Below are 115,343 nucleotides of genomic sequence, written 5' to 3'. Positions count from 1 at the left end.
TGACTGGACGCGGCGGTTGGCCGATGAGTGTGTTTTTGAACCACGACAAGCAACCGTTCTATGCGGGAACGTATTGGCCGGCGGCGGCGAAGTTTGGCATGCCTGGATTTCCGCAAGTGCTCGATGCGTTGTCCCACGCCTGGAAAAACCGCCGCAGCGAGGTCGAGGGACACGCCACCCAAGTCACTTCGTCGCTGGGCCAATTAGCGATCGGCGTGGACGCGCCCGCCTCGACGCTACCTGCGGAATCGGTGATTGTCGATGCGACCGCGCATTTGTTAGAGGTGCTTGATCCGACCGATGGTGGTTTTGGGGGCGCCCCTAAGTTTCCACACGCGACCGACCTCGATCTGTTGTTGCGTCGCGGTTTGACGACGGGGAACGCCAAGTTGATCGCGGCGGCGGAGTTGACACTCGATGCAATGGCGCGAGGCGGTATTCGAGATCATATCGGTGGTGGTTTTGCACGTTACAGCGTGGATGGGAAGTGGTTGGTTCCACACTTCGAAAAAATGCTGTACGACAACGCGCTGCTCGCGGAGATTTACGTGCGCGCGTTTCAGGTCACGGGGCACGATCGACATGCACTCGTCGCCAAAGAAATTTTAGATTACTTGGAACGCGAAATGATCGATCCGTCGGGCGGTTTTCATTGCAGCGAGGATGCGGATAGCGAAGGAGTCGAAGGCAAGTACTACGTTTGGACGCCCCAGGAAGTCATCGAGGTTCTCGGCCACGAACGTGGCGAACGCTTTTGCCGCGTTTATGACATCTGCGAAACGGGGAACTTCGAAGGGGCCAACATTCCCAACTTGCCAAAATCGATTGCCGCTTGGGCCGAAGCGTGGTCGGAGCCCGATTTGGCATCCGATTTGGCGCTCGATTGCCAGCGTCTGCGCGATGCACGACTCGGTCGGGTGCGACCGGGACGCGACGATAAAATCGTGGCGGCCTGGAACGCATTGGCGATACGCGCGTTCGCGGTTGCCGGAGCGGTGTTGAATTGTCCTCGTTACATTGAGGTTGCCGAAACGTCCGCAACATTCATGTTCGATCATATGATGTCGGAAGACGGACGGCTCTATCATGCGTTTCGCCAAGGGCAATCCCATCTGGATGCGTACGTTGACGACTATGCGTATACGATCGACGCGTTGCTGGCGCTGTTCGAAGCTAGCGGTCGCGCCCGCTGGGTCGGCCGGGCAACCCAGTTGGCGGATGACATGATTGCCCACTTCGAAGACTCCGACGCGGGTGGCTTTTTCTATACCGCCGATGATGCCGAGAAGTTGATTGCACGAACCAAAGATTGGCACGATGGTAGTTTGGTCAGCGGAAATGCGGCGGCGACAATGGCTCTGTTAAAACTCTCTCGTTTGATCGGTTCGGATGCCTATCGCGAGGCGGCCCAGCGGACGTTGAAGTTGGCCGATTCGATCTTGAAAACGCAAGCGGCCGCTTGCGGAGCGTTGCTCTCGGCGCTGGATCGTTGTTTGCACGATGAGGAGCAGTGGGTGTTAGCGGTCCCTGATCTTGAGACGATGCATGAGTGGCGAGTGCGATTTGTCGGTCGTTTTCGGCCGCACGTCACCTTGTCGTGGGTGATCGGGCAAGCCCCTGAATCCGGCCCCGTGGCATCTCTGAATCGGAAGCGATCGGTCATGGATGGGGAACCGACGCTTTATCGATGCCGAAACTTTACTTGCGATCGACCGGTGATCGGTGCCGAGGCGGCGGAGTTGCTCGGGCAAGCCTAAAATTCAGACGCGTCGAATCACGAGTGCGAATCACGAGTACGAATCACGAGTGCGAATCACGAGTACGAATCACGAGTGCGAATCACGAGTGCGAATCGACCGACGCTTGCCGATGCACACGAGCGTGGCGCCGACGACCGGAGTGCCCCCACGGGGTTGAACGGGTTCGCAGGCGGATGACGCGAAAGCGGTTTTCTCGTTTGATGGTCTTCTACAAGGACGCGGCCGTTTCGTCGCGGAGCTGCTTCACACAATCGCACCATTGCTTCGCGAGGGTCTCGATATGGTCGATTTGTGCGGTGGTAATGGTGTCGCAATGATCGGCATTCTTTTCGACCTCAGAGGCTGCCGCAATGTCTTCGTCAGAGGCGACGTAGCGAAAGCAAGACTTTAGCGTGTGAGCCGACGTGCGTAGGGTACGCGTATCCTGGGCCATGAACGCCGCTTTGATTCGGCTCATCAACATCGGCACTTCGTCGAGAAACGCGTCGCTGATCGCGACCAAGGTTTCCTTGTTGTGTCCGGCGTAACCGCTGAGCTGGGTTCGCCAATCATGAGACGGTGGTGGTGAGTCGTGCATCGCAAGAGCCTGGTGGATAAAAGAACGCTGTTTTGATGGCGAATCCGCAATCAAGGCACAGGGAGGAAACCTTGATTGTCGGTCGGTGGAGCCGTGTTGGCTAGACGGTTGACTACGTGCGAACGTGAAGAGTGAAACAAGCGTGAAGAGTGAAACAAGCGTGAAGAGTGAAACAAGCGTTAAGAGTGAAACAAGCCAGAGGAGCGAGACGCGGGGGGAGGCTCGTCGTTGCCTAGGGGAGCGGTGGGGGCGGCGGGGCCGAGCAATCCGTTTTGAGTAGGGGAATGGAAAGGTCGAGTTAGCGTGGCGTCGAGTTATCGCGGCGTCGAGTTAGCGCGGCGTTTTGAGTGACAAATTGATGGCGCGCGGTGCAGTCAAAGTGAGGCTAATCCGAGCATCTTGCCACGAAAATCGAGCAACGGTCGGCATAATCGTTACGACAGGTACTAAATGGCATTTTTATGCAATCGTTAGGGTTTTGGTGATCGCCGTTTTTTGACTGACGCGAAACGTGTCGTAGTTTCTTAGTGTAAGAGTGAGCGAATCAAACTTTGATTCGCTGCCAGGACGACGGCTTGCATGTGTGTGCAAGTCATCCGAACTGGTCGGCCTTGCTCCGTGATAAAGGCAAACCTCCTGAGAAGGCGGGGCGCAAAACCACGGGTCCGTGAGTGACATTGAAGATCGGTTGCCGATCGAAGTGTTGCTTCAGGATAGCCAAGTTGCCACGGAAAATTGATGTCCCGAGCTTGTCTCTTGGCATCAATGCACCAAGGCGCGTCAGACGAAAGTCGGAGACGAGGCTGCCCTTTTCTTTGGACGTCATTCACGTCGAATGCGTTCGTATTTTAGGCATCGTCGTGAGTCACCCTTTCGTGGTGGTTCACATCTCACTCGCGAGGAGAGAGACATGAAGAATTTCGCTACCAGTATCGTAAACTTCCTGAAAGAAGAAGATGGACCAACCGCAGTTGAATACGCTGTAATGTTGGCTTTGATCATCGTCGTTTGCTTGGTTTCGGTTGGTTCGATCGGAACCGCTGCGAACACCAAGTTCGACGCGGTCGGCAAGGCCATCTCCGGTGGCGGTGGATCCTAGTCATCCGCATCCGACGTCGTTCGGATGAATATAAAATTCGTCGCAGGCTCCGACACAGATCGCATCAAACGGTCTGTGTCGGCTGCGCGAATTTTTGCGTGTTGAAATGCATCCCGTTGCGAATCGAATTCGTAACGACTTCCAGGGCCATGCCTCTTCTCAGTCTACGCCCACACCCTTTTTTCGTTCGCTACCCGACGTACTCGGGAGGCACCATCACCTATGAATTACCCACTGATTCCCGCTGATGCGGCTGCGTACGCATGGCAGCTTTCCTGCTGTCTCGTCACGCTTCTGTTCGCGATGTTTAGCTGGTTGATTGGCCCTCGCTAACGAAACAATGGCTTCGCCGCCAAGGGCTGCTAGCGGGCGACCCGCACTCACTGCTCTCGATCAGGCGAACGACAAACGCTCACTTACAAAATCAATCTCGGGGATAGACACATGGATACATTGTTTCACTCGGTCGTCGACCACTGGATCGTCTGGTTCGTCACGATTGTGCTTATTGTTGCGGCGGTCATCGACGGTGCCATCTTGAAGGTGCCAAACTGGTTGACCTTTCCCTTTATCCTCTGCGGTTGGGGCTATTGGGCGATCTCCGATGGCTTCGCTGGATTGAGCTTTAGCTTGCTGGGAACGTTCGTCGGCATGATGCTGCTACTCGTACTCCGCAACGTCGGCGGCATGGGAGCCGGTGACGTCAAACTGCTCGCGGGTGTCGGAGCTTGGCTGGGGACCGTCATCACATTGTGGGCCTTTGCCTATACCGCAATCGTCGGAGGCGTCATGGCCGCGATCATGATTGTGGCAAGCGGTAATTGGTTCAAGCACTACGCGATGGCACGTCAAATTCTCGAAGAATGGAAGACCGTGCGGCAACCCTCCAAGTTGGCCGCGATCGCTCGGGAGCGAAAACCGACGATGAAACTGTTGCCTTACGGCATCCCCATGGCCATTGGCTCGATCGCTTACTTTGCGATCGCCGGATTGTTGGTCTAAGCAAATTGATCACCAAAGGAAGGGAGTGCCACTCGCACTCCCTTCCTTTGCGTTTTTAATCGATCAGAAGGCGGAGATTGTAGCTTTGGCAATCTGCGTTGACTTTAGCGGTTGCGGCAGTCGTAGTAGCCTTATGGTATGGGTTGCAGCGATCGCACTTGCCGAACCGAAAAACCATGTGAGTCGGAACATACGGGCTAAGCCGGATTCGACATTCTACAAGCGTTCTGACAAACGACTGCTCCTATTCAGGCACGTCTGATTAGCCATGCGAAACAAATCATTAATTCTGCTATTAGCTTGCGTTTGCGGAACCATTGCAGCCGTTGGTATTAGCCAATGGATGCAGGCTCGCGGAACGACGGGCGAAGCGGCCCCCAAGTTTGATATCTTTGTGGCAGCGAAAGCGATTGACATCGGTGAGCAAGTGACCGCCGAGATGATTCGGCTTGAGCCTTGGCCCGCCGATCGCATTCCGGAGGGGGCAGTCGGAGACCTTGCCTTACTTGACGGCAAGTACGCCAGGCAGAAGTTCTATGCTGGCGAACCGGTGATGCCAGTCAAGTTGATGGACACGAACACGGCGACCGCACCCAAAGGGTACAGCGTTGTCGCCATGCGAGCGGACGCCGAAAACAGCATTTCCAACCTGGTTCAACCGGGCGACCGTGTCAACGTGATGGCATTTTTCACGAAGAGCGAATTGATTCCACGCACGATGACCAAAACGGTTCTAAGTGGGGTGCGAATCTTTGCGATTGATGGAAACACCGATCGTCAGGAAGACGATGCCAAGCCAACGACCGCACGGACGATCCAATTGGCGATCCGCAGTGAAGACGTGGATGCATGGACCTACGCCAACGAGCTGGGGAAAATTCGTCTCAGCCTAGGGAATCCTGGTGACTACGAGGAACCTTCGTCCGAGGGTGGCCCCAGCAAAGCGGGTAAGGACTTTTTGAAGTGGCTGGCGGATCACCAAGCGGCCCAGGATCGACGCCGCGAGGAAAAAGTGGAACCGGTCGTCCCCACATCGACTCCTGTCGCGGTGGCGGCCCCCAAGAAACCCAAAGAGGGATTCAAGATGCTCAAGATGGTCGAAGGACGCATGATTGAGTACTGGATCGCTCCCAATTCCGTTCCCGTGGTCATGAGTGACTCGGGGGCAACTGGAGGCGTCGCGGGTGAATCCACGGACGCCGAATCGACGAGCTCAGCGACTGCGACTCAGAGCGATGAAGGTGCTGCTGGGAAGCGATCGACCGTCTCACCTGGAGACTACAGTCACTTGAACGGAGCGGACAGTCCATTCTTCGAACCTAACGAAGAGCGTACGACGCCGTCCTCCGGATACTAAAACTATGATTGAGGGAAATGGTGCGGACAGAGTGCGAGTGCACCCTTAAAGTAACATTGACTTTTGCGTTTGCTAGAAAACTTCTTTACTCAAGAAATTGTTACTCAATACTGCCTGGCTTGATTGCCCAAAGCACGGACGCTTGCCACAAATCATAGTGGGCTTCGCCAATCACCAGGCCTTCGCAAGGATGCTTTCGCGATGAAAATGAACTGCCGGACAACCAAGTCCACTGCATCTCTGATGCTGCTAATCGGTCTTGTGTTTACTGCTCCCATGACTGCGGCCAAGGCAGAAAGTCCGGTGCGGTTGACGTCGAATCAATCGACGGCGAGTCATAGTGTTTCTCAAACTGTCGAACGGTTCGAGATGCTGGTCAAAAGCAGTCGCATTTTGACCTTGGAAGATCGCATCCCCAAGTTCCAAGTGCACAATGAGGAAGTCATTGGGGCGACACCGGTTTCGCAAAATCAAATTCAAATTTTTGCGAAGATTCCCGGCTCGACCCAGCTTAATCTGTGGGATACCAATGACAAACTCTACACCGTCGACGTGACCGTGATCGCGGATGCACGCGAAGTCGAAGGGATTTTGAGTTCGCAGTTACCGTTCGCGTCGCTCAAAGTGATCCCGATCAACGAGAACGCGATCATTTCGGGAACGGTCACCAGCGTGGATGATGTGGATCGCGCCGTCGCGATTGTCGAACAATTCTATTCGACGGTCGTGAACAACATCAAAGTGGTCGGCGTGCAACAAGTGCTGTTGCATACCAAGATCATGGAGATTTCGCGTACCAAGTTCCGTGATCTGGGCATTGATTTGGCGTTGCTCAATTCAGGCAACTTATTCATCAATGCTCCGGGCGGGTTGCTCAATGCATCGACGAGCACCGTGTCAGGAGTCCAGCAGGTCTCTGGGCAAGCCAACGCAAGTGTGTTGACGGGGGATTTCAGTGCCTTAGTCAAAGCGCTTCGCCAGGACGATTTGGTCAAATTGCTGGCCGAACCGACCGTGGTGGCAACCCATGGACGACCGGCTCGTTTCATCGTCGGCGGCAAGGTGCCTTACATTGTCCCCTCGGGCAACGGTGCCGTGTCGGTGCAATATGAAGAGTACGGAACCTCCGTCGACTTCTTACCCTTCGTCGTCGGCCCCGGTCGCATTCGATTGGAAGTCCGCCCCGAAGTGAGTGAAGTGGATCCGGCGCGTTCGATCATCAACGAATCGACTCGCGTGTTCGCGTTCACCCATCGTTACGTGGAAACTGCGGTCGAGCTCCAAGCCGGACAAACGTTTGCGTTGGCGGGCTTGTTGCAGACACGTACCGAATCGACCCGCCGTGCAACTCCCTTCTTCGGTGAGCTGCCTTACATCGGCACGTTCTTTCGTCGCGTCGAAGAACGCCGAAACGATATTGAATTGTTGGTGACGGTGACGCCTGAAGTTGTCGCAGCGGTCGATCCTCACGAAGCTCCCCGCGGTGGACCAGGTTTGAATTCCGATTCGCCTAATGATTGTGAACTGTACTTCAAAGGCTTCCTCGAAGTTCCCAATTTGAAGGGGGACCATTGTGAGCCGGGAGCGGAGGGCTTTATCGATGGTCGAGGTTTCGGGGGCAACGCTGCGTTCGGCCCCACATACCACGGGGGAAACGGGAACCGGTTTGATCAAGAGATTTTGCGGGGGCCCGCGTTGCCCGAAGGTTCGGTTGTTCCCGGGGACTACCCAACGGTGATCGGGGATGGTGTGACGGTGGTTGCGCCTCAAAACTAGTTCGCAGCCGAGGCGACGGTCACTGTCGGCCGGCGCTCAAGTGGAGTGGGTGACCCTTCGGTTGCCCCAAGAAAAATTCGTTCTGAATGAATGTCAGTGGATAGATCGTTATGAGTAATGTTCTAAGGATTGCCCTCGTTGACCCCAATGACACCTCGCGAGATGTGCTCAAAGGGATGTTGGTGGGGATGGACACGGTCTGGTTGGAAGCCGATTGCTCACGCTATGAGTTCTTTCCCGATGTCGTGGAGCAGACCATTCCAGACGTTGGCGTCATTGCGCTGGATAGCAATCCAGACAAAGCGATCGAGCTGATCCAGCGTCTGGCGGTTTCGGCGCCCGAGACGATGATGTTAGCCGTGAGCGAAGATACCAATGGGCACGTCATCTTGCGCACGATTCGCGCGGGAGCCAAAGAGTTTTTGACGCTGCCGTTGACCAAAGAAGAACTCACCAGCACGTTGGATCGCGTCAGTCAACTGAAGTTCGGCAGCAACGAAGGGGGCAGTCGTCCGTGTGAGGTCTTCGCTGTGGCAGGGGCGACCGGAGGTGTGGGGACGACAAGCACCGCAGTCAACCTAGGATGCGTTTTGGCGGCCGAACCTCAGAACAGCGTCGCGCTGGTCGACCTTGACTTGGCGCTCGGCGATGCGGATGTGTTTTTGGATTCAATCCCCGACTACACGCTCGCGGACGTGGTCCAGAATATTGCTCGCTTGGACATTCAATTGCTCAAGCGCTCGTTGACTAAACATACCAGCGGATTGTACTTGTTGCCGCGTCCGGTCGAACTTCATGACACCGAATCGATCAACGGCGAGAGTATCCGCAAGGTGATCGGTTTGCTGAAAGCGTCGTTTACGCATCTGGTTCTCGATCTATCAAAAACGTACAGCCAAGTGGATTTGGCCGCGATGCAGTGTGCCTCACGCATCGTCCTCGTCACCCAGCTTGATTTGCCATGTCTACGAAACGTGGTCCGCTTGATGATGAGTTTCGAAGAGATGGATAATTTGCAGGACAAGGTTGAGATTGTGGTCAATCGCGCCGGATTAGACTCCGGGCAAATCAGTTTGAAGAAGGCCAAGGAGACTCTCGGCCGAGATATCTTTGCGTTGCTTCCGAATGATTATCGCACGATGGTCGAAGTTCGTAACAACGGCGTGCCCTTGATCACCCAAGCTCCGAAGGCGGCCATCACCGAGTCGATTCGTGAGCTTGCAGCAAAACTCGTTGACAAGACTCCCGCCGTATCGGAGGAAAAAAAATCCTCTGAGAAGCCAGCGACCAATAAATGGAAGAAGTTCTGGCCCGGCACCGCGAAATCGTAACGCCCGATTCGTTTGGATACGAATCGGGGCCGGCGGAGCTGCCGCACAGAGTGTTAGCCCGTGTGCGGTTTCAGTTAGCCCGTGTGCGGTTCCGCTCGTGTGTGCCGTAGCCGGATCAAGAGTGCGGCGACTCGATCCAATTCAGCAGCGTGCGCACCATGACCCCAGAGGCACCGGCGTCGCGATGAGGTTTGGGAGCATCCCCAAACGCAGGGCCGGCGATGTCAATGTGCAACCAAGGAGTCTCGCCTACAAAATTCTCAAGGAATTTCGCTGCGGTAATCGCGCCTCCCCAACGGCCTTCGCCGACATTCTTGATATCGGCGACTTTGCTTTTGACCTTGTCGTTGTAAAGTTCAAACATGGGCAATTGCCAAACTGGTTCGCCTTCGGTTTGTGCCGATTTTGTGACGGCATCGCAAAGCGGTTGGTTGTTGGTCATGAACCCGGCAACCTCGTTGCCCAGGGCGACCATGCAGGCGCCGGTTAAGGTCGCCAAGTCCACGATGTGAGAGGGTTGGTGTTGGACCGCAACATCCAAGCTATCCGCTAACACCACGCGGCCTTCGGCATCGGTGTTAAGAATCTCAACCGTTTTTCCGTTGCGAGTTTTGATCACATCGCCAAGTTTGTAGCTGGTGCCGCTAATCATATTTTCGGCTAGCCCGCAAATGCCGATGACGTTGCGTTTGAGTCCGAGGCGTGCGATTGCCTGCATCACGCCTAGCACGGTTGCCGCACCCGCCATGTCGCATTTCATGTCGACCATGCCGTCACTCGGCTTGATCGATAAACCGCCACTGTCAAACGTCACTCCTTTGCCCACCAACGCAATTGGGGCTTCATCACCGCCCCCTTGATGACGAAGTATCACAAGTCGAGGGGGGCGAGCCGATCCCGCGCCCACGGCTAAAATGGCGCGGCAGCCTTCCGATGCGAGCTTTTGCTCATCCCAGACTTCGATGCTCAGCCCTGTCTCGCTTGCAATTTCGCTCGCTTGCTCGGCAAACGATTCGGGATACATCACGCCGGCCGGTTCGTTAACGAGCCGTCGGGTTTGCATCATCGCTTGACCTAGAATCTGGCCGCGATCGATCGCGTCTTGCCCGATCCCGGAAAAATACAGCGACTCGGGAACGTGCACACTTGGGGCGGAATGGTAAATCGCCAAATTTTCACACGCGTTGAGTGCACCGGCCACCATCGCATCATGTGTCGCAGGATCAAAACTTTCTCCGAGCGCAATGTCGACACGGGCATGTGCCCGATTGTTGATGGCACGCATTGCAATCGCAGCAATCTCAAAGGCGTCGACACGATTAGCGTGAGCGTCGTCTCCGAGTCCGATCAATAGCACGATGGGGGGAGCATCGGGCGTTGCGGGGACCAGTTTATTGACCTTGCCACGCTTGCACGAAATCGCACCCCGTTGCACCAAGCGGTCGATCCAGCCGCCTCCCATTTCATTAAGCCGAGCCAGTGAAGGCGATTGAGCTTGCTTTGCGGAGATGCCAACGATCAAAATGTCCGTTGACGCATCGGATGCGTCTTGCTGTAGGTTGACTTGAGGGGACGGAAAAGGAAGACTCTCGAGCATCGAATTTCTGGGGTTTTGAAGGCAAGTGGAGGTCGACACCCTCCGAGTGTCGACAGCGTTGATCGTCACCGTGGGGAGGCGACCCAGCGGGGTTAGTCTAAAGCTATCTCGCCGGTTATCCTAGCTGGGCGTTTTGCCTGCACTTTGTTTGCCACCGCATCTTCAGCCCCCCTCTTGTTCCCTCTGAAAGCTGATAGTGAAACATCGTAGTACGAAAGACGTTGTGGAGGATTTGCGCCGCGATGGGCGATTGATTGAGGTCACCGATCCAGTCGATCCCCATCTGGAGATGGCCGAAATTCAACGGCGTGTGTACGCGCGTGGAGGCCCCGGGATTCTGTTTTCCAACGTCGTGGGTTCGCGTTTCCCGATGGCATCCAACTTGTTTGGCTCGATTGAACAAGCCCGCTTTCTGTTTCGCGACACCCTCGAAGCGGTCCGCCGCTTGATTGAACTCAAACTGGATCCGGGGGCGTTCCCTCGCCGACCGTTTCGTTACGCCGGGGTGCCTTGGACCGCGCTGCATGCGTTGCCACGCTCGGTTTCTAAAGGCCCGGTAATGAAGAATCGCTGCGGCGTGTCGGATTTGCCGCAATTGAAAAGCTGGCCCGATGATGGCGGAGCCTTTGTGACGTTGCCGCAAGTGTTGAGTGCGGATCCCAACGCCCCGAACCAATTGATGCGGGCCAATTTGGGGATGTATCGGATTCAATTGTCCGGAAACGATTACGACACCGATCGTGAAGTCGGTTTGCATTACCAGATTCATCGCGGCATTGGCGTTCATCATCGCGCCGCACTCGATTGTGGTGAACCGTTGCGTGTCGCGATCACGATCGGAGGGGCTCCCGCGATGACGTTGGCGGCCGTGATGCCGCTGCCCGAAGGTTTGACCGAGTTGACCTTCGCCGGCGCGCTTGCCGGGCGTCGCATTCCAATGATTCGGGGTGATCATGCACCGCTTTATGCCGATGCCGACTTTGCCATCGTCGGCACCATCGATCCCTCCCAAAACAAAACGGAAGGACCCTTTGGGGACCATCTCGGGTACTATAGCTTGAAACATCCGTTTCCGCTGATGAAGGTCGAACATGTTTGGCATCGCGATGGAGCGATCATGCCGTTTACGGTCGTGGGCCGGCCGCCGCAAGAAGACACCACGTTCGGTCAATTGATTCATGAGTTGACCGACCCGGTAATCCCTACGGTGATTCCCGGAGTCAATGCAGTGCATGCCGCCGATGCCGCCGGAGTGCATCCTTTGCTGCTTGCGATCGGAAGCGAACGCTACATGCCGTTCCTGGAACGCCAAGAGCCTCAGGAATTGTTGACGCAAGCCAATGCGATTTTGGGCAATGGTCAACTTTCCCTCGCCAAATATTTATGGATCACCGACGATCCCACGAATTCGCTTGATATTCACGACATCGAAGCCTTTTTTCAACACATGCTCCAACGGGTTGATTGGCGGCGTGATTTGCACTTCCAGACACGGACCACCATTGACACGCTTGACTACACCGGGCACGGGCTGAACCGCGGATCCAAGGTCGTGATTGCAGCAACGGGCGAACCCCAGCGAGAGCTAGCGACCGAGTTGCCCGCTGATTTCTCGTTGCCCGCCGGTTACTCACAACCGCGTGTGGTGATGCCCGGGGTGCTTGCCATCCAATCGCCACCCTATCGCAGTGAAGCGAGTCGTGATGACGCGAGTGAACTTAGCCAATGCTTGCACGACAGCGATTCGCTACGCGGAGTGATGATCATCACGATGGTCGACGACAGCCCTTTTGCCTCGGCGTCGCTCCGCAATTGGCTATGGACAACGTTCACACGTAGCAATCCCGCGCTCGATGTTTCGGGCGTCGCAGCTTCGACGCTCGACAAGCACTGGGGATGCGAGGGGCCGCTGATTATCGATGCCAGGGTTAAACCGTGGCACGCTCCTGCGTTGATCGAGGATCCCCAGGTCACCGCCAAAGTAGACGCCCGCGCTGCGCGAGGTGGTCCGTTGGCTCCGTTCCTGTAAACGCCGGGCTGCGATCTCATGTGGGTAGGGCCCCGTGTCGCTAGGCCCCGTGTCGCTAGGCCCCGTGTGGGTAGACGCGTCATCCAGCCCAATTCTTAGACGGGACGGAGCGCTAGCCCGGTTCGCAAGCCAAGCTAGCGAGCTTGGCCGCGCCGCTTGTGATTCCGCACTGAGATATCCCAGGCGGGCGACCCCTGCTCAAAAATGTCACTCTCGTGCGTTCGTATTGTCATGCTATCGCTAGCCTCGTAGGATTGGACCACGCGGGTGGTTTGCGCTCGCACTTTGATCCACCGCAATGGCTTCCTGGAATTTAACACCCCCCGCAGCGAGATGGCAGCGACATGGAAGTGACCACGGCTCGATGGATCCAGCAGCAAACCAAGCGATTGGACGCTCAGCCGATCGTGGGGTACGTTCGTGGTGATCAGCCGTCTGCGGAATCGGTCGCTTTTGCGGCGTATGCGGCGTGTGCCTATGATCGGGCGGATGCGGCGGCGGTCGCTTGTCGGCGACTGCTCGACGCCCAGCTTGAAGATGGCTCGGTGGCGGTGTGGCTCGACGAAAAGGGCCCGTTTTGGCCTACCTCGTTGGCCTGTATCGCGTGGCGTCTCTTTGAAAAGCAATGGCCCGAAGTCGCAAAGGGTTGGTGTCAGGATGCCTACCAACGAGGGCTGGCGTTTTTACTCCGTTGCGGCGGCGAGAAAATCGCCAGAAATGAAATCATTGGCCATGACAGCGAGTTGGTGGGGTGGCCTTGGGTGCTAGGGACGCACTCGTGGCTCGAACCGACGGCGATGGCACTCTTGGCGATGCGGCATTGCGGATACGTGGATCATCCTCGCGTCCAGGAGGCGACTGCGTTGCTGCTGGATCGCCAATTGCCCGATGGCGGCGCAAATTACGGGAACACCTTTATCCTGGGGCAAACCCTTCGCCCGCATGTGTTGCCCAGCGCGATGTGCGTGGTGGCCCTGCATCGAATCAAGCCATCACCGCAGCGTCTTAGCAACACCGTTGGTTATCTGCAAACGGAATTGAACCGTCCGATGGCATCGACCTCGTTGGCATGGACCATTCACGCCCTAGTTTCATCGGGTTGGGATAGCCCGAGCGGGTTTGAGTTGGAGTTTGATTGGCCATTGCGATCGGCCATCAAGCGTTTGCAAACCACGGACGAGAATCCTCATCGCCAAAATCAATTGATGTTGGCGGCGCGGTTTCGTGAGTCGCCGTTGCTTGACTTGCCTCCCTTTGATTACGTCCAAACCAAGGATGGAGAGAACGAATGAGCCAAGCCAATGACCCCACAGAGCCGTCGTCCAAGCCGGATCGTCGTGGCTTTCTCGTTTCGGGAGCTGTCGCGACCGCCGGAGTCGCGGGGGCGGCATATTGGAAACGCTCCTCGCGATTGCGTGACTCCGTATTTATCGCACGCAATCAAAAGTACGATGGTGAACTTGTCCGCACCATTCATGATGGCTTGATCGCGTGTGAATTTGATCCGCAATCGGTGGCGGGAAAACGAGTGTTGCTTAAGCCCAATTTGGTGGAGCCTTCGCGGCTCGCCCCTCACATGACCACCCACCCCGCGATGATCCAAGCGGCTGCGGAAGTCTTTCGTCGCTGGAATGCGGAGGTCACGGTCGGGGAAGGCCCGGGGCACGTTCGCGATACTGAGCAAGCGTTGCTTGACTCAGGCGTGATGGACGCACTTGCCGATGCCAAGCTCTCGTTTGCGGATCTCAATTACCAAGAGATTCGGGCGGTTGAAAATACCGGACGTGCCAGTAAGTTGAAACAATTCTACTTTCCCCGCGCTGTCATCGAAGCCGACTTGGTCGTGAGTATGCCCAAGATGAAAACACATCATTGGATGGGGATGACCGGCGCGATGAAGAATCTGTATGGCGTGATTCCCGGTTGCAAGTATGGTTGGCCAAAGAACGTGTTGCACTTCAACGGTATTCCGCAAACCGTTTTTGACATCAACTCGTCGGTCGGCCGCACGATTACGATTGTCGATGGAATTGATTGCATGGAAGGGGACGGCCCGATCTTGGGCACCCGAAAACCGATGGGCTTGATCTTGCTCGGAACCAACCTTGCCGCCGTCGACGCGACGATGGCTCGGATCATGGATATCTTGCCCGAACGCATCCCCTACCTCGCCCTCGCCGCGGATAAGCTTGGCCCGATTGATGAGCCCCAGATCACTCAACGCGGTGAATCATGGCGTCCTTTAGTGGATCCGTTTTTACTATTGGACCGAGATCATTTGAGGAGCTTGCGGGCCGCGAAAACCCACTTTGTCACTTAATTACAGCATGACTCAATCTCATCATTCCCCTTCCTTGAAACAAACGTTCGACTGCGAGCATCCCGTCGCCCTGATCACAGGCAGCGGTTCGCCTCGCGTCGGACGCACCATCGCTATCTGGTTGGCCGAACGCGGTTACCGAATCGCACTGCACGCCAATACGAGCACCGAGCAAGCGTCGAGTGTCGCCGAGGAAATCGAGCGGAAATTCGGGCGTGAGGCCATTGTGACCTGCGGCGCACTCGAACAAGACGAGGTTGCCCAACGCATTGTCGACGAGACCCTCGTTCGATTCGGGCGACTCGATGTGTTGGTGAATTCGGCGGCGATTTGGCAGCCTGCGCCGCTCGAAGAAATTACGCCCGACGAGGTGCGGCGGTATTTCGAAATCAACGCGCTCGGTTCATTCTTGTGCGCACGTGCGGCGGGCCTAAAAATGGTGGCGCAGCCCACCGGCGGTTCGATCGTCAATATCGGCGATTGGGCCACCGTGCGACCGTATCTCGATCACGCAGCCTACTTTCCGAGTAAAGGATCCATCGAGGTTATGACACGCTCGTTGGCGGTCGAACTCGGGCACCGCAATCCCCGCGTCCGCGTGAACTGCATCCAACCAGGCCCCGTTTTGCTCGCCCGTGATGTTAGCGACGCCGTGCGGGACAAAATCGCGCGCAGCACGTTGGTAGGGAAGGTCGGAGCACCGGAAAACATTGCTCACGCCGTCGAGTTCTTATGCGAAAACGACTTTATCACGGGTGTCTGCTTGCCAGTGGACGGAGGTCGCAGCATTTTTGCGCCCGATGGTTTGCAGATCGGCATGAATACAGGTTAGCTTTTCATCTGCAGCGCTCGGGTTGCATCGCACAGTACGACGCTCGTGGCTTCCTGTTGTCGCTGTACTCGATCGGTTGCAGTCAAGCGAACCGCTCTGACCGCGGCATCGGCTACTTGTTGGCCACGCCATAGCACTCCGATGTAAACGGTGCCATCGAGTTCGGCAGGCGCGTCAGGACCCAGGTGACCCGTCACGGCAACCGCCAAGTTGGCTTCCGATGTTTGCGCTAGAACTCGTTTGGCAAGCTCCATCGTCACGACCGCACTGACCGCGGAATGTTTGGCGATCATACTCGCTGCGACGCTTAACCATTGCGTTTTGGTTTCTTCGCGATAGACGACGGCGGATCCGCACAACCAATTTGAGATCCCTGGCACCGAGGCAAGTGTCGCGGAGACGAGTCCCGCAGTACAGCTTTCCGCAAACACGATCCGCGTTTGCGTTTGGGACAGTTCGTCAGCTAGGTTTTGTGCATCAATCCGAAGATTCATTGATCCATTTCAGTAGAGGCGGTTTGCGGCGAAGATGATGGGGCATCTTCGCCGCACGTTCGCAAATCGAGTTCGCAAGGCATGTTAGCCGAGTGACCAGCCGGCTCGAGGTTCGCGGCGTAGAAACGGAGCGGCCTCGGGGCAACCGACGCATTCCATTGCTTTGGCGTCCCAGGTGATCTTTTTGCCCACGCGATAGGCGACATTGCCGAGGTGGTTCGCTTCGGTTAGGGGGCCAGCGTAAGTATCAAACGGGCTGCCAGTGGTACCTTCCCCGCGACACGCGCGTATCCACTCTTCGTGATGTCCGGGCGAATCGGCAATGAAGGGTTCGGGGCGTTTGAAGTCGGCAAAATCGGACTCTGGTAACAGGACATGTTTTCCGTAATCTGACAGCAGCATGCCTTTGCTGCCGACAAACAAAACGGCGCTGCCCCATTGAGGGATTCCTTTTTGTTTCCAGATCTCGGGTTTGTGGGTGCCTTGGTACCAGGTCAACGTCACCGGTGGCAGTTCGCCGCGAGCGCCGTACTCGTAAACCGATGTCATCGATGCTGGAGCAATTTCCGGATGTGGTGGAAGACCTGACGACTCGACGGTCTTGGGGGCGTCGAGTTTTAACGCCCAGAACGGAAGGTCGTTCCAGTGTGAGCCCAGGTCGGACATCGTTCCGTTGCCAAAATCCCACCATCGATACCAGTTGGGGCCGGGGAAATAGACATCGTGAAACGGTCGCTCCGGGGCGGGGCCAAGCCACAGATCCCAGTCGAGGTGAGCCGGCGGTGTCATCGATTCCTTGGGGCGTTTGTCGACGAACAAGCGATCGCCGTGCTTGGTTGCCTCGGCTTCGGATTGGTGTCCCCACGCGCGAGAAACCCAGACGTGGGCTTCGCTGACATCGCCGATCGCTCCGCTTTGAATCAATTCGACCACTCGTCGGTAATTGCTCGTCGCGTGAATTTGGGTTCCCATCTGGGTGACGACGCCCGCTTTGCCAGCGGCTTCGGCGATCCGGCGGGTTTCGTAAACATTGTAAGCGAGTGGCTTTTCGCAATAGACATGTTTGCCCAGTTGCAGCGCCGGCATCGTCGCATAAGCATGCGTGTGCTCGGTCGTGCTGACGACGACGGCATCGATGTCGTTGCCAACGGCGTCGTACATCTTACGAAAATCGGAAAACTTTCTTGCGCCGGAGTGCGTCGTCGCTGCATGATCGACGAATCGTGAATCGACATCACAGACCGCCACGACATCCACGGCGCCACTCTTCCCGATCGCCCCGAGGTTCGACCCTCCGCGACCACCGACGCCAACAAACGCGACCTTCATGCGGTCATTGGGCGAAGCGGCAAACAACGATCGGGGAGCAGCTAGGACGGCAGTGCCAGCCGCGGTAGCGGCGAGCAGTCGCCGACGAGAAAAACGCGAGGGGGTGTTCATGAAGACTCTTTCAATGTGGGGAAGAAAGGGGCAATGTGGGAAGAAGCGGGTGTTTTGGCGGGGGGCGAAGCAGGTGGCGTCTGGTCTGGAGCAAGCTCACAAGGTCCAGGAGATCGCAAGCGAATTCTCGCAATCTTGCCCGGGGGGCCGCTCCGACTCGGACGCAGTGGTCACCCAGGGGTATCCGCATTATAGCTGCGGGCGTGACGGCCGTGTGGCGATCCGACGATCGAACGCCAGCCGCTATTTCTAGAGATGATTTGTTGCCTGGGAAGACTTCGGCAACGAGAGAAATGCCGCGTTTGTTCGCCGCAGCGGCTCGCCGAGCGATCAACTGGCTTGGCGAGCGATCAAGGTTCAGCGCCCGTCAGACTGATCTCGCTACCACTCCATCACGTAGGCGAAGACGAGGGGGGCGACGATGCTGGCATCGCTTTGCACCATGAACTTCGGTGCCTCGGGCTCGAGTTTCCACCAGGTGATTTTTTCATTGGGGACCGCGCCGCTGTAGCCGCCATAGCTGGTGACGGCGTCGCTGATTTGGCAGAAGTAGGCCCACAGGGGAACGTCAAGCTGAAGGTCTTGGATCATCGTAGGAACCACACAAATCGGGAAGTCACCCGAGATACCCCCTCCGATTTGAAAGAATCCAATCGGGCTGTGCTCGGAGGTTGCTTTGTACCAGCGAATCAGTTTCTCCATCTGCATCGTGCCCGACGCAATCGCTTGGTGGTTGGCGACTTTGCCTTCGAACACGCGAGCGGCGAAGATATTCCCGAGCGTCGAGTCTTCAAACCCAGGCACGATGACGGGAATGCCGGCGTCTTTGGCGGCGGCGAGCCAGCTGTTTTCGCGTGGGATTTGGTAGTGCTGGACCAGTTCTTCGTCGTCGAGCAGGTCAAACATGAACTGGGCTGGCATCTTCATTTTTTTCTTGTTCGCAGCATCTTGCCAAAGCACCAGCAATTTGCGCTCGATATGCCGCATCACGGTCTCGGGGATGCACGTATCGGTGACCCGGTTGAAACCTTCGTCGCGAAGACGAACCTCGTCTTCGACCGACAGCGCCCGCCAATCTTCGACGATTCGGTATTCGTCGTGAGCGACGAGGTTGAAGATGTCCTCTTCGAGATTCGCCGCCGTGCAAGTGATCGCGTGGACCTTGTCCTGGCGAATCATCTCGGCCAGCGAAACTCCCAACTCGCCGGTGCTCATCGCGCCCGCAAGCGTCACCATCATTTTCCCACCGTTTTCAGCGGCGACGAATTTGCGATAGCTTTTCGCTGCGCTCAAGGTTTCGCGAGCATTGAAATGAAGGAAATTCTTTTCGAGAAACTCAGATACGTTCACGGTTTGGATTCTTGTTTTGCGTCACGGAAACGAAAAAGGGTTTGAGCCTAACGCGAAAGAGTCTAGCGAGAAAAGAACGGGGGCCTAGTCGCAGTCACGCCACTTTCGGTGATCGAATAAAAAACCCAAAGAAAATCCTGTCCTGGCCGCCGCTCGGTTGGTCGCGGCTTGCTCGGTCACCGCTTCATCGGACGACGTTGTTCCTCGGGCAGCGATTGGGGGCAGCGTTTGGGGCACCGCTTGGTGAGATTCGCGTTGTTGAGTTTCACGCCGGGGCCTCGTTTTGTCTCTGCGGAGGAGTGCCTGAAGAGTGGTGGACGGGCGTATCTCTTTGGTTCGTTTCTTGACCGCTTTCCTTCACATGAAGCGGGAGGGGCGTAGCCCCGCGAGCAAGGGGGCGGGCCGTGGTGTCGCATCGCAGCAGATTGATCGAACCTCAGTCCAGTAAACGGTTTAGGCGCATCGTGCGGGTTGATCGATCGACGCTCTAGCGTGCGTAGCATTATTCGGGCCAAAAAGATCGACTTCCCCTTTTCGGGATTTGAGCAATCTGTTAGGGTTTGAGGGTGATCATAGGTGTAATCGTTGCGTTTCGCGTCCAAATCCGTCTGTCTGACCGCTTTTCTGGGAATGTTGGCCCACGAAAACGGCGAATTCTCTTCGTCCATCCTCGGTATTTTCTCGGGCTGATGGTTTGCGCTAAGCGTACTGATTCACACCAGCGAATCGCTTTTTGTAACTGTTCCAGTAGTCGTAAATCCGGCATTCGCTCTTGAAGCGATCGCTAGCGCAGTGCAACCGAACCGTTTGATTTGATTGTAAAGCGCCTCTGCTACCTCACTCGCGCCCGCCAAATATTGGCCTCCTAAGGAGCTTTCACCGAAGATGGCAACTACGACCATGCGTCGCCTCGAACCTACTAGCGTTCGACACTTTGGAACCGGACTTTCCACTTTTGAACTGCCTGACCTAACCGCCCTGCAGACCGTGTCTTACGCGGCTTTTCTGCAAGAGGACCGTGAGCCTCTGAATCGAGAAGATGATGGGTTGGAAGGCGTGTTGCGTGAGATCTTTCCAATCTCCAGTTATGACGGCAACATCACGCTCGATTATCTGTACTACGAACTCGGTAAGCCACGCTATACCAGTCAGGAATGTCGCCAATTGCGTCTGACCTACGGTCGGCCGTTGCGTATTTGGTTGCGTTTGAATCGTGAGGAACCTGTCGAGGAAGAGGTTTATCTCGGCGATTTGCCAATCATGATGGGCGGTGGTGAGTTCATCATTAACGGTGCCGAGCGTGTGGTCGTTAGCCAATTGCATCGTAGTCCCGGGGTGGATTTCGTGCTTGAGCAGGACACGACCACGGATCGGAAGTTGCCGAGTTGTCGCGTGATTCCCGAGCGAGGTTCGTGGATCGAAGTCAACGTGACGAAGAAGGACGCGTTGACAGTACGGATTGACCAGAGTGGTAAGTTTGCTGCGACGACGTTGCTTCGCGCCATGGATCCTCGTTTTTCCACCGATGCGGATCTGTTGGCGGCGTTCTACGAAACAACCGAGTACAAGATCAGTGGCGGCAAGAGTGCTGCGAAAATCGAAGGCAAAATTGCCGTCGACGATGTGATCTATCCAAGCGACTCGGATCGTGCCGGTGAGATCATCGTCGAGGCCGGTCACAAGATCACGAAGGAAGTGGCCGAGATCATCTGTACTGCGGGCGTTAAGAGTGTTGATTGCATGGAATCGCCCAAGATTCCGTTGATCTTCAATACCTTGATGGAGGACAATACCGCGAGTCATGAAGAGGCGCTGCTGCGTATCTATCAACGCCTTCGTCCCGGTAACCCGCCGCAGTTGGAAAAGGCTCGCACCTTGTTCCAAGAGAAGTTCTTTGACGAAAACCGTTACCGCTTGGGTAAAGTGGGGCGTTTTCGCTTGAATCGCAAGCTTCAATTGGGCGTCGATGAAGACATCATGACGCTGCGTCCGGACGACATGATCTCGGCGGTCAAGTACTTGATCAACTTGTTTGATCCCGATAGTGGTGCGGAGATTGACGATATTGACCACCTCGGCAATCGTCGTTTGCGAACCATTGATGAGTTGGCTTGTGAGGAACTTCGTAAGGGTTTCTTGAAGCTACGCCGAACGGTCCAAGAACGGATGAGCATCAAGGATGCTCAGGACATGTCGCCGCGTTCGTTGATCAATCCTAAGAGTGTGTCCGCGGCGATCGATTACTTCTTCGGTCGTGGTGAGCTTTCGCAGGTGGTCGACCAGACGAACCCGCTAAGTCAATTGGCGCACGAGCGTCGGTTGTCGGCATTGGGCCCCGGTGGTTTGAACCGCAAACGTGCGGGCTTTGAGGTTCGTGACGTTCATATTTCCCACTATGGTCGTATTTGCCCGATTGAAACTCCTGAAGGTACGAACATTGGTCTGATTAGCTCGCTTGCGATTTACGCGGGCGTGGACAGCTATGGCTTTTTGGTCACGCCTTATCGGTTGATCAAAGAGGGTAAGGTGATCGATCAAGTCGTGTGGTTGCGAGCGGACGAAGAAAGCGAATCTTACGTCGCTCCGGCGGATACCGAGGTCGTCGATGGCGCGCTCGTTTCGGGGCCGAACATGATCGCTCGTTTCCGTAGTGACTTTGAGATCGTTCAGCCTGAGCAAGTCGATTACATGGACGTTGCACCGAGCCAGATGGTGGGTGTTTCGGCCGGTTTGATTCCGTTCCTCGAGCACGATGATGCGAACCGTGCGTTGATGGGGTCGAACATGCAGCGGCAAGCGGTTCCGTTGTTGGTTGCCGAGCCACCAATCGTCGGCACCGGTGTCGAACGCGAAGTCGCACGCAACAGTGCGATGGTCGTGCGAGCACGTCGTGCGGGTAAGGTCACCTATGCCGATTCGACGCGAATCGAAATTGGCAGCGATCACTACGACCTAAAGAAATACCAGGGTCTAAACGAACGTACCTGTTTGAATCAAAAGCCGATTGTCAGTATTGGCGACAAGGTCGAGCAAAATCAAATCATTGCTGACGGTGCTGCGACGCGTAACGGCGAATTGGCACTGGGGCGTAACGTCTTGGTCGGCTTTATGTCGTTCGACGGGTTCAACTACGAAGACGCGATCATCATTAGCGAAGAGTTGGTTCGCAATGACACCTACACCTCGATTCACATCGAAGATTTCGATGTGGAAATTCGCGAAACCAAGCTTGGTCGCGAAGAGTTCACTCGCGATATTCCCAACGTCTCCGAAAAGGCGCTTCGCAATCTCGATGACTCGGGAATTGTCAACGTTGGTACTTACGTCAAACCAGGCGATATCTTGGTTGGCAAGGTGAGTCCGAAGAGCAAGACCGAGTTGACGCCTGAAGAAAAACTGTTGCACGCGATCTTTGGACGTGCGGGCGAAGACGTGAAAAACGATTCGCTCGAAGTGCCGTCGGGGATTGAAGGGATCGTAATTGATACCCAGAAATTCTCGCGCCGTATGAGTTTGTCCGAAGACGAGCGTAAGGTCTTCGAGGCCGAATTGAAGATGGTCGAGAGTGAAGGCAATGCCGAAGTCGCGAGCACCTTCGAAGCGCTTGTTCGTGAGATGGAAGAAGCGGCTGGCGTGAAGCTGAAGGATGCGACCGGAACTCCTTTGGCCGATGGTCAAGATCCCAAGTTTGTTGCCGAGCGAGCGACTTCGTTCCGCTTGGATCACATTTTGGATCAGGTCAAGAACGACGCCAAAAAGAAGGAAGTCGAAGCGGTTCACGCTCAACAGTGGGGCAACGTCGAGGAAGCAATCGACGTTCGCGATCGCAAGTTGAACAGCATGAAGCGTGGTGACGAACTTCGCAGCGGCGTGTTGCAGATGGTCAAGATCTACATTGCGACCAAGCGAGTGATCAGCGTCGGTGACAAGATGGCCGGACGTCACGGTAACAAAGGGGTGATCGCCAAGATTTTGCCGATCGAGGATATGCCGTTCTTGCCGGACGGAACTCCGATTCAAATCATGTTGAATCCTCTGGGCGTTCCAAGTCGTATGAACGTGGGTCAAATTCTCGAAACTCACCTCGGATGGGCCGGAGCCAAGCTAGGGTTCCAATCCTTGACGCCTGTGTTCGACGGTGCCAGCGAAGAAGACATTAACAAGTGTCTTGCCGAAGCGGGGCTTCCTGCTCACGGCAAGGTTCGTTTGACCGATGGACGCACCGGCGTGCCGATGGAGCAAGAGACAACGGTCGGTTACATCTACATGCTGAAGTTGCATCACCTTGTCGACGACAAGGTTCACGCTCGAAGCACTGGCCCGTACTCGTTGATCACCCAGCAACCTCTTGGTGGTAAAGCTCGCTTCGGTGGACAACGTTTCGGAGAAATGGAAGTTTGGGCACTGGAAGCTTACGGTGCCGCCTACATTTTGCAGGAGTTGTTGACCGTCAAGAGCGACGACGTCGAAGGGCGTACCAAGATTTACGAGTCGATGGTCAAGGGCGAAAACACGTTGGAAGCGGGCACGCCAGCAAGCTTCGACGTGTTAACCAACGAGATCCGCGGCTTGGCACTCAACATGCAGCTTGAGAAGCGACCGATTTAAGAGAGGTCTTAGGGAATGGGATTTAGCGGCGGGGCGCTTTTGCAGTGCCCCGCTCTGAAACCTTGTCCTCTCTCGTTTTGAAACCGTAGCCCCGCGCTACGGTCATCACTCTGCGACCTTCGGTTTGATTGTCGCTCCCCCACCCTGACACCTGAAAACCTGCTTTCTAAGGCCTGTGATTTATGTCGATTAGCGAAACTAGCAATTACGATCGCATCAACGACTACGCTTCGGTACGCATCTCGCTCGCGCGCCCCCAAGACATCAAAAGTTGGTCCTTCGGCGAAGTGAAGAAGCCCGAAACGATTAACTACCGTACCTATCGCCCTGAGAAAGACGGGCTTTTCTGCGAACGCATTTTCGGGCCTGAGAAGGACTGGGAATGTGCCTGCGGTAAGTACCGTGGAATGAAGTACAAAGGCATGATTTGTGACCGTTGTGGTGTCAAGGTGACCCACAGCCGTGTCCGTCGCAAGCGCATGGGGCACATCGAATTGGCGGCTCCGGTCGTTCATATTTGGTTCTTCAAAGCGATGCCTTCGCGGTTGGGCAACTTGTTGGACATGAAGACCAGTTCGTTGGAAAAGGTCATCTATTTCCAAGATTACGTCGTCATCGATCCAGGCCAAACCGAGCTCGAAGATCGACAACTGTTGACCGAAGAAGAGTACCGTGCCGCGCGAGCTCAGTGGGGCAACGATGCCTTTGACGCCGACATGGGAGCCGAGGCGGTTCGCAAATTGTTGAACAAGCTCGACTTGGTCACATTGTCCGAGAAGCTGCGTGTTGATCTGGCTGAGACCGGCTCGAAGCAGAAAAAGAAAGATCTGATCAATCGTCTGAAGATCGTTGAGTCGATCCGCGATAGCGATAACCGTCCCGAGTGGATGGTGTTGGACGTGGTTCCAGTGATCCCGCCCGATTTGCGTCCGTTGGTGTTGCTCGATAGCGGCAACTTCGCGACGAGCGATTTGAATGACCTCTATCGACGTATCATTAACCGTAACAATCGTTTGCGTAAGCTTGTCGATTTGAACGCACCGGAAGTGATCATTCGCAACGAAAAGCGAATGCTGCAACAATCGGTCGATGCGTTGTTTGACAATAACCGTTGTAAGCGACCTGTGCTCGGTTCGTCCAACCGACCGCTGAAGTCGTTGACGGACATGATCAAGGGCAAGCAGGGTCGTTTCCGCGAAAACTTGCTTGGCAAGCGAGTCGATTACTCGGCACGTAGCGTGATCGTGGTCGGCCCACGTTTGAAATTGCATCAATGTGGTTTGCCCAAGAAGATTGCACTCGAACTCTACCAACCGTTCATTATTCGTCGCTTGAAAGAGCTCGGTCACGCCGACACGATCAAGTCCGCCAAGAAGATGCTTGAGCGTAAGGACGAAGAGGTTTGGGATATCCTCGAGCAAGTGATTCGCAATCACCCCGTGCTGCTAAACCGAGCTCCAACGCTTCACCGTATGGGGATCCAAGCATTCGAGCCTACCTTGGTCGAAGGTAACGCGATCCACCTGCACCCGCTCGTTTGTAAAGGCTTCAACGCTGACTTCGATGGTGACCAGATGGCGGTTCACTTGCCGCTTTCGATCGAGGCACAAGTCGAAGCTCATACGTTGATGATGAGTACCAACAACGTCTTTGCACCGTCCAACGGTAAACCGATCATGAGTCCGTCGCAGGACATCGTGATGGGTTGTTACTACATGACGATGGAGCAACCCGATCGTAAGGGCGAAGGCATGGTGTTCTCCGGTTACGACGAAGTCGATTTGGCGACAGCGCAAGGGATCATCAATGTCCACGCCAAGATCAAGCTGCGTTTGCCGAAGTTCCAGAAACTGAAAACGAAAGACGAATCGGGCAAGTACGGTGCGATCATCGACACCACTCCGGGGCGTGTGCGTTTCAACGAAATGCTTCCTGACGGGATGGACTACTACAACTTCCCAATGCGAAGTGGTGACTTGGCGAAGGTCATTTCGGACTGCTATCAACGTCTTGGTCGTAAAGCAACGATTCACTTGCTCGACGATATGATGCAGATGGGCTTCCGCGAGTCGACGCGAAGTGGTCTGTCGTTCGCGACCGATGACTTGGTGACTCCGGATACCAAGCTCAGCTTCATCAAGGACGCTGAGAAAGAGGTCATGAAGCACAAGAAGGCTTACGACCGCGGGTTGATGACCGGTAAAGAGCGTTACAACCAGGTTCTTGATGAATGGACCAAGGCTCGCGAGTCGATCACGACCGACATGATGAAGGCGATGGAGAACGACGTTCGCGAAGGCGGATGGTATGTGAACCCCGTATTCTTGATGTCGCATTCGGGTGCTCGTGGTGGTATCGAACAAATTCGACAACTCGCGGGGATGCGTGGTTTGATGGCCAAGCCGACCGGCGAGATCATCGAAACTCCGATTAAGGCGAACTTCCGCGAAGGCTTGTCGGTACTCGAATACTTCAGTTCGACGCACGGTGCTCGTAAGGGCTTGGCCGATACGGCACTGAAGACGGCCGACAGTGGTTACTTGACTCGTAAGCTCGCCGACGTTGCCCAAAACGTGGTCATCACGATGGACAACTGTGGTACGACCCAAGGGATCACCAAGGGAGTTGTTTACCGTGGTGAGAAGGTCGAAGTCAGCTTGGTCGACTCGATCAACGGACGGATTAGCCGTCAATCGATCGTGAACCCCGTTACCGATGAAGTGATCGTTGCTGAAAACCAGATGATCACGCCTGAGATCGCACGTCGCATCGAAGCGATGGGGCTCGAGAAGATTCAAGTGCGTACACCGATGACGTGTGACGCGCCTTTGGGTGTCTGTCGTCGTTGCTACGGGATGGACATGTCGACCGGTGCCATGGTCGAAGAAGGCATGGCGGTCGGAATCATCGCGGCACAAAGTATCGGTGAACCCGGTACTCAGTTGACCATGCGTACGTTCCACATCGGTGGTAGCGTGAGCAAGCAGATGGAAGAATCGGACATCAAGAGCAAGAAGTCGGGTATCGTTCGTCTGACTCGGATGCGTGCGGTTCGAAACACCGAAGGTCGCAACATCGTACTGACGCGAAACGGCGAAATCTCGCTGGTCGACGATCGTGGTCGCGAAATCGAATCGTACCCCGTTCCAACTGGTGCGACGTTGATGGTTGAAGAAAACGACAGCGTCACCGAAGGTCAAATTCTTTGCGAATGGAACCCGTACTCGATTCCGATTTTGTCGGAAGTCGAAGGTAAGGTTCGCTTCGAAGACGTCGTCGAAGGCGAAACGATGCGTCAAGAACGCGAAGCAAGCGGTAACATCCGGATGATGATTGTCGACCACAAGGGTGACTTGCACCCGCAGATTGTGATCGAAGACACCGAAGGAAAAGCACTCGACGTTCAGTACTTGCCAGAACGAGCGATGATCATGGCGAAAGAAGGCGCCGCGATTACGCCGGGTATGGTGTTGGCGGAAATGCCGCGTGAAACCGGCGGGGTTTCGGACATCACCGGCGGTCTGCCTCGTGTTACCGAGATTTTCGAAGCTCGTAAGCCGAAGGATCCTGCGGTAATCGCAGAAATCGATGGCGAAGTCGAAATTCTGGCCGAGAAGAAGCGTGGCAAGCGAACCATCGTTGTGCGAAGTGAATCAGGTATCGAACGTGAGCACTTGGTGCCTCACGGTAAGCACTTCCAAGTTCACAGCGGTGACATCGTTCGTGCAGGTCAAGCGTTGGTCGATGGCCCCTTGGTGCCTCACGACATCTTGCGTGTCTCGGGTGAAGAAGCGGTTCAGCAGTACTTGCTGCACGAAATTCAACAGGTTTATCAATCCCAACGTGTGGAAATCAACGATAAGCACTGTGAAATCATCATCGCCCGTATGCTCCGCAAGGTGAAGATCGAGAACCCAGGCGACACCAACTTGTTGCCAGGTTTGGTGATGGACCGCTTCCAGTTCCGCAAAGCGAACCAGGAGCTTTCCAAGTGCATCAAGATCGCGAATCCAGGCGATAGTGATTACAGCGAAGGCACGATCATTCCTAAGGACACTTTCGAACAGTCCAATGCCGAGATCGAAGCGTTGGGCGGAACTCCAGCCAAGGGCAAGCGGCCTAAGTCGGCGACCGCGAGTACTCAGTTGCTCGGGATCACCAAGGCAGCCGTCCAGTCGAACAGTTTCATCAGTGCGGCGTCCTTCCAAGAAACCACCAAGGTATTGACCGAAGCGGCATTGGCCGGCAAGGTCGACAAGTTGGTCGGATTGAAGGAAAATGTGATCCTGGGGCACTTGATCCCAGCCGGTACCGGTTTCCGCATCTTCCAGGACGGCGAAGTGAATTATCGTCGCGAAGCATTGGAAGAGTTGGCTGCCGCACCGGTTCAGTCGCTCGAGGAAAGCTTCCCACTGCTCAACGCAGGGGACGATGTTGCTGCGGCACCGACAGCTCCGGCCATTTCACCACTGGATATTTCGCCCGTCGACGCACCTGCCCGGGATGCAGCGGACAGCGAAAGCCCAGCGGCACCTGCCAGCAACGAAGCGTTGGACAACATGTTCGGCGGCGGCAACAGCGGCGAGCAGCAAGGTTCGTAAGCCGCCTGGGCGCCCCCGGGTGAGAACATCACTTGGGTGAACGCCACGGGAGTGGTTACGATTAATTAAAACGAAAAACGAGGCAGTGATCATTGATCACTGCCTCGTTTCGTTTTGATAGGCGGTGGAATTTCTCGTCGCTGTCAATGACGGATTGTTCCCACCGTTGTTTCGAGCCATGTGCCAAATGACGTGGGGGCTAGCTCTGGCTGCGTTCGCCAAAACGTGGCCCCCCGTCGGGCGACGGTAGCTACCTCAAAATGAAAATGCCCTAAGCGAGGATCTCTTTAACGACTTTGCCGTGGACGTCGGTGAGCCGGAAGTTGCGACCGGCGTGCTCGAATGTCAATTGCTTGTGATCCAAACCAAGTTGATGCAATAGCGTGGCGTGCAAATCGTGCATATGAACGCGACCGGAAATACTGCTGAAACCAAATTCATCGGTTTCACCGTGTGCATGTCCGGGGCGGATACCGCCGCCCGCTAGCCAGACCGTAAAGCCGCGGGGGTTGTGGTCGCGGCCGGTGCCATTGCCTTGCGCATACGGAGTGCGGCCAAATTCGCTGCCCCACCAAACCAGGGTGTCCTCCAGTAAACCGCGTTGTTTCAGGTCGGTTAGTAATGCCGCGATCGGTTTGTCGACCGCACGAGCGTGCGATTCGTGTTTGGGCAGATTGGAATGTTGGTCAAAGGCAGGATTTGCCGTATTGTCTCCGTAGTTGACTTGAATGAATCGCACTCCCGATTCGCACAACCGCCGAGCCAATAAGCAACGTTTGCCGTAACGCTCGGTCTTCGGGTCGTTGATCCCGTACATGTTGATCGTGTCGGCCGACTCGTCGGAGAGGTCGAGCGTATCGGGGCCGGCCTGCTGCATTCGCCAAGCAAGTTGGTGAGACTGGAGTGCGGCATTGAGTTCTGCATCGCCGAATTGGCGATGGGAGAGTTGTTGCTGGTTCAACTTGGTTAGCAAGTTAAATTGTTCGAGTTGCAGATCGCTGGGGATATCTTTCCGGATAAGACTGTCGATGGTCAGATTGCTGCTGCTTGCGCCGCCGACTCGGGTGCCTTGAAACTCGGGAGGCAGAAACGCACTGCCGTAATTGCGTGGTCCCCCGTTTCCGATTGAAGGTGCGATGGAAATGAAGCCTGGCAAGTTTTGGTTTTCGGTGCCCAAGCCATACAGCAGCCATGATCCCAGCGAGGGACGGATAAAATTGGTGCTGCCACAATGCAGGAACAGGGTTGCGGGACCATGGGTGATGCCCTCGGTGTGCATGCCGTGCAGAAAGCACATGTCGTCAACATGGCGTGCGGTTTCAGGAAACAGATCCGAAACCCAGCGACCGGATTGGCCGTATTGATTGAAAGCCCAGGGTGATTGCATCACGCGATACTCCCGTCCCTTTCCCGTTGCAACGAGGGATCGGGCATCATCGAACACAAACGATTCGCCATTGTGTTTAGCCAGGATCGGTTTGTGGTCGAATGAATCCACCTGGCTTACGCCGCCTTGCATGAACAAGAAAATGATCCGTTTTGCCTTTGCAGCAGCAGGCAATGCGGCGGCAGCGGAGAGCGCTGGATTTGTGTTGGCGAGCGACTGGGGGGCCATCAGTGCGGAGGCGGCAAGCGATCCGAAACCGCATGCCGCGTGCTGTAGCACTTGTCGACGATTGGGTGGGAATGACATCATGACGTTTCACCTCAGGGTAGGTAGCGGAAGTCGATGGACGCGAATAACGAGTGAATCAGCATGGCAAGCCGGTCGGGATCGTCCGGTGACGAGGACGATTCCAGGAATGCCACACTGGTTGCCAGCTCCGCGGCCGTGGGAGAGCGATAAAAGCAATGGTGGTACAACGCGTCCACCAACTCGCTTGTCGGCTTGGTCCGTGAGTTCGTGGTGGAGTGCGATTCACGGAAACGCTTCGCAGCCGCCTCGGCGCGGTCGATCACCCAGGGGTGATTCATCAGCACCAAGGCTTGCGTCGCCACGGTGCTGCGTGAGCGTTTGCCCACCGAGACACTGGAGTCCGCAAAGTCGAAGGCTTCAAATAATTCTGGTAGCGAATTGCGAAACACGGGCTGATACAAACTGCGGCGTTTGGACTTGCTTTGGTAGTCATAGTCGCTCTTGGTGCCGCCGCGGATCGACGAGCCTTTTGGGGTGAGGTCCAATTCACCACTGATTTGCAACATCGCATCGCGCAGGGCTTCGACGCTGACGCGTCGCGAATGGCCTCTCCAATAGGTTTCATTCTTGGGGTCGATCTTGCGTTGGGCTTGATCATGATCGAGATCCTGCAACGCGACTCGTCGGCGATAGGCGTCGGACATCACGATGGTGCGAACGAGATGTTTGGTGGACCAATTGTTTTGGATCAATTCATTGGCGAGCCAATCCAACAGTTCGGGATGGGTTGGTGATTGGCCTGTGGTGCCAAAGTTATTCAGCGACGCGACAAGGCCTTGCCCCATCAACCAACTCCAAACACGATTGGCGTAAACGCGTGCGGTCAGCGGGTTTTCCGCCGAGGCTAACCAGTGAGCCAGTTCGAGTCGCCCGCTCGCATTCTCGTCGATCGTAAAGGATTGCGAATGCGGCAGCGCGGTCAGGAATCCGCGTGGAACGGGCTCACCCAAGTTATGCCAATCCCCGCGAATATGGATGGCGAGGTTGGTCGGCGTCTCATTTTCAACCAGGGTCAAATAGCGAGGGCGGGCTCTGATTTCTAAGGTGATTGATTTTTGCTCAGCTTCGAGTGCTTTGATGAGCTGGGCAGTCTTGACCTCTTCGAGTTTTTTCTTTTGAGCCTCGGTGGCGGCCGCCGTCTGCAGTTCGGTTTGCGTTTCCGGCGTGGATTCGATTGTATCACGAGGCAGGAATTGGACCGCATCGATGATCACGAAGCCGTTGGAACCTTCGTTGGAGACAAGCACAAAGGCTTGTCCGTCTTTTTCAAATTGATACTCGCCGAGTGAAACCCACAATCCGTCTTCCGGCGGCACTTGGCGTTGATTGATGCGAGTCACCGTCTCTTCGTTTGCACTGAAGACGCGAACGACCACGTTGGAGGCTCGATTGGTGTCGGCGGAGTACGCGAAGCGGACTTCATATTTACCCGCAGGCAATTGCGGTGGTTCGAAGGTGGCGGTCTTGGTTCCTTTGGCTTCGTTGTTGTCATGGAGATAGCCCTCTCCGATGTAAGGGCCGACATGGGAGGATTGCGCCCACGTTCCCACCAACTTCGCCGCCTTGCTGTCGACGACAACGCCCTCGAGATCCGCAACGGGAATGATCAGATCTTTGGACAACAACTTTTTGCTCACCGATTTTTTCAGCGCGGCGATCTGTGTCGTCAATTCGTCTGACCTCTGAGCCAGGGCTTGGTAATGGCGTTCGGCTTCTTCTTCCACGGGCAGAGGTTCCTCAATCCAGCGAGAAAGGCCGGGGTGACGCAAGCCAGTCGTCGAGCGGAAAATGCCGGCCAACGCGTAATAGTCACGCGTCGGAATGGGGTCAAACTTGTGATCGTGACAACGTGCGCATCCGATGGTTTGACCTAGAAAGGCCTGGCCAAGGACGTCGAGTTGCTCGTCGATAAAATCCATCTCGAGTTGGGTTTTGTCTGCGCGCTCGAGATTCGTATTTCCCATCACTAAAAATGCGGTGGCGATCCGTTGCAATTGACGTTGGTGCAGATCGTCCGACTCAAGTAGATCGCCAGCGATTTGTTCGCGGATCATCTGATCGAAAGGACGGTCTTCGTTGAACGCTTCGACAAGGTAGTCGCGATAACGCCAAGCCTCAGGCAGCACGAAGCCACGCAGCGTGATCGATTCCGCATAGCGAGCGACATCCATCCAATGTCGGGCAAATTTTTCGCCAAAGTGGGGTGACGCCAGCAGTGCTTCGACGGTTTGCTCGTACGCTTGGGCATCGTATGTGTCCGCGTTTTCATTGGCTGACCGATCGCTTTGCTCGCCCGCTGCGATCGAGGGCGGCACCGGCGGCAGTCCCGTCAAATCAAAGTGGATCCGCCGCATCAGCGTGGAATGCTCGGCCACCGTCGTGGTCGTTAACCCCGATGCACGCAGTGGTTCTTCGAGGAAGCGGTCGATCGGTGAGTCGGTGGTGCGTGCGGACGAAGCGGGAGGTTGCGGATTGCCAAGCGGACGGTACGACCAATGTTGTTGTGCTTCTTCGGCTAGCAGTCCCGTCGCGGGTTTCGGTCGCGGAGCATTCGCGAGATCGGATTCGCGAGGATCATGGGCGCCCGCGGCGATCCATTTTTCAAAGGCGGCGATGACGTCGTCAGCCAACTTGCCTTCGGGAGGCATTTGTAAATTGGGATCGTCATAGCGGAGTGCCACCATCAGACTGCTGGCATCGGGATCTCCGGGATGAATTGCAGCGCCGGAGTCTCCGCCCTTTTTCCAACCCGGCTTGGAGTCCAACAGCAAACCACCGCTGGCCTCCGTTTCAACGGAGTGACACTCCACGCAGTGCTCCAGTAACGCCGGACGAATCGCCGTTTCAAAAAACGCGTTATGCTCGGGGGTTGCTGGGTCTTGGCCTGCCAGTGGGTGATTGGCCGCAACCATTCCTAGAACCATGGGGGCGAGGACGATCCACAAACGGGTTCGTGAAATAGGAAGACGTTGGTACATCGATATTTCGGCGAAACAGGGGGATAGGGTGGGGGGGGAGGTTCCCATCGTAGCCGAAACCAAAGCGTGGAGTGGCGATTGCTGAAGACTTTCGAGGCCGCAGACCAAATTTCTTCTCTTGACCCCAGCGGCGCTGACTGATTATTTCATCTCTAGGAAATCAGTCCCTGACTTGGCCTTAGCCTCCGAATATTCGTCGCCGCTTTTTCCAAGCCTCCCTTTTAATTCACCTGTTCAACCATGGAAGGTTGCTCCTATGGCCGATGCTGCTCAAGGCGTCCCCTTGCTGGACGTCAATCGTGATAACCGCCCTCACCGCGAAGAATTTCTCGAAGCGCTCACCGAAGTGCTCGATAGCGGGCGGTTCCTGTTTGGTCCCGATGTTACCGCACTTGAGAACGAAGTCGCTGCGTATAGCCAATCCGAAAACGCAATCGGTTGTGCCTCGGGAAGCGATGCCTTGCTGCTGGCTTTGATGGCATTGGAGGTCGGTCCGGGTGACGAAGTGATCGTTCCCAGCTTTACCTTCTTTGCTTCGGTTAGCTGCATTACTCGGCTCGGTGCGACGCCGGTGTTTGTCGACATTTGTCCCGATACGTTCAATGTGGATCCCGAGGCAATCCGAGAAGCGATCACCGATCGAACACGTGCGATCATTCCAGTCCATCTCTTTGGCCAGTGTGCTCAAATTGACCGCATCTGTCAGATTGCAGGGGATCGCGATATTCCCGTGATTGAAGATGCCGCCCAAGCGATCGGGGCTGCCTATCATTCACGTCCCGCAGGAAGTTGGGGAGCCATCGGGTGCTTCAGTTTCTACCCCACCAAGAACCTCGGTGGCATGGGCGACGGTGGGATGGTTACCACGGGTGACGCCGGAACCGCCGATCGCGTGCGTTTGTTTGCCAGCCACGGGATGCGTCCTCGCTACTATCACCAAGTCGTCGGCATCAACAGCCGGTTGGATACATTCCAAGCAGCCGTGCTCCGCGTGAAGTTGCGGCACTTGGACAAAGCCGTCCAATCGCGTCGAGTCAACGCGGATCGCTACACCCGTTTGTTGAATGAGTCACAGCTTGTTGCCGCGGACCAAATCGTTTTGCCAGCGACCGATCCCAATGCGTTTCACGTTTGGAATCAGTATGCATTGCGCGTCGGCGAAGGTCGTCGCGACGCACTGCGTGCGTACCTGTCCGAGCGTGGCATCGGATCCGAGGTGTACTATCCGGTCCCGATGCACGAGCAGCAGTGCTTCACCCAGCTCAAATTTGACCGCGACGCGTTGGTCGAAACCGAACGGGCGAGCAAGGAAGTCTTGAATCTGCCGATCTTCCCAACGCTGACCGAAGCGGAGCAACATCGAGTGGTCGAGTGCATTGCCGGTTTCTATGCCTCCGGAGCGCGATCGGCTGCTGCGTAGTTACGGATGACCGAAACGTTACGGATGACCGAAACGCACTGACAAAATTAGTCCCAGGGACGCGGTAAAGCCGCGTCCCTTCTTTTTTTATTGCAGACGCAGCCCCTCTACCCCATTTGGGCTGCATTTGGCCCCTTCGGTTGGTCTCGGTCATTTCGTGGCCGGGCCGGGCCGGGCCGGGTTGAGCAAGCAAGCGAAGCGGTGGTTCTCGAACCGTCGCTTAGCGGCCGTCTGATGGAAGCGGTGGCCCCCCTGGGCGTCTAACGCTCTTATATTTAAGCGTTGTCAAATGCAAGCTTAGAGGGGGAATCTGAGTCGCATCAGGGCACATCGCGTTCAGCGATTGGGGCGAGGGAGGAGGTCATGGCAAGCCAGAATGCCCGTCGAACAGCGAGTCAGGCACTGATTTGTCTGCCAATTCTGATCACATGCATCTTGTCGGATCCAGGGCATTGCGAATACCATAAGGGTGACGGGTTTCTGGGCGGCTTCGGCATTCCCATAGTAGACCTGAGAAGTTTACATTTCGAAACTCACCAGTCCGAAAGGACGTCCGAAGGAGTTTGACCAACGATGGCAGTAAAATTAACCGAACGAGCCGCTGAAGAAGTAAAGCGGTTTCGCCAAGAGAATAACTTTGATGAAGCGACTTCGTTGCGAATTGGCGTGGCGGGCGGCGGTTGCAGCGGGTTCAACTACACGCTTGGATTCGACGATAAGTACGATGAAAAAGCGGACAGCAAGTACGACTGCCACGGCGTCGAAGTGATTGTCGACAAGAAAAGTGCGTTGTACCTCGATGGAACGACCGTCGATTGGTATTCCAGTCTTGAAAAGCAAGGTTTCACCTTCGAGAACCCCAATGCGGTTAAGAGCTGCGGTTGCGGTAGCTCGTTCCAGGCTTGATTGGCGAGTTCGCCCCATTTTTTGATCCACAAAACGCCCTGTTGCCTGGCAACAAGGCGTTTTCTTTTTGATCAACAGGCCGGAACTGCGTGAATCACTGGGCGAAACCAAGGTTAGCGGCCTGGAAATCCAAATAAATGAGGTTGATCGCCCTCGGCGGTGCCGAATGCATCAACACTCTCTGTTCATTCGCCAGCACGTATGTTTAAATCCGGCACTGATTCGAAATCGGCGCGGGCTTCGTTTGATCCTGGCACGATTGTTGAACGACACCTCGATAGGTATCTGGCTGAATGAGCATGGCAGCATCCAAAAAATGGTCCGGAGTTGACTCAGCATCGCTGTACGAAGTTGACCGTTGGGGTGACGGGTATTTCCACGTCACAAAGGACAGTCGATTGATGGTTTCGCCAAGCCGAGACCCTGAGCAAGCGATCGACATGAAAAATCTTGTGGATGGTTTGACGCAGCGTGGACTCGATCTGCCGATCCTGATTCGCTTCAACGGCATTTTGCGAGACCGGTTGAAGCGGCTCAGCGAAAGTTTCGCCGATGCAATCGCGGAGCATGAGTATAACAACACGTATCGTTGTGTGTTTCCGGTCAAAGTGAACCAACAACGCGATGTCGTTGAACAATTTGCCAAACATGGCCGCGAGTTCGGCTTTGGAATCGAAGCGGGCAGCAAGCCTGAGATGTTGGCGGTCGTGGCGATGACTGATTCCGATACGCCAATCATTTGCAATGGTTTTAAGGATGATGATTTCATTCATCTAGCGATGCGGGCTCAGCAGATCGGTCGCACGGTGATTCCCGTGGTCGAGAAGGTCAGCGAGCTCGACCTGATCCTCAAGCACTCCGAGGCGCTCGGCGTACGGCCGACGATCGGAATGCGAGTCAAACTTGCCACCCGAGGTTCGGGGCGTTGGCAAGCCAGCGGTGGCTACCGCTCGAAGTTTGGTTTGACGGTCGCGGAGATGCTTCGCCAGCTTCAAAAGCTCGAAGATCGCGGCATGGCCGATTGTTTCAAGCTGCTGCATTTTCACGTTGGTAGCCAAATCACCCACATCCGGCAATTGAAGGCGGCGATTCTCGAAGCCGCGCGGATTTATGTTGACTTGCATCGCCGCGGTGCGGGCTTAGAAATGTTGGATGTCGGTGGCGGGTTGGGCGTCGATTATGACGGATCCAATAGCGATAACGAATCGAGTATGAACTACTCGATGCAAGAGTATGCAAAGGATGTGGTCTACTTGGTGCAGACGGTTTGCAACGAAGCCGAAGTGCCGCATCCTGAATTGATTAGTGAAAGTGGCCGGGCCGTCGCAGCGCATCACAGTGTTTTGGTGGTCAATACCCTTGGCGTCACCCAGCAGGGGAGCGTTCAAGATTTGCCCACGGACATTCCCGATGATTTTGAGCAACCCGTTCAAGATTTGTGGATGACGTACAACGCATTGACTTCGGTAAACATGCTTGAGTCATTTCATGATGCTCAAACCTCACTCGACTTGGCGATGAATTTGTTCAGCGGAGGCTATCTGCCTCTTGAGCAGCGGGTCGTTGCCGAGAATCTATACTTTGCGATTTGTCATCGGGTGCGTGAATTCGCGAGCGAGATGGATCATGTGCCGGACGATGTGAAGCACTTGAATCGATTGTTGTCCGATATCTATTTCGCCAACTTTTCGTTGTTTCAATCGGTTCCGGATTCTTGGGCGATTGATCAATTGTTTCCCGTGATGCCCATTCACCGCTTAGATGAACAACCCACTCGCCACTCGGTGATCGGGGACATCACCTGTGATAGCGACGGGAAAATCGACAAGTTTGTCAGTAGCGATGGTCCGCAGCGGACGATCTTGTTACACGAGTTAGAAAAGAACCAACCGTATCAAATCGGGATTTTTATGGTCGGGGCGTACCAAGAGATTCTTGGTGACCTGCACAATTTGTTTGGGGATACGCATGCCGTGCACGTCGATTTGAACGGAGATTCCGTGAAGATCGAGTCGGTTGTCAAAGGCGATACCGTCAGCGAGGTGCTTGGTTATGTGCAATACGACGACAAGGAATTGATTCGTCGTTTGTTGGACAGTATCGAGGCGTCGGTCAGCAGCGGTAAAATCGACAATGGGCAAGCGGGCGAGATGATCCGGTTCTACGAACGAGCGTTAGCGAGCTACACCTACCTTTCCGAGAATGGCCATTCCTTGGACCATCTCAAATCATCGACGGGCGCGACTCCTAGTTAACGGAGCTCGACCATCTTTACTCCGTCGCGATCGGCGGTTTACGCTTCAATCTCCTCTTTTTAAGAAACACTTGCATGATTACCTATCCCGAAGATGCGGATGGTGCGGTCCTCGCAAATCTTCAATCGCTTGGTGTCGACATGTCGGCCCCCTTGTTGATCGAATTTGCGGTCGACGCGCCCGATGAAGCGACCGCTCACGCCATTGAGAAGGTGTTGGTCGCGCAAAAGTATGACACCGAGGTGTACTATGATTCGGGCGAGCCAGACGACGATGATGACGAACTCGAAGATGGCGATGAGGAATTCGGTCCATCGTGGACGGTTTATGCCAACGTGACCATGGTTCCTCTCTATGACGAAATCATCCGTATTCAAGCAGAGCTTGATCAGCTCGCTAAGCCGCACGGGGGACGCGGCGACGGTTGGGGCGTGATGATGGACGACGACTCAGACGACTCGCTACCCGACGAAATGTAGTCTGGTTCGCAATCGACGTCGGCCTTGGAATCAAGGTCGACGGATGTCTCCGACGTCTGTGTTTGCAGACGTGTTTCACAATGCAGGGTCAGGCTTCCAGCGTGTCGAGGATGCTGATGACAGCTCGGAAGCCCACCCGACTTCGTTTGCCGACGTCGAGCGGCGCTTGTCTTGTCTTAAAAGCCACCCGGGCTACTGAACTCGGCGTAGTCGTCGAATTCACTGTGGCGGTCAGGGGCTCGGTCGCTAAATCGCGTGAAGTCACCTTCCCACGTGAGCGGCACGTTACCAATCGGCCCATTACGCTGTTTCGCCATGATGATTTCAGCTTGGCCAGCAAATTGAGCCTTGTCCTCGCCACGATGGTAGTACTCTTCGCGGTGCACAAACATGACAACGTCGGCATCCTGCTCGATTGCACCAGACTCTCGCAGGTGGCTAAGTTTGGGTTGGTGATCCTTGCTGTCTTCGGCTTGCCGGTTGAGCTGCGACAAGCAGAGCAGCGGGGTGCTCAATTCACGAGCCATGCCCTTCAACCGTCGCGCGATCTTAGAGACCTGTTCTTGCCGCGGGTCACGCGAGTTATCGGGTTCAATCAGCTGCAAGTAATCGATCACAATCAAGCCCAGTGACTCTTCACGTCGCTTGATGCGCCGCGCCGCCGCCGCGATTTCACTGACCGTTCGACTGGGGGAATCGTCCACGTAGAGTGGGGCTTCGCTGATCTCGTTGGCTTTGCGGATCAGCCGTTCTCGGTCGTCCGATGAAATGGTGCCATTGCGAAGGCGATGGCCATTGACGCGCGCGAGTGAGCACAGCATCCGGTCGGCAAGCTCGATCCCGGACATTTCCAAGGAGACGAAGAGCACAGGCAAGCGTTGATTGATGGCGACGAATTCACCAATATTCATGGCCAGTGCCGTTTTGCCCATGGAGGGGCGTGCCGCGAGGATGATCAGTTCGCCGTTGTGCAGGCCGCCGGTCATGCTGTCGAACTCGGTGAATCCCGTTTCACAGCCTCCATCGGTATGTTCGCCACTCATCCGCGCTTCCATGCGGTCCATCGCGGCGTGCAACACGTCGCTGATACTGTGGACCGAGTTTCCGGAGCGGCCGTCCATGATTGCGAAGATCTTTTGCTCTGCCTGAGCGCACATTTCGCGTGCTTCGCTCGTCTGTTCATACGAGTCGCGCAGGATTTCGGTGCTCGCTTCGATCAGCCGTCGGTAGACTGCTTTTTCCGAAACGATGCCAGCGTAATAGACCGCGTGAGCGGCATTGGGAACCGCGCCGGAAAGTTGGGCAAGGTAGCCTGCCCCGCCCACCTTTTCGTAGTCGTTGGCGGTACGCAATCGCGATACCAGTAGCGTGATGTCGATCTTTTGGCCTTGATCGTGCATGTCGCGAAGATGCTCGTAGATCTTGCGGTTCGCGTCATCGAAGAAGTCTTCGGCGCGCAGCGAGGCAATGTCGTCACAAACAATCGGGAGTAGCAAAATACTTCCGATGACGCCCATTTCCGCTTCGAGATCAAAGGGCGGTTGTCGCTGTAGGATCTCGCTAGCGCTCGCTTCTTTTTTCTTTTTGCGGCCTTTGAATTCGTAGTCGTCTGCGGTCAAGGATCCAGTCCGTGGCGTTCAGGAAATGATGGATGTTTGGCTGCGAATTGGATCCAAGCGGTCCAGGAAGGTGCAGCCTGAGGCAAATACGCGTCATCCCCTAGAGTACACGACTCTTGCGGTTTGCGACTATGCCGTTCTCAATTGGTTTTCGATGCGGTCAACCGCTTCGCGAGCGGAGACCGAGGTGGGACCGCGGCCGATCGCTTTTCCGCTTTCCAGCCACTTTTTGACGTTCTTTTCCGCAGCGATCGCCGTGCTGTGTGAACGGCCGCCGAAATGGTGGGCAATTTCAGCGTACGCCGACGACGTCAATTGACGTGACAAGTACATCGCCAGCATACGTGGTTCGCAAACCGCTCGAGCTTGAGACGAACCGCGAAGGTCTTCGATCGGCAATTGGAATGCCTGGCAAACCGTTCGCTCGATCGTGCTGAGCGTCACCGAAGCCTGGCCGACCCGGAGCAAGTCGCCACCGAATTGACGAATTTCGTCCATCGTGGCCATGCGGCCGAACATCTTCTGCAGCGTTGCGACCAAGTTAACGATCCCGCTGAGCACGCGTCCGTCACCGGCAAGGTGAGCATTGACTTCCGCGATCATCTCTTCGGGCCAAGGGATCGAACATCGCTGTTCTACCAATCGGCGAAGCACGGTTCCGCGGGTGGTGGCGTCGAGCGAATGCATTGGACAGACCAGACCGCTAGCCATTCGTCCGGACAACTCTCGCGACAATCCTTCGATCTCCGACGGTGCCTGGTTGGCGGTGAAGATGATCGGACGCCCCGCTTCGATCAAGGCCTCGACGGTGTATAGCATTTCACGAAGGGTCGCACTTTTCGCACTCAGGAATTGCACCCCATCGATCAGCAAGGCGTCGACTTCGCGATATCGTTTGCGAAATGCAGGGAGACCGGTGGTACCCACCGATTTGCAGAAATCGTTGGTGAATTTTTCACCCGACAATTGCACGACGCTTCGCATGCGATGTCGGCGACGGAATTGTTCGGCGATCGCATTGATCAAGTGAGTCTTGCCGATTCCCGAAGGACCGTACAGGAACAATGGTGTCGCGCTACCAGGGCTCTGGCACGCCATCATCACGGCGGTATGCGCGAGCTGGTTTGACGATCCTGCGACGAAGCTGCTGAGCGTCATCGAATCGCGAGGCAACGCTGGCTTGCCGCTTGGGGTCGAGGCCGGTTTACCCGCCTCGGAGGTGGCAATTGCGGGGCTGTCCGCGGTTTCGAAGTTGGGCAGCGCGGGTTGCAAGCCATTGTCGATAGGGCGTGATTTCTTAGGCTTCGGTGACCGCGCCGATCCATTGGCGAGCAGCGAAGAAAGGGATTGCGCGGGGCCTCGTTTACGCGAGGACTTGGCGTGTGCTTTCGGAACCCGTGAGGGGCGAGTCGTCTTGCTCGCGACCGCTGCGGATTTCGCCTGAGCTGCCAAGGTGTGTTCGCGGGCTGGCTGCGGGAGGACTTCGTCGGCGTCATCCGAATCAAGGGGTAATTCCACCTGAGTCGGCTCGGGACGACCGAGTTCAACGGCAACGGCCAACGTCGAACCACACGCCTGAGCGGCCGCAGCACGAATCTGTTGAAGAAAGTTTTGACGCAAACGATCGAGCGCGAATTGGCCACTGACCAAAACCACCAAACGCATGCCCGAGTCGAGCAGCGAACTGGGGTAGGTCAGCTCACCGGGCACGCCCTCGACTTCGCCGCTGGCTTCGTCATCGTCCGTCTTGGCGATGGGCGAAGGCTGGACCGCGAAGGCGACTCCGTGGGTGAACCACATCCGGAACCGATCTGCACCGATGCGCTCTTTCAAAGCTTCCTTGAATGTTTCGACAACAACCTTGTCGTCGATGCAGCCGTGCGGTGCAGACATACGGGTAGCGCAATCCTCCTTCATGGATATTTCGCGGTGCAGCTAACTCGCCTTCACAAAGGGGATCCACCTCAAGCGGATCGGCCATGCGAGGACGTGTAAATAGAATGTCGTTGAGGTCGAGTTGAGATTACAGCCTAAGCGTCGGCGATCTGAAATCGTGCCAACCTAGCTCCGCCGGGCGGCAACATTGCCATCCCAAACTCGAACGTTCACTAATTGCTTCTCGCGACCAACAAGACTCTATCGTAGAGCTCGCTTGGCACCTTTTGGGGACGCCCTGTTTCGATCGCGTGAGGCCAGATTCTATGGTTGCTAGCAACGAAGTCAAATGCCTCTGCCGGTTGTCGAAAAATAAATCTTTAGCGCACTGCCTTCTGGCCCTCACAATCCAAAAAAGACCACGATACGGCACCTCGATTTCACCGTCCCTGGGACCGACCTGAACGGTCATTCGACTCGGCACGTTTGTGGAAAATATGTCGGTAACAAAATCGCAACACGATCTTCATTTTTGTCGTGCTGTCGTAACTGTAGTTACGCCAATGGCTTAGAAGTCACGTTTGCCCGAGGTTGGCATTTTGAGGAGGGTGTTCCCTTGTTGGAACGATTTTGAAAAACATTTACAGCGACTTCACCCAGACCGATTCTTCGAGCATCGCTCGCAGCCCAAATTGCTCGTAGAGTTCGCTTGCGAAATAGTTCTGTTGGTCGACCGCCAAAATCAAGCGGTTGGCGTGAAGTCCCTCTGCAATCTTTGTCACCGCAGACATCAGATCTTGCCCCAGGTGCTCGCCACGCGCTGACGGCACTAAACCCATGTAGACGAGTTCCACGACCTCATGCGACTCAGCGGGGGCCGGTGGTGCTCCGCTAGCGGTGGGGGGACGGTGTCTCCCCAAAATTACCACTCCGATCCCCTCGTCGGCAGCTGTTGCCGTCGCGGCGGTCTCGGTTGTTCCCGCGATGTTCTTTTGTGGGGCGGTGGCAGGCAGATTCGGTAGCGGGGTTCGGGAAACCGTAAACCAGCACTCTGGAGCGAAGGAGGCGGTCGTTTGGTAACCCGCAATCGTTTGCTCCGTCGAGCGGTAGTTCAGCAATACGGGGCAATCGAGCGTTTCTGCATAGGTTTGCTCGACCAAATCCGAAAACGCCCGCAGCGACGTTTCACTGTGCCAATCGATTGGCGTTAGCGTTAATCGCTGTTCAGCAGTCACGGGGGGGGCTTCCGCGAGCGATTGAGTCATGTACTGCAGGTCTGCGACCCAGTCGAAGCCCAGGCCTTCAAACCAAGCTTCCCCAATCTCCGATAGGCTGCTCTGATCACTCGACCACTGTACAAAATGAACACCCCGTTTGGAAAGTGTCTCGTCGAGTTGCTTTTTTATTGCGCTGATTATCAGCGGTCGGCTGGCTTCCGAAACGTCGGTGACCCAGCCCGCGTGAAGCAGGGTCGCTGAGTCATGAGAAGACGCCGTGGAGGTCTGTTTTCCTGTGCCAGAAATGGCACCCTTTTTCGCCGGCGGATGCGTTGCAACCGCCGCAGCGAGCGGTTTTTCCGTTGCGTTTTGAGCGTCATAAGCGGCCACAACGAGCACACAGTCTTGGTTACCGTCATCGAGCAGGCCTCGGATTTGGTCAACGACGATCTGAGCACGCCCGATCGACAAATCCTTCAGTAGGTCGGGCAATATGGCGGGCAGATCTTGGAGCTCAGCGAGTTGGCAACGAATGGATTTCACTTTGGGTCTCTTTTTTGCAACGGTTCGGCTTTAGCGTCAGCACATCGTAGCGAAAGAGCGCAGACCCTATGAGTTTAAGCCTTCCCTACGTATGATGCTGGGTCGACTAACTCGTTTTGTGGAACAGCCACCAGAGGGGATCCATGGAGTTCAATCATCAACCCAAACCGCTTTTATTTATTGCGTTGGTGGTGGGGTTATCGACGTTGGGGACGAGTCACTCGGCGGATGCGCAGTTGTTTCCGCGTCTTCGCGCCCGCTTGAATGAACCTCTGTTCAGGCCGCCACCGAGCAATGTCCCGCAACCGCGGGTGCGTCCATCCCAGCAAGCTCAACCGCGAGCATCGTTGCCGTTGCGACCCATTCAGCCCGTTTCTCGAGGTGGGGCGTCTCCCCCTGGCACGGCTGATTCCTCCAGAGGCGATTCTGCGACCGCCGCTGGAAGCGGTTCGCTTGGCGTCGATGTCGAGCCCTACCGAAGTCCTGCGCAGCAGGGCGCTGTCCAGGGATTGATTGTCACTCGTATTTCCGCTTCTTCGTTGGCCGAGGAGGCGGGGCTACGCCCGGGGGACCTTATTGTTGCGATTAACGGCCAAAGTACGCCGACCATCGAATCGGTCATCGCGGTACTCCGTGACCGAAATGCGGGCGAAAGGGTCGTTGCGCGTGTCGTTCGAGGGCGCCGAATAGGCGATCTTACGATTCCATTGATTGCTAAACAGGTGGTTGCGGCCAAGCCAACGTCCCCATCCGCGTTGGCTCAGGCAGGGGTGGCTCAGGCAGCGGCGAGCGGCGAACCGGGGGGCTCCTTCGTCAAGCCGACTTTGCCCCCCGGCAATACGCTTCCAGCCCCTCCTGATGCGTCTGGAGCGTCGATCTCGCCTGAATCCATCCAGGCTCGCTTGGGGATACGCGTTGAGGACGCAAAAGTCGTTCGTGGCGCAGTCGTTACGGAAATTGAACCCGACTCAAGTGGCGCGAGATTGGGGGTTCAGGTTGCGGACCGAATCGTCTCGGTCGACGGCCAGTTCGTGTTTACGGCAGATGCGTTTGCCGAGCGTTTACAACAGTGGAGTGGTGAGCGACCGCTCAAGCTGCAACTCATTCGTGACGAGAGATTGTTGACCCTCTCGTTGGATTCGTTCGCATCAACGGCAAACGAGCCGGTTGCGAAATCAGGCGTCGATGAGGGGAAAGCAGCTCCCCATGGTGAAAAAGAGGCCTCGCTGCTTGAGGGCATGGGGGCCGTGCTGGGAGGCGTCTTTGCGGGCAAAGGTACCTCAGCCCAAGATGAATTGGGGGCCCGCCTCCCGCAGCGGCCGAGTGTCCCGTCGCTGCCGAGGGAGTTGCCCCCAGCGATGCCGGCTCCCGATGCCAAGGGGGGCACCGCAGCGGCGATCGATCCGTTGGCATTCGGCGATGACGGCTCGATCGAGCGAGCGAAGTTTGAAGACGAGGTGTTGCCAATGCGGATTACACCGACCGAACGCTCGTTGGAGGCGACCCCGGCGGCTCGTCACTTGAATGAGTCGAAAGGCCCGAGTCATTCAACAGGCCCGAGCGAGTCGAAAGGCCCGAGCGAGTCGATCAAGGAAGTGGATCCGCCTTCCATTGAGGCATTGGAATTGCCTGGCGCGGAGGACCAGGAGGGGAGTTCGCCCACCGCGGCGACAAAAACCAAGCGGGTGAAGGATCTAGAAGCCGAAATCGAGCGATTGGAGAGCGAGCTAAAAGCAATGAAAACCAAGCAAGAAAAGAAAAAGTAGCGGTTTATTGCCATCGCTAGTAAAGATGTAGCGGTTGTTTGGTCGATATCGGTTGTGACGAGACTTTATGCAAGTTGATTTGCAAGGTCGATTCGTCGCCAAATGCACCTGACACATCGCCGGAAATCACGAAGGCACATCAATGAGCCGCACGTCGAAGCAACAACGCCTGACTCGTTTGGCTGTAGCCACCGTTTTATCGGGGGCCTGTGTCATCTCGGCTACGGGATGCCAAGTCGCCTTGAACGGGCAAACGCTGCCAAGTCCTTATTACTTGCAGGACGACGTCCAATACTTCCCTGCTGGGCCTGAGTTCAAGCTGCCTCGCGAAGCAGCGGCATTAAAGGCCGCTCGCGCCGAAGAGAAGCTCAATCGGCGATAATTGCTGAATTGGCAGCGAAAATGAAACCCGCGGTCGTTCGAGCTCTGTTTGAAGCTCGTGTTTAACGTGCCCCGATTTTGGGGTGGACCGCGCCGTTCAAAGGCAAGCGACATTGGCTGCCTTTGAATCGGTTTGTTCATTTCGTGAGGCTGCGGTTTCTTACTCGTCCGCAGCTCATACTCGACTGCCGTTCTTACTCGTCTGCAGCGCGCATGAACGACATCATGACCGAGTCGAAGTCGCAAAGCTCTTCATCACGGAAGTACAGTTTCAGCTCGCGCTGGGCCGCTTCCTCCGAATCGCTGGCGTGAACGAGGTTCATTTGACGGCTGCTGCTGAGGTCTCCGCGAATGGTTCCCGCAGCCGCTTTCAATCCGTTTGTGGCACCGAGCATGTCGCGGACCACGCGAATCACGTCGAGTCCGTCGATGGCAAGTGCCACAACGGGAGCCGAGGTGATGAATTCTTCAAGTCCACCGTAAAACGGTTTTTCGACATGTTCAGCGTAGTGTTCTCGTGACAATTCAGGAGTCACGCGAAGCATTTTAATGCCCACAACGTCGAGCCCCTTGGCTTCGAATCGAGCGATCACTTCGCCCATCAAACGTCGTTGAACACAATCAGGTTTTAAGAGTACCAATGTACGTTGCATCGAGCAGCAGACTCCGCGCCGGCCAGGTTTGCGCGCCGGCAAAATCGAGGAACAAAATAGAATTTCTCGAATTATCGACGCCATCCTCCAGGGCGCGAAGCGGGGGCGGCCCCGGATTGTCTCGCCGTCGCATCCCGATCACCCAATCACGCCCACTCCGTGTGGCGGGGTTTACGATTAATTTCGCCGCGGACGCCTTGCGAGGTCGCTTTCCAAAACCCTCAAAAACGCACGCCCACGCTCTATTCCGCGGCGATTCGCAACAGGGTGATGCGTTTCTCGCTCGCATCGATTTCGAATTTGAAACGCCCCAGGAAACTCAGTCCCAACAGCGGTTGAGCGTCGCTGGCGACTGAATCGAGCACCGCGGCCTCGACGTTCTCTGCTTCGAACTCGCCAATCCGAACGCGTGGTAGCACCACCGCGCGGGCAGAAATGGTGCGGCCGTCGGCCAGCACCAACGTGAGTTGGCGTGCGTCCAGCGGAACGTCCACGCCAAGTTCGATCGCCGTTTTTGCCGGCAACGTGACAAGCGTTGCACCGCTGTCGACGATCATCGTGGTCGGTTTGCTCCCGACCACGACGGTGATGCCAAGCGAACCGCCGGCGCTCGCTTGGAGCGAAATGGTTTCGCGAAAAATTTGCTGCTCAATCCGTTCGAGCCGCTTGTCGAGCGGTTTCAGGATTGCCGCAGCCGATAACCCTAGGGGCGTTTCGAAGTTGGTGGCCATCACACGCAGGGCAATTTGCGTTTCTTTTTTCTGCAACGATTTGGAGAGCGTTTCCTCCAGGATTTCGTAGTCGGCTCGAATCGCCAGTACGGTTTCGGCGTAATCGGTTTCCGCGGCGGTCAATTTGGTTCGTTCGGCCGACAATTGTTCCTTCAGCGTTTCACGGTTCGCCATCGACGAGCGAATTTGGGCGCGCGTCGCTTCGATCAGCCCCACCAAACGATTGTTGGCTTGCACGCTCACTCCCGCGACGCGTGCTAATTGAAGGTTCAACTCGCCGGCCTGGGTATGGAGGGCTTGTAATTGGGCACGATTGGCATCGACCTGTGCTGCGACCGCTTTCCAGGATTGTTGGATCAGTTTCAGTTCACGCTGTTGGCGAGCCAGACTCGTTAACGCTCGGGAAATCTCGCTCGTATGGGTGGATTGGATCGACTTTGCGCTCAGACGAAGCCCTTCGTTTTCCAAGATTTTCTCGGCCTTTTCGACCACATCGGGGCTGAATTTTGCGTTGTTTGAGTCTTCTGCAAACAGCAAACTTGGTACAACGAGTGAGACCAGAAAGGCGGTGACGGTCGATCTCAGCGACCCGTGTCGACTCAAATGAGGCCGTAAAACGAGCTCTACGTAACAAGGGACTGCCATGGGAATCCTGTTTAGGTTCTGCGATATTGGCTGGGGGGGCCGGCAACCAAAGCCCATTGTAGTCGCCACACCTCCTTGGCGAGACCGCCGCAGAGTGATGACGCTTTTCTTTCAGGGCTTGGCCGCGCTCAGCCTGTTTCTGCCGAGTGTGGGATGGTGTGAAACGCCATCGCTCACGTCGCTCAGCCGCCGGGCAACGGAACTACTGACAGCTCACGCGACGGCGAGGGAACCCGAGGCGAGCGAGTCGGCGTTAACGGCGCTGTGCGACTTCTATGTGTTGATGCACCGCGACCCTCGCTATGCCACGAGTGGAATGCTGCGTGGGGATGCCGCCAAGGTTCGTCACCGATTGATCAAAACGGCCCATCGGCTCAAACATCGCTTGCTTCGGGCTGACGTGCCGCGGCCAGACTCTTTGTCGTCCAAGGTCGACGACATGCTGCAAAGTACCGCTCGCGACTTTGAAACCGGAACACTCAAGCGACTAAGCGATCTGGATCGCTTGCATACCGATACTGCAACCGAAGGCGGCAGTCTCCCGAGCGACACGATACAGGGGGGCGAAGGGGGCGGCGCGGCGATCGATAACGGATGGCAATTGGTCGAATTGATCGAACGAATTGTCTCACCCGATTTTTGGGATAGCCGCGGCGGGGTCGGCACGATTCAATATTACGCCATGCGGCGTGTCTTGGTGGTGCGAGCGACATCCGATGTTCACGAACAAATTCGCGACCTACTGATCTCGCTGGGGTGGTAACCTCCGTCGGTCGTGGCGTGTGGAAAAATAAGTGTCGGAGGTTTAAGTTAGCCAAGGTGACGGCGGACTGCGCTGCGGTGCCCGAACGGAAGTCGCCAATCCCGACGAATTCTCAATGCAAAAATGATGAATAAAAAATCGAATCCCATCGACCATCCCGTCAAGAAAATGACTTGTCCGACCTGCAGTCGGCGGTTCCTGATTGACGAAACTCCCACGCCACCCTTTTGTTGCAAACGATGTCAAATGATCGATTTGGGACGGTGGCTCGATGAAGACATTGGTCTTCCTTTTGAAGGAAAGCCGGAAGAGACGCCGGTTGAGTTTCGCGACCATCCGCAGTGATTGTCGCGGTGACCGCCGCCTGGGTTTTGGACGCTAGCAGCGTCCCCCTGCGGTGAATGAACCCGACACGCTCTTCCACCGCCCCGTTTGCCGTCACCCGCACGGTTGTCGCAGGAATCGTTGTCTCCGGTGTCGTCATCTCCGGAATCGTTGTCTCCGGAATCGTTGTCTCCGGTGTCGTTGTCTCCGGTGTCGTTGTCTCCGGTGTCGTCATCTCCGGAATCATCGTCTCCGGTGTCGCCACCTGCGCATCCGCTTCGGTCGAGGGTGCGAGGCTTGTTTTACTGGCTCCCGTGTTTTGCCCTGCTTCCGCTGTACCCAAACACATTCCCGCCCCTGCTGGGGTCCCGAGAGTAGCGAGTTTTAGCAGGTCCCTTGGACTCGGGAGTCAATTTTTGATTCGGGATGAATTTCTCATCCCCGCCCCTCGCATCGTCACTTGCATCTTTACAAGAACAGCAACAGAGGCGAAACTGTTGTATTGCTAACGACTCGAACCTTTCCCTGCCGGTGCGGCTTGGGGAAGGTTTTATTTTGGCTGTTGTGGATTCGATCGGTTGATAGCGTTTCGCTCACTTCGAATCCTTCCAATCTGTTTTTGAATTTAATCCTTCAAACCCATCTCACAAGGAATTCCCACCATGCATGACACAGTGCCGATGACACGGGAGGGATACAACAAGATCAAAGCGGAAATCCATCGACTCGAGTACGTCGAGATGCCCTTGATCACGGAAAAGATCGCCGAGGCGCGCGAAGAAGGTGACTTGAAAGAGAACGCCGAGTATCACGCCCAACGTGAAAATCAAGGGATGGTGATGGCGAAGGTCAACGAGTTGAAAGACAAAATTGCGCGTGCTTCGATCGTGGATGTCTCCCAGCTTCCTAAAGACGAAGTTGTGTTCGGTTGCACCGTTACGGTGGAAGATTTGGCCTATGGTGACGAAGAGCAATTCACCCTCGTCGGAGCTGGAGACGAAGACTACGACAAGGGGAAGATTCTTGTCACTAGCCCCTTTGGGCAGGGCTTGATTGGTAAAAAGGTTGGGGAGACTGCGGAGATCGAAGCGCCCGCTGGAAAGCTAAAGTTCAAGATCCTAAAGATCGAACTGGATCTTTAATTCACGATTCGCTGCTCGTTTCGGCGAGAGCACACCTCTAGGCAAAGCCCTCATGCCCGATTCCGATCCGTCCGAACCAAATCCAGCAGCCCCTGAGCTCACCGCTTCCCAACCGGCGGATGCTCAGGGCCCCGGTTGGATGCCGGCAATTTTGGCGGCAACGTTGCTGATGGGCATGGCGGGCTTCATCTTCTGTGGCGTCTCGACGTGGTTCTTGTTTCAAAAGCGAGGCGAATTGGCGGTGCGTACGATCCGGGGCAGCTATATTCCCGCGATCGAACAGAGTCGACTTTCACCGACAGAAAAAAAATTGTTGGTGAAGCAACTTGAGTCGTTTTCAGTGGGCGTTGAACGTGGCGATTACGAGAATTGGCAGGCCTCCGGTGTAATGCAACGTTTACAGCGTTTGCCTGTTCTGCAGTGGGGCGAATTGGCCGCGGTCGAATCCTTTCTAGAGCAGCATGGCGGTGAATCAAAAGAGGAGTCGTTGAAGCAGCTCTCGCGTCTCCGCCGCGCCGCAGAATTGGACAAGGCAACCTCGTTCGACTTCGAGGATGTGCTAAGCCCCGTACACGAATCAGCGGATAATTCTCAGGGACGGCAACTGGTCCAACCATTAACCGAAGCGGCGGTCCAAGCCGTCGCCGATCGGGCCAAATTGGTTGCCGATCGCAGCGAAGTTCCCGATCAAGTGTTCACCGATATCCCGCTTGACGCCATCGTCAAGCATCAGATCGAAGCCGGGGTCGCCGAAGGCGGCTTCTGAGAAACGGTGCGGAAATGACCTCCCTCACTTGCCCTCACTTGCTTGCTCGCCCTGTTACGAAATGAGCGGCGACTTCGAGGGGGGGGAACGGTAACATCGTTTGCTTCTTTGGCGTTCCGCCCGGGGGCTGTGAGGCATTCAATGCGTGCGATGACACGTATCGGCACCGCCATTTCGTAATGCGAGCCTAGCGTCTGCGTTGCCCGAGCGTAGCGATTCGGAGGCATCACGCGGATCCGACGACAATGGCCCGAAGGTAGTTCGTTGATATTCCGGCCACATGACAAAACGCCGGTCGATGGGGGACGTAGCGAACGAGCGTGGCCTCTCATCGAAGTACTGCATCTGCACTTTGCGGTCGGGGGGACACGCATATATCGTGGATGTTGGTGACGCAGATTTGTCGTGCAGTCCAAGGTTTTCGCATTCCGCGTTTGCCGGCACGAGTCAAGCAACGCTTTCGATTAGCTCTGGTTGACGGCTCCGGTGCTCTGTTGTGTTCCGGGGGGGTGGGGGGTGGTGTCAATGAGAGGGTTGGAATCTCCAGGGTTAAAGCTAGAGTAAGATCCAAAGTCGACCTGCGGCTAGAATTTGACGCCTGCAACGGTCGGAGTAACACCATCGTGAATGGCTGGTTGCCGGATCGTTAATCGTTGCCGATTCGCCGATAAACGATAGCTCCCACGCTACGCTCCGTTGTCTGGGGGCGTCCCTTTGGGGGTTACGTTCAACTTCAATCGAACCACTAGTCGTTGTCGATTATTCGCGAATCAATGGTTCGCTAACTGAAATACTGCCGGAGGCACTTTGGAGCTTCCGTTTTTCTTTTTTACTTTCAAGTTTCACGAGTATTCAATGGCTCTTGTAAAAGACTGGTCATCTTCCACGAAGTTGATCGGGGGACACCTCTATACTGCTGTGGCCGTTTTGCTGCTTGGATCCATTAGCGGTTGCACTCCTGATACGGGGGGGCGAGTTCACCTTGCTGGAACTGTGACCTTGGGCGGGACAATGCTCGATCAAGGGACGATTGAGTTTCATCCGCTTTCGGAAGGCTCGATTACCGGTGGAGCGATTCGTGACGGCCGTTTTGAGATACCGGCCGCGACCGGAGCCTTGCCTGGGAAATACGAAGTCCGAATTTACTCAACGGCGGTTGATGAAAACGTCGACGCTAATGTCCTGGCGCCCCCTGGCGAGGAATCCGAGTTGCCACCTCCGTCGGAGCGGATCAACAAGCGTTACAACGTCGAATCCGAGCTGACCGCGGACGTTCCTGAAGGGGGCGCGAGCGATCTTTCCTTTGAATTGGATGCCTAGCTTCAGGCCGCGTCGCGAGCGGGGGAAACCCCGCGGCTAAGTCGCAGCTAGTTTTTTAATGGGACTTCTGCACTTTTTGCTGTGCGGCTTTTTCGATGTTACGACGCTTTTAGTCCAGCGTTCACGTTACTCAACAAACGACTTTCAATGTGCAGGTCATTTGGAGTACCCGTTCCCCTCGAACGCCATCGCTTGTCGATGGTTGGATCTCCTGGGGCTTCCTTTCGTTTTATTCTTTGGAGTATTAGCAATTAACATGAATCGTAGACAAGGTTTTACACTGGTTGAACTACTGGTGGTCATCGCAATTATTGGAGTTCTGGTTGGCTTGTTATTGCCGGCGGTCCAAGCGGCACGCGAAGCCGCGCGGCGAATGTCGTGCAGTAACAATCTAAAGCAGGTTGGACTGGCAATGCATAACTACCATGACTCATTGGGTAGTTTTCCTTCCGGGGCGTACCCATCCTGCTGTTACGGTACATGGCTTCCGCTCATCCTGCCTTACATGGAACAAGGAAACCTCGCGGATTTGTACGTCGACTGGGGCAACACCAGCGGAGCTCGCTATAGCCACGATCCCAACTTGGCCAATGTGACTAGCAAACGCATTCCGGCATTTTCTTGTCCGAGCGACTTGGATAGCACACCTACCGGTGGCATGACCAGCCATAGCTATGCGGTAAACTACGGCAACACCGGGTTCCTTCAGCAATCAACGCTTAATGGTGTCACGTTTCGCGGTGCTCCGTTCGCACCGAATATCGATAAAAAACTCAAATTCCGAGATATCATCGACGGAACAAGTTCGACCTTGATGGTGGCCGAAGTGCGGCAAGGACAGGGAAGCGACCTTCGCGGATTCCTGTGGTGGCGAGATGCTTCGGGTTTTCAGGCCTACCTGGGGCCAAACAGTTCACTTCCCGATCGAATCTACACCTCCAGCTACTGTAATCCTGTACCAGGAATGCCCTGCGATGTTTCCTCTACTTCCAATCCGACGATGTTCGCGTCGCGTTCGCTTCACCCAGGGATCGTTCAAGCGGTCAACTGCGATGGTTCTGTGAATACTTATTCTGACAGCATCGATTTAGAAGTGTGGCGGGCTCGCAGCACGACTCAAGGTTCCGAAGTGATCAGTTTGGATTGAGCGTGGAAGCTTGATCGCTATCGGACAACGTTACCAAGGCTAGAAGAGTTTTCTCTTCTAGCCTTTTTTTATGAGCATCGATGGATGCCATGCCTCCGCCCAATGCGGAACCCATTGCTCCGGCACGCTCATAACCATGTGCTAACTATTAGTGGCCCTCCACGTCCCCCCCATCTTCGCTGCGTTGTTGATGGGGGGCTTGAATGGTGTGTCATGGGATTGGTCAGATAGGTCACGTGGGGGTGTCACGCTGTGCGAGGTCCTCGAGTTCCGCGTTCCACAGCACGAGCCAAGTTTCGCGGTGGGCGAACTCGGCTCAATCGATCCAATTGTCTGGATAGGATATCTTTTGCAGTCAATGTAGGGGTTGGAAACTCTGCGACTGAAGCTAGATTGTGACGTACGGTCTATGGCTAGGGCCAAAGGTTACTAACGTTGGGTGTCACCGAGTGACGAAAAGGTTAGTGAGCGATCACCGGTTCGCCGCATCTCCACCTAGTGGGGTGCGTGGTTGGTCCTTCGCTGTTGCCGGGGGGATGGGGTAATGCCCATCCCGACTCGGTGCGGAGATGCAGTTGGTTGAGGGGACAGGTTCCCTTGGTCGTTGCCTCGGCGTCCGCCCTCGCCCCTACCCCCTCCCCACACGCAGTTGCCGGTGATTGTGCTGGCATCTTCCCATTCGGATTTGGTTCACTTGCGACTTCAGATGCACCCTGGGGCGTCATCAATGCATCGCAAATTGAACCACTAACGGAGGCGTTTTGGAGCTTCCGTGTTTCGTTTCCATTTTCAAATCACACGAGTTTTCAATGGTTCCTGTACAAGGCTGGACATTTCGCAATCGGTTAATTGGGGGACACCTCTACATGGCAGTAGCCGTGTTGCTGGTTGGATCCATTAGCGGCTGCAATCCTGATACCGGGGGGCGAGTTCATCTTTTTGGGACCGTGACCTTGGGCGGGACGATGCTCGACCAAGGGACGATTGAGTTTCATCCTCTTTCGGAAGGATCGATTACCGGCGGAGCGATTCGTGACGGCCGTTTTGAGATACCGGCGGCGACCGGAGCGTTGCCAGGAAAATACGAAGTCCGAATTTACTCAACGGCGATTGATGAAAACGTTGACGCTACCAGCGTGGCGCCCCCTGCCCCGGGATCGGAATTGCCACCTCAGCCGGAGCGGATCAACAAACGCTACAACGTCGAATCCGAACTGACCGCGGACGTTCCTGAAGGGGGCGCGAGCGATCTTTCCTTTGAATTGGATGCCTAACTTCTCGGGGCATCTCGAGCGGGGGTAACCCCGAGGCAAAATCACGCCCCATCGGTTTCAGTTTGGCGGTTGGTTTTGCGGCATTTTCGATGTGACGACGTTTTCGTTATTGAACAAGCGGCTTTCAATGTACAAGTCATTTGTCATACCCAATCCTCTCGCACGCCATCGCTTGTAGGTGGGCGGATAGCCTGAGGTTTCCTTTCTTTACATCTTTGGAGCATAAGCAATTAATACAAATCGTAGACATGGTTTTACACTCGTTGAACTCTTGGTGGTGATTGCCATTATCGGGGTGCTGGTTGGCTTATTGCTGCCGGCGGTCCAAGCGGCACGCGAAGCTGCGCGACGAATGTCGTGCGGAAACAATCTGAAACAGATTGGGTTGGCAATGCACAACTACCATGACTCATTGGGTAGTTTTCCGACCGGGGCGTATACGTCCTGCTGTTACGGTACCTGGCTTCCGTTGATCCTGCCTTATATGGAACAGGGAAACCTCGCCGAGTTATACGTTGACTGGGGCAATACCTCCGGATTCAGCTATAGCAGCACTCTCAACAAAACCAATGTGACCACCAAACGCATCCCGGCGTTTTCTTGTCCAAGTGATTTAGATAACGCGCCACTGCAAGAGATTACGAGCCATAGCTATGCTGTGAATTACGGCAATACCGATCTCTTGCAGGTCGCAACGCTCAACGGGGTCACTTTCCGCGGTGCTCCATTTGGACCTTATACCGATTCGAAAACTAAGTTTCGGGATATCCTGGATGGGACAAGTTCAACTTTGATGGTTGCCGAGGTGCGACAAGGCCAGGGAGCCGACCTTCGCGGATTCCTGTGGTGGCGAGATGCGTCGGGAATGCAAGCCTACTTGGGACCAAACAGTTCTCTGCCTGACCGGCTTCCTGGCACTTGGTACTGCGAGCCAGTCCCAGGATTGCCCTGTGAGGTTTCTTCTACCAGCAACCCGACGACGTTTGCTTCGCGTTCGCTTCATCCAGGCATCGTGCAAGCGGTCAATTGCGATGGATCTGTGAATACTTATTCCGACAGCATCGATTTAAATGTGTGGCGGGCTCGCAGTACGACTCAAGGTTCCGAAGTGATCTCGATGGATTGATCGATGAACGAATCATCGAAGCTTGATCGCTAACGCGACAACGTTACAAAGGCTAGAAGGGGTTTCTCTTCTAGCCTTTTTTTGTATCTTGCGATGCGTTTTTGTCCTGTTCCACCCTTTCTACGGCTTAAGCCTCTTTCCAACGTGGCCGTTCCCCCTACAGTTTCCCTTCGCTCGGCGGCGAGTGTTTTGCCAGGATTAAAGTGAGTGCTGGGGGTAGCGGAAGTCGTCAAGACTTTCGTTGTACTCGCTGAATGATTCGGACCTCGCGGGACTCGTCTGCTATCCTACGTTGAAATTAGACAAAGAAAGGAACACGGGTTTGTCATCACGTAAAGTTGTCGTCGTGGGTGCGGGGCCAGGCGGGTTGGCTGCGGCGATGCAATTGGCCTACGCCGGTTGTGACGTGACGGTTCTCGAACGCCGCCATGTCGTGGGAGGCCGTACATCGGCCATCGAAGCGAATGGATTCCGTTTTGATTGTGGCCCCACCTTCTTTCTTTACCCTCGCGTGCTCGCGGAGATCTTTCGTAGCGTTGGGTTCGAGCTGATGGATGAGGTTCCGATGACCCGGTTGGAGACTCAGTATCGGTTGACGTTTGGCAACGGGGGACAGCTTGATTGCAGCGCCAACATCGCTGCGATGGACCGACAAATTGCCGAGCTTAGTCCCGTCGACGTGGGCGCGTTTCGACGGTTTCTGGATGACAATCGGGTCAAGCTTGAAAAGTTTCGCCCGATCCTCGAGTCACCCTTTCGTTCACCCTTGGATTTGCTGCGGCCCGCGGTGTTGTCCGCCCTTCCCTATCTGCATCCCAACCGCTCTCTCGCCACCGAGCTACAGCGTTATTTTAGCGATCCCCGCTTAGTCATCGCGTTTGGGTTTCAGGCAAAATACCTTGGGATGTCTCCCTTTCAATGCCCCAGCCTGTTTAGCATCTTGTCGTTTTTGGAATACGAATATGGGGTCTGGCATCCGATCGGGGGCTGCCATCGTGTCAGTGAACAGATGGCGAGCCTCGCCCGCTCGCTCGGAGTGAAGATCAAACTTGCCGAGCCGGTCGAGTCGCTTGAACTCGAAGGACGCCGCGTCAAGGCGGTGCACACCGAACATGATCGCTACGAAGCGGATGCGTTCGTCGTCAACGCTGACTTTGCCGATTGGATGACGCATCATGTGCCCAATCAACTTCGTCGGCGCTGGAGCGACGCGTCGATTGAGAAGAAGAAATTCTCGTGCAGCACCTTCATGTTGTACTTGGGGATCGAAGGCGTCTACGACGACCTTCCTCATCACAACATTCACATTAGTCGCCAATACGAACAGAACCTGCACGAAATCGAAACGACGCATCAACTCAGCAGTGATCCCTCGTTTTATGTTCAAAATGCATCGGTAACCGATCCTTCCTTGGCGCCACCCGGGTGCAGCACGTTGTATGTGTTGGTGCCGGTGACGCATCAACACAAGAATGTGGATTGGGCTACCGCAGCGGACGGTTTTCGCGACCAAACGCTTGAACGGATGTCCCAGATTGGACTGGGCGATGTGCGCCGGCGGATTCGCTTTGAACATCGGATCACGCCTGATGATTGGAAAAACGATTACGCGGTGCATCGTGGTGCGACGTTCAACCTCGCTCACAATCTTGGGCAAATGCTGCATCGACGTCCCCGCAATCGCTTCGAGGAACTCGATGGCGTGTACCTCGTCGGGGGCGGAACGCATCCCGGTAGCGGGTTACCGGTGATCTATGAATCGAGCCGAATCACCAGCCGGTTGCTGTTGAATGATCTTGGCGTGGACGCGCGTTTTATCGATGCCAACACCGCCCAGGATGGCGAAGCAGACCGCGAGAGCGTTTCCTAGGACGCCGTTTCCGCACGCGTTGAAGATTCACGGGACACCACCTCGGTCAAGATCTCGAGCACGCGTCGCGATTTTGCTTCCCAGCCAAAGTAATTCCCTTGCGCCCGTGCGACCGCACCGGCGGAAAGCCGCTTCCGCAGTTCCTCGTCCTCGGCGATACGCACCATTGCATCGGTCAGTCCATCGACCAAGGCTTGTTCCGAGGAAACATCGATACGAATACCACAGCTGTCGTCGACATACTCGCCGGGCGCCATCCAATTGCAAGCGATCACCGGCGTTCCACAGCCCATCGCTTCGAGCAGCGCCAGTCCGCCGCATTCACGCAGCCCGGTGGCCATGTAGGCGTCCGCTTTCTTCATGATCTCAATGCCTTCGGCGAGCGGTAACCGTCCGTAAAAGTTCACATGGTCGCTAATCCCCAGTCTGCGGGCTTGCGCTTGGGTGGCTTCGAGCAGGTCGCCATCTCCGATCAAGTCGAGCACCGCATCGGTGCGGACCAGGACTCTGGGAAAGGCATCGACTAAGAATTTGACCCCTTTCCAATCAACAAAACGAGCGAAATAGACAAACCGAGCGGGCTCCGATTTCGCCCGCCGCGGGAACGGTGCGGGAGTGACCGTGGTCAGATCCACTCCACTTTCGACGACCGTGTAGCGGGTGCCCCGGGTTCCGTTGGGGAGCGCCCGGGCCGCACGATCATTACCGACGATCAACGCTTTTGCATGCAGCTTGCCTGGCGAAATTCGATTTGCGGTTTGAGCCAAAATTCGCCCCGCCGAGACTCCCAACTTAACCCACATGGGATCCATGAATCGAAACGCGGGCGGAAAGCTGAGCCCGCCACACATCGGACCGATCACCGCCGGCACACCGACCGAGTACATGCAACTGACCGACTTTGGCGCAATGGGCGTTGGTTCAAATACAACGTCGATCAAATCGTTTGCGGCCATCTGCTTGACGACGCGGCGTGCTTGAAGCCCGGTCAGCCAATGGATCAATTGGGCGCCGATCAAACTGCGGATGCGATCGGGGGAGTATTGGAAGAGCCGATGGGTGAGCTTCATCAGCGACGTGTCGTCGAGGAACGTGAACACCGAGATCTCCTCCGGCGACAACGTTTCACGCAGCTCTTGCTCACATCGGCAATGCACGACCAAACGCGTATCGACACCCCATTTGCGGAAGAAACGCATGTAATAAAGCGGTGTCGAGGTTTCGCCACTCATCTGCATCGATGCGTTGTCGACAACGATTGCGACACGCGGCGTCTTGGCGTTCGCCGAGGATACAAACGGTTCAGGGGGGCTCATGTCCAATGGTTAAACCCTTTCAATGCATCGACAACACGAGCGGCTTGTTCCATCGACAATCCGGTATAGAACGGGATGCGTAATAAACGTTCCCCCGCCATTTCCGTCACAGGGAAATCACCCGATTGGTATCCGTAACGATGCCCCATGATCGAACAGTGCAGCGGTTGATAGTGAAATGTGGACTGGATTTTCAACGCGGTCAGATGCGACGTTAATCGCGATTGGATCTCAAGCGAGGGTAGCAGCATCCAAAACAAGTGATACGCCGATTGGCAATCTGCGGGAATCGAAGGCAATTGGACGTGATGTTCGTGTGCCCATGTCGAAAGTTCGGTGATATAGAAATCATGCAACTTACGCCGATGCTGTTGCACAAACTCGTGTTCACGAAGTTGCACCCATAGATGAGCGGCGAGAATCTCCGACGGCAAATAGCTCGATCCTTTGTCACACCATGAGTATCGATCGACTTGGCCGCGCAAGAACATCGCGCGATTGGTTCCCTTTTCGCGAATGATTTCCGCACGCTCGGCGAACTCCGGAGCGTTGATGAACAATGCGCCCCCTTCGCCACACGAGTAATTTTTGGTTTGGTGAAAACTTGCCGCACCGAATTCACCAAGCGTTCCTAACGCTTGCCCTTGATAATTGCCGAAGATCGCATGGGCGACATCTTCGACCACGGCGAGATTGTTTCGTTTGGCAATCGCAGTGATCGTCGCCATGTCGCACGACACTCCTGCGTAGTGCACCACCACGATCGCTCGCGTTCGCGATGTGATCAACGCCTCGATCCGCGTCTCGTCAATATTCAGGGTGTCGCTGCGGATATCGCAAAACACGGGGCGAACCCCAAGGTTGGTAAATGCGTTTGCCGTGGACACAAACGTGAACGACGGCATGATCACTTCGTCCTCCGATCGCAATTCCAACAGCATCGCGGACAACTCGAGCGCATGAGTACATGAGGTCGTCAGCAGCGTCTTGTTGCATTTGAGTCGTTCCTCAAGCAACGTATGGCACTTGCGGGTAAAGGGACCATCGCCGCAAAGGTGTCCCGACCAAAGAACCTTCGAAATCATCTCGATCTCGTCACCGAATGTATACGGATGACAAATCGGCAGCGTCTCCGGTTCAAGTTGTTTTCGTTCGTAAGGGTGGGGTCGACGGTCTAACGTCGGTGATGAGTTCGCCGATGACTTGTCGTGGTTGATCCAAGAGGTGTCGCTGCTGCTTAGCTCGGTGCGCATGAGAGGTGCCATCGATCCAGGAATGAAAGGAAGAAGTCTTCGCTGTCGGACGATCGTGAAGCTAGGTAAAGGCAGAGGCATGAAACGCCTCGCAGCATTTTTCTCCAAAGAAGAGGAACCGTTCCCAAGGTCAGGCAGGAACCGCAGCGAGCGATATCCGGTTTTCGGTCCGGGACGCTGATTGATTGAAGCGGCTCTTTAGGGTTGGATTGTACCCCCGTCGGGGAGGGTGTGGCAAGCGCCGTTTTTGGGGCGTGAGCAGAACGTGCTATTGATCGCCGCCGACGGAGACGGTATCGCGGAGCTGGCGATCCTTCGGTGCGACTCGTTCTCAGGCCATCGATTCGCGGTCGTTTGCCAAGCATCGCTCCGATAACCATTGCTGGTCCTCGGGGGTGTCACTGACCCAGCGATTGACAAGGTCGGCCCACTTCACGGGAAGTCTCAGACGATCCCACGTTGCGTGAGACGCCGCCGAGATTGCTTCGTACAGCGAGGGAGTCATCAACGCCTCTTCAATGCAGTCGGCCATCGCCGATGCGTTTTTTTGAGCAAAAATCATCGAGTTTTCTCGATGCTTCAAATGACGGGTGAACATCGGATGATCCGATGCGACCGTGGGGGTGCAAGCGCGAAGTGCGTGGTGGATTACCAGCGGAAATCCTTCAGGATATTCGTGTCGGCTGGGGACAATGACCAGGTCACATTGATGCATCAGGGGTTCGATTAGCTGATTCGGCAAGATCCCCATGCGCTCGACATCGTCTTGGACGCGGTATTGCTTGCATTGATGCAGGGCAACGTTTTCAGCGTCGTCTCCCACAAGTTTTAGCGTGACCTCGACCGATTTAGATTTCAGGATGGCAATCGCATGGATCAGTTCGGGGATCCCTTTGCCGGCGGAGATCGATCCGACGTAACAGAGTGTAAATCGCTTTCGACTGGCCGGGCTTTGTTTTGCGGAAAAGGAGCCTGCGTTTGAATCGAGCAGGTAGTCCCAGGGAATGATTTTGGCTGGATCGACCCCAAGCCGTGCCAGTTCTCGGGAAGAATTAATGCCGTAGCTTCCCACCCAACGAAAATTCGCTTGGTTCAGTGATTTTGCCGTCCAACGGTTTCTTGTTTCTCGCACCAAGTTGCGTGGAAATCGACTCGCTTCTCGGGCGAAGGTATTGGCAAATGTGGTGATCGCGGGGATGCGCTGTTTGGCTGTCCAGCGAATGATGTCGCGATCGATCGTGTGCAGCACCAAGTGGCTAGGAGAGTACCGCACAATCATTTGGATCATCGCGTCCGCGCAAGCTTGGTTGCAAAGTCCGCCACCGATCACCCGGACCCCATTGCCCAGCACTTCGTCGTAGGCTTCTGCGGTGTGATAGGTTAGAACCGCAAATTCGTCGACCGATTTGCAAAGTGTCGCATACGAATCGATCGAGTAACGCTGGGCATGGTACGTTTCCTGGCCTCCATTGCAGAGACGATGATAGGCTTCACGCACATCCCCGGCGTTTTGAACATACAGAAGTCGCATCGATATTACTCCTGCGTGAGGTGAGCGAAGAGCATCAAGCGTTCAATGCCTCATCCGCAGGCTGGGAGTCTTGCAAAGGCTTAGGGAATTAGGCTTATAAAACCTTTGCAGGTTTTCCCGACGTTTCACGAATCATTCGCAAGATCAAATCGTCAACGGTGATCCCATCCGCCTCGGATGCAAACGTAGGCACGACGCGATGGCGAAGCACGGGCAGCGCCAGCGTTTGGACGTCCTCAATCGCCACCGTGGGGCGACCATGCAACAGGGCGCGTGCTTTTGCCGCGAGCACCAATTGTTGGCTGGCCCGCGGCCCTGGACCCCATTGGATCAACTCTCGTGCCCATAGTGCCGAATGCTCATCCTGAGGGCGTAGGGTTCGGACCGCATCGAGAACCCAGTCCTTCACATGAGGCGGCAAGGGGACATTGCGAACGGTTTGTTGGAATTGGGCGATGTCCTCTCCCGAAATCACTGGCTCGACGGTCCCTGTGAAGGTCGACGTGGTGCGATCGACGATCTCCGATTCTTCCTCTCGACTTGGGTACCCCACCACAACGTGGAACAGGAAACGATCGCGTTGGGCTTCGGGAAGCGGATACGTGCCCTCTTGTTCGATCGGGTTTTGGGTCGCGAGCACAAAGAACGGTTCACTGAGCCGGTAGGTGGTGCCCGCTGCGGTAACCTCGTGTTCTTGCATCGCTTCGAGCAGGGCGGCTTGGGTCTTAGGCGGCGTGCGATTGATCTCGTCGGCCAGTAGCATTTGTGTGAAGATCGGGCCGCGTTCGAACTTGAACTCGCGCCGTCCGGTCGCAGGATCTTCTTGGATGATTTCCGTTCCCGTGATGTCGCCGGGCATCAAATCGGGCGTGAACTGAATTCGTCGAAACGTCAATTTCATCGATTGCGCCAAGGTGCGAATCATCAGTGTCTTGGCGAGTCCCGGGACGCCTTCAAGCAAACAGTGGCCGCGCGCCAGGATGGCGATCAACAACTGCTCGATCACCTCGTCTTGTCCGACGACAATCTTCCCGACTTGTTCACGAACTTGGTTGCATGCATGCACGAGTCGGGTGGTCGCCGCAGCGTCGCTCGAAGGTTCAATCGGGGGTGGTTGGACCAAGGCAAGGTTCCTACGGAGGTGAAACGGCGATGCGGAAGGCGGAAAGTCCGCATGCCATTGTAGCCAAACCCGATCGTGCAATGGCACAACGCCAAAAGACATTTTGTTGGATTAGAAAGACATCCACGACGCCCCTTTTCGCAGGGAATCAGGCCAGGAGGAAAGTGATGACGTTGCGATATTGACGTTTTCCTAGCAAATCATCACCCGAAGCGTCCGCGAGGGACCGAGTCAAGAATCATATTCCCTCGCTGACGCTTCGGGTGATGAAAAAAACGCAACTTTAAAACACGCCAGCGATTTACCGAGTCGAGATCGATTTTCCCTTGGGGGTGCGTTGGCTTGCGAGCAATACGCGACTGCAAAGAGAGCGTTGAAATTACGATTCACAAGCTCGCGTTTGGGCGTTCAGCGTCGAAGCCCAGGATTTTTTGAGCCAACAGCTCAATATTGGCAGCGGTTTCAATTTACTTGAATTTTCCTATCATGGAGGCCGCAGCGGAAACGCGATGATGCCTCTTGAATGTTTAGGCTTAGGCACGCGGTGGGGTTGATGAAAGCTGCCAACCGCGATCGTCAACCCAACAACGGTCATCATCCCACCGCGGCCACAGGAATGTTGTGCTCCCGGATTCAATTCTCCCGACGTGATATTTTATGGCTTCTCTGTTCGTGGTCCGAGGACGTGATCAAGGAAAGCATTTCCAACTGCAAGGAAGTGTCGTACGAATTGGCCGCGACAAAACCAATACGATTCAGTTGTTGGATACCGAAGCGTCACGCGTCCACGCCGAAATTCAGATTGACCCAATGGGCGGCTGTCGATTAGTCGACCTGGAGAGTAGCAACGGCACGCTGGTCAACGGAATTCCCAAACGTCAGCATCCTCTTGCCAGCGGCGATCGGATCGAAATTGGGGGATCGATGATGATCTTCACCGGCGCGGGGCAACCGGGCGCTGGGCAAGCCGGTGCGATGGAAGCGGCGCACGGCGTCGATATCGTTCAGCAAAGCCACCGCAATGATGGCAGCCGGATTATTTCCTCGATCGCCCCTTCCTCAGGCATCTTTCACTCTAGGTCCCTTGCCGAGGCGGCCGATTCAAGCGGTGCTAGCGCCAGTGGAATGGGGACGTCCCGTATCCTCACACCGACGGTGACCGACGCCGATCGCTCGCTCGAAGTCATGTACTTGACTGCGATCGCAGTGGGACGCACCGACGATTTGAACCAGGTGCTCAACCGCATCCTGCGGCTTGTGTTTGATTGGATCGAAGCGGATCGTGGCTGCGTGATGCTGCGTGATAACGAGTCGGGTTTGTTCCAGCCCGCCGCTCGCGTTGACCGCCAAGGAACCTCGGATCGCAAATCAGGGACTCATCGACGAATTGAAATCAGCCGCACGATGCTGGACTACGTGCTCGAGAAGAAGGAAGGGGTCCGAACCAGCGATGCACGCGACGATGTCCGCTTCGACTCAGCGGCATCGATTGTCAGCGCAGGCGTACGCGAAGCGATCTGTGTTCCGTTGCAAGGTCGTTATGACATCGTCGGTGCGCTGTACGTGGACACCTATACCGACCCAGGGCAAATGATGGCTCGCGATCATGCTCCGCGATTCACCGACGATCACCTGAGACTGATTACCGCGATCGGGCACCAAGCGGCGTTGGCGATCGAAGATACGTTCTACTATTCGGCGCTGGTTCAAGGCGAGCGGTTGGCTGCCATGGGGCAAACGATTGCAACCCTCTCGCATCACATCAAAAATATTCTGCAAGGCATTCGCGGCGGCAGCTATCTGATCGAAGCTGGCTTAGAGCGTGATGACACCGACGCGGTGCGGCGTGGTTGGCGAATTGTCGATCGCAACCAAGAGCGGATCTCGAACCTCGTGCTCGACATGTTGACCTTCTCGAAGGAGCGTGAACCCCAGTGCGTTGATGCGGACTTGAATGAAACGGTCAGCGATGTGGTTGAATTGATGCAGCCTCGCGCCCAAGAGTTGAATGTGTCGTTGGTTACCGAGCTGGCCGAGGGGATGCCCGATGCCTTCTTTGATACGGATGCACTTCATCGCGCGATCTTAAATTTGGTTACCAATGCGGTGGACGCGACCTCGGATCACGCCAAAAAACTAAGCGAGGCGAACCAGAATGAAGGAGCCCTCGAGCACGTTGAAAACGAATTTGTTGCCCGCGTAACAGTGAAGACATGGTTCGATCCGGCCGCAGGTTGGGGCGTGGATGTCGTGGACAACGGGCCGGGAGTTCCTGAAGAAGATCGTCTAAAGATCTTTTCGCTGTTCGAGTCTCGCAAAGGCGCACGCGGAACAGGGCTGGGCTTGCCCGTCAGTTCGAAAATCATGATCGAGCATGGGGGTGAGATTCAGGTCATGACGCCCGCCAACGGAAAAGGAAGTTGTTTTCGTTTGCGGCTGCCGCCGCGTGGAACGGAACCAGGCGAGCTGAGTCGCCGCGATACAATCGCCTAGCGCGGGCGGACATTGGCAATGGTCGAAACCTCGGTGCCGGCGTGGCCGTTGCCGATTCCATGCTCGACGCACGCGTCTGGCTCGCGATTGGCCCATTGCACACGACGCTGGGGTATGCGTTTGATTGTCGTTGCGCGATGCCTGCGGAAACGGATGCCTGCGGAAACGAATCCGTTGCGACTACATGCGACTTCGCTGCGTCCAATTGCTTCGCCGTGTCCAATTGCCTCGTTGCGCCCAATTGCTTCGCTGTTTCGTGTTGAATGCGGGCAGAGTCAGCGCGTTGGCGGTTTGTGGCTCAAGGTGCCGGTACGTAACTTGCACCGCCACTGGATCGTTTTCAGTGAGCGCAGTGGCGAGGTCTCGCGATCCGTTGGTCTGTGCCTATCTTCGCATGGAGAATAAACCGATGTTGAAAAAACTGATTTTCGTTTGCGTGTTTGCTATCGCAGGCATGGTGATGACCAGCGACGCTAATGCGCGCCACGGTCACGCTTTCGGCCATGGGCATCATGTTGGCCACGGACATCACTCTCATCATGGGGTTCACCACAGCTATTATCGTGCTCCGCGCGTGGTGTACCGCCGTTATCGCACCGTCCGCGTCTATCGTCGCGTTTATCGTCCCAGCTACGTTCATCACCATGACTATGATGCATCGTACCGCTCGTATGATGGAGGCCATTACGGCTACCCAACGTACGGGCATCACGATTCTGGGTATGAATGGTAGGGCGATGCGAGCGACACGGGAATTTAGATCCGCTGCAGCGGGAGATTGGTGCTCCAATGAATCCCGCAGCGTGTGAGGCACCGCAGGAACCGTAGCTGGCTCCTTTAGTGGACCGAATCGGCAATTTGTCGAAAAGCATCGATCACGAATGCGATTTCTTGCTTCGTCGTTTCGGCCGATCCGCTAATTCGTAGCGTGCCCTCGGGGGCGCTTCCCAGAAACGAGTGAATCCGTGCGGCACAGTGCAGTCCCGCTCTGGCCTCAATCCCAAATTCTGCGTCGAGAATCGCTGACAAATCGGAGGGGGGAAAGCCATCGATCGTCAAGCTGACGATCGGTAATCGAGCGGGGGATCCAAGCACGGTGACCGACGGGATCGATCGCAGTCCGTCGTTGAGTTGCTTGGAAACAGCGGCCAGTGCCGCGGCGTAATGCTCGTCATTTCGAGACGCTAGCTGCTCGATTGCCACGTTCCAGCCAGCGATCGCGGCAACGTTCAAATTGCCGGGTTCGAGTTTCGCTGGCATTGATTCCGGCATTTCCATCGACTCGGATTGGCTACCGGTACCTCCAAAAATGCTGGCGGTGATGCGGTCGTGCCAAGCGGGCGAGACGTATAAAAAGCCCGTTCCCTGGGGGCCACCGCTGCCTTTGTGTCCCGGTGCTGCCAACAGATCGATTTCCGCAGCTTCGACGTCGATCCGAAGGTAGCCAAAGCTTTGCGCGGCATCGCATAAGAAGGCAGGCGACGAAGGGGTTTGGCTTGCTTGCTTTAGCCCCTGTCCAATTTCCTGGATCGGTTGCTCGGCTCCCGTCACATTGCTCGCCGACGTCACCGCCACCAATCGCGTCGCGTCCGTGACAGCGGAGAGGATGTCGTTTGCACAAACGACTCCGTCACGGTCGCAATCGACGATCGTCAGGTTGACGTTGCGAGTGCGGGCCAGATGCGACAGCGGTCTTAGGACGCTGTTGTGTTCCGCGGCGGTGGTGACGACATGGTCGCCATCACGAACAATGCCTGCGATTGCCGCGTTGATTGCCTGAGTGCCATTGCTGAAGAACGCGATGCTATTCGGAGACGCACCGTGGATTAGTCGCGAGATCCCCCGTCGTGTGGAGTGCAGGATCGCATCCGCTTGATTGGCCGATTGATACTGGCCACGACCCGATGCCGCACCACATTCGCGTGCGTAACGATCCATTGCATCGAGTACGTCGGGGTGCTTCGGCCATGACGTTGCTGCGTGATCCAAATACATTCGGCGAGAGATCGTCAATTGCTAATCCTTAGGTCGGGCTCATCCGAGTCAAGTTCACTTGAGTGCGATGGGGCCGAGGGTGACTCGTTAGGATGCATCCACTGGGTGGATCCATCGGTAAACGTTTCGCGTTTCCAGATCGGAACATCCGTTTTGAGTTGATCCATGATCCACGGTAGCGCTGCGAACGATTGTTTCCGATGAGGGCTGCTGCATCCTAACGCAACGCTCGCTTCGCCCACAGGGACCTCCCCGAGTCGATGGACGATCACCAGCTTGGTTAACTCGAATCGCTTGATCGCCTCGCTCGCTAAGCGACGAAGCTCTTGCGTCGCCATCGGCCGGTGAGCTTCATAGGAAAGCAGTTGGGTGACTCGGTCGCCCGTCGTGCGACGCGTCACGCCCAAGAACCAAGCGTGGGCACCGACATCGGGATCCGCGATCCACGCCATCAAGGGGACGCAATCAATCGCGTCGTCGGTCAATTGGACCAAGTGGTGGGGAGACATGATCAACCTCCGCTGACCGGAGGAATGATGGCGATTTCAATTGCCGATGCAATCGGTTCCGAATTGGGAACATAGCGGTGATCAAGGGCGACGCGGCACGAACCGAGAAGCGGTGCGATCGTGGGAAAACGATGGCTGAGTTCGTGAAGCACATCCATCGCCGTCGCATCGTCGGCGACGTCGATCGCAACCGAATCGCTTCCGGCGGCGTCGCGGACGGCTGCAAACAAGAGAATCTGTCGTTGCATCACGCTTGCGGGGCCTATCGAGGGTGGCAGGTAAAAAGGGCGGAGAGCTGCGGCAGGTACCACTTTAGAACGGATTCCTCCGATGCTAAAGCCTACTCCCTGCGTTGAACGAGTTCGCGCTGCGAGTGCGGATGGATATGGTCCCCACGCTCGGACGTTAACCGAGTGATGACGCGCTGTAGCGATGTACTGCTGCGGCAGTCAAATCCACAACGTATTGGAGGTCATGAGCATGTTTGGCCAACAAATGATCCGCCCCGCACAGCGAAACCAACGAGCACAAGGCCTCGCTTTGCTTGGTGAAATCATCCCGCGATTGATTGATTAGCGACATGATCCGCAGGGCATGGTGATACCCCACCGTTTCGTCATCAGGCGAATGCAACACCATTGTGGGGACGTTGATCTTTGCGATCAAATTGGGCAAGTCATGGCTGCGAAAGTCGTGGATCATTTGGTCACGTATCTGCCAGCGATAGCCGCCGATCGTCACATCGCCTTCGCCGGTGGCGGCAATCTTGGGATTCAACCGCAGCAACAAATCGGCCAAATGCAACGTGTCGCTGGGGGCCGCTAACGCGATCACACAGCGCAGTTTCGCTAGTGCCGTCGCCTCGGAAGCGACCAAGGGGCTGGACGATTCACCGGCCACAGCCAACGAGGTTGCCCCTCCGAAACTGTGCCCCAACAATGCATGCACCGCGCCAAACTCGGTTTGAGCGAACGCGATGGCCGCACGCAAATCGGCCTTATTGGTCGAGAAGTTTGTCTGCGAAAAATCGCCACTGCTGCCGCCCAATCCCGTCATGTCATAACGCAGCACCGCGATCCCTCGCTCGGCCAGCGCTCGCGCGATTCGCACAATTGCCTTGAGGTCTTTGTTGCAGGTGAAGCAGTGACTAAAGACGACGGCGGGGACCGCGACGGTCGTGTCGGGGCGGTCGACAATTCCCGCCAACTCGGATCCCGATCCACCTGGGAAAGTGACGCGATAGGATTTACGACTCACGTGCGAAACAGCCTTCACATAATGCAGGAAAAACGGTTGGAGATTCCACCGTATCCTACGGCTGCTCGTCTGGGAAGTATCCCACCCAAGCTCGAGACGATGCCCCCCAGGGGCGGCAAGCCCAGTGAGTCGAAGGCCCACAGTGAGTTGAAGGCCCGCAGCGGATTAAAGGTCCAATCAAACAAAGGCCCAACGCCCCAACGGCCCAAAGGCCCAGCGTCCCAAAGGCCCAGCGCCCCAAAGGCCCAACGCCCCAACGGCAGCGCTCGGTACGAAGCCGCGATGGCTAGTGGTTGGTGGGCGCGGAGATGCGTCCGCCGCGGAACGCCTCGGCCATCGCCATGGGGACTTTGGCTTCGGCCAAAACCAATTGAGACCGATTCTCGGCCACCTTGGCCTTCATCTGCTGCTCCTCGGCGATGGCTTCGGCACGTCGGCTTTCCGCCTCCGCTCGCGCAACACGCGTGTCCGCTTCGGCTTGATCGCTTTGCAATCGAGCCCCGATGTTCTCGCCCACATCAATATCCGCGATGTCGATCGAAACAATCTCAAACGCCGTTTGCGCATCCAATCCACGAGAAAGCACGACGCGCGTGATCATATCGGGATTTTCAAGCACTTTGAAATGGTCCGTGGTCGAACCAATCGAACTGATGATCGCTTCACCGACACGCGCGATCACGGTGTCCTCGGTCGCACCCCCAATCAATTGTTCGATGTTGGTGCGGACGGTGACGCGTGCACGAACGCGAAGCTCGATACCGTTCTTGGTGATTGCGCTCAACGTGGTTTTGCCGGTGCGACTTGGATCCGGGCAATCGATCACTTTGGGATAGACACTCGTTTGTACGGCGTCCAAGACATCGCGTCCCGCCAGGTCGATGGCCGCGGCTTGATCAAAATCCAACGGGATCTCGGCGCGATGGGCCGCAATGATCGCATGGATCACGTTCATCACGTTGCCTCCCGCCAAATAGTGAGCTTCCAAACGCCGTGTGCTAATCCCGTCACGACGCGAGATATTCAATCCGGCTTGAGCTGACATCACTTTGGCCTGGACAATCACATTCGGGTTGACCTTGGTGAAATGCATCCGAATCAGGCTCATCAAGCTGACGTCGGCTACCGACATGTACGCTTGGAACCACAGTTTTCCATAGCGAACGAAGAAGAAGCCAAGAATGGCGATCAGGAAGAGCACGAATAGCGTGATTGCCAACCAAAGTACATTCATCGGCTTTTGCCCAAGCAATTGCCAACTTGCCAACGGCAAGGCAACATGGGCGGCTTCTGCAGCGATGGAAAGGACGGGCGGCAACATCATGACGCTCACAATTTTGTGATGGGGAGACAAATGACTCGTTCGTGCGAGTCCGTAGACCCCCTTGATCATAAAGCGCCCCACGTCGTGTGCAAGTAATGGGAGCGGCGTAGAATGGGCGGTTTTGACTAAAAGCCTGGATTTGACAAGGGTTCTCTGGGCGAGCATGCGTCCCTGGGCGAGCATGCGAGAAAAGGCAGAGAGACAATCGGATTGCCGACCCGCCGCTTCCTTCGACTTTCGCACTTTTCGTGGGCGAAGCGGCGAAGGGTCCAGCCATGATCCCCTTCGTTTCACCTGGACCGCGAATCGAGCGTGCCCAGCCCCAGCGTGCCCAGCCCCAGCGTGCCCAGCCCCAGAGTGCCCAGCGTTTGAGACAATCGTTCGACAATGCGAATCGTAGCGGTGTCGCGTTACGGGAAAGGGGCGAAAGTCAAACTTAAACGTTTGTCGTCCACAATCTTCGGAGATTCGGTCTGCCGCGGCGGACCGTCGCGAGTGAGCTAAGTCGCCCCAATCACGCCACACGCTGGATGGCGGTTCAGCGACCTCCACTTGGGCAAACGCCCATCTCCCTCACCTGCGCCGTCATGCGTTACCGCAAACGACCCCCTGCCGATCTTGCTCGCGGGCCCCAGATTGTGGGTCCCGGATCGTTGCCGACTGTCGATTACATCCGAGGCCCGTCGAGGGTTTCCGCCAATCGGTGCATCAGTTTGCTTCTCTCGTGCGTATCCTGCAGCGATTGGAGTTTGTCATCTAAATCGAGCAAGAATTGGACATAGTCATTATTCCAATCGCGAGCGATTTCGGATTCGTCCAAACGCGGCGTGGGATGCGACACGAGCACGGGGGCGTTGTGTGCTTTGAGTTCGAAGGTTTCGTCGAAATGCGGCAGGAAGATTTTTTCGCGATCCATTCCACGCTTGTGCAATAAATCACGCATCACGCTACGCGCTTCCTCGTCGCCGTGATTCAAGAACAACGCTCCCCGTACGGGGCCACGCTCCTTCACCCAATCCACCAGCTCCCCTTGATCGGCGTGTGCAGAATAGTTGCCCAGTTTGCGAATCGCCGCGTCTACTTTGTACTCCTTTCCATAGATTCGAACGCGTTTCGCACCGCTGGTGATGATGTGTCCGAGTGTCCCGGGGGCTTGATAGCCGACAAACAAAATTGTCGATTCATGCCGCCAAATATTGTTCTTAAGATGATGTTTGATCCGTCCGGCATTGCACATGCCGCTGGCGGAGATGATGATCGCTCCACTCTTGATGCGGTTAATCGCCTTGCTTTCCTCGACACTTTGCACAATATGAAAGCGTCGATGCCGAAAGATCTTTGCGGCATCGACTTCGATATCATCCAGTTCGTGAGCATGTTGGATGAAAACCTCGGTGACCTTGCGAGCCAGCGGTGAATCGATATAAACCTCGGCTTCGGGGATTTCGCCGCTGGAAATCAAAACGCCGATGTCGTGCAGCAACTCTTGGCTGCGTTCGACCGCAAACGAAGGGATAATAATATTGCCACCGCGTTTAAGCCCGAGGGTTAATTCCTCACGCATCATTTCTCGACGCTTTTCGAGCGTATAGTCATCGCGATCACGATCGCCGTAGGTGCTTTCGCAAATCACGTAGTCGTATCCCGTCGGTGCGTCGGGAGCGAGGTGGAACGCCTTTTCGTCGGGACCTAAATCACCCGAAAACAACAGGTGAATCGTATCTCCCGTTTCATCGACTTGAACTTCGACCGATGCAGAACCGAGCAAGTGACCCGCATTCCACAAGCGACTGCGAATTCCCTCGTCCGGAGTGAACCATTCTTCGTATTCGATTCGCTCAAGTTGACGGAACGTTTGTTCGGCATCCTCCATCGTATAAATCGGTTCAAGCAAATCTTGGCCTTTCTGCTCACGTTTGACGTTCAAACGCTCGGTGTTGGATTCTTGAATCCAAGCGGAATCACGCAGCATGAACTCAAGCAAGTCACAGGTAGCGCCGGTCGCAAAAATTTTGCCACGAAAGCCCGCTCGGACTAACTTTGGCAGTAACCCCGAATGATCGATGTGGGCATGGGTCAGAAGTAAAAAGTCAACCTTCGATGCATCGAATGGAAACGGTTTGTAGTTCAGACTCTGGGTTGTTTTCGTTCCTTGGAACAAGCCACAGTCCACTAAGAATTGCTTGCCGCCACTTTCGATCAAGGAACAGGATCCCGTCACCGTGCCCGCTGCACCACAAAACGTCAGATTGGCCATAACGCGTATTCACCCTTAGAGAAGATAAGTCGAAGCAAGGACGGTGATTGTAAATTAAAGCGGGTTCGCCGTTTTCAATTTGCGGAGAATTTTAGTGCGACAACCGCGCATGGCGTCTCGTTCGCCGCAGCGTTCCGCTGAGCTCAAGCCAGGGCAAAAGGATGCCTTTGCCCGAGCAAAAAAGTGCCAATTCAAACCCATCGGCTGATCGGTTGGGGATGGAAGTCCCCAACCCGATCGCGCCGGTCGAAGGGTTAAATCAAACGATCGAGTTCTTCGGTCAAGCTTCGGAATCGTTCGAGCGTCGTCGCGACCGGTTCGGGCTGGGTCATGTCGACTCCGGCGTCACGCAACAAATCGAGCGGATCTTTGCTGCAACCGCCCGACAGGAAACGTAAGTAATCGTCGAGTTCCTGTTGCCCCCCTTCAAGCACGCGGCGTGAAAGGGCCACCGCGGCACTCAAGCCCGTCGCGTATTTGTACACGTAAAACGCACGGTAAAAATGTGGGATTCGGAAACACTCACGTTCGAGTTCTTCATCGATGACGAATTCGGGGCCAAAGTAGGCAAGCAACAGTTCGCGATAGACATTCCGGAATGCGGCTACCGTCAACGGTTCACCCGCTTCGGCCATTTCATGAGTGATCTTCTCGAACTCCGCAAACATCGTTTGTCGTACCACAGTGGCGCGGATGCCATCGAGTTCATTGTTGATCAAGTACGCGCGTTCGTTGTCATCGGCCGCGTTCTTGAGCAAGTAATCCGTCAACAATTGTTCGTTAAAGGTGCTGGCCACCTCCGCCACAAAAATGGTGTAATTGTAATACTCGAACGGTTGGCTACGAGCCGAATGCCAACTGTGCATCGAGTGGCCCGCTTCATGGGTCAACGTAAAGACATCGTTGAGCACCTCTTCTTTGAAATTCATCAAAATGTAGGGGTCACCATCGAACGTTCCACAGGAAAACGCACCGCTTTGCTTGCCACGGTTGGGGTAGCGGTCGGACCAACGGCCACGCAGTCCCGCCTCGAGTACACCCGCATATTCGTTGCCTAGCGGTGCCAACGATTCTAGGATCACGTTGACGGCTTGGTCCCAGCGATGATGTTTCTTGACTCCGCTCAGAATCGGCACATAAGTGTCGTAATGGTGGATCTTATCGATCTCCATCTTGCGACGGCGAACGTCAAGGTAGTGATGCACATTGGGCAATGATTCACGCACCGCGGAAATCAGATTGTCGTAAACATCCACAGGAACGTTGTCAGGAAATAACGCCGCTTGCAAACTGCTTTCGTAATTCTTCGCACGCGCGTAGTACACATCACGTTGGATGCTGCCGCTCAATGTCGCGGCCAGTGTGTTTTCGTGGTTACAGAATTGTTCGTAGTACTGGTGAAACGCTTTGCGGCGAACCTTGCGATCGGGGCTGATCAACATTTGGCTAAAGGTGGCATGGGATAGTTCGACCTTTCGACCCTCGTGATCTTCGATTTCACCGAATCGTAAATCAGCATCATTGAGTTGGCGAAAGGCATTGCCCGCGGCGGAAGCCATCTCACCCTGCATCGCCAGCAAACGTTCTTCGTTGTCCGTTAAAGTATGAGGTCGGTAACGCAGCAAGCGTTCGAGTTGCAAGCGAAACGGAGCTAGTTTTTCATCGGCGACCAGTTCGCTCATGCGTGATTCGTCGATGGCCAACAATTCAGGCCGCATGTAGCTGGCCGCTTGTCCGGCTCGCACCGCCAAGTTTTGAAATCTCAGTTTCATCGCTTGCGAATCGCTGTTGCCTTGATCTTCAGTCGTCTTCAAAAACGCATACGTACCAATTCGCTCGGCAAGGCGGTCAAATTGACTGTCGAACGTCAACGCTTCGGCAAGGGTTGACGACGATTCGCCCAGCCGTCCGCGAAAGCTTTCGTAAATCGCAATTTGGTCGTCAAGTCTCTTGAATTCCGCTTCCCACGTAGAATCGTCTTGGCAAAGACTCGAAAGGTCCCAGCAATCGCTGGGGTTGACTTGGTCACGAGCGGGCAATGTAGCGGTGGTCATCGAATGAATCGTCCTTGGCTGAAAGAAAAGCGTCCCAACGTCAGCGAAATATCAAACCAATGTCTCGCTGACGAACCGAGGCGATATTGTAGCGGATCAATCGCGAATGAAATGCCCCAGCTCGATTGGACTGCCCCACCAGCTTAACCCGCTCTCAAGCAGGCCTGTTCCGCTCTGCGAACGGTACTGCGATTCGGCTGAGCCGCTACGCCCCTTCGGGGGTGTTGTGTTTGGCTCGTCCGTTTTGCGAGCCGAGGCCGCGGGGACGCAATCGCCAGCTTTGTTGGGGGCTGGCGTTGCTGGATCGATGATGTTCGGTGGCCACTGAAGGTGGCTAGTGCCATTTGACAAATGATGTGGGGTGCTGTGCCGCCGCGGTGATCGCCAGCACGTGGTCCACCGTCGGGCGACGTTAGTTACATCCGAATCAAAATGCTCTAGCCCACGGCAAGGGGGGGAGCCGTCGCGGGTTGATGGGGCCTTATTCGTCGGGATCGATCCGGTATTTGCGTAACTCGGATTTCTTCTTGGCTTGGTATCGGAGCGTGCGAAACGCATCGGCGCCGGCCAAAATGATGATCGTGAATAAGCCCACCACCACGCTCATCCAACACCCGATCCAAACTCGTCCTGGGCCTGCAAAGGCAGCCACGATAACCATCACACCGCACACCGCGAACAAGGCGTGAACCCAGCGTCGTGATCGCATTCGTGTCCTAAGATAATGGTGGTCCAAATCGCCATCGAGCGACTCATGCTCCCAGCCGTGCCGTTCATTCCAGTGCAACCAGAACGCAAAACAAAGCAGTGTCACGCCGATAACTAGGCTGCCAGAGAACATCGAATTGAGATTTCCTTCGTCTCGCCTCACGCTTTCTGCATGAGCACCAAAAATACCAATTTTGCGGCCATAGCCGACATGATTTTGCTTTATCGCTTCGTTTCGGATTGGCTCAAAAGCCATTCGTGAACGACCCACACGACCGCGACCAGCGATTCGCCGCTACAGTTCTCGGGAATATCGTTTTCGGTATGCCAATACGATGTTACCCCGTATCCAGGACGCGGGTAATCGAAGTCAATGATGTCGATCGTCGGAATTTTGGCAATCTCATTGAGCGGCAGGTGGTCGTCCTCGATCGTGTGCCGACTGCGCGGTACGAACGCTCGCACCCCGAGTCGGTCCGCCACATCCCAGACGCTACGCGCCAAGCTGCGGGCGTACTTCAAACTGTTGTTTTCGTAGTAGATTTTCAGTTCTTTGTCGCCGACCATGTCCAATAGAATGCCCGCTTGGTAAGGCTGTGGCGGTGGCGCTGCAGCATACTTCTCGGCAAAGAACGTCGAGCCTAGAAAGTAGTCGTCACGACCTTGTTCAAAAACAAACTCTTCGGCATCAAATAAAACCAGATCGACGCCGATGTCCGACGGGAGGTCGCTCATTTGATTTGCCAGTTCCATTAATGCCGCCGTCCCGCTGGCGCCATCGTTAGCTCCGACGAAGATTCCCTTGGGGTTTTGGGCGTCACGGTCGGGAAAGGGACGCGTATCGTAGTGGGCGCAAAACAAGTACCGCTTGGCTTGGTCGGCATTCCAGCTGGCAATTAAATTCGCCAGCGAGACATTCTCGCCTGACTCAGGATGCCGGATCTCAAACGTTTGCATCGAAACCTCCGCACCCGCATCGCGAAAGAATCGCGTTAACAATTCTTGTTGCTGACGCATTCCCGCGGAGCCCGACGGGCGAGGCCCAATGTCGCACAACGACTCCAGGTAGCCGAATGCGCGATTGGCGTCATAGCGAGCTGGAATCGGTCGCGCCGACGGAGCTTCGGTCCCTTCGCCCCCATCATCAAACCAACCAAGCCCGATCGCCGCGACAAGGAGCACAATGGCCAGCCCCAGAACGATGATGACGCCAAACAAGACCGAACGTAATAATGCATCTTGAAGGGGAGCAGTGGCGTGTGCGTCGCCAGCTTTTTTAGGAGGGGCCACGTCGTTGTGATCCTGGGGGGAAGTGGAAAGGGGCGATTCCGACGCATGCTCACCTCTCAGACTAGGCCGGCGGTGAGTTTTTTGAGTTTCGATCTTGGCGGTTTCTACCATCGAGAGGTCTCGTGCGGGGGCCATTAGGATAGAACATCGGAATCCGAATGCCTATTGTGACGAATCCGTTCGAAATGACCTACCGGGCATCGCTTTGTGGGGATTCCTTGGACGCGCCGGCATTTTGCGAGGCAGCATGGGGGCAAGTTTTTTCGTAGCACACGTTTTTCACGGCACTCCTTCGGGGTAAATTGATTACCCCGGCGAGGCGTTCATCAGTCAAAGATCGCTGCGACGAGTTTCTCCCCCTCGCAGGCTTTCGGAGACGCAAGGTGGTTGAGGCTTGCCGCAACCCATGGCCACACCTTTTTCCGTTTTCTTCACTGAGACTTTTTCACCGAGACATCGTTTTGCCCGACATTCGCTTTCGAGGTCAACTGCGGCCGTCTCAAGTCGAGGTCGCCAGGATCGCGCGTGAGCAACTCGCCGCAGGCAAACGGCGATTGCATATCGTCGCTCCTCCGGGAAGTGGCAAAACGGTGATGGGCCTTTATATCTGGGCCCATTTGGTTGGCAAACCTGCTCTGGTGCTCTCACCGAATTCCGCCATTCAAGCTCAATGGGCCGCTCGAACCGATTGGTTCGAGCATCGCCACGGGATGGATCTCTCGCCGCTGATCAGCACCGATGCACGGGCTCCAGGAATCTTGACGTCGTTGACCTATCAAGCCGTCACCTTGCCCGCTCGTGCTACCGAGTTCACCGAGGAACGGGCAACCCAGTGGTGGATGCAATCGTTGGTCGAAAAGGGGCAAGCAAGTAGCGAGGCGGAAGCGGACGCGTGGATCGAGGGGCTGCGTGTTCATAATCCTGATTTCTATAAAGATCGACTCGCTTCCTTTCGGCGACGAATTCGCAAAGATGACGCCCTTGGCGGCCACGCGATGGCACTTCTTCACCGCGCGTCGCTCGATGCGCTGGTTCGACTGCGTGATTATGGAGTCGGTTTGTTGATTTTAGATGAGTGTCATCATTTGATGGGGCACTGGGGGCGCGTCTTAGAGGAGGTGAGCGATTATTTAGGCGATCCCGTGATCGTTGGTTTGACCGCGACGCCTCCCGATCGCGACTCTCGAGAGAGTGAGGACAGCCAGCGATACGATCGTTTTTTGGGTGAGATTGATTTCGAAGTTCCGGTCCCTGCGGTCGTCAAGGACGGCTACCTAGCTCCCTATCAAGATCTCGCCTATTTCGTTCGCCCGACCGAAAAGGAGCTTCAGTTCATTGCGTCCGCAGACCAACAATTTGCAGAACTCGTTGAAAAACTCTGTGAACCGTGTGCGGTTTCCAGCGAACCGGGGGCTTTGATACTGCGGCCGCCTGAATCGTTGATCGATTGGCTGGTTCGCGTTCTTGGTGAAAAGCAGCTTCCCACCTATCGAGCGTCCGATTGGCGAGGCTTTTATGTGCGTGACCCTGGGTTCGTCACCTCGGCGGTGTGGTTTTTGAAATCGCGAAAGATTGAGCTCCCTGTCGATGTGCCAGAGTTGTTGCCGTCCGAGGATCCTGAGCCGCAGCGTTTGATCACGTTGATCGATCGCTACACGCGACACTACCTTCGCCGCTCGCCCCACAGCGGAGACCATCAAACCGCCATTCGTGCCGTTGATCGATTGCGGATGCTGGGCATTCAGATCACGGACGCTGGAGCACGTGGGTGTGCATCCCCGGTCTCACGCGTGATCGCCTATACCCGTAATAAGACGCGAGCGGTTGTGCCAATCTTGACTCGCGAGGCGGAGGTTCTGGGTTCCGATTTGCGAGCCGTTGTGATCGCCGACTTTGAGAAAACGTCGGCGATTAGCTCCGAGGTGGCCCACTTGTTGGACGCAGAGGCCGGCGGTGCGGTCGCGGCGTTTCGAATGCTGCTTGAGGATGCCAAGACGAATTTGCTCGATCCGATCCTGCTAACCGGTTCGTCGGTGCTGGTTGACGCCGATCTGGCGGACGCCTTGATGAGCGAAGCGAACCGTTGGCTTGAAGATCGTGCAATCCATGTTGAACTTTCCTATTCAATTCAAGGCGCGTTTCACGAATTAAACGGTCGCGGCAGCGATTGGTGCCCTCGAATTTATGTGGAAATGATTACCGAGCTGTTTCAGCGAGGAACCACGCGTTGTTTGGTCGGCACCCGCGGATTGCTGGGGGAGGGTTGGGACGCCAACACCGTGAATGTGCTGGTGGATTTATCGACCGTGACCACGTCGATGACGGTTAACCAATTGCGTGGTCGTTCGATTCGTCTCGACCCCAAGCGGCCTCGAAAGCTGGCTAACAATTGGGACGTTGTCTGCATCGCACCGGAGTTCAGCAAGGGCTTGGATGATTATCGCCGTTTTTTGCGCAAGCATGAAACGTTATTTGGAATCTGCGACGACGGGGCGATTGAAAAGGGGGTCGGGCATGTGCATGCCGCCTTTACCGAACTGAAACCTGAGCTCGTCGATGGAAGCGTATCGGAATTGAACACCGACATGCTCGCCCGCGCCGGGCAAAGATCCGAGGTGTACGAGCGATGGCAGATTGGAAGGTCGTATGGTGCACGGCCAATTCGTGCCGTTGAAATTGGGGCGTGTCGAGCCAAATTCGCCCACGGATATCCACCCTTTGAAAAGTCAGCGACGCTTTGGGACCGGCACCGTTTGGTGTCGGCAATCAGCGAAGCGGTGCTCGCTGCCCTGCTTGAAACCTCACAACTTTCTAGAACGCCGATATTGCGCGTCAACGAGCGAGAGGGTGGTTATGTGCGAGTCTATCTCGCCAATGCCACCCAACAGGAGGCTGATGTTTTCGCTGTCGCGATCCGTGAAGTGCTCGGTCCGTTGTCGAGCCCGCGGTACGTGATCCCGCGAGCGGTTGATGTGCCAATCAATCGTTTCGCTCCTCGCTGGCTGCCACAGCCGATTCGCCAATTCTTTGAACGCCGCGAGCGCCAACAATGCATGCTGCACGCGGTGCCAAGTTCGCTGGCGTCGAATCGCGAACGGGTCGCCATTTTTGAAAAGCATTGGAACACCAGGGTGAGTCCCGGCGCCGCAATTTTTGTGAAGAACGAGAGGGGCGAACAAGTGGTCATCGAGGCGATACGCAACGACGTCACTCCGGCGACGCTGGTTCACGATAAGGAGATGTTTTTATAGTCCGTTGGATTGGTCGCTCGGGGGGGTGTTTGGGTGCCAAGGCCGTTGCGTTAGGAGGTTCCCATGATGCGAAGGGCTAGGTACGGGACGAGGTTGAAGACGATGATCAAGAGTTTGTAGTTTGCCAGGTAGTTGAAGTAAGCTTTCGGCAGGTCGGTGGGGGGGATGGCGAACAATCGGTGGTGGAATTTTGCTACCGATTTGCCGATCATCAGCAGCGATGCCGCGGCGCAGGCCAAGATGCCAAAGTTGATCAGCGTGCACCAACCCAGGAAGTTTGCTAATTCGGCGATACTCATGGAGGGCTCCTTTGTTGGGTGAGAGTGCCATGACTCTATTCTATATTCACCCGCATCCTGAGTTCGCGTCGCGATGGCGGTCAACCTTGTTCGAAGCGTTGGCCTAGGAGCGATGCCACTGTCTTGGCATTTTTCCTCTCGCCCAGGCTTGTTCGCGGTGTGGCGCCGAAGTGCAATTTTAAAATATTGCAGTGGGAGCTGAGTCGCAGAGCCACTTGAGAAAGTGGGGGCCACATTGATGTCAGCGCACAAAAAAAGCCCGGTCAAACCGGGCTTAGATTGAAGCGACGCGGACGGGACTCGAACCCGCAACCTCCGGATCGACAGTCCGGGGCTCTAACCAATTGAGCTACCGCGCCATGGTTGGCGTTTGGTGCCGAAGCACCTGTGTCGCATGTGCGAGATGCACAATATGACCAGCAAGTTAATTCTTTGCAACCCCGTTTGGGAAAGCTTTTGCAACCCGTTTGGGAAGCGAACTTGCCAAGCAATTGTCGTTGCTTGGCTGGGAATTATATCGATCCAGCCAGCCTCCGCAAGCCACCTTTGGCAAGAAGTTTGACGGACCCAACCGATCACCGGGCCGGCTGTGACGAATAGTCCGATTAGGCTGGAATTTGCTGAGGCGGGGCACGCCGGTTGACCACTTTTTTCCGCTTCGAGAATGCAAGAAAGCTAAGATTCGACCGCGACCTTATTTTTTGCAAGCTAGGTTTTCTGGGGCCCCCATTTCAATCACGATCTCTGTAACTCGGTGCATTCAGCATGCTCAACGAACTTCTTCTTGCATTCTCACTCAGCGGTTGGTTTGTCGATGCATCCAACGAGCTGACTGGCTATTTCAAGCACATGAACGTAACCCAATTGGGGATCGTCTCGGCTTGTAGCGTTGCTTTCGGCTTCCTATGCCTAAAGGGACAGGGCATCAAACGCTAAGTCGCTGAAAAACGAGCGGGCCGACTTCTCGGATACTTCAGAACCGTCGAGCAAACGCCGCCATTGTTTGGCCGCCACGACGAACGTGCCGTTTTCTTAGTTTTGAGCGCAGCGCGAATCATCGCCATCGACTTGGTTCTTTGGCATTTGAGCAAGTAGCAAGCCTATCAAGCGACTGATCGCCAATTCGGGCACCGGCTAATCCTGTCTCCATGAGTTCGGCAATCATGGCGAAGTACGGCGAAGCGGTGATTGCCAAGGTAACGCTAAAGATCTCGATGACGCTGGCGACAAAGCGAACAAACCGTTCAAGCAAAACGCCCCGCTTGCCACGCAGTATTGCAAGGCTCGCCCGCATCCCATGCCAGCGTTCCCCACCCGGTGACGTTGATCCCATTGGTGTACCCGATCCCATTGGTGTACCCAGCGTCGCCTGAATTTCTGGCACGCCTCAGCGCCGCGAGCACTCGGTTTGCAAATCGCATCGAGTGGCTCGGCGGTACGGCATGGCTGCGATGGTATAGGACGCCCGCGATCAGATTCACCTCTATCGTTTGACGATCCGGGCGAGTCGCTCTTTGATCGATCTTCCCAAACTGTCCATCGCGCCGGCGCTGGGGATCAGCTCGCGTGGCGAGAAGTCGTAATCCAAACTGGTTTCAAAGCCGCATGGCAGCGGGATAAAGCTCAGGCCATTGGCGGCGGCTAGCCGCATCGCTCGCTTCATATGAGACGCGCTGGTCACCAAGCCGATTTTCCCTTCGCTCGGAAAATCAGTCGGCGGCGATGCAAAGAACGCCGCCAAATTTTTCATCTCCTCGGACGTGTTGTCGCCAGGGGACTCGAAAATTTTGTCGCTCGGTACGGCAATCGATTCGAGCAGCATACGACCGGCTGCGGCGGGCGGAATCGGGCTCAGCGGTGAACCGCCCGTGCACAGGACGCTTTGCGTTTTCCCGGCATGCCAAAGTTGGGCCGTGAACATGATGCGTTGTCCCGCCATGCCAAGTTCAGGGACTCCGTCGTAGGCGATTCCGACTCCGCCGCCGAGCACCACGACGCAGCGCAATGGGGCGGGCAGAGTCTCGAGGTCCGTGCGCCGCCATTCAATGCCGCTCATACTCGCATCGGCTACGGATCCATTGCCGGTAATGGAGAGGAACAAGAAGAGCATTGCAAAAAGAATTCCGATGCGTCGGAAACCTTGGCCAAAACAAACTAGGCATGCGATCAACGTGAGTGTCCACAGTAGCCCTATCGGCATGACCAATGCGGTGGCAGCGCGGGCGGCCAACCCTGCGTCGTTTTGCACCCAAGTCCAGACCACGATGAGGAGGTTGAAGGCAGCGCCGACGGCGATTCCTACCAACGTGGTGCGCACAAAGGAGGCTCGGTCCTGAGGGCATGCGTCCGCAGGGGCACCGTTTGAGGCATTCTCGATGGGGTGGTTCATGGTTTGTCGGAATCAGGAAGGAGGAGTGAAATGGTGATCGACCGGTGCGGGCTTGCGAGCGTGATTTTGCTGTGGATGTGCGACGGCTAGCCTTGGTGTCGAGTGGATCGACGGTGAAATCGCCGGTGGAAAACGGGGGCTTGATTCGCCGCTGTAGACTACGAGGCTACAATGCCCCGTAGAAAATCCTGCGTGGGTTTCCTAGAACTTGGGGGGGACTCCCTGGGGAGTTTAGTCCAGCGCGTCGCGTGGGGCGTGTTGTTGCGATTTGTTTTTTATCCACTTGGAGTGATGACATGCGCTGGCGTGGACGTAGACAGAGCGAAAATGTGGAAGATCGTCGCGGCGTCAGCGGACCTGCCGTCGCTGGCGGAGGTGCGGGATTGTTAATCCTGGCGCTGATCGTGGCGTTGCTTGGTGGTGATCCACGCAATGTGATTCAACAAGCTCAGCAGGGCCAGGGGCAAGCGGCCGCTCGGGGCGGAGCTGAGTTGACGCCCGCCGAGATCGAGGCAGGCGAGTTCGCCAAGACGATTTTGGCCGACAGCGAAGACGTCTGGTTTGACTTGTTTGAAACGCAACTTGGCCGCCAATACATACCTCCCACCTTGGTTTTGTTTAGCGGGACTGTCCAATCGGCGTGCGGCGGCGCCACCGCGGCGTCGGGACCGTTCTACTGTCCCGGAGACCAGAAACTTTATCTGGACACCTCGTTTTTTACTCAGCTAGCGGATCAATTGGGCGCTCCCGGCGATTTCGCTCAAGCCTATGTGATTGCCCACGAGGTGGGGCACCATGTACAAAACCTGTTGGGATATACCGATCAAGTCCAAGCGGTTCAGCGGACCCGTAGCAAAGGCGAAGGGAATGCGGCATCGGTAAGACTCGAGCTACAGGCGGATTTTTTCGCGGGATGTATGTTGCATCACTTGCAAAAGAAGCGACAGGTCCTCGAAGAAGGCGACATCGAAGAGGGGTTACGAGCCGCCGCGGCGATCGGGGATGATCGATTGCAACAAAAGAGCCGGGGTTATGTCGATCGTGAATCCTTTACGCACGGCACAAGCGAGCAACGGTTGCGATGGTTTTCGCTAGGGCTGCGAACCGGGGACCTCCGCCAAGGCGATACTTTTAACACGAAAGATTTGTAACGGATGGCCGACCAATCAGAGCTAACACAACGCTTGATTGAACTTGAAATTCAGCTCGCGCATGTTCAACGTGCCTACGACCATTTGAACGAGGTGGTCACTGAACAAGCGATGCGCCAGGATCGAATGCACGCCGCTTTGAAGTCGATGAAGGAAAAAATGTCGGAATTGAAGGCCGGTAAGGAATCGACTCAAGATCCGCTCGATGAAAAGCCGCCTCACTATTGATTGGGCTGCGTTGGTGTTCCCGACCGTTGTGTTAGGTGGCGTCCGCGTCGTTGATCGTCGTTGCTAGTTTTTCAGCCGCCCCGATGACCGGCGCAATGCCGACGCCGTCTAGCGAGTTGCTAACCAGATGGATCCCGGGCACCGTTGCCATCGAATCGCGGATGCGGCGAACGCGTTCCACATGCCCAAGCGTGTACTGGGGCATGGCATCGTTCCAGCGGACGACGCGGGTCAACACGGGCGTGCCGCGAAGTCCGATCAGCTCGGCGAGCTCCGCGCGAGCGATTTCGATCAGCGTGTTATCGTCGTGTTGCAGTAATTCGCGTTGCAGCGCTCCCCCGATAAAGACTCGGACGATGACGTGATCGTGGGGAGCGCGACCGGCAAATTTTTCGCTGGCAAAACTGGCCGCTAAGATTTTTCGCTTTTCGATCGGCGGAACGACAAAACCGAACATCGCTCGTGGATCGGCGATGTCTTCACGACGAACCACCATCACGGCGATGGCGGTCGACGCGGCTTGGATTGCCGAAAGCTCGGCGGCGGCGGCCGGGGCGATGTTTTGAAGAAAACGCGCGCTGATCCGTGGCGGCGTGGCGAGCACAACATGGTGATACAGACCCGAACCCCCGCGGGTATCACGGACGAGCCATTGGTTATCGAGTCGCTCGATCGATTGAGCCCCGCACTGTAATCGAATGGTGTCCATGGGTAACGCGTCACAGAGCATCTTGGGCAATTCAATCATGCCGCCCTGAAAGGCTCGGAATTGTTCATAACGAGCGCCGGTGCTATTGCGTTCCACCGAATCTTCGCCCGAGCTGCGACGTGACAAGGTGGCCCGGGTTAGCGAGCCGTACTGACGCTCCATTTCGACGAACGGCTTCATCGTCGCCTGCATGCTGAGCGTTTCCACATCGGCGGTGTAGATGCCTGCGACCAACGGACCAACGATCTGCTGCAGCACTTCATTTCCGAGCCGCCGGCGGACAAAGCTCGCCACGCTTTCGTCATCGTCGCTGGTGCGTTTTGGCACGACGGATTCGGCCAACATCCGCAACTTGCCTTTCAGTGAAAGGAGTCCGGTCGTCAGCATGGGCAACATCTTGGTGGCCCGCATCAAGACGAAGCCATCGGGCAGCGGTTTGAGTTTGCCACGGTGCACGATCATCGCGCCACGCCCTTTTTCGTTTGGCAGGATCAACCGCTCTTGGGCCCCCAAGGTGCGACACAAATCGATTGCCGCCGGAGGATTTAACGCGAACATATCGGCGCCGTAGTCGAGCACGAACCCGTCGATCGTTTCGGTATGGATCACGCCGCCGACGCGATCGGACGACTCGAGCAGAACGATTTTTCGTTCCGGGTTTTTTAGATGCAAATGGACTGCGGTCGCCAGCCCGGATAAACCGCCACCAATAATTGCAACGGCCAATTCAGTTTCTTTCGACACGCTAGAGATGATTCCAATTCAGAGGGATTGCTTGTGGTTAGCGTTAGCCCGGCGATTGCAGCCCAACGGACAAAAATGTCTTCAGCGCTGACTCCACAAAGCATGGCGGCTGTTGAAGGTTGTCCGCCCTCAAGATCATAACCCGAAGCGTTAACGAGGGGCCGAGTCAAGCGTAGGATTCCCTCGCTTGCGTTTCGGGTGGGGGGACGCTCCAACGCTACGGGGCGCCTGCGCTGCCTTCCATGGCCGGCATGGCCGGTTCCATTGCGGGCGAATCCATGGCGGGCATGCCCGGCTCGCGCGAGCGGCGGCCATTGCGATTTTTGGGGTTCGTACTCGATGAGCTGGCGGGTTGCCAAGGGTTCGAGAAGCCAGAGGCGTTTCCGGCCAGGGACGCCAACGTCGAAGCCAGCATTTGGGTTTGCTGGAAAATGGATTCCATCGACTGATGAAACTCTTCGGCGTTGGATGCCGATTCCAGTGACGTCGTCATGGGTTGCAGCATCGTCCCTAGGGTCACCAATACAGGATGGTCGATCAGCGAGGTCAACCCCGACGTTGTCACCTTCTCCTTGCTGGATGCGATCGTTTGGTCCCAGTGGTCGGCCATCGATTTTGGGATCCAGAAGTCATCGACTCGGAGCATTTCCAGAATGATGGACTGTCCATTTTGTGTGACCTTGACTTTCATCGTGTCTGATTCGGGTGCTTCCTTTTTGCCGGCGTCTGGCGTCGCCGCTGGGCTGACCGCGGGACCCGCCGCTGGACCCATCGCTGGGCCGGGCGCATCGGCCGGTCCGGCCATCGGGTCTCCAGCTGGGCCAAGTGGATCGGCGGGACCGACGGGGCCCTCAGGTTCGACGGGACCGAATTCCGGCTCCATGCCATATCCCGAGTTGCCATGTTGTTGCCCCTCCACGTACTCCTCGTAGGTCGCGCCGCCGGTCGGCAGCGCATTGGTCAGGGCGTAGAGATGAGGTGCGATGGCGCTGTCCCGCTGGACTATCCAATCACGCAGCGGCATCCCGCCAAGCGTTTCGGCGGTGAATGCCGTGGGATCCAATGCGTTGCGTAGCGAACCGGCGGCGCTCAGTATCAGGGTCTGCAACGTTTGTTGGGTTTGCTCGTCGAGCATCTGCATTCGTGGATGGCTGAAGATCCAATTTTGGCGGGTGACGATCAAGTCCGCCAGTCGGTACAGCGGTCCGAGCGTGGCATCGATTTTTGCCACGTCCAACGTGTCGGCGCCGGCTTTGACGACCCCGTCGAGATCGGCGCGATACTTTGGTGGCAAGGAATCAAAGTAAGCCAACAAGACATGCCCGGACTGGGATTGATCATCGATGTGTTGCAGGGTTTCGATCGCACCCGCTTTGCTGGCCAAGGGTCGGTAGTCCGGCGCGGCGGGAGGCTCGGGCAGCGTGCTCGGCGCGGGGGCCGCCGCTTCGGCTGCCTGGGCTTTCAGCTCGCTGACCAATTCCGCGCGATGCGTCTCGATCGTCGCGGCCACTTTGTTGGCGCGGATTCGGCTGTCGCTAATCAAGTTGATCAAGGGCACCGAAACGCGTCGGCCATTGGCAAACTTTAAAATCGCGTTGCCTTCCCAAATCCCGAGTAGATCGGCTTCAACGCTGCGGTCGCCACGCAGCCCCGTCCATTTCTCGGCGGTCGCGAGCGAGGGAGTGACCGCGATCGCGGCCACTGCGACGATTGCGGCACGTACGACGATTGAGGCACTCACCGCGACTGGAGTTAAGTCCCTGAACCGGATGACGCGTGAACGCTTCGGGGGGGATCCAAATTTGTCTGTCTTGGCCATGGAGGGAGAATTCATCGGTAGAGATCGTAAGTATGGCAATCGCATCGAACGCCCGTCGGATGGAATACGCGGAGGAGATGGAAAACGCGGAGAAAAAGGTCAATGAAAACCGCGTCATTCAAAAATATTCAGTTTGCGCTGGGATTTGAAGGCAAGTTATCAAGACTTGGCCCACAAAGAACCATTATATTGATCCCACGACAGCTTTATGTCATAGATTAAGGCGTTAAGGCCTTTTTATGGCGTTTCCTTTCAGTATTCACGGTGGAGAGTTCGCTTTGAGTGAGACGATTGACTCGGTACCCCTGACCGCCGAGCAAATCGGAGGTTTGCGGGAAAAACATTACAACGCGACGATCATTGAACGCATCGACTCCCATGCGGAATTGAGCCGATTCCGAATTCGCCCCGACAAGGCCTTCCCCGACTTTGTGCCCGGCCAATACGTCACCCTAGGGCTGGGCAATTGGGAGCCGCGGGTCGCAGGTGCCCAGGCGGAAAATCTGGCCGTGGGCAAGCAATCCAAGGTGGTTCAACGCGCTTACTCCATCTCTTGTCCGATGTTGGATGACGCCGGAAACCTAGCCGCGGTGAATTCCATTGACTATCTGGAGTTCTACGTCACGCTGGTCCGCCAATCCGATTCACCTGACAAGGCGGCGCCCGCATTGACCCCACGGTTGTTTTGCCAAAACGCGGGGGACCGATTGTTGATCGGAAAACGGATTGTCGGGCACTACACGCTTGGCCCCTCGGTCAAGCCCGACGAGACGGTGTTGTTGTTGGGCACGGGAACGGGCGAAGCCCCCCACAACGCGATGGTCACGGAACTGTTGGCGAACAATCATCGTGGACGCATTCTCAACGTCACCTGCGTGCGCAATCGCAAGGATCTCGCCTATACCACGCAGCACGACCAATTGATGCAGGCATTTCCGCAGTATCGCTACTTGGCTGTCACGACTCGGGATCCCGAGAACCTTGATTCGAATCATCCCCACTACGTTGGCAAACAATACATCCAAGAATTGTTCGTTTCGGGACGACTAGCCGAGTTGGCCGACGATCCGCTTGATCCCAAGCGGACCCATGTCTTTCTGTGTGGTAACCCGGCCATGATTGGTTATGTGCCGCCCGGGACGGAGCCTCCGGTTAATCCGGGAATGTTGCCCTTGTTAAAGCATGCCGGTTTTCAAGACGCGCACGATTATCACGGACCTGGATCCATTCGTTTCGAGAAGTATTGGTAAAGCCTGTGTGAACAACACTTCGCGCCCACTGGGGCTAACGTTACAAAGCGAGTCACAGCACAAAGCGAGTCGCAGCGCCGATCGGTGTCGGCTCCGATCCCATGCCGGCTCTCAGCGTCGGCCGTGCAATTCCGAAACAGGAATCAGATGCGTCGCCGCACTGCGCTTTCGAGGGCGTGAGCGTGTCGGCGACTTGGAAGCTTTTCTTACTTGAATTAACTACGAGATTTGTCATGGACTTAAAAAATACGATTGCTCTGATTCTTGGTGGTGGTCGCGGAACTCGCTTGTTTCCGTTGACAAAGATTCGGGCCAAGCCCGCGGTGCCCTTGGCGGCGAAGTATCGCTTGATCGACATTCCGATCAGTAACTGTATTAACAGTGGGCTAAACCGGGTCTACGTTTTGACCCAGTTTTTGTCGGAAAGTTTGCATCGCCATTTACGCCAAACCTATCACTTTGATCATTTCAGTGGCGGGTTTGTCGAGTTGCTTGCCGCTCAGCAAACGGTCGACGAATCGACCGATTGGTACCAAGGGACCGCCGATGCGGTACGTAAAAATTTGGTTCATCTCGAAGAGAGTTGGATTGAGCATGTCTTGATTCTTTCGGGCGACCAACTGTACCGAATGGATTTTCGCGACATGTTGAAGACCCATATCGAATCGGGTGCCGACGCCACGATTGCCGGGATTCCTGTCTCGCGATCGGATGCCTCGTCGCTGGGGATCATGCAAGTGGATGACTCCGGACGCGTGACGGGATTTGTCGAAAAGCCTCAAACCGAGGAAGAGTTGGCAACCGTACGCATGGATCCCGCTTGGATTGATTCGCGTGGGGTCGAAAGCCATGGCCGCGACTGTTTGGCCAGTATGGGATTGTACATTTTCAACAAGTCCGTGATGGTCGACCTGTTGAATGAATCGGCGCACGAAGACTTCGGCAAGGGGATCTTCCCGCAGTCGTTGAAGTCGCACAAAGTCCAAGTGCATCTGTTTGATGGTTATTGGGAAGACATCGGAACGATCCGTGCCTTTTACGAAGCGAACCTCTCCTTGGCAGGCAAGGCGCCACCGTTCGAACTGCGCGATCCAGCAGCTCCGATTTATAGTCGCCCTCGCTTTTTGCCGCCCACGATCATGGGCGATGTCAAGATCGAGTCGAGCTTGATTGCCGACGGATGTCGTATCGGTGACAACGTGACGATTCAAAACAGCGTGATTGGATTGCGAACCGTGATCGGGGACAACGTCACGATCAAGGATTCGGTTGTCATGGGTGCCGACGACATCGAGTGCGATAAAACCCCGCTTGCTCCCGGCGTGTTGCCGATGGGGATTGGCAGCGGAAGTGTGATCGAAGGCACCATTCTCGACAAAAATTGTCGGATCGGTGAAAACGTGCGCATCACCAATCAAGCCGGTGTCGATCACCAGGGTGAAGACGAAGCTTTGCAAATCCGTGACGGGATCTCGATTGTGATCAAGGAAGGTCAGATCGAATCGGGCTTCCAAAGCTAAGCGAGCGGGTTGCCCTCAAAAGGGCATGTGCCAGGTGCACCGGTCTTACTGTGGCACGGGCTTATTGTGGCACGGGCTTATTGTGGCTTGGCCGCTTCGCGATTCAGGCACTGGCCCATCGTTTTGCAAACGCTTGCACGACCGGGCGGTCGCCCAAGCGAGGATTGATATGCGGCCGCGCGCGGAGCAGCGTTGTTTGGGCCTCGGCAATCGACTGGCCCCGGTATTTGATCAGCCAACAAATCGCCACGGTCGCGCTGCGGGCGCGACCCGCTTTGCAGTGAATGTAGATTTTGCCCTCCTGCTCCACATGCTTCTGGACAAATTCCACGGCATTGGAAACGTCTTCTAGGGTGGGGTGCGTGAAGTCGGTGGTCGGCATCCATAATTGCTCGATCCCAAACGCTTCGTATGCTTTGAGTGGGCCCGGATACTCTTCACACGTATTGACCACCGCGCGGACTCCCTCGGCGGACAATCCCGGGACATCGCGAGCAAAGGGATAAGCGCCGACGATCACGTTGGGGTCGATGTAATCCCACCAACGACGCACGCGTAGGATTCGCCCGAGAGTGAAATTCCACGCCAACGTCGGATAGAAGACCGACTTGGCGTACAAGCGTTGTCGCGCCGTCGCGGCGATTCGGCTGGCCGTGATCTCGCTCGAATCGGCGGTATCATCCCTCCCATGACTGCGATCGGGCCGATTCTCTTGCGTTGGGTCTGGGCCCTCTTGTGGGCTGGGTAACTCGTTTTCCATAGACATCGCGTCCCGCTTTTAACGCCGAAGACTTAACTGCATGATCGCCACCAAATCGACGAACTGACGCAGGTTATCGCAATGAGCGGTGTAGCGTAACCGTGGTCGGATGTCGTCACAAAGCGCACGGCCCCCGACAAATAACGGAACGCTTTCTCCGAGCGAGCTCGCTAATTTGTTCTGCTTCGCAACGAAGGTCGCTGTGTCCTCGATCGCGGAAACACTAATCCAAACGAGGTCGGCTGCGTAATCATGAGCAGCCTGAGAGAAGCTTTCCAGTGGCAGATTGTTGCCGAGGCAAACGGAACGCCAGCCAAGCTCGCGTAGCGATAATTCAACGATCCCGCTTGGCAATTGATAATGATCGCCCTCCGGAGCGCCACCCACCGCTGTCAATGCATGCGTTTTCGTGGGCGGCAATTCGGCAATCAACTCGCCGATCAAACGATGCGAAATCGCACAGGCGCGACGCTCTTGGTAGACATCCAGTTCGTTGCATTGCCAGGCCTCGCCAAGTCCATGCATCGCGTCAGTGATCAGTAGCTCGGCGGCTTCGCTGCGAGTTTGTCCACCCTCGATCTGAGCGCGAAGGATTTGGCGGCATTGGGGTTCTTCTCCCGCAGCCAATGCTTCGCGAAATCGCCGCTGGTGATCGGTCTCGGCTCCAGGTATCGCGGTTCTGCGGCACGCCATCAGGGCGGGCAAACCGAGCACATCGGGGTTTGTAAGCGTTCGCTCCGTCTGTTGCAGGAAGCGTTGCAGCCCCTCGAAAGTGATGCGGCGATGCCCGCCCACGGTGCGGATAGTGGGAATCACGCCCCCGTCACACCAACGTTTCACGGACGACTCGCTGACCTGCAAGGCATCGGCAATTTGCTTGGGCGAATATTGAGGTTGTCGAGTGGCCAACGATCACGCTTCGAAAGGAGAGGAGGGGTGTGGTGAACAAAAATCGCCGCGTATCAAATGATTCAGCGGGCCGAAAGTCGAACTAGCGGATGTCGTTTTGAACGTTTCGAACGATTTTGTCCATCGTTTCCAACGCCAAGCGATTGTAGGGCGATTCGCCCATTCGCCAACTCAAGAAATCGATTTCAGTCGATTAAAACGGTGGTTTTTTCACTTGTTGGCACTCGGTTAGGGAGATTCGGCGTGCTTCTTGGATCTTTTTTGGTTGTCTCCAGTAAGCCGCAGCGGTATAAATGGTTGAACGATTTGGTTGTAAAAAACGTTCATGTCGTGCTTTTGTTTGGCCCGCGCTTTGCCCTGTTCCTTTGGGGGGGGCTGGCGCCGTCGAGGCTCGCTGGCACGCATTCTTCAACCTAAGAGAAACTGATGACCATCGTAATTTCAGGCTCGACGAATCGACCCAGTGAAGCCCATTTGCCCCTTCAAGCGACCGCCGATCGTTCAGCCGCCGATCGTTCAGCCGCCAAACGCTTGGACGATAAAGCGCGGCTCCGCAAAGGTGCTCCCTCGCTGTCGACGTCCCGCACGCCACCGGAGCCGACCTGGGGGCCCGCTCGAGCGGGCAGTTGGATCCGGATGGCGGAGTTGACCGCTGCGTTATCCAGCATCGAGCCGTATTGGGTTGATTTTGAAACGATGGAAAAGGACGAGCTTGTGCGGCGAACCAAAGCCCGGCTGCGCCAACCCATTGAGTTCATCACGAACCCGGATTTTGACAAAGCGGAGATCGGAGCCGTCATCTTTTCATCGCCCCTGGAACTGGTGGCTCCTCAGCCAAAGTCGGTCGTGAGAAGTGTTTCCGAAAGTGGCTCGGGTTTGCCAATTCAACTTGGCCGCTTGTGTGAAGCAACGCTCTTGAAGCCGGAGCAAGAGGTGATGCTGTTCCAAAGGATGAACTTTTTGCTGCATCAAGCGGCGGTCCATTGCCGCATGTTGAACCCCAAGCGTCCGTCTCGAGTCCGGTTGGCGTTGGTGGATCGCTTGATCGCATTGGCGCATTGGCATCGGGATCGCATTGTTGAGGCGAATTTGCGGCTTGTCTTTTCGATCGTGAAAAAGTTTGCCAACGTCAACAACGCATTCGACGAGTTGTTAAGTGATGGCATTGTCGCCTTGATGCGCGCGGTGGAAAAGTTTGACTATGACCGCGGATTTCGTTTTAGCACCTACGCCACGCAAGTGGTCCGCCGAAACGCTTACCGCACGGTGGTGCATCGTCAAGAAGAGCGTCAGAAGGTGCTGGGGGGATTGCAGAGTATGAACCTCGAGATCAGTGACGAGGGGGCCGAATCATCGCTTAGTGAATCTCGTTGGCACGAACTCCGTCGCCATCTTGCGGAGATGCTCGACCAGCTTGATCGTCGCGAAAAATTAATCATTCGCGCTCGCTTCTCGTTGGGGCCGCATCGCAAGGTCCGTACTCTTCAAGGGTTGGCCGATCGATTGGGGATCAGCAAAGAACGAGTCCGGCAGCTTGAAAGTCGAGCGATGGACAAGCTGCGTTTGATGGCGGACGATGTCGCCTTTGCGGAATTAGACGCCTAAGCCCCAGAGCGGGCCACGTTTCGCGACGTGACGCGTTCGTTTTGGAGCTGCGTTTTTGTCATTGTTTTAATCACATCCTCACTCCAAGTGTCAGTGAGGGACCGAGTCAGCGACGATTGTCTCTCGTTGACGCTTCGTGTTAGGAAAAACTCGCTACGGTAAGGCTTGTCTCACGAGTTGCGAATCATCGCCGCAAGCTCCCGTTGTTGCGGGACCCGCAGCTAACGCCATTCAGTTAAATTGGCGGAAAGACTCCTGGCGATGCGACTAACGGAGGAGCGGAGACAGGTGAAACGGCAAAGGCCAACCGCCGATGGGTCGGCTCTCCATTTCTTAGGAGACCGATCGTCAGCATGCCGCTCACGAAGAAAATGGAAAGCGATCTATGAGCCAAAAACATCGGTATCAAGTCACGACCCCGCTTGCCGTCACTGTGGAAGACGCGTTTGCGTACCACCAACGCCGCGGAGCACTGCAGCGATTGATTCCGCCTTGGGAATCGGTGGCCATTGAATCGAGCGATGACAGTCTGAGCGTTGGCAGTCGTGTGGTTTTGACCGCGAAGATTGCCGGGCTGCCGCTGCGTTGGGTAGCAGAGCACACCGAGTACGACCCGCCCCATCGGTTTGCGGATACCCAAGTCTCCGGTCCCTTCGCAAGCTGGGATCATCAGCACGAATTTCGCAACCTCGATCCGACGGCGTCCGGCAACCTTTCCTCGCTGACCGACACGGTCGAATATCAATTGCCCGCCGGGGCGCTCGGCAATGGGGTTGGAAATGCGATGGCGCGAAAGAAATTGGAGTCGATGTTCGCGTATCGTCATCGCATCACGTCTGATGATTTGCAATTGATGAGTCGCTATCGGTCAAGCCATTTGCAAGTTGCCATTTCCGGTTCGAGCGGATTGGTGGGCTCGCATCTCGACAATTTGTTGACGTTGCTCGGTCACCAGACCGTTCCCATTGTTCGGTCCCCAGGCGATCCCCGAGCGATTGCGGCCTGGGATAGCCCATCCGAAGTTGAGAAATTCAATCATGTGGACGTGGTCGTGCATTTGGCGGGCAAATCGATCGCGGGCAGTCGTTGGAGCGATAAAGTTAAGCAAGAAATTCGTGACAGTCGCGTGATCAAGACCCGCCAGCTTTGCGAATCGCTCGCCAAGCTGGAGCAAAAACCGAAGGTGTTGATTTGTGCGTCGGCGACGGGCATCTATGGGGATCGCGGCGACGAGGTGCTCAGCGAAAGTTCCACCGACGGCGATACGTTCCTCGCTGGGGTCGGGGCCGAGTGGGAAGCCGCTTGCCAACCCGCAGTCGATGCCGGGATTCGCGTGGTCCATGCTAGGTTTGGCTTGATCCTTTCGGCGGCGGGGGGCGCGTTGGAGCAAATGCTGTTGCCTGCGAAGTGCTTGGGGGGAAAGCTCGGCAGCGGGAAACAGTGGTGGAGCTGGATTGCATTGGATGACGTGCTGGGGGCAATCTACCACTGTATTTGTCGCGACGAGGTCTCAGGCCCCGTGAACTTCGTGTCGCCTGATCCGATCACGAATGCTGGGTTCGCGAAAACACTTGGGCAAGTGTTGAATCGTCCGGCGATGTTCCCCGCACCGGCCTTCGCGTTGCGTTTGGCGCTCGGGGAAATGGCCGATGCATTGTTGTTGTCGAGCGCGCGGGTCGTTCCCGAAGTCCTCAAACAGTCAGGTTACTCGTTCCGCTTTGTCGAGCTCGACGCAGCCCTACGCTACTCGCTCGGGTTCGAACGGTTGCGTTCCGAGACGGAGTGATCCATGGATCGCGTCGTGCAGCACCGCTGAATCGAGGGAGCTTAGCGTTGATCCGTCGCTAGAATCATTTGACAAATGAGGTCGGATTCAAGCCGTAGCTGCGTTCGCCAAAACGTGGATCACCGCCTGGTGACGGTAGCGATATTAGGCGTAAAAATACGCTAGTGGGGCGTGATTTCGGAAATGGTAATGGCGCCTGCAAAGCATTGTTCGATATCGAGTCCTGGTTTTCGGGGTCGCGCATGGAAGTCGCTTTCGAAGTGAATTTCCGATTCGCGATGAAATGCCTTGCGCACCATCGGTTCCCAGTCGACGTCGCACCACACTCGAGCGGGTTGATCGGTCGCCGGATCGATCGCCGGTAGGTTGACATTCCACAGCAGCGGAGCGGCGTTGCTGCGTCCTATCCTTTGCACAAATTCACAAATCGTGCTGTGTGTCCAACGCGGCACGTGGTCCCACGTTGCGGGGACATCGGGACGGCGGTAATGCGAAAGGGCCAACGCAGGCACTCCTGAGATGGCGGCTTCTCGCGCCGCCGCATAGGTGCCGCTGACGTGCAAGTCGACTCCAAGGTTAGCGCCTGCGTTGACCCCCGAGATCACCGCGTCGACCCCCTGGGCGAGCACGCCCAGTCCGGCGCGGACGCAATCCACCGGCGTTCCGTCGGTTTGGAACCATTGGGGACGTACCGCTTTGACCGCTAATGGGCGGCCCGTTGTCACGCTGTGCCCGCATTCGCTTCGTCCGCGATCAGGCGCAACCACAATCAATTCGATGCCATCCCCCATCGCATGCTGTACCGACTTGACCAGTGCCGCCAAACCGGGGGCGTCGATGCCGTCGTCGTTGGTGATCAATATCTTCATGGCTTCCCTTGAGTTGCGAGTTTTTTCTCGGCGCCGTAGCGGGGCGAGGGGTTTGATGGGGGGGGTGGTCAAAACCTCAAGCGTAAGCGAGGGAGCATCACTCTTGGCTCCGTCTCTCGCTTACGCGTCGGGTTATGAAAATGCTCTAGCGGCCGCAACCACGACTGCTTTCGAGCAGCAATTCGCAAAGCTCGCCGACGTCCGCTTCATCGATCAAGAGTGCGCGATGATCGAGCACACAGATTTGATCCGCCAACATTTGGGCTCGATCAAGCGGAACAGGCTTGCGGCAACGGCGGTCGCTCAGGCGTGACATTGCTCGGAAACTCTTGCCGAGCGGGAGATCGTGTTGCGTCGCGGCGGCCACCATCGCGTCGCGAATTGCCACCGATTCGGTCTGGAGGGCTAATTTGTAGTACGCGGGGTCGACGGCAATGTTCGTCTCGCAAATGCATTGCAAGGACGCGTCGCGTTTCTCGAGCTGCTGCTGAATTTGTTTGGCGATGCGATTGCGATGCTCGTTGTCGGTTTGTAACCGGGCGATTTGGGGGACCAGCACGCTGGCTTGTAACGCGCTCAGCGGAAAGGCGTCGCTGGGGCGGTCGAGTAAACCTCCCAGCCGAGCGGCCAGTCGGTTGTCGGTGGCGAGAATTGCTCCGCCGTTGCCTGACGACAGCGGCTTGCTGCCTCCGAAGCTGAGCGTTGCCAAGTGCCCAAACGTTCCTGCCGCCCGTCCGTCGATCGTCATTCCAGGCGATTGGCAAACATCTTCGATCAATACCCAGTCGTTTGCATCGCATAGGTCGCGTAGTGCCCCGATGTCGCAAGCCCGGCCATAAAGATGGGATGCGATGACGGCGCGAACCTGTTTACTTGACGCCTTGGTAACCGACTCGAGATCGGGACCAAAATTGCTCGGCGCTACGTCGACCAGTACGGGCTTGGCTCCGATCAATTCGACACAACGCAGATTTCCAGGGTAGTCGAGTGCACAAAGGATCACCTCGTCCCCATCGCCCACTCCGGCGACCCGTAGCGACAATTCGATCGCTGCGGTCCCGCTGCAGCAAAGGCGGACGTGCTCGATCTCGAATTTTTTTTGCAAGCTCGCTAGCAAGGTTGCCTTGGATTGGCTTTCGTAGCGTCCCCAATCGCCGTTTTGCATGCATTGCATCAAAGCAGTGGCGATTTCGGGGGTCTGGGGGGGCCAAGGGGGAATGGCAAGTGGCATTTGAGCTAAATGGGACGGAGGGGAGGCCGATGACGTCGCGGATCTTTACTGTCAGGGGGTTTGGAACGCCAAATTGGCAAACTTAGTGAGCTCGTAGAGCTCACTAAGTCGGTGTTCATGACGCAATAACCGCTGTGCTGGGCTTGTGACGTTTTTTTCGCTTCCATATCATGCCGCATTCGTTGACCCAACCCTAGTGGAGGCTGCGCGGCCCTGCTGCTGCTTTTTTCAGTAGGGTTACATGATACCGCTGAATGCGTAAAGGACGAGTTTTTGTTCGCTGAAATCTACCTCGGTATTGCTTGCCAATCCCTCGATTCGATTGTTTCGACAATCAGCATTTTGGCGCAGGAGGCTCCTGCGGCAGAAGAATTGACATGGTTTCAGCAGCTATTTAACAATCCTTTTTTGCCTTTTGTGATTCTATTTTTCCTCGCATTCCAGATCTTTATTGCTCCGGAACGTCGCCGAAAGGCAGAGGAAGCGAAGATGTTGTCCACGTTAAAGAAGAACGATCGCGTCGTGACAGCGGGGGGGATTCATGGGACGGTCGTTTCGACATCGTCTGAGACCAACACCCTGATGTTGCGGATTGACGACAACAATAACACTCGAATCAAAGTCAATTACACCGCAATTGCTCGTGTGACCGACGCCAGTAAAGAGAAGAAAGAATCGAATCCCAAGGATTCTGATTCCAAAACGAAGAGCTAACTCCTAATTTACTTCTGCGGTAGCTCATGATGCGCTACTCGCACGACTGACGAATCCCTCCTTCGATTCAGAAACTTACGATGGACTGCAATTTCTTTTCCCAATCGTTTTTCGATTCCTTCGTGATGCCGCTTGCTCAAGCGGATGGGCTCACCGAGCCAGTTCAGGAAGGGATTTCAATCGATCAGTATGTGTGGCTTGTTGCCGCCCTTGCTGTGTTGATTGTCCCATTCATCCTTGGTGGGTGGTTGGCGAAGATGTTGAAGATGCCCAACTATTCCACTCGCTTGGGATTGGTGTTGTTGGCTGTCATTGCCAGCGCGACCGTCTTGATCAACAAGCGTCCTACTCGCGGTGTTGATCTCCAAGGGGGGACGATCTTGGTTTACGAGATCGACCAGAGCAAAAATATCGGTGAAGACGTCAACACAGGGCAACGCATCACATCGGATGATTTGGTCGAGCCACTCGCACGCCGAATCAATCCTAGCGGTACCCAGGAAATCGTGATTCGACCGTACGGTGAAAGCCAGATCGAAATCATCGTGCCGGCGAAGTCGAGTGAAGCGGACGGCGACGGAGGAGGCAGTGGCGTCGATGAACTCGATCGTATCAAACGACGCGTCGAAGAAGCTGGGATTTTGCGTTTTGCGATTCTTGCCAATCGACTCGACCACCAACGCATCATTGACTTGGCGAAGGAGCAATCGGAGTCTGACAGCCAAAGCGAGCGGACCAGCAGTGTCGTGCTCGATGTCAACGGCAAGATCGTTGGCCGTTGGGTGCGAGTCGACCAAGAAAAGGTTGAAAAGAACGGGGTTCGCCCATTGCGAGTCAATGTCGGCAACGCCATCGTTCGCAATCCGGAAACCGGGCAATTTATCGATCTGCCGGCAAGCGTGCAGGGCGAAAACGGTGAAACGAAAACCGTCTTGTGGATGAAGCAACAGAATCTGGATGACATCGAAACCTTGATGATTGTCGACCCTGATCTCGACATCAAAGGGGACGATTTGGCGTTTGCCGCTAGCACTTTCGACCAACACGGTGCTCCAGCAGTCGCGTTTAACTTGACCGACAAAGGCTCGGGACGTTTTTACACGTTGACGGCGAATAACGCCCCCGTGGGAACGATGCAGCGACAATTGGGAATCGTCCTGGATGACGATTTGTTGTCAGCGCCGAATATCCTGCAGCCAATTAGCAAAGAGGGACGCATCACCGGTAGCTTTACCAAAGAGGAAGTCCAAGAGCTCGTAGCGGTACTCAAGGCAGGCCAGTTGCCGGCGGCATTGACGCCACAACCGATCGCGGAAAATCAAATTGACCCCACCCTTGGGAAAGACACGATCAACAAGGGGTTCTTTGCGATCGGTTTGTCGTTGAGCCTCGTGTTGGTGTTCATCCTGTTCTATTACCGATTCGCCGGTGTGGTCGCCTGTACCGCCCTGGTTTTGAACCTGGCGATGATCTTGGGCACCATGGTCCTGATCAATCAACCGTTGACGCTGCCCGGGCTCGCGGGGCTTGTGTTAACCGTCGGTATGTCCGTCGACGCGAACGTGTTGATTTTTGAACGGATTCGCGAGGAATTGAAAAAGGGCGCAGCGACGCGGATGGCGATTCGCAACGGTTTCGCAAAAGCGACCGTCACAATCGTCGATGCGAACTTGACCACCTTGATCACTGCGATCGTGTTGTACGCGATCGGAACCGACCAGATTCGTGGATTCGCGGTCACCTTGATCCTCGGGATCTTGTTTTCGATGTTCACCGCGATCTACATGTCGCGAACCTTCTTTGACATCGCCGAACGCCAAGGCTTCTTGACCCTTAGCATGTCGGATGGCGTCAACTCGTTACGCAGCATGTTTTCGAACGGTGACAACTTTGATTTCATGGGCAAGGGAAAGATCGCCTTTCTCGTTTCCACGCTGCTTGTCGTGACTGGAATTGGGTCGCTCTTTGCTCGTGGCCAGGGAATCTTTGATATCGACTTCGCGGGGGGCTCCTCGGTTCAATTCCGAGTCGACCAGCCAACCGAAACCGATACGATCCGCGACATTGTCGGCGCGGTGATGGTGGGCGAAGACGGCAAGCCGATTCAGTTCACGGTCAACGGCGTCACGATGGACTCCAGCCCGAACGGAACGGTCTACAAAGTCGACTCGTCCTACGAAAAAGTCGACCAGTTGAAAGAAGCCATCTCCGCAGCGTTTGCCAAGGAAGATACCGTCAACCTTGTCACTTACAAAATCGATATCGCTGCGGACGATGCAAAAGCTCCAGTGGATCCGAAAGCATCTTCGCTGAATTTGCGAGGAAGTGAGCGGCTCGATAATGGGACCATGTTGGCTCTGTTTTATCCTCAAGATGAAGCGGCAACCGATGTCGTCGCGGACACGGCGGCCGAGGCAGCTCCGGAGACCGAGGCCGCTCCGGAGACCTCAGCGAACACGCCTGCGATTTCGAATCGTCCTTCGCTCGTGTTTAGCACGCGGTTGGTCAAGCTCGGTATCGAAGGCGAAGATGGTGGTGCGGGCATCAATGCTCCCACCCTTGTCGAGACACTGCTCAATGCCGCCAAGGCGGTTAATGTGCCGCTCAACGAGCGAGCCATTGAACTGCTTCCCATTGGCGAAGGTTCGGATAAGTGGAACATGAAGTCATCGTTATCGTTCAGCGATTGGACGGTGAAATTGCCACTTGAATCAGAGCAAGCCGATGCCGTGATGGAGCAAATCAAGCAGAATCTTGGCAGCAAACCGGTTTGGATTAGCAGTAGCAGCGTGGGTGGCCAAGTTGCCGGTGACATGATCGGTCGTGCATTCGGAGCGTTGTTTGGCAGCTTGTTGTGCATCATCGGGTACATTTGGTTCCGCTTCCAACGCGTGATGTACGGTCTCGCTGCGGTTGTCGCGTTGCTTCACGACGTGATTGTCACGCTCGGTGCGATCGCGATCAGCTATTGGTTGGCTGACGTGTTTGGCTTCCTGTTGATCGATCCGTTCAAGATCAGCTTGACCGTGGTGGCGGCGCTGTTGACGATCATTGGTTATTCACTCAACGATACGATCGTCGTGTTTGACCGGATTCGGGAAACGAAGGGGAAATCAACTCACTTGACCAGCGAAATGGTTAACACCAGTATCAACCAAACGCTCAGCCGTACCTTGTTGACTTCGTTGACGACGTTGATTGTGGTCGTGCTGCTTTACGCGGTCGGGGGAGCGGGGATCCATGCGTTTGCCTTCGCATTGGTCGTCGGCGTCTTGGTGGGAACCTATAGTTCGATCTTTGTCGCCAGCCCTGTTTTGTTGTGGTTGATTCAGCGAAACGAAAAGGTCAAAACCGCGTAAGACCCTCCATGGGCGAATTCCTTGCGGCGGACGCCCTTGTCCGCCGCGGTTCGAATCAGTGACAACGGATGTCGAGGTGCTTTCGCCGAGGAGAGTGTGGGGTCGCTAACATGCCCCCAACGCATCAATCGAGTGCCTCAAACGCGATTCAGATCGTCATGACAACCGGAGTCCAGTGATGCGCATCATCGGAGTGATTTGTCTTCTGCTTGCACTCGCGGGCGCTTCGGCGGCCCCGCTAACAGCGGAGCAGCCTGCGGCACTCCGCTCTCGCTCGAGTTTGCAAACCCAGCTTCGCAAAGATGTGGAGTACCTTGCGAGTGAAACGATGCTGGGACGCGGCGTCGATAATGCCGCCATTCATCAGGCAGCGGATTACATCGCCAAGCGGTTGGCCGAAGCTGGGGTGAAAACCGAGTTGTTCGGTGGCACCCCGTTTCAAACGCTGGAGGTGCCGGTGGGGGCGAGGGTCGGTGCCGCTGCGAAGAACTTTGTGCGGATCCATCGAGCGGCGAGCGAGATTTCCGGTGCCCCGGCCACCGATGACGGTCAGTCTGGGGAGGCTGATTCTGGGGATGCTAATTCTGGGGCGGCTAATTCGGAGGAGCAAGCAAATTCGGCTGCGTCGAATTCATTCCGGATTGATGAGTCGCTCTCGTCGGGCATGAGCCCGATGTCCATCGGCAAGACCGCCGGGGCGGCCCAAGGGGCTCTCGTGTTTGTGGGCTACGGGATCACCGCACCGGAACTGGACTACGATGACTACGATGGTATCGACGTCCAGGGGCACGTTGTGGCGGTGCTTCGCAAGGAGCCTGGGATGGGCGATCCCGCCAGCCGGTTTGAGGGCACTAAGACATCTTCACACGCGTTCTTCCAAACGAAGATCGAAAACGCGATCAAGCATGGCGCAGCAGCCGTGATTCTGATCAATGACCCGGGAAGTATCGAAGCGAGCGTTGCGACAGCCGAGAAGAGGCTCGCGTCGGAACTGTCCCGACGCGAAGCCGTCGAGCGACAACTCGAGGAGTTGCCCGTCGAAGCGGATAAGATCCGCGAGTCGTTGCGGAATCGAATTGCGGGGATCGATACGATCGTCCAAGGGCTTCGCAGCGATGTCCGCCAGAAACGACGTGGCGTGTTACAGATCGACGAAGCGGGACGGGCGCTCCCCGTCACTCAAGGGGGAACGGCTGTTTCCGATCTCGACGAGGCGTCTGCGGAGGATCCGCCGACGATCATGAAAACGGTACCGGTCGTCTCGCTTGCTCGTGACGCATTCGATTCCGTGTTGCAGCATGCGACGGGACGAAGTTTGGGGGAGATCGAGACGATGATCGATCGCACCTATCGCCCCCAAAGCATGATGCTAGCCGATACCGTGGTCGAGCTGAGTGTGGAACTACAACCCTCCAATGCTAGCACTTCCAATGTGATTGGCGAACTGGCTGGGCGTGGCGTGCTGGCCCACGAGACCATCGTGGTGGGGGCCCATTACGATCATGTTGGGATGGGGGGCTACGGTTCGCTGGCTCCAGGAACGGTCGCGGTTCACAACGGTGCCGACGACAACGCAAGCGGGACGTCGGCAATGCTTTCGACCGCATCGATGCTCGTCGAGCGACTTGGCGGGATGGAATCTCACCGCCGAGTGGTTTTTATTGGTTTTACTGCGGAGGAACGCGGGCTGCTTGGTAGCAAGTATTACGTGCGTCATCCTCGTTTTGCGTTGGATTCGACGGTGGCGATGATCAACTTGGATATGGTGGGTCGGCTGCGGGATAATGAATTAACGGTTTATGGAACCGGTACGGGGGAGGGGTTAGAGCAGATCGTAGACGACTTGAATCGCAATTACCGTTTTGATTTATGGAAGATCCCAACGGGGTATGGGCCGAGTGATCATCAATCGTTTTACGAGGTTGGGATCCCGGTGTTGTTTTTCTTTACGGGGCTTCATAACGATTATCATCGTCCAAGTGATGATTCCGAGAAAATCGATTACGGTGGTCTAACCCGAATAACCGATATGGTTTGTGATGTCGCGTTTGAGTTGGCGACACGCGAAGTGCGTCCGAGATATGCCGCAACCGAGAAGCATGTGCAGATTCGCCGTCAATTAACGGCGTTTATGGGCGTGACTCTTCAAGATCAAGCGGATCACGTGGTTATTTCAGGGCTTGCTTCGGGTGGACCCGCGGAGCGATCCGGTTTGCTAGCAGGCGATCGATTAGATCGTTTGGATAAGAAATCGGTGCGAACGGCTGTCGACGTGTTGGATTTGTTGCGAGATCGTTCCCCGGGCGATTCACTCAGCGTTTTTCTGACCCGCGACGGGCAACCGTTTGAGTTCAAGCTCCGCTTGGATGTTCGACCCGGCGGATAGGTGGGTCGGCGCGGCAAGAATAAGTAAAGTTTTTTTTTCGGTGAAGGTGAGAAGCGTGTTGATTAGTCTTTACGGCGATCGATGCGGTTGGCACAATTCCGAACGAGTCAGTACTGCAAGTCGCGGTTCTGATAGTATCGGCACAGATGTCTCAGCGCTGGCGATGGACGCCACGTAAACGAGTGTTTGCATTTGTGTCGAGTCAAGATCTGCGCACCCATAACGCAAGGAGAGCGGACGTGCGATTTAACTGTGTAGCGGCCATTCTAGTGGCCATCCTTACCATGACAGCCGTCGTCCCTAGTGTCGCTACGGCCCAGGAAGCATCCGCATCAAGCGGTCACCGCGTTGCCGTGGTCGACGTGGCATTCATCTTCAAGAATCACCCCGGCATCAAAGCTCAAGTGGAGCGAGTCGAAGGCGATTTGAAGAGTTACGACGCTCAACTTCAGGGCAAGCGTGAAGAGCTAAAGCAAGCGGCCGAACGACTGAAAACGTTCAAGGTTGGCACCCCTGATTATACCGCTCAAGAAGAGCAAGTTGCATCGATGGAATCGAAGCTTCGCTTGGACATGGCGCGTAAGCGTAAAGAGCTTGCCGATGCCGAAGCACGAATCTATTTCGAGAACTATCAACGCATTGCATCGGGCGTTCAATTCTTGGCTCAACACTACAAGATCAACATGGTCCTTCGTTACAACAGCGAAGAGATGGATCTTGAAAAGGGTGATTCGGTCATCCGTGGCGTGATGAAGAACATTGTTTATCACGACGATGCACTGGACATGACCAAGGGCGTGATGCAGTACTTGGACAAAGCGATGCAAGAAGACATTGCCAAGCGTGGCGGAGCTGCTGGCCAGCCCGTTAATCGCTAGTTGAGTGACGCTTGGTCAACCTTGATTGGGCGACCATCATAAACCGCTCCGTGGCTCCTGAAATGAATCAGTAGCCGCGGCGTTGGGGATTCTCGCAGCATCGAGTTCGCAACGAACATGCATGCCGCGATTTTTTACAAACAAGGCTCTCACAGGATGTGAGAGTGGGTACGGCAGGGGAGGCCGAAGCGTGACACCATCACGCAACGAACATACAATCGCGGTTTCGTGTGAGGTCCGTGGCCGAGGCTACTGGAGCGGTCGAGACGTGCGTGTTGTCATGAATCCAGCACCGGTAGGTACTGGCATTCGCTTGGTACGAAGCGATTTGCCATCCGCACCGTCGTGCCTCGCTTCGGTCGCGAATCGACATGATGCCAATCTTCGCACGATCCTCCAAGACGGTGCCGCTCGGTTCGAAATGGTCGAGCATTTGATGGCGGCAATGGTCGGACTCGAGATCGATAATTGCCTCGTTGAAATCGACGCCGAGGAATTGCCAGGGCTCGATGGCAGCGCCGCTGCCTTTGTCGAATCCTTGCGAACCGCAGGGCTGATTATCCAATCGCAACCCAAACGTCGCTTGACGGTGCGTGAGCGCATCTATGTGAACTCGCAAACCGGATGGATCGAGGCGACCCCACCGATAGATGGACACACTTCGTATGAGTATCGCTTGAGTTTCGATGGGCCTTCGCCGATCCTTGACCAAGCCTACGCTCTGCGGATGTCCCCTCATCGTTTTATTCGCGACGTTGCTCCAGCTCGAACCTTTGTTACCGAGTCGCAGGCCGGCCTGCTTCGTGAACAAGGGGTTGCGTCTCACGTCACGAACCAAGACTTGTTAGTGATCGGCGATCACGGCCCGATTGAGAATTCATTGCGTTTTGCTGATGAGTGTGCACGGCACAAGGTCCTCGATTTGATCGGTGACCTTGCCCTGGCCAACGTTGAACTCGTCGGCACCTTTGTTTCCTATCGCGGTGGACACAACCTAAACGGCCGGATGGCTCAGCAACTCGCTGAACTGGCGGCTTCGCAGATTCCCCTAACCCAAATGACGCAATCGCATCACAAAGCTGCTTAGCCACAGGAGTTTAGTTGTCATGCGATTTTGTTATCACAACCAAGAGATGTTTGGAGCCGAAACATGAGTACCCAGATTGCTCAGACCGCGGTGGTTGATCCACGTGCCAAGTTAGGGACGAACGTACGTATCGGGCACTTTTGTGTGATCGGTCCGGATGTCAGCATTGGTGATGATACACTGCTCGAAGACCATGTCGTGCTGTCGGGGGTGACCTCACTCGGTGAAGAGAACCATTTGTTCCCAGGCTGTGTGATCGGTGCGGAACCGCAAGACACCAGCTACAAGGGCACGCCGACGGAGGTTCAGATCGGTGACGGCAACGTGTTCCGCGAGTACTGCACCGTCAACCGCGCCACCGAGAAAGAAGATGGCGTCACGCGGGTCGGTCACAATAATTATCTGATGGCACACACTCACATCGCTCACGATTGCAAGGTCGGGGACCGCAATGTGATGGCCAACAATGTGATGATCGGTGGCCACGCCCACATCGGGAATGACATCACGATTGCCGGAGGTGTGGGGATCGTGCACTTCGCATCCGTTGGAAATCTTAGCTTCATCAGCGCGATGGCGCGGGTACTTCATGACGTCCCCCCCTACATCATCGTGGACGGTCAGCCCGCCAAACCTCGCGCCGTCAACACGATCGGATTGAAGCGACACGGATTTCCAAAAGAGGACATCGAAGTCCTTACCAAGGCATATAAACTTATTTATCGGTCCTACGTGGGACTCGATGCAGCCAAGGAGCAGTTGTTATCGACAGGGCCCATTCGCCCCGTGCTACGAGAGCTGTTCAATTTCATGGATACAACGGTCAGCGGCCAAAAGGGCCGTGGTCGCGACCGAAGGAGAAAAGCAGCGTGAGTCGGTTACGAATCGCAGTCATCGGTGCAGGTCATCTCGGACGCATCCACGCAAAATTGTTGCAACAAGTCGACGGAGTCGAGTTGGTGGCCGTCACCGATCCGTTTGAGCAAGCGCGGGTCAATGCAAAGGCAATGTTCGGCGTGCCGACCTTTGCGGACTATCGGCAATGCATTGGCACGATCGACGCTGCTATCGTGGCCGCGCCGACCGATTTGCACGGGGAAATCGCAACCGAACTGCTTACCGCAGGGAAGCATGCTTTTGTTGAAAAACCCTTGGCTGCCAATGGTCCCGATGCACAACGGCTCGCGAATCTGGCCAAAAGCCGCCATCTGACTCTGCAGGTCGGGCATGTCGAACGCTTTAACCCTGCCTTCGCTGCACTCGGTGACTTGGCCGTCGACGCTAAGTACATCGAAGCGGTTCGCGCCTCCCACTTCCCAGGACGCTGTCTCGATGTTGGCGTCGTGATGGATTTGATGATTCACGACTTGGATTTGGTGTTGTCGCTCACCCACTCGCCGATTCGCTCGATTTCGGCGAGCGGCATGTCGGTGATTAGTAGTCACGAAGACATTGCCGAGACGCGGATTGAATTTGAATGCGGACTGATTGCCAATCTCAAGGCATCTCGTCTCAGTCCCACCCCGGCGCGGCAGATGCAGATCTTTGGCGCCAACGGGTTTGCGGACATTGATTTCGGAAAACCCTCGTTAACCTCCGTTTGCCCAAGCGAAGCGGTTGTCCAGCGTCGTTTTGATCTCGACAGCGAGGTAGAGAACCCATTGGGGTGTGCGGACCAAATTTTCAGTGAATCGTTGAAATGCGTCACGAAAGAGCTTGAGCCACGAAATGCCATTCTCGACGAACTTCACGACTTTGTGATCAGCATCCAAACGGGAGTCGAGCCGGCCGTCGATGGCCAAGCTGGAGCACGCGTCGTGGGGGTTGCCGATCAGATTCTTGAGTCGATCAAAACGCGGCGTTGGTATCTCGATTCAACGACGACCGAGACGGGGCCCCATGCGATGGTTCGCCAGCGGATTGAATCGCGAAATCGTGCGGCGAACCCAGGCAAACGGGCTGCCTAATTCGCGACTTCTTGCTTCGCGTTCCCTGCTCAGCCGAACCGCGTCCCTGTTCGCTCACAGGGATCGGGGTCTTCTCGATCCGCTTCCTTCCCGCGGTAACCCCCGGGAAGCGGTAGGTTACGAAAGGCGAACGGCAATCCGCTCCTCCGAAGTTTCGCGAGCGTGATCGATGCGGGCCAGTCGTTGATTCGGGCCAGTCGGCAATCGCGGGCCAATCCAATATCGGGGGGGGATTGACGAAGAAAAGTCGGCTCCTGGCGGATCCCAATCGAAAGGTTCGGCTCAAACTCAGCCGTCAGCAGGCAAGTTTCTCGCATCGGCCTGCGGCATTCGTTACACTAACAGTCTGAAAGTGGCGCCGGAGATCCCGGCCACTGAAAGGCTATTCGATGACCCATGCCCTTGAATTCTTGTCTTCGATTGATGACCCCACTTCGTTTTTGCTTGAGTCAATCAAAGCGGCGGTGACCATTGACGACGTAACCGAGGTGACCGCTCAATTGCGAGTGCTTCGCGATTCGGGAGTCACGTCGCTCGCTGACGCAATCAAAGACGATGCGGAATTATTGAAAACGCTGCTCGCGGGCATTCATACCATTGGTTTTAACCAAAGCGCGATTGCTTTGTTCGAGGCCAATTCGATGGTGGAGTTAAGATCGCGAACGAGCGAGATTTTGCTGCCTGAATCGCTGCCGTCCCTGGTTGGCTTTCTGCAATCGTTGCTAGATCAGGATCCCGTCCATGCTTCGGACGTTGGCTTGTCAACGCTCAAAGGGAACTGGATTTATGTGCGCGCGGATTTCCGTGTCGTCCAGCACGGCGAGAAAATCTATACGATCAATTCGTTCACGGATATCACCGACTGGTACAACGATCGCCAATCACTTGCCGCAGTGCGAACCCGATATGCACTTGCATTGAAGGGCAGTCAGTTTGGGGTGTGGGACTGGGATGTGCAGAAAAACCAAGTCACTCGAGATACCGAGTATCACCGCATTTTGGGGTATGGCGAAGATGAGATTGATTGTTCGGCGGAGTCGGTTCAAGCGTTGATGCACCCCGACGACCAGCGTCGGGTTGCCGAGATGCCCTCCATTCCCAACGTCCTCGATTTTCAATTCCGCATTCAGCAGAAGACGGGCGGTTATCGCTGGATACACCTCGAAGGTGCCGTTTGTGAGTGGAACGACTCGGGAGAGCAACTTCGCGCCGTAGGGACGGTTCGCGATGTCACGGTCGAGCGACAGCAATTGGAGTTGATGGATCTTGAACGCGAGATTTTCAAGCTGGCTTCCGAGGGAACTTCGTTGAAAGCGTTGCTGAGCTTAGTCGCCAGCAAAGTTGACCTTGCCTTTCCCGAACTTCGCACCATCGTGCTGTTGCTTGACGATGCCCGGCAATCGGTTGGCTTCGCCGCAGCTCCCTCGATGCCGAAGGATGTGTTGCAATCGTTGATCGGGTTCCCGGTCATGGCCGAGCCCACGGCTTGTTGCAACGCGATGAAATCGGGGGTCTTTCAATTTGTGCAAGATCTATCGGCGGGCGAAGGATTCCCATCGGCCGAAGCGTTCTATACTCCGCTTGGCATCCAGGCGACCGGATCGATGCCAATCGTCGATAGCACTAGTACGACACTGGGAACGATCTGTCTGACATCAAATACGCCGTTTTGGAGCCCACCGGAGGATCTGATCGGACTCGAGCGTGTGGCACGCTCGTTGGCGCTTGTCATGGAGCGGATGAAGCAGAAAGAGCGTTCGCGGCGACGCGCGGTGCAAATGCAGAATCAGCAGAAGTTTGAGAGTCTGGGGAAATTAGCGGGCGGCATTGCCCACGATTTTAATAATCTGTTGTCCGTGATCCGAACGAACGCCGAACTGTGTCAGTTCAATAGCGGCATGGGGGCAGCGAACACTCAGGAGAGCCTCGATCAAATCATGCACGCCGCAGAGATGGCCTCGTCCATGTGTAAGCAAATGTTGACCTTTGCTGGTCAGTCAAAATCTCAGACTCAACAAGTGGACCTTGTTGCGGAGGCGAAAAAAGTAGCCAGCCTAGTGCGGTCGGCGACCAAAGCAAAAATCAAGATCGAGCTTTGTGCCGATCCTGGCACTCCACCTGTCGTTGGAGATTCCACCGCGTTGTCGCAAGTGCTGCTGAATTTACTGACCAATGCTGTCGAAGCGATTGGTGAAGCCGGGACGGTCCAGATCAACGTGGCGATGCGACGCGTTGAGCAAGCGGAGATTGAGGGATTTGTCTTTAGCGGGAAAATTCGACCGGGCGAGCATATTTACGTTTCGGTCAAAGACGATGGCAGCGGCATCGACCAAGAGACGTTACGATGCGTTTTCGACCCCTTCTTTACCACCAAGTCGACGGGGCAAGGCGTGGGGTTGGCAACCGTGTTGGGGATCGTCGAGCAACACGGTGGTGCGATCGACCTGCGTTCGGCCGTGGGACAGGGGACCGAATTCGTGGTGCTCTTTCCCGTTGTGTGTGAGCCGCAGCGAACACTCCAGACGAGTTAGGTGTAACGCCTTGGTGAGGTTTCGCCCGGAAAAAGACCACAGCGAAATACCACCGCGAAAGACCACAGCGAAGCAGGCGGATCGGTGGGGGCGGTTGGCTGCCACGACTCGCCACGCCACATCTCGCCTCGCCACATCTCGCCACGCTCGACCCGAGCGTGGCTTGAGATGCGATGGCGTTGCGATGACTCGAGTGTAATTACTCGATCGGAGTTTCTTTATCGCCGTCGCGTAAGAATGGTTTTCGCACCTGTTCACCCTGAGGCGGTTGAAACTCTCGGACCCAGATGTTGCGAAAGCGAACGGGATTGCCGTGATCTTGCAGCGAGATCGGGCCCACCGGTTCATGGGCACTGTACTGTGGCGGGCGATGGAAGGGAGTATCGCCTTTGAGCTCAAAGTGGTTCAGGATCAACACTCCGTTGTGAACCACGGTCACGTAGGCGGGCGAAACCAGTTTTTTGTCGTCGCCGAATCGCGGAGCGGTCCAGAAGATATCGTAGCTGTTCCATTCGCCTGGGGGACGCGTGACATTGACCGCCGGAGGTGTTTGCTTGTAAATCGCACCCGCTTGGCCATCGGAGTAAGTCTCATTTTCATAGGAATCCAAAACTTGGATTTCATAGCGTCCCATCATAAATACACCGCTATTACCGCGTCCTTGGCCGCTGCCTTTGACGGGGGTCGGCGCGGACCATTCCAGGTGCAGTTGGCAATCACCAAATGTCCGCTTGGACGTGATCTTGCCTTTGCCCGTGCTAGCGGCACCGTCCTTCACCGTCCATTGGTCGCCGTTTTCCCATTCGGATAAGTCGGCGCCATCAAACAAGATGACCGCATCCGAAGGAGGATCGGAGTCGGTTTTTCCCGGAGTGACCACCGCTGGTTTCTGCCACGCGATCCCGTTGAGGTATTCTTCGGCGGAGACGCAGGAGCTTGAATTTACAGTGGCGAACGCGACGCTCGTCAGCGCCGCCAACAGAGTCAGAGACTTGGAAATTGTGCTTTTCATTCGGTTCCTCGGGTTCAATGGGAGTGGGGTCATAGGATAGTCAGAGAGGATAGCGAGTGTGTGTTAGGAGTGGGTTTGGAAACGATTTGCCTGTGTTTTTGTTCCTCCGCACTTAGGCTCTCTCTGGCGGATCGCTTCGCTGTGAGAGTCTAGAGGTAAGTGAGGAAGGCATTTCCGTACACATCCTCCTTTTTGAGGCTTTCTCTTTGGGCACCCAGGCAGGAGTGATTCGGTGAATCGACCTTAGCCGAAGGGCTTGAGGCTCGGTTGTTTCGAGAACCGTGGTTAGCGGCTAATGGCACTTACTTTGACACTCAGCGGGTGGTTTTCGAATGTTTTGCTCGCTGCAACCGGGCGGCTCGCGCCGCACCGCTATTAAAGTAGCTGCCCTTCGGCTACCGCCATGCGGTTGAGTTTTCGGAACGACTCCCGCTGAGGTTCTTCGACATCCACGATCGATTCGTGGCCTTTCGCTTTCTCGGACGATCAGAGTTTACACCTCTGGAAAAGCGTTGACGAGGGCAAGGCTTCCTCTATATTGGCTTAACGGTCTGTTGTGCCTCGCTGCTTGAACTATGGAGTGGTTGGCACCCGGCCCGTTCTCGCCCGCCCATGAACTGGGCTACTCGTACCCTCGCTCGTTCTTGTGGGTACTGGACTGGCGTTGTCAGACTCACGGTTCTCTGAATAGCAACGCGTCACACTTCCGCCGTCTTCATGTCGATCGCATGATTCGAAATGGCAGTTCGCCGTTGGCAATTCTCGGAGCTCTGTGAGCAAACGAACTCCGTCAACACGAGTCATGCCATGGTCTTTCGAACGATCTTGCTCGCTTTCGTTTCACTCGCGTGTGTCCATGGGGGAGCGGAGGAGTCTTCCGAACCTCAGACCCCGTTAAGTTTTGCTCGCGACATCGAGCCGATTTTTCGAAATCAGTGCTTCGGATGCCATCAGGGTGCGAAGCAACTTGGCCGGTACAACATGACCGATTTTGCTTCGTTAGTCGCAGGCGGTGAGAGTGAATCCGCAGCCATCGTGCCCGGCAAACCGGACGAGAGTTATCTGGTCCAACAGATCACTCCGGTCGGTGGGCACGCGGAGATGCCTAAGTCACCGGCCAAGCCGCTCAACCCGATCGAGATTGAGAAGATCCGGCGCTGGATCGCCGCAGGGGCCAAGGATGACTCGCTCCCTTCGACGGAACGGAGCTTCAATCAAAGCAATCCGCCTGTTTATGTTGGCCCCCCCACGCTGCCATCGCTGGATGTTTCACCGGATGCTCAGCAGGTCGCCGTGGCGGGGTTCCATGAAGTGATTTTGTTAAATCGCGAGACGGGGCAAACGATTTCGCGGTTGATTGGAATGAGTCCGCGAATCAATACCGTCCGTTTTTCACCTGACGGCAAGCGAGTCGCCGCGATCGGAGGCACCCCTGGGGTTCAGGGCGAGGTGCAAATCTGGGATGTCGCATCAGGCAAACTCGAGATGTCGTTGCCGTTGACGCACGATACGCTAAGTGGTGGCAGTTGGTCGCCCGACGGAAGCAAACTCGCCTTTGGTGCCACCGATAATGTGATTCGAGCCATCGACTCCTCTTCGGGGGAACAGGTGCTGTTTCAAGGCGCGCACGACGATTGGGTTCGCGACACCGTCTTCACGCCGGATGGGACTCATTTGGTTTCGGTCGCTCGGGATATGTCGTGCAAATTGACCGAAGTCGCCACCGAGCGTTTTATTGACAACATCACCTCGATCACGCCTGGTGCGCTTTCGGGTGGTCTCAATAGTGTCGCGATCCATCCCCAGCGAAATGAAATTTTGATTGGAGGCGCGGATGGTGTCGCCAAGGTTTATCGCGTCTTTCGCGAAACCGCGAGAAAGATTGGTGACGATGCCAACTTGATCCGCAATTTACCGGCGATGCCAGGGCGAATCTTCAGTGTCGCAATCAGCCCCGATGGCTCGCGTTTGGCCGCCGCCTCGACGTTCGATGGCCGCAGTGAAGTGCGAGTTTGGAAGTATGACTTTGTCGGTGAATTGTCCGAGCAAATCAAAGCCATCATGGCCAAGCGAGATTCAGAGCGTTCCGCGAAAGAGAAGGAAATTGTTGCCGCGTATCAATCCAAAGAAACCACCGAGATCGCAAAATGGAGTAGCGACACGGCCGCGGTCTACGCGATTCGTTTTGCCAGCGACAATGCGCTGCTGATGTCCGCCAACGACGCCGTGTTGCGACGACTCGATGCCGACGGCAAGCTCGTGTCCGAGTTTCCGATTGTCACCATCGAAACGGAAAAGAACGTCAAACTCACTGCCTTTGACGCCAAAGCGTGGATGCAATCGCAAGTCGCAGTGGATGGGGATTTCTCTGACGAACTTAGCGTGGATGCAAAATTAGTTCGCAAATTGACGGTCGATCCCGAGACGATCCGGTTGGACTCGCCCTACGCCTACAACCAAATCGTAGTGACGGCAACGCTTGTCGACGACTCGAAAGTTGACGTGACTCGTTGCTGCGAAGTCCAGGTGCCCTCGCTGATCGCCATCAACGAACGTGGTTTGATCAGACCGATCGCCGAGGGGAATGGAGAAATGGTGGTTCGTTTTGGCGAACGAATAACAACGATTCAGGTCGAGGTGACGTCGCCGCACGCTGACGATAACGCACCCGGCGCGGTCGATTACATTCACGACGTGAATCCCGTACTTAGCCGCTTGGGATGTAACCAAGGAACATGTCATGGAGCTCAGAAGGGAAAAAATGGATTCCGGCTGTCGCTGCGCGGTTACGATCCTGTGTTCGATTTGCGCGCACTCAAAGATGACTTAGCGGCTCGACGCATCAACCCTGCCTCGCCCGACAATTCGTTGATGCTGAGAAAACCACTCGGTTTGACGCCGCACCAAGGTGGCGTCGTGATGGTCGACGGAGACCCTAACCATGCGATCCTGCGCCGCTGGATTGCCGATGGAAGCCAAGTGGATTTACAGTCGCCACGCGTCGCGTCGATCGAGATTTCTCCAACCAATCCCACCGTCCAAGCGATCCAGTCGCGTCAACAAGTGCGAGTGGTCGCCACCTATCGCAACGGCACTTCGCGTGACGTGACTAGCGAAGCGTTTATCGAGAGCGGAAACTCCGAAGTCGCCACGGCCGATGCCAAAGGATTGCTGACGGCGATTCGCCGCGGCGAAGCTCCGATCCTGGCTCGTTTTGAAGGTGCCTACGCCGCCACCACGTTGACCGTGATGGGCGATCGATCCGGTTACGAAGATCAGGCGTTGGTGACCCACAACACGATCGATGAATTGGTCGCAAAGAAATGGCAGCGTGTGAAGGTGGTCCCCAGCCCGCTGTGCGATGACGCCACGTTTCTACGCCGCGTGCATCTCGATTTAACCGGATTGTTGCCCACCAGCGATCAAGTCAAATCGTTTTTGGCGGATCCGACTGAGACGGGTGAAAAGCGATCCAAGGTGATCGATGAATTGATCGGCAGCGAAGCTTACATCGCCTACTGGACCAATAAGTGGTGCGACTTGTTGCAAGTCAATCGGAAATTTCTTGGGGTCGAGGGAAGCACCCAGTTCCGAGACTGGATTCGTACTTGCGTTGCGGAAAACCGACCGTACGACCAATTTGTCCGCGAGGTGTTAACCGCTAGCGGATCGAACAATGAAAATCCTCCCGCGTCGTATTTCAAAGTGCTGCGTACCCCCGAAGACACGATGGAGAACACCACGCATTTGTTTTTGGGAATCCGCTTCAACTGCAACAAGTGCCACGACCATCCGTTTGAACGTTGGACCCAAGACCAGTACTTTGAGATGGCGGCCTACTTTGCTCAGGTCGATCTACAGACAGATCCTGCCTCCGGCGATCGCAAAATTGGTGGCTCGGCGGTCGAAGGTGCTAAGCCGCTGTTTGAAATCGTGGCGGACAAAACCAACGGTGAGATCAAACATGGCAGAACCGGGGATACCGTCCCACCAAGTTTTCCCTTCGCCGTCGATCATGAAACGAGTGACAATCCGTCGCGCCGCGAACAATTGGCTCGCTGGATGACGGACGCCGACAACCCCTATTTTGCTCGCAGTTACGTCAACCGATTGTGGGGCTATTTGCTTGGGGTTGGTTTGATCGAACCCATTGACGATATCCGCGCTGGCAACCCGCCGACCAACCCCGAGCTGTTGAGTTTTCTGACCGATCGCTTCGTCGAATCGGAGTTTGATACGCGGGCGATGCATCGTTTGATTTGCAATAGTCGCACCTATCAATTGAGCATCGAGTCGAATCCGCTAAATGAAGACGACTATCTGAATTACTCGCATGCGATGCCACGACGATTGCCGGCCGAAGTGATTTACGATGCGGTGCATCAGGTTACCGGAGCGATCAGTTCGATTCCGGGGGTGGCCAAGGGAACGCGTGCCGCGGCGTTACCCGATTCCGGAGTGAAGCTTGCCGATGGGTTCTTACAGAACCTGGGGCGGCCGGTGCGGGAAAGTGCATGCGAATGTGAACGTTCCTCGGATCTGCAGCTCGGCCCGGTGATGGCACTGATCAGCGGGCCTACGGTCGGCACCGCGATTTCGGATCCTCAAAATGAACTCGCCAAAATCGTCCAGACATGCAGCGAAGACGAAATGCTCGCCGAAGAGATTTTCTTGCGAGCGATCGGACGGCGGCCTACCACGCCCGAAACC

At 55.8% G+C, this 115,343-nt stretch carries 81 protein-coding genes, 1 tRNA gene and 1 riboswitch (2 of these 83 only partly in view); of the genes, 47 read left to right on the top strand and 35 right to left on the bottom strand.

Annotated features, from left to right (window positions below; all coding sequences use genetic code 11):
• A protein-coding gene (locus tag Pla52o_RS12370; protein ID WP_231612287.1) for a thioredoxin domain-containing protein crosses the window boundary here: on the top strand, positions 1-1,757 show its 3' portion. 331 nt of this gene lie to the left of the window's left edge; the window shows 1,757 of its 2,088 coding nt (coding positions 332-2,088); its start codon lies off the left edge, out of view; its stop codon occupies positions 1,755-1,757.
• A gap of 211 nt (positions 1,758-1,968) precedes the next feature.
• Here the strand turns inward: Pla52o_RS12370 and Pla52o_RS12365 are convergent, their stop codons facing one another.
• Positions 1,969-2,337, bottom strand: coding sequence for an Hpt domain-containing protein (locus Pla52o_RS12365; RefSeq protein ID WP_146594924.1), 369 nt, complete (start codon positions 2,335-2,337; stop codon positions 1,969-1,971).
• A gap of 616 nt (positions 2,338-2,953) precedes the next feature.
• Positions 2,954-3,067, top strand: a riboswitch (cyclic di-GMP riboswitch).
• 180 nt (positions 3,068-3,247) lie between these two features.
• On the opposite strand from Pla52o_RS12365, the gene Pla52o_RS12360 reads away from it, so the two are divergent.
• The 5 genes from Pla52o_RS12360 (at position 3,248) to Pla52o_RS12340 (ending at position 8,902) form a co-directional block, all read left to right on the top strand.
• Entirely contained in the window at positions 3,248-3,436 is a 189-nt protein-coding gene (locus tag Pla52o_RS12360) for a Flp family type IVb pilin (RefSeq protein WP_040771246.1), read from the top strand.
• A 444-nt stretch (positions 3,437-3,880) separates the two neighbouring features.
• Positions 3,881-4,438 (top strand): A24 family peptidase, encoded by a 558-nt coding sequence (locus Pla52o_RS12355; protein WP_146594923.1) that lies wholly within the window; start codon positions 3,881-3,883, stop codon positions 4,436-4,438.
• A gap of 268 nt (positions 4,439-4,706) precedes the next feature.
• On the top strand, positions 4,707-5,795 hold the full coding sequence (gene cpaB / locus Pla52o_RS12350; protein ID WP_146594922.1) for a Flp pilus assembly protein CpaB: 1,089 nt from the start codon (positions 4,707-4,709) through the stop codon (positions 5,793-5,795).
• 201 nt (positions 5,796-5,996) lie between these two features.
• A complete protein-coding gene (locus tag Pla52o_RS12345) occupies positions 5,997-7,571 on the top strand; it encodes a type II and III secretion system protein family protein (RefSeq protein WP_146594921.1) in 1,575 nt (524 codons plus the stop codon).
• Positions 7,572-7,681: 110 nt separating this feature from the next.
• Positions 7,682-8,902 (top strand): nucleotide-binding protein, encoded by a 1,221-nt coding sequence (locus tag Pla52o_RS12340; protein WP_146594920.1) that lies wholly within the window; start codon positions 7,682-7,684, stop codon positions 8,900-8,902.
• A gap of 115 nt (positions 8,903-9,017) precedes the next feature.
• On the opposite strand, the gene Pla52o_RS12335 is transcribed toward Pla52o_RS12340, so the two are convergent.
• Positions 9,018-10,499, bottom strand: a complete 1,482-nt coding sequence (locus Pla52o_RS12335) for a leucyl aminopeptidase (RefSeq protein WP_146594919.1) — start codon at positions 10,497-10,499, stop codon at positions 9,018-9,020.
• Positions 10,500-10,695: 196 nt separating this feature from the next.
• Between Pla52o_RS12335 and Pla52o_RS12330 the strand changes: the two genes are divergently transcribed.
• The 4 genes from Pla52o_RS12330 (at position 10,696) to Pla52o_RS12315 (ending at position 15,680) form a co-directional block, all read left to right on the top strand.
• Positions 10,696-12,528 (top strand): UbiD family decarboxylase, encoded by a 1,833-nt coding sequence (locus Pla52o_RS12330; RefSeq protein WP_197169200.1) that lies wholly within the window; start codon positions 10,696-10,698, stop codon positions 12,526-12,528.
• A gap of 344 nt (positions 12,529-12,872) precedes the next feature.
• On the top strand, positions 12,873-13,820 hold the full coding sequence (locus Pla52o_RS12325; RefSeq protein ID WP_146594918.1) for a hypothetical protein: 948 nt from the start codon (positions 12,873-12,875) through the stop codon (positions 13,818-13,820).
• Positions 13,817-14,848, top strand: coding sequence for a DUF362 domain-containing protein (locus tag Pla52o_RS12320; RefSeq protein ID WP_146594917.1), 1,032 nt, complete (start codon positions 13,817-13,819; stop codon positions 14,846-14,848). The genes Pla52o_RS12325 and Pla52o_RS12320 overlap by 4 nt, the downstream gene beginning before the upstream one ends.
• A 7-nt stretch (positions 14,849-14,855) precedes the next feature.
• A complete protein-coding gene (locus Pla52o_RS12315; RefSeq protein WP_146594916.1) occupies positions 14,856-15,680 on the top strand; it encodes an SDR family NAD(P)-dependent oxidoreductase in 825 nt (274 codons plus the stop codon).
• On the opposite strand, the gene Pla52o_RS12310 is transcribed toward Pla52o_RS12315, so the two are convergent.
• The 3 genes from Pla52o_RS12310 to Pla52o_RS12300 all read right to left on the bottom strand — a co-directional run bounded on the left by Pla52o_RS12310 (position 15,677) and on the right by Pla52o_RS12300 (position 18,964).
• Complete coding sequence (locus Pla52o_RS12310) at positions 15,677-16,174, bottom strand: CinA family protein (RefSeq protein ID WP_146594915.1); 498 nt, start codon at positions 16,172-16,174, stop codon at positions 15,677-15,679. The two genes, Pla52o_RS12315 and Pla52o_RS12310, sit on opposite strands and share 4 nt — an antisense overlap.
• Positions 16,175-16,258: 84 nt before the next feature.
• Entirely contained in the window at positions 16,259-17,614 is a 1,356-nt protein-coding gene (locus Pla52o_RS12305) for a Gfo/Idh/MocA family protein (protein ID WP_146594914.1), read from the bottom strand.
• Positions 17,615-17,995: 381 nt separating this feature from the next.
• Entirely contained in the window at positions 17,996-18,964 is a 969-nt protein-coding gene (locus tag Pla52o_RS12300; RefSeq protein ID WP_146594913.1) for a deoxyhypusine synthase family protein, read from the bottom strand.
• A gap of 885 nt (positions 18,965-19,849) precedes the next feature.
• On the opposite strand from Pla52o_RS12300, the gene rpoB reads away from it, so the two are divergent.
• Both rpoB and rpoC read left to right on the top strand, forming a co-directional pair.
• The gene (gene rpoB / locus Pla52o_RS12295) at positions 19,850-23,572 is read left to right on the top strand and encodes a DNA-directed RNA polymerase subunit beta (protein WP_146594912.1); all 3,723 of its coding nucleotides are present in this window, start codon (positions 19,850-19,852) and stop codon (positions 23,570-23,572) included.
• Between the two features lie 182 nt (positions 23,573-23,754).
• Positions 23,755-28,173 carry a DNA-directed RNA polymerase subunit beta' gene (rpoC, locus tag Pla52o_RS12290; RefSeq protein WP_146594911.1) on the top strand — a complete coding sequence of 1,473 codons (4,419 nt, stop codon included), beginning with the start codon at positions 23,755-23,757 and terminating at the stop codon, positions 28,171-28,173.
• A gap of 271 nt (positions 28,174-28,444) precedes the next feature.
• Here rpoC and Pla52o_RS12285 read toward each other — a convergent pair whose 3' ends face one another.
• Both Pla52o_RS12285 and Pla52o_RS12280 read right to left on the bottom strand, forming a co-directional pair.
• Positions 28,445-29,869 (bottom strand): DUF1501 domain-containing protein, encoded by a 1,425-nt coding sequence (locus Pla52o_RS12285; RefSeq protein WP_315852945.1) that lies wholly within the window; start codon positions 29,867-29,869, stop codon positions 28,445-28,447.
• A gap of 11 nt (positions 29,870-29,880) precedes the next feature.
• Complete coding sequence (locus Pla52o_RS12280) at positions 29,881-32,847, bottom strand: DUF1553 domain-containing protein (RefSeq protein WP_197169199.1); 2,967 nt, start codon at positions 32,845-32,847, stop codon at positions 29,881-29,883.
• Positions 32,848-33,103: 256 nt separating this feature from the next.
• Between Pla52o_RS12280 and Pla52o_RS12275 the strand changes: the two genes are divergently transcribed.
• The 4 genes from Pla52o_RS12275 (at position 33,104) to Pla52o_RS12260 (ending at position 37,907) form a co-directional block, all read left to right on the top strand.
• Positions 33,104-34,267 (top strand): DegT/DnrJ/EryC1/StrS family aminotransferase, encoded by a 1,164-nt coding sequence (locus Pla52o_RS12275; RefSeq protein WP_146594909.1) that lies wholly within the window; start codon positions 33,104-33,106, stop codon positions 34,265-34,267.
• Positions 34,268-34,840: 573 nt separating this feature from the next.
• Complete coding sequence (locus Pla52o_RS12270; RefSeq protein ID WP_146594908.1) at positions 34,841-35,173, top strand: HesB/IscA family protein; 333 nt, start codon at positions 34,841-34,843, stop codon at positions 35,171-35,173.
• Positions 35,174-35,466: 293 nt separating this feature from the next.
• A complete protein-coding gene (gene speA / locus Pla52o_RS12265; protein ID WP_197169198.1) occupies positions 35,467-37,428 on the top strand; it encodes a biosynthetic arginine decarboxylase in 1,962 nt (653 codons plus the stop codon).
• Between the two features lie 74 nt (positions 37,429-37,502).
• Complete coding sequence (locus Pla52o_RS12260) at positions 37,503-37,907, top strand: ribonuclease E inhibitor RraB (RefSeq protein WP_146594906.1); 405 nt, start codon at positions 37,503-37,505, stop codon at positions 37,905-37,907.
• Between the two features lie 176 nt (positions 37,908-38,083).
• On the opposite strand, the gene dnaB is transcribed toward Pla52o_RS12260, so the two are convergent.
• From dnaB to Pla52o_RS12245, 3 genes are all read right to left on the bottom strand, one after another.
• On the bottom strand, positions 38,084-39,526 hold the full coding sequence (dnaB, locus tag Pla52o_RS12255; protein WP_146594905.1) for a replicative DNA helicase: 1,443 nt from the start codon (positions 39,524-39,526) through the stop codon (positions 38,084-38,086).
• 129 nt (positions 39,527-39,655) lie between these two features.
• Positions 39,656-41,419 (bottom strand): DnaA/Hda family protein, encoded by a 1,764-nt coding sequence (locus Pla52o_RS12250; protein ID WP_197169197.1) that lies wholly within the window; start codon positions 41,417-41,419, stop codon positions 39,656-39,658.
• Between the two features lie 623 nt (positions 41,420-42,042).
• Complete coding sequence (locus tag Pla52o_RS12245) at positions 42,043-43,161, bottom strand: GNAT family N-acetyltransferase (RefSeq protein WP_146594903.1); 1,119 nt, start codon at positions 43,159-43,161, stop codon at positions 42,043-42,045.
• 143 nt (positions 43,162-43,304) lie between these two features.
• Between Pla52o_RS12245 and Pla52o_RS12240 the strand changes: the two genes are divergently transcribed.
• Positions 43,305-44,927 carry a PDZ domain-containing protein gene (locus Pla52o_RS12240; RefSeq protein ID WP_146594902.1) on the top strand — a complete coding sequence of 541 codons (1,623 nt, stop codon included), beginning with the start codon at positions 43,305-43,307 and terminating at the stop codon, positions 44,925-44,927.
• Between the two features lie 142 nt (positions 44,928-45,069).
• Entirely contained in the window at positions 45,070-45,309 is a 240-nt protein-coding gene (locus Pla52o_RS12235) for a hypothetical protein (RefSeq protein WP_146594901.1), read from the top strand.
• Positions 45,310-45,502: 193 nt separating this feature from the next.
• Here Pla52o_RS12235 and ndk read toward each other — a convergent pair whose 3' ends face one another.
• Entirely contained in the window at positions 45,503-45,961 is a 459-nt protein-coding gene (ndk, locus tag Pla52o_RS12230) for a nucleoside-diphosphate kinase (protein WP_146594900.1), read from the bottom strand.
• A 242-nt stretch (positions 45,962-46,203) separates the two neighbouring features.
• The gene (locus Pla52o_RS12225) at positions 46,204-47,337 is read right to left on the bottom strand and encodes a retropepsin-like aspartic protease family protein (protein WP_197169196.1); all 1,134 of its coding nucleotides are present in this window, start codon (positions 47,335-47,337) and stop codon (positions 46,204-46,206) included.
• A 97-nt stretch (positions 47,338-47,434) separates the two neighbouring features.
• Here Pla52o_RS12225 and Pla52o_RS12220 point away from each other — a divergent pair, with 97 nt between their 5' ends.
• From Pla52o_RS12220 to crtI, 9 genes are all read left to right on the top strand, one after another.
• Positions 47,435-48,100 carry a hypothetical protein gene (locus Pla52o_RS12220; RefSeq protein ID WP_146594898.1) on the top strand — a complete coding sequence of 222 codons (666 nt, stop codon included), beginning with the start codon at positions 47,435-47,437 and terminating at the stop codon, positions 48,098-48,100.
• A 123-nt stretch (positions 48,101-48,223) separates the two neighbouring features.
• A complete protein-coding gene (locus Pla52o_RS12215; RefSeq protein ID WP_315852944.1) occupies positions 48,224-48,445 on the top strand; it encodes a DNA gyrase inhibitor YacG in 222 nt (73 codons plus the stop codon).
• 641 nt (positions 48,446-49,086) lie between these two features.
• Complete coding sequence (greA, locus tag Pla52o_RS12210; RefSeq protein WP_146594897.1) at positions 49,087-49,566, top strand: transcription elongation factor GreA; 480 nt, start codon at positions 49,087-49,089, stop codon at positions 49,564-49,566.
• A 52-nt stretch (positions 49,567-49,618) separates the two neighbouring features.
• A complete protein-coding gene (locus Pla52o_RS12205; protein WP_146594896.1) occupies positions 49,619-50,332 on the top strand; it encodes a hypothetical protein in 714 nt (237 codons plus the stop codon).
• Between the two features lie 855 nt (positions 50,333-51,187).
• Positions 51,188-51,652, top strand: coding sequence for a hypothetical protein (locus Pla52o_RS12200; RefSeq protein WP_146594895.1), 465 nt, complete (start codon positions 51,188-51,190; stop codon positions 51,650-51,652).
• Between the two features lie 256 nt (positions 51,653-51,908).
• Complete coding sequence (locus tag Pla52o_RS12195; RefSeq protein WP_146594894.1) at positions 51,909-52,799, top strand: DUF1559 domain-containing protein; 891 nt, start codon at positions 51,909-51,911, stop codon at positions 52,797-52,799.
• An 809-nt stretch (positions 52,800-53,608) separates the two neighbouring features.
• A complete protein-coding gene (locus tag Pla52o_RS12190) occupies positions 53,609-54,073 on the top strand; it encodes a hypothetical protein (RefSeq protein ID WP_146594893.1) in 465 nt (154 codons plus the stop codon).
• 229 nt (positions 54,074-54,302) lie between these two features.
• A complete protein-coding gene (locus Pla52o_RS12185; protein WP_146594892.1) occupies positions 54,303-55,199 on the top strand; it encodes a DUF1559 family PulG-like putative transporter in 897 nt (298 codons plus the stop codon).
• A 322-nt stretch (positions 55,200-55,521) separates the two neighbouring features.
• A complete protein-coding gene (crtI, locus tag Pla52o_RS12180) occupies positions 55,522-57,069 on the top strand; it encodes a phytoene desaturase family protein (protein WP_146594891.1) in 1,548 nt (515 codons plus the stop codon).
• On the opposite strand, the gene Pla52o_RS12175 is transcribed toward crtI, so the two are convergent.
• The 4 genes from Pla52o_RS12175 to Pla52o_RS12160 form a co-directional block, all read right to left on the bottom strand.
• A complete protein-coding gene (locus Pla52o_RS12175) occupies positions 57,066-58,385 on the bottom strand; it encodes a glycosyltransferase family 4 protein (protein ID WP_146594890.1) in 1,320 nt (439 codons plus the stop codon). The two genes, crtI and Pla52o_RS12175, sit on opposite strands and share 4 nt — an antisense overlap.
• The gene (gene rffA / locus Pla52o_RS12170) at positions 58,382-59,650 is read right to left on the bottom strand and encodes a dTDP-4-amino-4,6-dideoxygalactose transaminase (RefSeq protein WP_146594889.1); all 1,269 of its coding nucleotides are present in this window, start codon (positions 59,648-59,650) and stop codon (positions 58,382-58,384) included. Before rffA ends, Pla52o_RS12175 begins: the two co-directional genes overlap by 4 nt.
• A 319-nt stretch (positions 59,651-59,969) precedes the next feature.
• Positions 59,970-61,169 (bottom strand): glycosyltransferase family 4 protein, encoded by a 1,200-nt coding sequence (locus Pla52o_RS12165; RefSeq protein ID WP_146594888.1) that lies wholly within the window; start codon positions 61,167-61,169, stop codon positions 59,970-59,972.
• 94 nt (positions 61,170-61,263) lie between these two features.
• Positions 61,264-62,292: an AAA family ATPase gene (locus Pla52o_RS12160; RefSeq protein ID WP_146594887.1), complete on the bottom strand. Its 1,029-nt coding sequence runs from the start codon at positions 62,290-62,292 to the stop codon at positions 61,264-61,266.
• A 657-nt stretch (positions 62,293-62,949) separates the two neighbouring features.
• Between Pla52o_RS12160 and Pla52o_RS12155 the strand changes: the two genes are divergently transcribed.
• Positions 62,950-64,785, top strand: a complete 1,836-nt coding sequence (locus Pla52o_RS12155) for an ATP-binding protein (protein WP_146594886.1) — start codon at positions 62,950-62,952, stop codon at positions 64,783-64,785.
• Between the two features lie 409 nt (positions 64,786-65,194).
• A complete protein-coding gene (locus Pla52o_RS12150; protein WP_146594885.1) occupies positions 65,195-65,518 on the top strand; it encodes a hypothetical protein in 324 nt (107 codons plus the stop codon).
• A 104-nt stretch (positions 65,519-65,622) separates the two neighbouring features.
• Here the strand turns inward: Pla52o_RS12150 and Pla52o_RS12145 are convergent, their stop codons facing one another.
• From Pla52o_RS12145 to Pla52o_RS12100, 9 genes are all read right to left on the bottom strand, one after another.
• Positions 65,623-66,798, bottom strand: coding sequence for an aminotransferase class V-fold PLP-dependent enzyme (locus Pla52o_RS12145; RefSeq protein ID WP_146594884.1), 1,176 nt, complete (start codon positions 66,796-66,798; stop codon positions 65,623-65,625).
• The gene (locus tag Pla52o_RS12140; protein ID WP_146594883.1) at positions 66,795-67,289 is read right to left on the bottom strand and encodes a molybdenum cofactor biosynthesis protein MoaE; all 495 of its coding nucleotides are present in this window, start codon (positions 67,287-67,289) and stop codon (positions 66,795-66,797) included. The genes Pla52o_RS12145 and Pla52o_RS12140 overlap by 4 nt, the downstream gene beginning before the upstream one ends.
• Before the next feature lie 2 nt (positions 67,290-67,291).
• The gene (locus tag Pla52o_RS12135) at positions 67,292-67,537 is read right to left on the bottom strand and encodes a MoaD/ThiS family protein (RefSeq protein WP_146594882.1); all 246 of its coding nucleotides are present in this window, start codon (positions 67,535-67,537) and stop codon (positions 67,292-67,294) included.
• A gap of 157 nt (positions 67,538-67,694) precedes the next feature.
• Complete coding sequence (locus tag Pla52o_RS12130; RefSeq protein ID WP_146594881.1) at positions 67,695-68,546, bottom strand: alpha/beta hydrolase family protein; 852 nt, start codon at positions 68,544-68,546, stop codon at positions 67,695-67,697.
• Between the two features lie 286 nt (positions 68,547-68,832).
• Positions 68,833-69,780 carry a flotillin-like protein FloA gene (gene floA / locus Pla52o_RS12120; protein ID WP_146595221.1) on the bottom strand — a complete coding sequence of 316 codons (948 nt, stop codon included), beginning with the start codon at positions 69,778-69,780 and terminating at the stop codon, positions 68,833-68,835.
• Positions 69,781-70,537: 757 nt separating this feature from the next.
• Positions 70,538-72,127: an MBL fold metallo-hydrolase gene (locus Pla52o_RS12115; RefSeq protein ID WP_146594879.1), complete on the bottom strand. Its 1,590-nt coding sequence runs from the start codon at positions 72,125-72,127 to the stop codon at positions 70,538-70,540.
• A gap of 254 nt (positions 72,128-72,381) precedes the next feature.
• Positions 72,382-74,190: an oligoendopeptidase F gene (gene pepF / locus Pla52o_RS12110; RefSeq protein WP_390620873.1), complete on the bottom strand. Its 1,809-nt coding sequence runs from the start codon at positions 74,188-74,190 to the stop codon at positions 72,382-72,384.
• Positions 74,191-74,662: 472 nt separating this feature from the next.
• Complete coding sequence (locus tag Pla52o_RS12105) at positions 74,663-75,022, bottom strand: hypothetical protein (RefSeq protein WP_146594877.1); 360 nt, start codon at positions 75,020-75,022, stop codon at positions 74,663-74,665.
• A gap of 89 nt (positions 75,023-75,111) precedes the next feature.
• Entirely contained in the window at positions 75,112-76,290 is a 1,179-nt protein-coding gene (locus tag Pla52o_RS12100; protein ID WP_231612285.1) for a M28 family peptidase, read from the bottom strand.
• Between the two features lie 350 nt (positions 76,291-76,640).
• Between Pla52o_RS12100 and Pla52o_RS12095 the strand changes: the two genes are divergently transcribed.
• The gene (locus tag Pla52o_RS12095; protein ID WP_231612284.1) at positions 76,641-79,430 is read left to right on the top strand and encodes a DEAD/DEAH box helicase family protein; all 2,790 of its coding nucleotides are present in this window, start codon (positions 76,641-76,643) and stop codon (positions 79,428-79,430) included.
• Positions 79,431-79,480: 50 nt separating this feature from the next.
• Here the strand turns inward: Pla52o_RS12095 and Pla52o_RS12090 are convergent, their stop codons facing one another.
• The gene (locus tag Pla52o_RS12090; protein ID WP_146594876.1) at positions 79,481-79,729 is read right to left on the bottom strand and encodes a DUF6868 family protein; all 249 of its coding nucleotides are present in this window, start codon (positions 79,727-79,729) and stop codon (positions 79,481-79,483) included.
• Between the two features lie 285 nt (positions 79,730-80,014).
• Positions 80,015-80,088: transfer RNA gene (locus Pla52o_RS12085), tRNA-Asp, on the bottom strand.
• Positions 80,089-80,494: 406 nt separating this feature from the next.
• On the opposite strand from Pla52o_RS12085, the gene Pla52o_RS26885 reads away from it, so the two are divergent.
• Together Pla52o_RS26885 and Pla52o_RS12080 are read left to right on the top strand one after the other, a co-directional pair.
• A complete protein-coding gene (locus Pla52o_RS26885) occupies positions 80,495-80,665 on the top strand; it encodes a hypothetical protein (RefSeq protein WP_197169195.1) in 171 nt (56 codons plus the stop codon).
• A 212-nt stretch (positions 80,666-80,877) separates the two neighbouring features.
• Positions 80,878-81,102 (top strand): hypothetical protein, encoded by a 225-nt coding sequence (locus Pla52o_RS12080; protein WP_146594875.1) that lies wholly within the window; start codon positions 80,878-80,880, stop codon positions 81,100-81,102.
• A 110-nt stretch (positions 81,103-81,212) separates the two neighbouring features.
• Here Pla52o_RS12080 and Pla52o_RS12075 read toward each other — a convergent pair whose 3' ends face one another.
• Entirely contained in the window at positions 81,213-82,118 is a 906-nt protein-coding gene (locus tag Pla52o_RS12075) for a YdcF family protein (RefSeq protein WP_146594874.1), read from the bottom strand.
• 296 nt (positions 82,119-82,414) lie between these two features.
• On the opposite strand from Pla52o_RS12075, the gene ypfJ reads away from it, so the two are divergent.
• Both ypfJ and Pla52o_RS12065 read left to right on the top strand, forming a co-directional pair.
• Positions 82,415-83,269: a KPN_02809 family neutral zinc metallopeptidase gene (ypfJ, locus tag Pla52o_RS12070; RefSeq protein WP_146594873.1), complete on the top strand. Its 855-nt coding sequence runs from the start codon at positions 82,415-82,417 to the stop codon at positions 83,267-83,269.
• Positions 83,270-83,272: 3 nt separating this feature from the next.
• Positions 83,273-83,497 (top strand): SlyX family protein, encoded by a 225-nt coding sequence (locus Pla52o_RS12065; protein ID WP_146594872.1) that lies wholly within the window; start codon positions 83,273-83,275, stop codon positions 83,495-83,497.
• Between the two features lie 31 nt (positions 83,498-83,528).
• On the opposite strand, the gene hemG is transcribed toward Pla52o_RS12065, so the two are convergent.
• Together hemG and Pla52o_RS26880 are read right to left on the bottom strand one after the other, a co-directional pair.
• On the bottom strand, positions 83,529-84,950 hold the full coding sequence (hemG, locus tag Pla52o_RS12060; protein ID WP_231612283.1) for a protoporphyrinogen oxidase: 1,422 nt from the start codon (positions 84,948-84,950) through the stop codon (positions 83,529-83,531).
• Positions 84,951-85,167: 217 nt separating this feature from the next.
• Positions 85,168-86,691: a hypothetical protein gene (locus Pla52o_RS26880; protein WP_197169194.1), complete on the bottom strand. Its 1,524-nt coding sequence runs from the start codon at positions 86,689-86,691 to the stop codon at positions 85,168-85,170.
• A 356-nt stretch (positions 86,692-87,047) separates the two neighbouring features.
• Between Pla52o_RS26880 and Pla52o_RS12040 the strand changes: the two genes are divergently transcribed.
• Positions 87,048-88,019 (top strand): ferredoxin--NADP reductase, encoded by a 972-nt coding sequence (locus Pla52o_RS12040; protein ID WP_231612282.1) that lies wholly within the window; start codon positions 87,048-87,050, stop codon positions 88,017-88,019.
• A gap of 233 nt (positions 88,020-88,252) precedes the next feature.
• Positions 88,253-89,539, top strand: coding sequence for a glucose-1-phosphate adenylyltransferase (locus Pla52o_RS12035; protein WP_146594868.1), 1,287 nt, complete (start codon positions 88,253-88,255; stop codon positions 89,537-89,539).
• A 103-nt stretch (positions 89,540-89,642) separates the two neighbouring features.
• Here Pla52o_RS12035 and Pla52o_RS12030 read toward each other — a convergent pair whose 3' ends face one another.
• Both Pla52o_RS12030 and Pla52o_RS12025 read right to left on the bottom strand, forming a co-directional pair.
• The gene (locus tag Pla52o_RS12030; protein WP_231612281.1) at positions 89,643-90,305 is read right to left on the bottom strand and encodes a dual specificity protein phosphatase family protein; all 663 of its coding nucleotides are present in this window, start codon (positions 90,303-90,305) and stop codon (positions 89,643-89,645) included.
• 12 nt (positions 90,306-90,317) lie between these two features.
• Positions 90,318-91,208, bottom strand: a complete 891-nt coding sequence (locus tag Pla52o_RS12025; RefSeq protein WP_146594867.1) for a helix-turn-helix domain-containing protein — start codon at positions 91,206-91,208, stop codon at positions 90,318-90,320.
• Positions 91,209-91,634: 426 nt separating this feature from the next.
• Between Pla52o_RS12025 and Pla52o_RS12020 the strand changes: the two genes are divergently transcribed.
• Together Pla52o_RS12020 and Pla52o_RS12015 are read left to right on the top strand one after the other, a co-directional pair.
• The gene (locus tag Pla52o_RS12020) at positions 91,635-92,813 is read left to right on the top strand and encodes a sigma-70 family RNA polymerase sigma factor (RefSeq protein WP_231612280.1); all 1,179 of its coding nucleotides are present in this window, start codon (positions 91,635-91,637) and stop codon (positions 92,811-92,813) included.
• A 385-nt stretch (positions 92,814-93,198) separates the two neighbouring features.
• Positions 93,199-94,599 (top strand): TIGR01777 family oxidoreductase, encoded by a 1,401-nt coding sequence (locus tag Pla52o_RS12015; RefSeq protein WP_146594866.1) that lies wholly within the window; start codon positions 93,199-93,201, stop codon positions 94,597-94,599.
• A gap of 161 nt (positions 94,600-94,760) precedes the next feature.
• Here the strand turns inward: Pla52o_RS12015 and surE are convergent, their stop codons facing one another.
• A complete protein-coding gene (surE, locus tag Pla52o_RS12010; RefSeq protein WP_146594865.1) occupies positions 94,761-95,468 on the bottom strand; it encodes a 5'/3'-nucleotidase SurE in 708 nt (235 codons plus the stop codon).
• Between the two features lie 145 nt (positions 95,469-95,613).
• Positions 95,614-96,699, bottom strand: coding sequence for a DegT/DnrJ/EryC1/StrS family aminotransferase (locus Pla52o_RS12005; RefSeq protein WP_146594864.1), 1,086 nt, complete (start codon positions 96,697-96,699; stop codon positions 95,614-95,616).
• Between the two features lie 273 nt (positions 96,700-96,972).
• Between Pla52o_RS12005 and yajC the strand changes: the two genes are divergently transcribed.
• From yajC to Pla52o_RS11965, 8 genes are all read left to right on the top strand, one after another.
• The gene (yajC, locus tag Pla52o_RS12000; RefSeq protein ID WP_197169192.1) at positions 96,973-97,413 is read left to right on the top strand and encodes a preprotein translocase subunit YajC; all 441 of its coding nucleotides are present in this window, start codon (positions 96,973-96,975) and stop codon (positions 97,411-97,413) included.
• A gap of 80 nt (positions 97,414-97,493) precedes the next feature.
• A complete protein-coding gene (gene secD, locus Pla52o_RS11995; RefSeq protein ID WP_146594862.1) occupies positions 97,494-100,772 on the top strand; it encodes a protein translocase subunit SecD in 3,279 nt (1,092 codons plus the stop codon).
• A 178-nt stretch (positions 100,773-100,950) separates the two neighbouring features.
• On the top strand, positions 100,951-103,158 hold the full coding sequence (locus Pla52o_RS11990; RefSeq protein WP_146594861.1) for a M28 family peptidase: 2,208 nt from the start codon (positions 100,951-100,953) through the stop codon (positions 103,156-103,158).
• A 239-nt stretch (positions 103,159-103,397) separates the two neighbouring features.
• A complete protein-coding gene (locus Pla52o_RS11985) occupies positions 103,398-104,036 on the top strand; it encodes an OmpH family outer membrane protein (protein WP_231612278.1) in 639 nt (212 codons plus the stop codon).
• Between the two features lie 190 nt (positions 104,037-104,226).
• Positions 104,227-105,123: a UDP-3-O-acyl-N-acetylglucosamine deacetylase gene (lpxC, locus tag Pla52o_RS11980; RefSeq protein WP_146594860.1), complete on the top strand. Its 897-nt coding sequence runs from the start codon at positions 104,227-104,229 to the stop codon at positions 105,121-105,123.
• A 63-nt stretch (positions 105,124-105,186) separates the two neighbouring features.
• Entirely contained in the window at positions 105,187-105,996 is an 810-nt protein-coding gene (lpxA, locus tag Pla52o_RS11975; protein ID WP_146594859.1) for an acyl-ACP--UDP-N-acetylglucosamine O-acyltransferase, read from the top strand.
• The gene (locus Pla52o_RS11970; protein ID WP_146594858.1) at positions 105,993-107,090 is read left to right on the top strand and encodes a Gfo/Idh/MocA family protein; all 1,098 of its coding nucleotides are present in this window, start codon (positions 105,993-105,995) and stop codon (positions 107,088-107,090) included. Before lpxA ends, Pla52o_RS11970 begins: the two co-directional genes overlap by 4 nt.
• A gap of 389 nt (positions 107,091-107,479) precedes the next feature.
• Positions 107,480-109,621: a PAS domain-containing sensor histidine kinase gene (locus Pla52o_RS11965; protein ID WP_146594857.1), complete on the top strand. Its 2,142-nt coding sequence runs from the start codon at positions 107,480-107,482 to the stop codon at positions 109,619-109,621.
• A 199-nt stretch (positions 109,622-109,820) separates the two neighbouring features.
• Here the strand turns inward: Pla52o_RS11965 and Pla52o_RS11960 are convergent, their stop codons facing one another.
• On the bottom strand, positions 109,821-110,633 hold the full coding sequence (locus tag Pla52o_RS11960) for a 3-keto-disaccharide hydrolase (RefSeq protein ID WP_146594856.1): 813 nt from the start codon (positions 110,631-110,633) through the stop codon (positions 109,821-109,823).
• Between the two features lie 807 nt (positions 110,634-111,440).
• On the opposite strand from Pla52o_RS11960, the gene Pla52o_RS11955 reads away from it, so the two are divergent.
• Positions 111,441-115,343: the 5' portion of a DUF1549 domain-containing protein gene (locus Pla52o_RS11955; protein ID WP_146594855.1), read on the top strand. Its footprint extends 1,200 nt past the window's final position; 3,903 of the gene's 5,103 nt are visible here — the first part of the coding sequence; it begins with the start codon at positions 111,441-111,443; its stop codon lies off the right edge, out of view.

The organism is Novipirellula galeiformis (genome assembly GCF_007860095.1).
GTDB classification, from domain to species: Bacteria; Planctomycetota; Planctomycetia; order Pirellulales; family Pirellulaceae; genus Novipirellula; species Novipirellula galeiformis.
This window is presented reverse-complemented; position numbering and strand designations above follow the sequence as displayed.

Coding starts and splice junctions, on each gene's coding strand:
- Pla52o_RS12310 (WP_146594915.1), bottom strand. CDS start 16,174: ATGAATCTTCGGATTGATGCACAAAACCTAGCTGACGAACTGTCCCAA.
- floA (WP_146595221.1), bottom strand. CDS start 69,780: ATGAATGTACTTTGGTTGGCAATCACGCTATTCGTGCTCTTCCTGATC.
- Pla52o_RS26885 (WP_197169195.1), top strand. CDS start 80,495: ATGCTCAACGAACTTCTTCTTGCATTCTCACTCAGCGGTTGGTTTGTC.
- Pla52o_RS11960 (WP_146594856.1), bottom strand. CDS start 110,633: ATGAAAAGCACAATTTCCAAGTCTCTGACTCTGTTGGCGGCGCTGACG.
- Pla52o_RS12340 (WP_146594920.1), top strand. CDS start 7,682: ATGAGTAATGTTCTAAGGATTGCCCTCGTTGACCCCAATGACACCTCG.
- Pla52o_RS12355 (WP_146594923.1), top strand. CDS start 3,881: ATGGATACATTGTTTCACTCGGTCGTCGACCACTGGATCGTCTGGTTC.
- Pla52o_RS12065 (WP_146594872.1), top strand. CDS start 83,273: ATGGCCGACCAATCAGAGCTAACACAACGCTTGATTGAACTTGAAATT.
- speA (WP_197169198.1), top strand. CDS start 35,467: ATGAGCATGGCAGCATCCAAAAAATGGTCCGGAGTTGACTCAGCATCG.
- Pla52o_RS12140 (WP_146594883.1), bottom strand. CDS start 67,289: ATGTCTCCCCACCACTTGGTCCAATTGACCGACGACGCGATTGATTGC.
- surE (WP_146594865.1), bottom strand. CDS start 95,468: ATGAAGATATTGATCACCAACGACGACGGCATCGACGCCCCCGGTTTG.
- Pla52o_RS12315 (WP_146594916.1), top strand. CDS start 14,856: ATGACTCAATCTCATCATTCCCCTTCCTTGAAACAAACGTTCGACTGC.
- ndk (WP_146594900.1), bottom strand. CDS start 45,961: ATGCAACGTACATTGGTACTCTTAAAACCTGATTGTGTTCAACGACGT.
- Pla52o_RS12155 (WP_146594886.1), top strand. CDS start 62,950: ATGGCTTCTCTGTTCGTGGTCCGAGGACGTGATCAAGGAAAGCATTTC.
- Pla52o_RS12015 (WP_146594866.1), top strand. CDS start 93,199: ATGAGCCAAAAACATCGGTATCAAGTCACGACCCCGCTTGCCGTCACT.
- Pla52o_RS12270 (WP_146594908.1), top strand. CDS start 34,841: ATGGCAGTAAAATTAACCGAACGAGCCGCTGAAGAAGTAAAGCGGTTT.
- rffA (WP_146594889.1), bottom strand. CDS start 59,650: ATGGCACCTCTCATGCGCACCGAGCTAAGCAGCAGCGACACCTCTTGG.
- Pla52o_RS12080 (WP_146594875.1), top strand. CDS start 80,878: ATGAGTTCGGCAATCATGGCGAAGTACGGCGAAGCGGTGATTGCCAAG.
- Pla52o_RS12035 (WP_146594868.1), top strand. CDS start 88,253: ATGGACTTAAAAAATACGATTGCTCTGATTCTTGGTGGTGGTCGCGGA.
- Pla52o_RS12240 (WP_146594902.1), top strand. CDS start 43,305: ATGGAGTTCAATCATCAACCCAAACCGCTTTTATTTATTGCGTTGGTG.
- Pla52o_RS12365 (WP_146594924.1), bottom strand. CDS start 2,337: ATGCACGACTCACCACCACCGTCTCATGATTGGCGAACCCAGCTCAGC.
- secD (WP_146594862.1), top strand. CDS start 97,494: ATGGACTGCAATTTCTTTTCCCAATCGTTTTTCGATTCCTTCGTGATG.
- rpoB (WP_146594912.1), top strand. CDS start 19,850: ATGGCAACTACGACCATGCGTCGCCTCGAACCTACTAGCGTTCGACAC.
- Pla52o_RS12190 (WP_146594893.1), top strand. CDS start 53,609: ATGGTTCCTGTACAAGGCTGGACATTTCGCAATCGGTTAATTGGGGGA.
- Pla52o_RS12165 (WP_146594888.1), bottom strand. CDS start 61,169: ATGCGACTTCTGTATGTTCAAAACGCCGGGGATGTGCGTGAAGCCTAT.
- ypfJ (WP_146594873.1), top strand. CDS start 82,415: ATGCGCTGGCGTGGACGTAGACAGAGCGAAAATGTGGAAGATCGTCGC.
- Pla52o_RS12280 (WP_197169199.1), bottom strand. CDS start 32,847: ATGTACCAACGTCTTCCTATTTCACGAACCCGTTTGTGGATCGTCCTC.
- lpxA (WP_146594859.1), top strand. CDS start 105,187: ATGAGTACCCAGATTGCTCAGACCGCGGTGGTTGATCCACGTGCCAAG.
- Pla52o_RS12285 (WP_315852945.1), bottom strand. CDS start 29,869: ATGATGTCATTCCCACCCAATCGTCGACAAGTGCTACAGCACGCGGCA.
- Pla52o_RS12205 (WP_146594896.1), top strand. CDS start 49,619: ATGCCCGATTCCGATCCGTCCGAACCAAATCCAGCAGCCCCTGAGCTC.
- rpoC (WP_146594911.1), top strand. CDS start 23,755: ATGTCGATTAGCGAAACTAGCAATTACGATCGCATCAACGACTACGCT.
- greA (WP_146594897.1), top strand. CDS start 49,087: ATGCATGACACAGTGCCGATGACACGGGAGGGATACAACAAGATCAAA.
- Pla52o_RS12260 (WP_146594906.1), top strand. CDS start 37,503: ATGATTACCTATCCCGAAGATGCGGATGGTGCGGTCCTCGCAAATCTT.
- Pla52o_RS12320 (WP_146594917.1), top strand. CDS start 13,817: ATGAGCCAAGCCAATGACCCCACAGAGCCGTCGTCCAAGCCGGATCGT.
- cpaB (WP_146594922.1), top strand. CDS start 4,707: ATGCGAAACAAATCATTAATTCTGCTATTAGCTTGCGTTTGCGGAACC.
- Pla52o_RS12075 (WP_146594874.1), bottom strand. CDS start 82,118: ATGAACCACCCCATCGAGAATGCCTCAAACGGTGCCCCTGCGGACGCA.
- Pla52o_RS12250 (WP_197169197.1), bottom strand. CDS start 41,419: ATGTCTGCACCGCACGGCTGCATCGACGACAAGGTTGTTGTCGAAACA.
- Pla52o_RS12150 (WP_146594885.1), top strand. CDS start 65,195: ATGTTGAAAAAACTGATTTTCGTTTGCGTGTTTGCTATCGCAGGCATG.
- Pla52o_RS12100 (WP_231612285.1), bottom strand. CDS start 76,290: ATGGTAGAAACCGCCAAGATCGAAACTCAAAAAACTCACCGCCGGCCT.
- Pla52o_RS12115 (WP_146594879.1), bottom strand. CDS start 72,127: ATGGCCAATCTGACGTTTTGTGGTGCAGCGGGCACGGTGACGGGATCC.
- Pla52o_RS12235 (WP_146594901.1), top strand. CDS start 45,070: ATGAGCCGCACGTCGAAGCAACAACGCCTGACTCGTTTGGCTGTAGCC.
- Pla52o_RS12335 (WP_146594919.1), bottom strand. CDS start 10,499: ATGCTCGAGAGTCTTCCTTTTCCGTCCCCTCAAGTCAACCTACAGCAA.
- Pla52o_RS12345 (WP_146594921.1), top strand. CDS start 5,997: ATGAAAATGAACTGCCGGACAACCAAGTCCACTGCATCTCTGATGCTG.
- Pla52o_RS12325 (WP_146594918.1), top strand. CDS start 12,873: ATGGAAGTGACCACGGCTCGATGGATCCAGCAGCAAACCAAGCGATTG.
- Pla52o_RS12090 (WP_146594876.1), bottom strand. CDS start 79,729: ATGAGTATCGCCGAATTAGCAAACTTCCTGGGTTGGTGCACGCTGATC.
- Pla52o_RS12005 (WP_146594864.1), bottom strand. CDS start 96,699: ATGCCACTTGCCATTCCCCCTTGGCCCCCCCAGACCCCCGAAATCGCC.
- Pla52o_RS12225 (WP_197169196.1), bottom strand. CDS start 47,337: ATGGCAGTCCCTTGTTACGTAGAGCTCGTTTTACGGCCTCATTTGAGT.
- Pla52o_RS12020 (WP_231612280.1), top strand. CDS start 91,635: ATGACCATCGTAATTTCAGGCTCGACGAATCGACCCAGTGAAGCCCAT.
- Pla52o_RS12275 (WP_146594909.1), top strand. CDS start 33,104: ATGGCCGATGCTGCTCAAGGCGTCCCCTTGCTGGACGTCAATCGTGAT.
- Pla52o_RS12135 (WP_146594882.1), bottom strand. CDS start 67,537: ATGCAACGACAGATTCTCTTGTTTGCAGCCGTCCGCGACGCCGCCGGA.
- Pla52o_RS12175 (WP_146594890.1), bottom strand. CDS start 58,385: ATGAGCCCCCCTGAACCGTTTGTATCCTCGGCGAACGCCAAGACGCCG.
- Pla52o_RS12215 (WP_315852944.1), top strand. CDS start 48,224: ATGATGAATAAAAAATCGAATCCCATCGACCATCCCGTCAAGAAAATG.
- Pla52o_RS12305 (WP_146594914.1), bottom strand. CDS start 17,614: ATGAACACCCCCTCGCGTTTTTCTCGTCGGCGACTGCTCGCCGCTACC.
- Pla52o_RS12220 (WP_146594898.1), top strand. CDS start 47,435: ATGACGCTTTTCTTTCAGGGCTTGGCCGCGCTCAGCCTGTTTCTGCCG.
- Pla52o_RS12360 (WP_040771246.1), top strand. CDS start 3,248: ATGAAGAATTTCGCTACCAGTATCGTAAACTTCCTGAAAGAAGAAGAT.
- Pla52o_RS12030 (WP_231612281.1), bottom strand. CDS start 90,305: ATGTCTATGGAAAACGAGTTACCCAGCCCACAAGAGGGCCCAGACCCA.
- Pla52o_RS11965 (WP_146594857.1), top strand. CDS start 107,480: ATGACCCATGCCCTTGAATTCTTGTCTTCGATTGATGACCCCACTTCG.
- Pla52o_RS11990 (WP_146594861.1), top strand. CDS start 100,951: ATGCGCATCATCGGAGTGATTTGTCTTCTGCTTGCACTCGCGGGCGCT.
- Pla52o_RS12105 (WP_146594877.1), bottom strand. CDS start 75,022: ATGTTCTCTGGCAGCCTAGTTATCGGCGTGACACTGCTTTGTTTTGCG.
- Pla52o_RS12200 (WP_146594895.1), top strand. CDS start 51,188: ATGGCTCTTGTAAAAGACTGGTCATCTTCCACGAAGTTGATCGGGGGA.
- Pla52o_RS12195 (WP_146594894.1), top strand. CDS start 51,909: ATGAATCGTAGACAAGGTTTTACACTGGTTGAACTACTGGTGGTCATC.